Origin of the sequence: Lyngbya sp. CCAP 1446/10, from assembly GCF_026130175.1 — a bacterium.
Taxonomy (GTDB): Bacteria; Cyanobacteriota; Cyanobacteriia; order Cyanobacteriales; family Microcoleaceae; genus Microcoleus.
Genome location: NZ_JAIGNI010000003.1, coordinates 1 through 115,343 on the forward strand (window position 1 = coordinate 1; position 115,343 = coordinate 115,343).

Here is a 115,343-nt window from a genome sequence, read left to right on the forward strand (position 1 = left end):
GGTCGAAAAGTAGCTAATGGATTTAAAGAAACAATGAAAATTATTTTTGATGAATATCTACCAAAATGGAATTATCGTGCAGTGCCGACTATTTAACCAACGCTAAAGTTATTAAATTTTCATTCCTAATCTGGCGATTCTCGAAATCCCACAGTATGGTCTTCCAAATTCTGCCATCGCACCAGCAGAATATAGCGATTCGTGCTTTCTATACAGCGTTGCAGCTCGTGCGTGATATACCCCGGCATAGAAGAAATAATAGCTGAAGCTGTTTTGAAAGCAGTTTCAAATTCAGCAGCCATATTAGGTTTAACATCAAGAATTGCAACTTCTAATATCATAAATTTAAGGTGAATTGCGCCTGAAACTTTGTTGAATAGCAGCATTTTCTATCTGGTTCCGAAATAGATCGAGCATTCCGATAACTTCTCGGTGTAACTCTAGATATTCATCCCTATCGAATACCAAATAATTACCGTGGGCAATTCCGTTTCTTGTCTTTAAAAGCTTGGTGTCAATCAAAACCGATTTAGTAGAGTATATCGAAAAATCTATTCCCAGAATATAAGTTATTTCTTTTAAAATTTCGGAAGATAGATTCGATGCCGTAGATATTGGATTTTCAGGTAGGATACATCTCTGATTTAATTCGGAAATAAAGAACTTACAAACAGGTATATACAATGAGGGCTTATTTGTCTCTTTTGCATCCTTAAGTTTTTCTTTCATTGCCAAAGCCAAAAAATTACTAGAAAGCTGCTGATAGGTAAGCTTTTTTGAAATTACATATTCTAGATAAGAGTTGGCTGCTAACTTGACAAAACCTTCCCAATGGGAATAGAGAATACATACTCCACTCCGAACTAATGCTTTATGTCTTTGCTCAGAAACATTTTTCGCTTCTATCAAAGATTTCATTTCTGAAAGTTCCTTTTTTCGCCAAGCAAGATCGGTTGCCAATTTATCACTTAATTGTTCCGCTGTTCGGATACTCATAAACGTGAAAATACCTTTCTACCAAGCGGAATTAGATAGGGTAAGCGTCTTGCTGCATTCATTCCAGCTCCCGACCATTGTTTATAAATTTTATTTGACCAAATAGTTTTTATACGATTAGATATTTGGTCTATTTCAATTGGATTTTGATAGTTGTATCCAATTCCTAGTGCTACCACCTCATATAAAGATAATAGAAAGCCTCCCAGGAATTTATCCTGATCCGATTTATATCGCTTGAAGCTATCATCTCCCATAGCTCGATCGAGAATATTGAATGTTACATCGAACGCTCTCTCTATATGGCTGAAATCCAAATCTTTTTTAACAGCCATTTCACGCATTCTAGCAGTTAGGAACTCGCTCACATCACCACCCAACTTTTTAAGACTTGCATTATCTTGGTCGAAGAGAAGAATAAAACGCAATACTAATTCCATATCATACTGTTCTTCATAGAGTCGATCGCTCAAAGCAATGCAGCTTTTAAATGACTCGCGATCTGCCAGTGAACGCATCAAATCATACAAATTTTTATTCAACATTAAAAGAATACAATTTCTTACTTCTTGTGGTGTAGCAATTGAACCTCCTGTATTTAGTCGCTGAAATAGTTCATATTTAATCATTTCATCGCTTTCTTTTTCAACAATATTGACCGATATTTTGGCTCGCTTGATCAATAAACGCTGTACCTGACTAAAAGAGTTATCTTTGTCGTCTGGATCGTCCCACTTTTTACCTTTCAAGGAAGGTAAATATGTAGTTTCTTGTAAGGCGAAAAAAGATGTGTCTTGCTCTTGATTGTCGGGCTTCAAAAGCCCTACAAATTCATAGATGGTTGAGAGTCTCTGTAAACCATCTATCACATCCCAAATTCCATCATCTCTTTGACTAACAAAAATTGGGGGAATCGGTATGCCTAAAAGAATTGATTCTATGAAAGTTGATTTTTGATAATCCGACCACCGAAAAAACCTTTGAAAATCTGGGTGAATATCGATTTCATTCTTCTCATAAAGACTGATCCACTCGCCAATAGACATTGAGTAGCTATCTGTCCGAATTTCTTGCCTTGTTTTGTCAATCTCTTCTTGTAGAGGCATGGCTGAAGCAGTCCTAAGTATATGTATAGCTCTTCTTGCAGAATGGCAATATTTAAAGATTATATCACGCTTACGAACATCTGAAAAAGCGATCGCCCAGAAATAGTCAACTTTGCTCTCAAGACAATGGGGAACCTGATCCGATCGATCTAATCGAATACAGAAATTCATTGAACCGATCGGCTAAACAAATCGCTCTCTTAGTTTGTCACATCCGTGAAAGCGGCAATGCAGCGATCGCCCGTTAACGAAGCCCTCGAAGAGGAGCCTCCGCCCCCAGTTTTAAGCCAACACCCAAATATCGAACCCTCCCCCTTCTTGCAACTTTGTGGCACGCTATGATTGACAGTTGCGAGCTTTTCAGAATCTAAATGCCAAACACAACTACAATAATTTCCAGCCTGCTGTTATTTATCCCAGTTTCCATCGCCGGACACTTTCTCGGCTGGGAACCCTCCACAATCTTCATCACCTCAGCCCTAGCCATTATCCCCCTAGCGGCCTGGATGGGCACAGCTACCGAAGAAATCGCCGTCGTACTCGGCTCAAACTTGGGGGGTTTGCTCAACGCTACCTTCGGAAATGCCACAGAATTAATTATCGGCATCGTCGCCCTCAACGCCGGACTAATAGATGTTGTCAAGGCCAGCATCACCGGTTCAATTATCAGCAACTTACTGCTGGTGATGGGATTTGCGATGCTGCTAGGCGGCTTGCGCTACAAAGAACAAGAATTTCAGCCGACAGTCGCGCGGTTGAACGCTTCGGCGATGAACTTAGCCGTAATTGCCATTTTGGTGCCGACTGCTGTTGATGTCACCTCTATGGGCATCGCCCCGGAAACTATGCAGCAACTCTCCAGCGCTGTTTCTGTAGTCCTGATTCTCGTCTACGTGCTGACGCTGCTGTTTTCGATGAAAACCCACAGTTATCTGTACGATGCTGGAGTGGCAGAAGTTGAAATGCTCGAAGAATTAGCCGAAAGTAACTTAGCACCAGACAGTCCCGATCACAAAGTGAATCTGCCATTGTGGATTGGGGTGCTGTTGAGCTGTACGCTGATGGTGGCGATCGAGTCAGAATTGCTCGTGAGTACCCTAGAAGAAGCTACCGCCACTTTGGGGCTGACATCACTGTTTACCGGGGTGATTTTAGTGCCGATTATTGGCAATGCGGCCGAACACACGACGGCGGTGACGGTGGCGATGAAAAATAAAATGGATTTGTCGGTTTCTGTGGCCGTGGGTTCAAGTTTGCAAATTGCTTTGTTTGTTGCCCCAGTGTTGGTTTTGGTGGGTTTTATCCTGGGCAAACCGATGGACTTGGACTTCAACCCGTTTGAACTCGTAGCGGTAGCGGTGGCGGTGCTGATCGCGAATTCTATCAGTTCTGATGGCAAGTCTAACTGGCTCGAAGGTACTTTGCTGTTGGCGGCCTATGCTGTTTTGGCGCTGGCATTCTACTTCCATCCGGTAATCGAGGGACTCGCTTAAAAGGCTAGAGAGGGAAGTTCGGCAGCGGATTTAACGGATTTAACGGATTTAACGGATAGAATTCCCGATTACCCATCATTGATTACCGATTACCATCAGTTCTGCCGTCATCGGGCAGAGGGAAGAAACAAGGAAGTTCGGCAACGGATTGTGTAGCGGATTTAACGGATTTAACGGATAGAATTCCCGATTACCGATCATTGATTACCGATTACCATCAGTTCTGCCGTCATCGGGCAGAGGGAAGTTCGGCAACGGATTGTGTAGCGGATTTAACGGATGTAACGGATAGAATTCCCGATTACCCATCATTGATTACCGATTACCATCAGTTCTGCTGTCATCGGGCAGAGGGAAGAAACAAGGAAGTTCGGCAACGGATTGTGTAGCGGATTTAACGGATGTAACGGATAGAATTCCCGATTACCCATCATTGATTACCGATTACCATCAGTTCTGCCGCCATCGGGCAGAGGGAAGAAACAAGGAAGGAAGAGGCAAAAGGCATTAGGCAGATTTTTGTCCCTTACTCTCCCCCTCTCCCACTCTCCCGCTCTCCCCCTCTCCCACTCTCCCTATCTCCCCCTCTTCCCATCTCCCTATCTCCCCCTCTCTCCCTCTCTTTTCTTTCTTCCTTTGAGAGTGGTCGTGGCGATCGTATAATGGAAAGGGGAAAACGAGCTAGAGTTCACTCCGCTTGACTTGTGCGACGCGAAGGATTTAAATCAAGAGTGCTCATCAGTCTTGTACTAGGTGTGATACGATCGTCATAAGTTGAAAATTGAGTATCACTAGACAACGTAAAAACTTAACTGGATTGTTGAGTACGTAGTCACACCGATAGGTGTTGCCGTCTAGGAGAACTCGCATTTGAACGAAAACCTCAATAGATCAAGAGGACTAATTAAGTACGGTAGGGCATACCGGAATTAACGCTTGAGGAGAAGACACTTTTACTTGATCTGGAGTAATCCAGTCCCAAGCAAGTGACTTCGCTGAACCAAGAATCTCAGTCACCAAGAGTGCTGAGAGTGCCAAAGTAAAACTTGATAGAGCAACCTCAATCAGGGTTATGTGGCTTCGTGAGTTATTGCCTCAATCCCAAATGCCCGAATCCCTCCGATCCAGCCAACTCTGGTAGATCCGCGTGTATCCACTGCGGGTCTGAACTTTTGTTGCAAGGTAGATATCGGCTAGTCGCGCCTCTCGGAGGTGGTGGCTTTGGCAGAACATTTGAAGTGGACGACAACGGCGCTCGAAGAGTGCTCAAAGTCCTACTCAAAGAACATCCCAAAGCTGTAGAACTTTTTAAGCAAGAAGCCGACGTATTGGTCAGGCTGAGACATCCAGGTATTCCAAAAGTCGATCGCGACGGTTATTTTATATTTACGCCAGCTCACGGCACAGAGTTTTTTCACTGTCTGGTGATGGAGAAAATTGCTGGGGCAAATTTGCAAGACTGGCTGAAACATCGGGGCCGCCCGATCAGTCAAGAACAAGCTCTGAACTGGCTCAAACAACTGTCGGAAATTTTAGATCAAGTTCACCGACTCAACTATTTTCATCGGGATATCAAGCCGCACAATATTATGTGCAAGCCGAACGGGCAGTTAGTGCTGATTGACTTCGGGACTGCTCGGGAAGTGTCAGGGACTTATTTCGCTAAGGTGGGTCAGGGAGGAAATGTGACTGGTATTGTTTCCCCTGGCTATACGCCGCCGGAACAAACTAATGGCAAGGCGGTTCCGCAGTCAGATTTTTTTGCTCTGGGGCGCACTTTTGTTTATTTGCTGACTGGAAAGCCGCCGACTGCGTTTCCAGAGAACCCGCGCACGGGCAAATTAATGTGGCGCAAAGGAGCTCCTCAGGTTTCCGACCCCTTGGCTAATGTCATCGATTATTTGATGGCGCCTTTTCCCGGAAATCGACCTCAAAGTCCGCAGATGGTTTTGCAGTGCTTGGAGGAAATTCATCTCGACGGCGCGGAAACTCAGTTGCCGACTCAGTTGCCGACGACGGGGCAAACTAAAATTCGCGGAACTTCCGGGGCGGCTGGGGCGACGAAACACACTTCCATCAACCGCCTCAGGCCTCTAAATTCTGCTGGCTTGAACCAGTCTGAGAAAGAAGTTTTAGGTTGGAAAAAGAAGTTGCTGGCGGGCGCTGCTGTTTTGATGCTGGGTATTGGCGCGTCTCAAATTTATGGTTCGATGCGTTACGGAGTGTTTCCGGCAAACCCGGTGTGGCTGCTTTCTAGTTTGCCTAGCAGTCAGTTTTTGCAAAGAAGTTTGGATAATGTCGGAAGTGTAAATGCGATCGCCCTGTCGCCGGACGGTCAAACTTTGGTCAGCGCCAGCTTTGGGACGATGAGAATTTGGAATGTGAAGACGGGACGCGTGGTGCGGACTCTAAATCCGGTGCATTCTAAGAAATCGGTCAACACGCTGGCGGTGAGCCCGGATGGCTCGATGTTGGCCAGTGGTGGCGACGACAATAATGTGATTTTGTGGGATTTGAAGACGGGGCGGCGGGTGCGGACGATTGCCGCTCACAAAGCCGCCGTCAACGCGATCGCTTTTAGCAGCGACGGTAAAATTCTGGCTAGCGGCAGCGATGACAAAACTGTTCGCTTGTGGAATGTCAAAACCGGCAGCAGGTTGCGGACTTTGAGTGGCCACGCCGGAGGAGTAAACGCGATCGCGTTGAGCCGCGACGGTAAAACTCTGGCTAGCGGCAGCGATGACAAGACTGTGCGTTTGTGGAATCTCGACACCGGAGAAGTCAGAAGAATTATCACGGGTCACGGGGGCGCGGTTAATGCTGTGGCTTTTAGCCCAAACGGGCAAGTTTTGGCTAGTGCTAGCAGTGACAATACGATCCGTTTGTCGAACGTGCAAGACGGGAAGCGCACTCGCACTTTTAAAGGGCATTCGAGCTGGGTGAGGACGATCGCCTTTAGCCCGGACAACCGCACTTTGATCAGCGGGGGCGGAGATATTATAGTTTGGGATTTGAAGACGGGCAAAGAAAGAACCACTCTTTCTGGTCACGGCCAGTTTGTGAATTCTGTGGCTATTACCAAAGATAGCAAGACTTTGGTGAGCGGCAGTCCCGATCACACTATTAAGATTTGGCGAATGCCATAGTCAGTTGACAGTTGACAGTTGACAGTTGATAGTTGTCAGTTGGCAGTTGGCAGTTGATAGTTGTCAGTTGGCAGTTGGCAGTTGGTCGTTGGCAGTTGGCAGTAGTGTAAGGTGTGCAGCATACATTGTACAGAATTACTTTTTTTTACGAACCGCGTCCTTCGCGAAGGAAGAAAAGAGAGACTGTATTACCAATGACCAATGACCAATGACCAATGACTAATTTTAAAATAATCAAGAAGTTGTGCAAAGGGACATGATATTATCCCAAAATTCCTCGCCCGTTTTTGGCAAATTCATCAACTGTTTGCTGGGACAATTCGTGAACTGCCATTGCTTGCAATACGTCCAAAGGCAATGTCAAATGATGGGCGCCGGCTAATAAAGTATTTACTGCTTCTTCTGGTGATTTAATGCTTGCTGCCAAAATCTCTGTATTAGTTCTCTGCAATACGTTAGCCATATCTCGCACTAAGGCAAAACCGTCTCCGAGGAGTCTGGTGGCGCGATTCACGTAGGCGATCGCATATTTCGCCCCTGCTTCTGCGGCAACAACCGCCTGGGCGGCACTGTAAATCGCCGTCACTGCACAAGGAATTTTCGGCGATAATTGGGCTACTGCTTGAAAACCAGCCGCGGTTGCTGGAACTTTCAAAACTGTTTGCTGTCCAATTAATTCAAAAGCGGCTTTTCCTTCTGCTACCATGCCATCCAAATCGGATGCTGTTAACTGATAGTACAGTTCCCCAGGAATCATTTGTGCCAGTTGTTTGAGTGTCTCTTCAGCAGATAGCTCACTTTTTGCCAAAAGTGTCGGATTAGTAGTAATTCCCGCTATCCATCCGAACTTGCTCGCCCGTGCGGCTTCCGCTACAATTGCAGTATCAACATAAATCGCCATCGGCTCTACACCTTCAGTTTCTTAATATTTTTCAGACGCCTGCTTTCTGCTTGAGAGCGATCGGAGCCAAATTAATTGTTAAGCTTTTACTATATCAGAATCTCGGAAATATTACTGTTAAGTAAATATAACAATTCAGTGATGTGCATCACCGACAGTAAGTAGATTAGTAGGAAAATATATAAGTATGTAGTTGCGATGCAAACGCAGTCAAAATAAGCAACTGCAAGGCTTCCGATCGCTTTACATTTCGTGACAGATCCAAGTTTATTTGCACCTATCTACTTAGGGCAATTTTAAAATTAGTGAGTTTTGAATTCAACAGGACTTCCTTCATTCAATTGACAGTTGACCGTTGACAGATGAGTGCGACCTCTACCTGGAAGGAATAGGATTGGAGTAATGAATAGTCTGATTTTAATTTCTCCCTGATCAGGGAGAGGCTTTCAACAAATTCTTTCTGGTAAAGAAGCCGCGTTGATTAGGGAAATTGCGTAAGTGCTCTTGAAGATAGCTTATAACTGAAATCAAAACTTTGAAGTCATTTGGTAACTGTGATTATCGGGTCTAGAAAAAATGACTTCCTAAATCCCGGATACACATAAGTTACATTTGTAGTAATGGTTATGTACGCAATCACTCAAGGAGGTGACTCAGAAAATGACCAAAGAACAAAATCAGCAGCAACAAGTCAGCCTTGAGATATCTTCTGAACAAGTCGAATCGGAAAAAATCGCAGCAACGGCTGAAGAATTATCGGTAAATGTTAAGTCTGAAACTGTATCTGAAGCGGTGGAAAATAGCGCCCAAGATGGTTTAAAGGCTCTAGGCCGTTTGATGATGGTGAGCCTAACTTGGTCGCTGGCTGGGCTTTCTAAACCCAAGTAATACCATTTTGACAAAAGATTGCTACACAATAAATGTTGTGTTTGTTTACAATGATCCTGCTCAGAAGGTGCGTCGCTGTTAAATCGTCGATATTTTTCAGGGATTGTTGATGGCGACACACGCTACGATTACTGTTGCATTAATTTGACTTTCTTGGTATAAGTTATGGATAGCTACCGCAACTGGCGAGTTAGGAGTTGTGAGTTGGGTTGGGAATTTTCTGGAACTCAAAACACACAACTCTTGGACTTAAATAATTTCCGGTTACTTCTCATAAAATCCGTTTGTAGTGAGGACTTCCATCCTCTCTCTTCCGACTATTGAATATTTTCTGAACCAACCGCCTCAGAAATTGAATTAAATCCTTTTTCTTCTAACTTTTGTAGCAAACCTTCCAAAATCCGCCGCACCATCCAAGGCCCTTCGTAAACCCAACCAGTATAAACTTGAATTAAACTTGCACCGGCGGCGATTTTTTCCCAAGCATCTTGGGCGGTGAAAATGCCGCCTACTCCAATTATTGGTAATTCCCCTTTTGTATATTGCCAGATAAATCGGATTACTTCTGTCGATCGCTCTTTGACTGGCATTCCGCTAATTCCGCCCGCTTCTTCGGCGATGGGTTTGCCTGTTTCTCGCAATATTTGGGTTTTCAATCCGTCGCGGCGGATGGTGGTGTTGGTGGCGATAATTCCTGCTAGTTGGTAGGTTTTTGCTAAGTCGAGGATGGATGCGATCGCCTCCGACTCCAAATCCGGCGCAATTTTGACTAAAATTGGCTTGATTCCTTGATTTTCTTGTTGCAAAATTTCCAAAATTGTGCTAAGCCCAGCAGCATCTTGGAGCGATCGCAACCCAGGCGTATTGGGAGAGGAAACGTTGACAACAAAATAGTCGCCCCAATCTTTGAGCAGCTTAAAACTCTCCAAATAATCGGCTGCTGCCAGCTCTAACGGTGTTACCTTAGATTTACCGAGATTGATGCCGATCGGGAATGGCGACTCAGGCATAGGGCGCGAGGCGTCGAATTTTGACTGTTTCTGTGCTGCCTGAAACCGGGCTGCCATTGCCGCGGCTCCTTGATTGTTAAATCCCATGCGGTTGAGGGCTGCACTGTCGTCCGTCAAGCGAAACAAGCGAGGTTGGGGGTTTCCCGGCTGCGCTTGCGACGTGACTGTACCGAGTTCGGCAAAGCCAAAGCCAAAATTTGCCCAAATGTCCGCAGCTACGCCGTTTTTATCAAATCCCGCGGCTAAGCCGACAGGATTTTTAAAGCTCAGTCCCCACTTCGATTGTTCGAGGCGATCGTCTTGTACTCCCAAAGATTTCTGCAATCGGGAGAGCATTTGGCTGGTGGCAGGATTAGACTGGGTTCTGGCTGCTAGTTCGAGAATTTGAAGAGTGCGGTTGTGCAACCACTCGGCATCGGTTTTCAATACGGAAAACAACAGCGGGCGCACGCTTGATTGATAAATATCCAATGACTTGTCCTGGGGCAGTTGACCAATGAGAAATGAGAAGGGAGATAAAAATATTCAGCAGGAGACTGGAAAGGTGAGATTTTTACTTGGACTTCGATCGACTTGATCTAATCTTTTAGATTTAAGCATAAATTAGACGACTATATTATAGGTTGATTCTTTTTAATTTTAATATTTTTAAATTTTAAGTTGGTAATTTGAAATTAAACAAAGGTGTGGGGAATCTGGGAAATGGGGCAGGAGCAAAGATTGAAGGATTTAGACGAACAAATCGCGGGCCTGGATCGCGTTCTCCAGATTCTCCGAGAAGAGGAGAATGTGGAAGTGCTGCTGGAAACCACTCTCGGTTACTTGCAAGCGGAATTTGATTGGCGGTTGATTTGGATTGGGTTGTACGATCGACAGGCGCACCGATTGTTAGGCAAAGGTGGCATGACTCCTAACGGCGATTTGTCTTTTCTCAAACAGCGATTTTCCCTCAGCGCTGGGGATTTGCTGGAACAGGTGGTGATTCAGCTTCAGCCGGTGGGAGTCTCGGATTTGCGATCGGAAAACAAAGCTGGAGAATGGCGCAAAGCAGCTCAAATTTACAATATTCAAGGCACGACTCTGTTTCCGCTGCGCTACCAAGACCGCTGCTACGGCGTGATTTTGCTGGGGACTGATGTGTCGGGATCGTCGCCAAAGTCGGCGGAAAAAACGCAGTTGGCGATCGTATTTGGAGCGCTAGCAACTGCTCTTTACCAAATAGAAAAAGATTGGCAGCGACAACAAGTCAAACGCCCGGATGAGTCTCTGTTAGCGCTGATTTCGCAGTTGCGGGAATTGCGATCGCTCGACCAATATTTGCAAGCGGTAGTCGAACAAGCCCATGAATTTATCGAGCCGACGCGGACTAATGTTTATTGGTTTGAGCGAGAGCGGCGCTATTTTTGGCGTCGAGTCAGCAACCGCCAAGTTGCTCCGGGTTTGGGCTTGATCCGACCGGCTTCGGGCATCACTGTGCAAGACTTGGGAGAATTTTATCAGGCTTTGGCCGCGGAACAAATAGTTTGGATCGGTGAATCTCATAGTTCTCTGAAAACTGAGCTGACGGGGCGGTTGATGCAGCAAATTCGTGCTCGCTCTCTGTTGGCTGCGCCGATTGTTTTGGAAGGGGAATTGTTGGGATTTTTGGCGGTGGAAGCCGGCGAGGCCCGGATTTGGCAAGATAATGAAAAACATTACCTGCGGGGAGCGGCGCATTTAGTGGCTCTGACGGCTCCTCTGTCGGAGATGGAGGAGAGGATTGAGCAAACTGAGCTCGATCGAGATTTAACTGCCGGAATAGCCCGCGCCATCTACAGCGATGCTGACTGGGAGGCGACTTTGAAAAATACGGCTGAGCAGTTGTGCTCTCGGCTCAAGTGCGAATACTTTTTGCTGTTGCTGTACAGGGAAGAACAAAATCGCTTTGAAATTGTCTGCCAAAATCTGCCCCGCAACCGCAGACAAGTACCGTCGCCGCTCAACGCCCTTGATGCCGGTGACGTGGGGCTGGTGCAAGCCAGCGAGGAACCTCTGGCGATCGAAAATTGGGAGGAAGACGGGCGGTTGGGCGCTTGGCGGGAAGTGCTGGGAGAAGCTGGGGTGCGATCGCTTTTGGCATCGAGCACTCGCGGAAAACAGTCCGAGGGAGAAAACCCCAATCGCAAATCGCAAATCGCAAATCGCAAATCGATCGAGGGTTTGCTGGTTGTCGGGCACAGCGCAACTCGCACTTGGAGAGGCTCGGAGCGAGAATTAGTTCGGGTAGTTAGCCAACAGTTAGGATTAATCCTGCACTCCTGGCAGCAGAGTTCGGAAATTGACAAATATCAGCAATTTGAGCGATCGATCAAATCGGGTTTGGCGGTTTTGCAGCATTCTGGCGAGGAGCAATCTGGGCGACAGATATCTGCTGCTTCACCGCAGATGTTGCCCGAGTTGCCGCTGCAAAAGCTCGATCGTCACTTTGCCGAACACGTTTCCCAGACAATTGCCTGTCCTTTAGTCGCCGTAATTACTTGGAATCCCGGCCAGGATGCAGGTTCAATCTCGGCGGCGGTAGCTGCCAACCCCGTATTTGCCTTGAATCCCGATGCGCTGATTCATGTCCAAACAGACGCTTTGATCCAAAAAACCCTAGCGGAAGGAGGCGTGCTGCAACAGAGCATGAGCCAAGTGCCGCTGGCGACGAAGCGGTGGCTACGCAGTCCGGGAATTGGCGAAATTATGACAGTGGCGCTGCGGACAGCCCCAGAACACGCTCCCCTGGGCATTGTGGTGGTTGCGGATGCTACGGGCCGCCAGTGGTCAGAATTGTCCATGAATTTACTGACTTCGATGGCGTCTCAGTTGGCTTGGTGGCGGAGGTATTTGGCGGTGCAATCGGCGCAGGAGTCGCAGCGATTGGATCTGGAGATGCTCAACTGGTACAAGCAGCGCCGTTTCGAGGATTTTTACCGCACTGTGGCAGCGGGCGTTAAGGAGTTGGGAGAGTTGAGCCAGTCGATTTTGCAGTCGGCGAAGGAACAAAAGGATGCTCTGAAAACTTTGCGCTACCAACAGGTTTTGCGACAAATTGGCAATGGTTTGGGGTCAATTCATTTGGTGCTGAAACAGGAGCAGTGGCGGCCGCTATTTGCACAAGATGCGGTGCCTGTGAGCGCTTGGTTGAGGCGATCGCTCGATCGCACGGCCCCCCTGGTCAAACAGTCGGGAATCTTGCTGGAAGTGAACAGAGAGACTGCTGTGTCGCTGCCTGCGGGTCAGACTTTGGGCGTTCGCGCCGACAGCATTAAGCTGGATTTGATCCTGTGCGAATTGCTGGCGATGGCTTGCAGACGCTCTGGAGTTGGCGACAAGGTTGAGATTCGCTCTCAACTTTTGGGGGAAGATTGGCTAGAATTATCTGTGATTGATAGTGGCGCGTGCGATCGACAGTTAATTGCTGTGTTCAACGGCGGTTTCCACGGCGATATATTGGCTGTTACGTCAAATAGGTCGATCGTGCAAAATCTCTTAATTTGTCAGCGGGCGGTACGCTTAATGGGGGGAGACTTTTCCTTAGAAATATTAGAAAATAACTTAATTGTCGCCCGCTTAGTGCTGCCCCTAGCCACCTCTTAAAAATTCTGTTAACTTTGTAGCGCACAGCGCACCGATTGACTAGACTTGAATTGCATAAATTTTGGATCGATCGGGAAACCGCAGATGTAAGGCAGATTAACACAGATTAACGCAGATGCTTGTCAAGAAGTGCGATCGAATGAATGCAATCTTGTCTTTTGTAGGGTGCGCCGTGCACACCCTACAAAATACTATCCATCTCGACAGCAACCTGAAAGTATCGCGCGAGGGCTTCCGGCGAAAAAGCTAAACAGAAGGAGTAACAGTTTCCACCACCTCAGAACTCGGAAAAAACCTTTCAGTAATCCAAGCAGTTACAATATGAGAAAGCAATCCCATCGGCCCAGCAAACAAACACAAAGTCAAAGAATGAACAGTCCAAACACCTGTCCGCTGTCCTTCCAAATAAATCCAGCGTCCCACAAACAAATCCATCACTAAAAAATGAATCCATCCCGTAGCAGCCGCCGTTTCCTGCCCCAGAAACTTAGCAATATCTGCCAACTTGGGATTGGACAAAGCAGCCGCATTTTCTGGAGTCAGACTGCTACCAAACAAATATATGTACAAGATGGCGAGCACTGCAAACGGAATAAAGGAATTCATCACTTTTCTGGTAATTCCCCAGTTGGGCAATAAAATCATAATTGCCCAGAAAGGCAAAACGAACAGATTACCTGCATCGAAAATTAGTTCTGGCGTCATAGTTGGCTGTTGGCTCCTTTGATTCAGTTGAGAGTTGAGAGTTGAGAGTTGAGAGTTGAGAGTTGAGAGTTGACAAAAGAAGGAAGAGGATTGGAGTAATGAATCGTCTTCTTTTAACTTCTGCCTAAAAGGGAGAGGCTTTAAACCAATTTTTTCTGGTAAATGAATGCAATAAACGATGTTAAGATTATTTTACACAATTTTTGCTAATATTTCTCAAAAACCGCAAAAATCCGATTTACAAATTAGACGTAATTGCTAGATTTATCAGAGATTTAAGATTTACACGTGCAGGTATGTTTTTGCGCTTGAGCGCTCTTTGATTATATGAAAGAGCAGCCAAGCGCAACAACGCACCTCAATAACTGAAATCTAAAAGCTAAAACCCATGACAACAACTTATAATAACTTTTCCGATTGGTGCAAGCACAAAAATAATCTCTCTCCCGGCGCGAAACATACCGTAGAAACACTGTTGCAAATATCAGATACTACCGAGTGCGATCGAGCCAACGAACTGCTTTCTAGTATAACAGAACTCAATCTTAAACTTACTCAGCTTACCGATATCAGTCCTCTCTCATCTTTCACTCAACTTACTGCACTCAGCCTCGACAGCAATCAAATATCTGACCTCGCTCCCCTGCAATCTTTAACCAAGCTGAGAACTCTGTATTTAGATGTCAATCAAATATCAGATATCAGCCCGCTTTCATCTCTGACAAATCTGACTAGACTCGTTCTCGATACCAATCAAATATCAGACATCAGTCCCCTAACTGCTCTAACTAATCTTGCCGAACTTGTCTTGTTTGATAACAAAATTTATGACATCAATGCAGTGAAAAGTTTGACTAAGTTAAAGGCGTTAATTATTTATAAAAATCAAATTAATGATCTCGCTCCTCTGGTAAATTTAACTGAACTCCAGACACTCTACCTTTACAAAAACAAAATATCGGATATCAGCCCGCTGGCTTCTTTAAAAAATCTTACTACGCTGTTTCTGTTCGAGAATCAAATATCTGACCTGACTCCGCTGAAAGCCTTGACTAACTTAAAAAAACTGGTTTTATTTGAAAATAAAATATCGGATATTAGTGCTTTGGCCGATCTAACTAATTTAGTTGAACTCAACCTCGGCAACAATCAAATCTCAGACATCAGTCCGCTGAAATCTTTAACTAATTTGACTCAACTTTATTTGTTCAACAATCCGATTGCCGATTGCAGCGCACTGCAAGCTTTGAATAATTTATTTGTGCTCGATTTGTACAACAATCAAGTTTCTGATATCAGTGCACTGCAATCTTTGCAAAAGCTAACGACGCTTGACTTGCGCGGAAATTCGATTATGAATAAAGTTTGCCCGGTCACTCCGGCATCAATCTGTCGGTTTTAATTGTTAAGGCGGTGGCGAAATCTGGGTGTGTATGATAAGCTATCCAACGTCAGTATCAGGAGAAAGTGATGAGTGCACACGATGCTTTGATGTTAGGATTGCTGCTGTTGCCCGGTTTGGCTTTGTCGATCGCAGTTATGGGCGCTTTTGCCGCTGGTGGATAATCGGTTTTTAACATAATACAGTTCAGATAAGACGGTGGTTGAAACCGCCCATTCTTCAACCCACGCACCATCTGGGTTTTGTTTGTATAGACGCGGTTTCAACCGCCCCGTCTTCTTTGGCAAAACCCGCCCCTTTTATCTACCAATTTACAAAAATTGTGCTGTCACATCGGAATTTACCAGGGTATTCGCGCACAAAATACCCGATGCTGCGACGGCGGGAACGCCGATTCCGGGCATGGTGCTGTCTCCCACTCGATATAAGCCTTTGATCGGGGTTTGCGGCCCTGGAAATGTGCCTTTTCCGGCGGCGATTGCTGGCCCGTAGGTTCCTTGATATCGGCGCAAAAATCGGGCGTGGGTTAGCGGTGTGCCGATCGACTCCAGGACGATTCGCGATCGCAAATCCGGTATAATTATTTCTAAAGCTTTAAACAGAGATTGCGATCGCTCTTGCTTTCTTTCTTGATAACTATCGCCATACTCCCAACCTGCGTAGGGTTCCAATGTATAAGCGTGAATCGCGTGATGTCCGGGCGGTGCGAGAGTTTGATCCCACACTGTTGGAATCGAAATCATGCAGGTATTTCCGGGTACTGTAATGTCAACCAAGCTGTCATGAACGACGACGTGGTGGCCGGTCAACCCTTCGAGTCCTTCGGCTTTAATTCCTAAATGCAGGTGCATGAAACTGTCTACTGCTGGCATCGACAAAGCAGTTTTTCGGTAGCTGGGCGGCAAATCTTCAGGGCGCAGTAACTTTGTATAGGTATCCCAAACTGTGGCATTTGAAATCACAATTGGGGCGCGGATAATTTCGCCGTTTTGCAACCTAACTCCCGTAGTTTTGCCGGATTCAACTAATATTTGCTCGACTGGTGTTCCCAATCGCAACTTTCCTCCCCAGCGCTGTAAGCCTCGAACTAAGGCATCGACGATCGCACCGCTGCCTCCTACAGGATACTCGATCGCCACTCGCGATCGTTCGCCAATCATAAAAGCGATTTCTGGCGCGACGGTTTCATGCGCTTTCAAGCCCGACAGTAAGAAGCACTCCAAATCGATTAAACGTCGCACCCAAGGGTCTTGCACGTCGCGATCCATCAAGGAACCTGCTGAACTGGCGATCGCCCCTAATGACGGTAACAGCTTCAGCAAAGCAGGCGAGTACCGAGACAGCAACACAAGTATTAACTGCCAGTCAGATCTCAACGCTAAAGCCGGAATTCCACGCAAAGCTTCATACACAACTAATAAATTTTGTTGAAATTGCTGTAATTCTACAGCACCTTGTGGTGCGAATTTAGCCACAGCATCTAAGTAATTTCTCGCATCAGCATAGATTGGCAAACTTCCCTCTGGAAAATGGTAATGCCCCAGCGGATCGTAGGTAATTACTGCGATCGATTCCTCCAACATATTCAAGACTTGCCGCAAAGGATTCAGCGACTGCGGATCAGTCAAACCGCAATAAAAAGAAGGCCCCGAATCAAAGTGAAATCCCCGGCGCGAAAAGCTGTGAGCCGCCCCGCCCGCTATGGTATGGCTCTCGCAGACGAGTACCCCCTTCCCGTAGCGAGCGAGCATCGAACCCGCCACTAAGCCACCAATACCGCTGCCAATTACGATCGCATCAAAGTCTTGCATTTATCAAATGTGGTATGATTGTATTATTTCTTGCTGACTGTTGACCCGCCCAAAAACGGGTACAAGTCCACGACTTAAATCGTGGAGACACTAAAATTTTAGACTCCTGTTCGGGTTCCTTTGATTCAAAGTGACAGTAAATCTAAAATCTAAAATCTAAAATCGACTGACAGGGTATCTTTTGGGGAGGAAAACTATGCAAGCTTTATCTATTTTAGATGAAGTTCTTCGCGAATTTGAACAAGATCTCAATCTTTCGCGCATTAAAAGAATCATATTTTTTGCTTGTAAAGAGTGTTGGGAAAACGATCCGGCCAAACTCGCCAGCGCAGATCTAAGAAAGTTGATCGAAGAACTCTGTGGTAAATACAGCAGGTTAGAAGATATTGAAACAGTTTTAAACAGTATCGTTGCCAAGGTTAACAAAAAAACCGAGTACGCTTTAGTGGCAGATCAAATCGTCTGCCAACTGAGCAGGCTTTACGAATACCAAGATTTCACAAAATTAGAAACCAACATATCTAATTTTGGCGGTTATGAAGCACCTGCATTTGATGAACACTTTAGTTCGCAACTTCCCGCAGGGGAGTCGCTAGAAAGAGACGCCGGAAATCTATTTGATGTCCGACAAAAAATTTTACAGCAAACCAATCCATTGAGGGCTAAAATCCTCATTTTTTCTACTCTTTATCACGAGTTCACATTTAGCGAGCGCGATTGGCTGCTGCTGAAAACCCAAGAACTTGACAAGCTGCTGCGACAACTGTTTAATGTCTGTGGCAGCCTAGCCGAACTCGAATCTAATTTGTACGGAACTGCGGGCAAACTTGACAACAGCGACGAATACGACCAAGCAGCTAGCGTGATCATCAAAGCGATGAATCCTTGTTACGCAAAATTGCAACAGGAAGAACGCGACATAGCCGAAGATTCGATTAGCGAAAATTCGGCTACCGAAGATTACGATCAGACGCATTTAAATAACACTTTCTATGAAGATATTGTGCCGGTTGACAGGCGCAACGAATATTTTGAACCGGGGGATATTACTCAGATTATTCAAGCTGCTCCGGCTCACTATCATTATGACCCCCAGAAGAGTTACTTAGTGCCGGACACGGCAAAAAATATACAGTTTAAAGACTCAAAAACCAACAGCAATAATTATACTGCTGATTTCAGACAGGAATTGGTAGAAACAGTCCCCATTTCTGAAACGCCGACAATTATCGAAAGTTTAGAACCAGCCGCTCTTGTTACTACAAATATTAGCGATTCCATCAAACGCAAGTTGGGATTGGAAGAGGAAATGAAAGGCTTAGTTAGTCAAGGTGCTAACTCAGCAACGGCGCAAATAGAACAGATATTCAGCGAGTTGGAATCTGCTATGAACGGAAAACTTTCTACAGAAAGTACCGAAGAGCGTTTGTATTGGAAATATAAAAGTCTCAAAAATTATCTAACACAAATTAATGGATTTACCGACAAATTAATGGAAATGCTGAGCGAAGTTGAGTCAAAAGAAAGCGGGATTCCTTCTGCTGACACTCAGGAGAATATCACTAACAAAAATTCAGCAACAGAGCAGCAAAACTCTAGCCAGAAACCAACTCAGTATCAGCTTGTGGAAATGGCAAAACAAGGCAAACCAAAGGCGATCGCCATTTTGATCAATCAATTGCTAAAACCCAAGGGAATTACTGCCACAGCGGGATTTAAAGAAGGTTGGCTCCACGTCATTCTGGAGTCTGCCGAAGTCCCAAACCAACAGGATACAGCTACATACATTTACAAAAAACTGGGTACTTTAAAGTCACAATCTCTGACTCACGTAAAAATTCACGGGCGACAGTTAGGCAACAAAACAGTCACTTGGACTCAAGAATTTGTGAATTAAACTCATTAAATACCCAGACTCAAGGCTGGGGCTACACAAATTTTCGTCCGCCTGCACGGCAGCGAAATCGCATAAATCTCTAAATAGTAAGTAGGTCATTGTCAAAAAACAATAGTATCTTGTAGGGCGGGTTTAGTTGAAAATTTATGATGCAAACCAGTTTATGAAGGCAAAATCCGCCCTCCATCTAATGTTTATTTGTACCACCTACTTAAGTGAATCTTGCCCAATAACTAACAACCAAAAAATATGAATGCCAGCGAAGTTTTAAGGCGATATACATCAGGCGAACTAGATTTTCAAGGTATGAATTTGAGAGGCGTTCACCTGATCGGTGCCGATTTAATTGGCGTCAATTTAAGCAGTGCTGACCTTTGGGGTGCAAACTTAGCGATGTCGTATCTGAGCAGAATCAACCTTCAGCGTGCAAATTTAACTAACGCAAAGTTGTGTGGTGCTAACTTAAATCAGGCCAACTTGAGCGCAGCAAATTTGTCCGATGCCGACTTCCACGGAGCTACTTTGCAAGGTGCAGACTTTCGCAGAGCTAACATTTCTTTGGCAGTTTTTATCGATGCAAATTTGACCGATGCAGATATGCGAGGGGTCAATTTGCAAGGTGCAGATTTGCGCGGTGCCTGCTTGCGCGGCGCAAATCTGCGCAAGGAGCAGCGAATTTTTGAGGGTGCAAATTTGCGCGGTGCGAATTTGCAAGGTGCAGATTTGCGCGGTGTCAATTTGCTGGGTGCAGATTTGACTAAAGCTAATCTCAGTAAAGCGAATTTGACTGAAGCATCTCTGCGGGAAGTAAATCTGACTCAGGCGAATTTGAGCGAAGCTATTTTAGATGGCACGTTTTTAACTGAAGCAACTTTGGTAGAAACAAATCTTTGCTGGGCTGTTATGACTAATGCTAAGTTGGAAAGAGCTATATTAATTGATGCTGAATTGGCTGGTGCTAATTTGCGCGGTGCATTTCTTCCTGATGTTAAGTTGAGTAATGCTAATTTGGTGATGGCTGATTTGAGTCGTGCTAATTTGGTGCGGGCTGATTTGAGTCGTGCTAATTTTAATCAGGCGAATTTGAGTGAAGCCGACTTGACTGATGCTTACCTGGCTAAAACAGATTTGCGGGATGCCATTTTGCACCGCACAAGTTTAATTAGGGCAGATTTGAGCACTGCTAATTTAGCGGGAGCTCAATTGCGCGGTACCATCATGCCAAGTGGAGAAATGCACGGGTAATACCATTTTAGATGTGAGATTTTAGATTTGAGAATTGAAGTTGCGTAGGGTGTATAAGCACCTTACCACTGTTCGTAATTGAATCTCCTGATGTTAGTTTTTAGTGATTAATTATGGCAAGTTACAAAACTGTGTTCTTTTTTAACAGTTTAACTTTAGTGCTGGTTGCGCTAGTGACGGGGTGTCTGAGTTTATTCGGTTCTTCGGTAAAAGGGTTGTTTTTGCCACCTTGCTCTACCACCTATCCGGGTGCAGGTTTCTTTTTCTTGGCGTTCCAAATGTTATTTTATTTATCTGTAATCCTGTGCGCTTTTACTTTTGGATTGCTGAGAATTCTGCAACCAAATCGCCCGGAAAATCGATTTATTTTATATTCGGCACTGTTTACAGGTTGCTTTCTATTCAATGAAGTTTTTCGCACCCACGTTCACCTGGGACGTGCGGGTTTTCCGAAAGCGACAATTGTCATATTTTACGCCGTGCTGGCAGTTGCATACGGATTAGCTTTTAGGAGGCAAATAAAATTCACTCCGTACCCTTTACTGCTGAGCGGCGTTGGTTTGTTATTTGTTGCCTTTTTTGCAGAAGCGCTGCCTTTAAAAAATGAGATAGTTTCGAGCTTGCTGGAGGGAATTCCGAAGTTGTTGAGCGGTGTTAATATTGCACTTTATTTTTGGTTTTTGTGCCTGGGTTTGATAGTGCGAGCGCTCAATTATTCCAAATATAATAAAACCATAAGTTTGTAGTAAGGACTTTAGTCTTACTTGCCTCAAAACCTGCGGGAAAAGGAATGAAGTCCTCACTACGAACTTATATCAAAACAGAAAATATCGCTGCGCCATTGGCAAAACAGTTGCCGGTTCGCAAGTTAACAATTGCCCATCTGCCCTCACTTCATAGGTTTCTGGATCGACTTCCATCTGCGGCAAATAATCGTTCAGTTTCATATCTCTTTTACTAATCTGCCGCGTCCCCGAAACTGCTACAGTTGGCTTTTGTAAACCGAGCTGTGCGGCAATATCTCGATCGCGCGCAGCCTGCGAAACAAACGTCAAACAAGTCGCCCCAATAGCCCCCCCAAAACTGCCAAACATCGGCCGCATATGCACCGGTTGCGGCGTAGGAATACTGGCGTTAGCGTCTCCCATCTGCCCATAGGCGATCGCACCACCCTTAATCACCAACTCCGGTTTCACCCCAAAAAACGCCGGCCGCCACAAACACAAATCCGCCAACTTCCCCTCTTCCACCGAACCCACATACTGACTAATTCCGTGAGTAATCGCCGGATTAATTGTATATTTCGCAATGTACCGCTTCGCCCGAAAATTATCATTTTCCCCACTGGTTGCAGGGGCATCTTGCCCATCCAAATGACCTCTTTGCACCTTCATTTTATGTGCCGTTTGCCAAGTCCGAATAATCACCTCTCCAACCCTACCCATCGCCTGCGAGTCAGAAGAAATCATACTAAACGCACCCAAATCGTGCAAAATATCCTCAGCAGCAATAGTTTCCCTTCTAATTCTTGACTCAGCAAAAGCCACATCTTCAGGAATCCCCCGATCCAAATGGTGGCAAACCATCAACATATCTAAATGTTCTTCCAAAGTATTGACAGTATAAGGGCGAGTCGGGTTAGTAGACGAAGGCAAAACATTAGCCTGGCCGCAGACTTTAATAATATCCGGTGCGTGTCCGCCGCCAGCACCTTCTGTGTGGTAAGTGTGAATAGCGCGATTTTTAAATGCCGCAATTGTAGCTTCCACAAATCCCGCTTCATTGAGAGTATCGGTGTGAATTGCAACTTGCACGTCGTACTCGTCAGCTACACTCAAACAATTGTCGATCGTTGCTGGCGTAGTTCCCCAATCTTCGTGGAGTTTCAAACCCATTGCACCGGCAAATATTTGTTCAATTAATCCTTGGGGTTGACTGCTATTTCCTTTACCTGAAAAACCGATATTTACGGGGAAAGCGTCGGCTGCTTGCAGCATTCTGTACATATGCCAAGGCCCCGGAGTGCAAGTTGTGGCGTTTGTACCGGTTGCTGGGCCAGTACCGCCGCCGATCATGGTAGTGACTCCAGAGGCGATCGCCACTTCGATTTGTTGCGGGCAAATAAAATGAATGTGAGTATCAACTCCCCCCGCCGTGAGAATCATTCCTTCACCAGCAATTACTTCTGTACCCGGCCCGATAATAATATCTACCCTATCTTGAATGTAAGGATTTCCAGCTTTACCAATTTTGTAAATTTTTCCGTTTTTAAGTCCAATATCCGCCTTAACAATTCCCCACCAATCCAATATTAAAGCATTAGTAATTACCGTGTCAACAGCACCATCAGCATTAGAAATAGGCGACTGTCCCATGCCGTCGCGAATGACTTTCCCACCGCCAAATTTCACTTCATCCCCGTAGGTTGTGAAGTCTTTTTCAACTTCTATGAATAACTCAGTATCAGCTAACCGCACGCGATCGCCCGTTGTCGGCCCGAATGTTTCTGCGTAAGCGCGGCGATTCATTCTGTAACTCATGCTTTCTCCTAATATTAATATTTTTTTAGTTGGTAGTTGAGGCTAACTTAAATTATACTATTTAGCAAGATTGTTGATAATAGCTGAAGTTTCATCCATCTAACTCACCATTAATCTTACCATTAAAGCCGTAAACTTCACGGCTACCAACAAACGGCACTAATTGAATTTCCCTTTCATCTCCGGGTTCAAACCTGACTGCTGTACCTGCGGGGATATCCAACCGCATTCCTCTTGATTGTTCTCGATTGAATTCTAAGGCTTCATTCACCTCATAAAAGTGATAGTGGGAACCGACTTGAATGGGCCTGTCGCCCGTATTTCCGACCAGCAAGCGCACTGTTGGGCGATCGCCATTTAATTCAATTTCGCCCTCTACAACAATCATTTCTCCCGGAATCATGTCTGTCTCCTGTGATTTTTTGCGGTTAAATATTTAACGAATCGGATCGTGAACTGTCACCAACTTAGTTCCGTCGGGAAAAGTCGCCTCAACTTGCACTTCATGCACCATTTCCGGTATGCCTTCCATCACATCTTCCCGCGTCAGGAGAGTTGTCCCGTAACTCATTAAATCTGCGACGGTGAGGCCATCTCTTGCCCCTTCTAAAATCGCGGCGGAAATGTAGGCTAGTGCTTCTGGATAGTTTAATTTTAAACCTCTTTGTTTCCGGCGCTCGGCTACCAGGGCGGCCGTGAAAATCAGTAGCTTGTCTTTTTCTTGGGGGGTGAGTTGCATTTTTATTCTGGTAAGGGCGATCGCATTATTGGATCAAGTTTAACTATCAGTCGCGGTAAATCTATTGAAAATAAAATATGATTCTATTTTACCCAAACTCTCGGCAAACAGCAAGGGCGTTCGGAAAAAGATAAACGCAGCAAGTGCCAAATGCTCACAAACCAGTCTCTAGCTGCGGCGGTGGACGAACCGCGATATCGGCACAGCAAACCGTTGGGAATGCGAGTCACGCCGATGGTACAATTACCAGGATAAATTGTTGCTTCAGATGGCAAAGCTCGCACTTGTCCCACGAGTTCTGTGGTGACGGATTCACCAACCCAAGCGAGGGTAGCGACTACGGGTTTTCCTGCTAAACCGTGAGAACTTTCTAGCATTTCTGATCCACCTTGGAGCCATTGTCTGTCAATCCACAGAGGGCTGTTCTGCTGCCAGATTTCGGTGTGCGATCGCCATTCTCCCGACAAGAATTTTTCGCCCCTAGCACTGCGTCCAAATCTGGTAATTTCCCACAGTAAAATACTGGCTTGCGGGGCTAATTCTACCCGCAAATTTTGTCGATAAATTGCGCCATCGAAAACGATGGTTTCCTGCGGTAGCAATTCCAAATTCGCAGCGGAATCTACTTGAATATCAATATTTTGTTGCGCTGACTGTCCGCTGCTGCGATAAATTTTTGCAGCGGCTGCGGTGGTGATTAAGGCTTTGGCGTTTGCTTGGAGGTGAAAATTGCTGGAAAGGCGATCGCCCCCGACAACTCCCCCAGCCGTGTGCAAAACTACGCTGTGACAAACCTCTTTACCTTCAGGATAAAACGGACGCTGCACCTTGAGTGGTGCTTGCATTTGGTTGTGGATGATTTGAGTTGCGCCGTCACGGTTGGCGTAGACTAAATTGAGCTTGCCGTGCCATCCATTTATCTTATTTGCAGCTTGTTTGGTAGAAGGTTCAGTCACAAATTTTTGCTAAAAACAGCCACTATCAAAAATATACCACGATTGCTGCGCCGTCAATGAACTTTTTAAATCATCTAGATATCCCTGGCACACCCCGGATAGTCCTTACTTTATTTCATCGGATTGAAAACTGTTATATACTAATTAATCAGGCCTTTAAAACTATCCTCCCATGCCAGCAACCCCCGAAAGCCTCCACAAATTCGTCGCCTACTGCCAACAAAACATTACAGGCGATGAAAAAGGACAAGCACAGGTATTTTTAGACCGCTTTTTTCAGGCATTCGGTCACGAAGGGACATTGGAAGCTGGCGCAACCTATGAACAACGCATCGAAAAAGCCAGCAAGAAAGGTCACATGGGATTTGCTGATTTGGTGTGGAAAAAGCACGTTTTGATTGAAATGAAAAAGCGGGGAGAAGACTTAACTAAAAGGGAGTATCGCGCCCAAACTGAGCGGTATTATCTGCGCCTAAAAAAAGACGATCGCCCTCGCTACGTGATAATGTGCAATTTTGATGAATTTCACATTTACGATTTTGACCTTCAGCCTGATGAACCTTTAGACATTATAGCATTAAAGCAATTGCCAGCGCGTTCGCCCGCTTTTGCTTTTATGGAATCTGTCGCCCGCCGCCCGATATTTAAAAATAATCAAGTCGAGATTACAGAAAAAGCTGCTAGCAGAATGGGGATGTTGCTGGAAATGCTAATTGAGCGCGAAAAAGAGCGCAAATCTCCTAAATTTAATGAGCTTCAAGCCCAGCGATTTGTGTTGCAGTGCGTGTTAGCAATGTTTGCGGAAGATAGGGGACTTTTGCCGCTAGGACTTTTTACTCGCTGCGTTAAAGATTGCTTAGAAGGGGCAAGTACCTACGATGTTTTAGGCGGCTTATTTCAAGCAATGAACCAGGATGGAGTCACGCCTGGGGGACGTTATGAAGGTGTGGAATATTTTAACGGCGGCTTATTTTCAGAAATTCACCCCATAGAATTGCAACAAGGTGAGTTAAAAATATTAGAAGTTTGTGCCGAGCAAAATTGGAGTAAAGTACGCCCTTCTATTTTTGGTAATATCTTTGAGGGGGCGTTGAAGAATGATAAAAAACAGCGGCACGCACATGGCATTCACTTCACTTCAGAGGGAGACATTCGGCGGATTGTTTTGCCAACGATTACTTATTACTGGGAGGAACGGATTCAAGCTGCAACTACAGTTAAGCAACTGCAAAATCTGCACCAGGAAATAGGTAGCTATCGGGTACTAGATCCTGCCTGCGGTTCGGGAAATTTTCTCTATGTGGCTTATCAGGAACTCAAGCAGATTGAAAAGTTATTGTTAGATAAGTTAAATGACTGTGAAGGTTCAAAAGTTCACCTTTCAGTAGTTACGCCGCAGCAATTTTATGGTATGGATCTTAACTCGTTTGCGGTGGAGTTGGCGCGGGTGACGCTGATGATTGGCCGCAAGGTGGCGATTGATAATTTGGGATTGCAAGAACCTTCTCTGCCTTTGGATACTTTGGATCAAAATATTGTCTGTGCTGATGCTTTGTTTACTGAGTGGGTGAAGGCGGACGCGATTATCGGAAATCCGCCCTTTTTAGGAGGAAAGCATATGAGAATGACACTGAATGATAAATATATTGACCGCGTATTTGAACGGTTTTCAGATGTCAAAGATTCTGTAGATTTTTGCTCTTATTGGTTTCGGATTGCTCATAAGAATTTAGGCACTAATGGTCGGGCTGGTTTGGTGGCTACTAATTCAATTAGTCAAGGGAAAAGCCGCGCTGCTGGTTTAGATTATATTGCTCAAAATGGCGGTTATATTTATGATGCTATTTCTACTCAACCTTGGTCTGGTGAAGCTAAAGTTCATGTGAGTATTGTTAACTGGAGTAAGGAAGAGCCGAAACGTTACAATTTAGATGGTCGCCCAGTTTTAAGTATTAATTCTTCGCTGCAAGCTACGATTGATGTTTCTCACGCGGCGAAATTGTTAGCGAATTCAAACAGATGCTTTCAAGGTGTAATTCCGGTGGGAATGGGATTTATTATTACTGAACAACAGGTTAATGATTGGATTAAAGTAGATGCTAAAAATCAAGAGGTTCTTAAACTTTTTTCTATGGGTGCAAATCTAGCACAGAATCCTAACGGTACGCCGGAACGCTGGATTATTGACTTTAATGATATGAACATTGAAGACGCGAGTGAATACGTGCAGCCTTTTGAATACGTGAAAGCTAATGTTAAGCCAGAACGGGATGGTAATCGAGATGCGCGAGCCCGAACTTACTGGTGGAAATTCCTGCGATCGCGTTCAGAGATGAGACAGGCGATCGCACTATTATCTCACTACTTTACTGTGCCCAGAGTCTCGAAATGGGCTGTATTCATTCCCGCGCCCGTTAGCTGGCTCCCTGGAGACAAATCAGTAGTTGTTGCCTCTGATGATTTTTATGTATTTGGCATCCTGACATCTCAAGTACACCGGACTTGGATGCACGCTCAAAAATCAACTCTCAAAGCAGATATCGCTTACACCCACAATACCTGCTTTGAAACTTTCCCATTTCCCCAGACAGCCAACCGCAAATTAGTAGAGCAAATTCGCGCAACTGCTGTCGAACTGCACCAATATCGCACTCAACAGATGTCAACAAAACAGTGGGGAATTACTCAACTTTACAACAAGTTTTTTGCAGAACCAACCAGCCAACTTTATCAACTCCACGAAGCGCTCGATCGCCAATGTAATGCAGCTTACGGATTTACTGAAAGCGACGATATTTTAGCAAAACTGCTGGAATTGAACCTAGAACTGGCAGAAAAAGAAAAACGGGGAGAACCCGTAGTTGGGCCTTCTGTCCCCAACTGATTGAAAATATTGCTCGCAGTTATCATAAGTTTTGTAAATCAGCGTAAAATCACATAGATTGTTGATACAGATCACAAACATTCTCGCATAATAACAGAGATAATTCAGAAGGGATCGGCTAAATTGCGTCTGCTAGCAGCGAAAACAGCATTTATCTGGTGGACTTAAGACAAAAAATAGTTTCAATATTTTGTACGCAACCGACTGTCCACCCCAAAATAACGCCAAAAGTTAAAAGCCAAAAAAACTGTCGGATCTCCCGATCGCATTTTTTCAGGAGTAAGAGCCGAAATATTATAGGTTTTAACCTAAGTTAAACGATTGACCGATAAATTCAGGTTTTGGCTGTTCCTCAAACTTACAAAAAATTGTGCAGGATGTCAACAACTCCTGATTGTTTTGGGAGGAACTTTAAATGTTATTATTTACTCAAAATCAGCGCCAAGATAGTAAACTAGAGTCAAATTGCTATGTTAAAAAAAACTTGTTCCAGCATTCATCTATTAATCTCAATTGGGTGAGGGAACGATTCAATCATTTGCGGATCGGCCAAAAAATTAGCTACGGCTATGCTTTAGCGATCGGCATAGCGATTTTGGGTACGGGTGCGGGACTGAAAGCCGGAGACTACTTTCGCAAGCAAGCTTTAATTCAGGTAAATGTTGCTGGGCAACAGCAGCAACTGCTGCAAAATTTGCAAAATACCGTATTTGAAGCCCGATCGCACGCGGCGAAATTGCCGGCCGTTTTGGGAGACACGGTGTGGCTGCAATACGAACACGATCGCTTTGTCGGGCAAATCAATCAGGCGAAAATCCTGATTTCAGAAATTGAATCTTTCGCACGAGAAAATCCCGATAAACTAGCAACAGAAGAGGCAGCATTGCACGCTATATTGCAGAGATATGCCATCGTCATTGATTACTACGATCAGCTAATTAAATTGCAGTTAAAAGAAGCGGATGTTTGGAACTTGCCACCCAACAGCATCGAGTCCGCACAGCTACAAATGTTGAGGACGAGCAGCGGTCAAGAGGCGATGGTACTAGATAACCTTGCTCACAGTTTAACCGAGCTAATTTCTACAGTAGAAATTCAAAAACTGCAAGGAGCGGAAGCATTAGAAGAAGCAGAAGGTTTGGGAAACCGAATTATTTGGGGGGGGATGCTAATTTCAGCACTGATCGCCGTGTTACTGGCGGACAAAACCAGCCGTGCGATCGCCCAACCCCTCGAAACCGTCACTAACGTCGCTCAGCAAGTCGCCCGCGAATCTAATTTTAACCTGCAAGTACCAGTCACAACCGAAGACGAAATCGGAGTTTTAGCAGCTTCTTTCAATCAATTAATTCAGCGAGTTAGCGAGTATACAGAAGAACTCAAACAAACTCAATCCCAATTAATTCAGACCGAAAAAATGTCGTCTCTCGGTCACATGGTAGCAGGTATAGCCCACGAAATCAACAATCCCGTCAACTTCATCGGGGGCAACATTGACTATGCCAACCAATACATCGAAGATTTGGCAGGTTTGGTAACTCTCTATCAAGAATACTATCCCAACCCACCAGATGCAATTCAAGAGCGCATCGAAGATATTGAATTGGAATTTCTCAGAGAAGATTTGCCAAAAACACTTTCTTCGATGAAAATGGGAGCTGATCGCATTCATGAAATTGTCGTATCCATGCGTAACTTTTCGCGCTTAGATGACGGCAAAATGAAACCTGCCGACATTCACGAAGGAATAGACAGCACCCTGGTAATTCTCAATCATCGACTCAAACAAGGTATTGAAGTTATTAAAAAATACGGCAATTTGCCTCCGGTTGAGTGCTTTGGATCGCAACTGAATCAAGTATTTATGAATATTATTAGTAATGCAATAGATGCGCTGGAGGAGGTGAAAAAGACAGACAAAGGGTTTTCACCAACGATTTGGATTAGCACGGAAGTTATGGCAGACAACGCTGTCACTGTCAAGATTCGGGATAATGGGCCGGGAATTGCAGCAGCCAGTGCCCAGCAGATATTTGACCCATTTTTTACTACAAAGTCGATCGGCAAAGGCACTGGATTGGGATTAGCTATTTCCTATCAAATCGTTGCCAAGCATCAAGGCAAAATCGAGGTGAATTCTCAAATAGGACAGGGCACGGAATTTGTAATTAATTTGCCAGTTGCTGCGTAGTATAGCAGGCGATTCGGGACGCTGCTCAAAGCCATTGGTGTCAACAATCGCCTAAAACCGTTGATAAATCTCGCTTTTATCCGAGACCAGATCCCCCTAAATCCCCCTTAAGAAGAGGGGGACTTTGAGAAGATTCTTGTCCCTCCCTTGCTTTCGGGGGGCTAGGGGGGATCGAGCCTCAGCGGTAAACAGCAGTCTGTAACTACGTTTGATGTTAAGTTGACACTAATGGCTCCAAGCCCATCCCACAAATCTTGCAAGAATTACTAAAAGCTGGCGCGCATCTAATTTGAAAAATCTTCTTTCTTAAAACTCTTGTGGGGTGGGCGGAAGAGCCCGCCCAGAAAAACAAAGTTAAATGCCGCAACAGCTTGTTAACTCACAAAACATAGAATTGTATGGGGGTGGAGGGACTTGAACCCACACGACCGTTTCGGGTCAACGGATTTTAAGTCCGTAGCGTCTACCATTCCGCCACACCCCCCTTTCGTCAAGCTGCTGCTGTGGGTTTGAGCCAGTGACAACAACAGCCTTTTATTCTACAACCAAACCCCAATTTACGCAACCCCTAATCGAAAAATTCTCAAAAGTCGCGCTGGATCTCCCCAAGCGGTACAATAGTTAACCAGCTAGCGGAGCGTGTCAACGCACTTACCCGTGTGATTTTCCCCCTAAATCAAATCTATGTATATTACTTTACTGCTTTATGCCGTCTTGGCCGGAGCCTACCTCCTGGTAGTACCCGCAGCCACCTACGCCTACCTGAACAGCCGCTGGTACGTGGCCACCTCTTTTGAGCGTGGCTTTATGTACTTCTTGATGTTCTTCTTTTTCCCAGGTATGTTTCTCCTAGCTCCCTTTTTGAATTTTCGCCCCAAACGGCGGCAGATAGAAGCCTAAATGCGACGTATTGATGTAATTGGAATCAGTCTCGGCTTTTTTGTAGCAGGTGGGTTGGCCTACTTGGTACTACAATTCGCCGGACTCGACAGCATGAATGCAGGCATTTGGAGTCAGTTATTTTTAGTCGCCGGCTTGATTGGCTGGCTGGTGACTTATTTATTTCGTGCACTTACTCAAAAGATGACTTATAGCGAGCAACTTAAAGAGTACAAAGATGCTGTCTTGCAGAAGCAGCTAGATGCACTCACTCCTGAAGAGTTAGCCAAACTTCAAGCCGAAATTGAACAGGAAAAAGATAATTAGTCATTAGTCATTAGTCCTCAGTCATTAGTCATTAGTTATTGATGAGTTATTAGCGATTAGTCGTTAGTAACAAACTCTCTCTCAAATGACTGGGGACTGATGATTGATTGCAGATATCACGTCCCAGAAAATAAGCACGATCTTCTTCCTTCTTCCCTCTTCCCTCTTCCTTCTTCCCTCTTCCTTCTTCCTTCTATCATAACTAATGAGTATTTCTAATTGTTTTGAAACGTTGCGTAAAAGCAACCAATGTGCATTAATTCCTTTTATTACTGCTGGCGATCCAGACTTGGAGACAACGGCTAAAGCACTACAAGTTTTGGATGATAACGGTGCAGATGCGATCGAGCTTGGTGTTCCCTATTCTGACCCGCTGGCTGACGGGCCGGTGATTCAAGCCGCCGCTACTAGGGCTTTGCAGCGGGGAACGCGGTTAGATCCGGTGCTGGAAATGGTAGCTAAAGTTAGTCCGAATTTGCGATCGCCCATAATTCTCTTCACCTACTACAACCCGATTTTGTACCGAGGTATAGAAACCTTTTTGCAACAAATCAAAAGTGCTGGAGTTCAGGGATTGGTTGTACCAGATTTACCCTTGGAAGAAGCCGACAGCCTCATCCAACCTGCCAACAAATTAGGGATTGAACTAACATTATTAGTTGCTCCCACAAGTCCCAAAAGTCGCATAGAAGCGATCGCCCGCCAGTCTCAAGGATTTATTTACTTAGTCAGCGTGACGGGGGTTACAGGAGTGCGCGAAGGCTTAGATACGCGAGCAAAAGAGTTGCTGCAAGAAATCCGCAGCATCACCGACAAACCCATCGGCGTTGGCTTTGGTATCTCGACACCGGAACACGCTCGCCAAGTCAAAGAATGGGGTGCAGACGCTGTGATTGTTGGCAGTGCTTTTGTTAAACGCTTGGCCCAAGGCACTCCCGAAGAGGGTTTAGAGGCGATCGGCGAATTCTGCAAGAGTCTCAAAACAGCGATTCAAAATGATTAGTAACTGTGCAGATATTTTCAGCCATTAGACAGATGTGGGCGATCGCCACTTACGGCGAAAATTGGCATTAAAGACCTTGTTGTACTTGAGATCATATACCGCCTTCCTTCTGGTTCCTGACCGGAGGGTTTTTTTTAGCTCCCAAAACGCAAAATATTTTAACGCAGTGCACGCGCCCAGTAGCAAACGCTCAGCCAAGTAGGGAAACGGCATTGCCGTTTCGTTACCGGAAACTGCGACTTTTAATAATTGGTATAAGATTGAGGATTGTCGCATGAGTGAAGTACAGATATCGGGCGCAGGACAGGGCAGTGCCGTGTCCTGCTGTCCTGGGGAGCATCTCAGTTTTGCAAATGCAAAAAGCATTTTTTTTATCATAGTGCTGTCCCCGCTCGCGTATTGTACAACTCGCGAGCGGGGACAGCACTATAAATGCAAAACAGAGATGCTCGCGTGTCCTGCGCTGTATTTCATCCGATTAAACACTGCTATAACTTGAGGAATCTAACTTGAGATAGATAAAAAACTCCTGTTTCTATTCGTATACTAAAAAAAGTGTTTAAACGCCTAATTCTGTAATGCTAGCCATCTACAGAACCAGCAAGCATTTGAGCATCTCACAATAGAAAGGAGCATTTTTATGAACCGACTAACTGCGTTTCTGAAAAAAATTCGAGCTGTACAAATTTTAACAGTGTTTCTCGCCGGGATTTTAGTATTAGTGAGCACTGCCTGTACTCGCGCTGATGTGATAGCAGGAAAAACGCCCGAGCCAACAGCAAAAACGTCCGACCAAATTAGAGAAGAAGTGCCTTCAGAGGCTGTAACTTCCGTATACAAAGGCGGCCAGAATCAATACAGCGATACAGATCCCAGAAACCCAAACGTTACAGCAGCAGAAGCAAAAGCTAAGCTTCTCAAAGAGGAAGCCCAGCGCCGCATCGACACCAAATCTAGCAGCAATGTGCGCGAAAACGTGCGGCGGGTAGCAGATGACGCGCCGAACAAACTTGACCAAATTGGCGACAAGATGAATGACAATGCTCGCACCGCTCAGCGGAAAGCTGATGAGTTTGGTGACAAAACAAAAGAAGGCTTTGCTAATCTCAAGGAAAATACTCGCGAAGGCTTGAAGGGAGCAAAAGAGATTGTTAAAGAAGCCACTGAAGGAGCAAAAGAAAGAGCTAGTGAAGGTACTGAGTCGCTGAGATATAATGTCAACCAAGGCAAAGAAAATGTCAAAGATGCAGCGCGAAATGTAAAATACAACGCTGAAGATGCCTCGGACAAGGTGCGCGCGAAAGTGAATCGAGATATTGACAAAACTCAACGAGCAGCAGAAAGAGCGGCAGATGCGATCGACTAATTTCAAATAACGCTGTTTATCGATCTCACAGCAGCAGTCAGACAGGGGTTTTAGCCCCTGTCTGACTGCATATTATTATGCTAGTCGGTTTTAACCCAATACGGTTCACTTAAGACAGATCCCCCCTAACCCCCCTTAAAAAGGGGGGAACAAGAATTTCTTCAAAGTCCCCCTTCTTAAGGGGGATTTAGGGGGATCTCCGGGCAATAAATAGTGTTAAGTGAACCGTATTGGGTTTTAACCCAATACGCTTGGAAGAAGAGAGTCCAGTCGATCAAACTCTATGAAAAATAGACACGCTCGTTTGCTTCGTGCCTCTCTTCGGACAATCTTAACCGCTAGGAGGACTGGTCTTAGCAGAATGACTAATGACTCATGACTAATGACTCATGACTAATGACTCATGACTAACTACCATTCATCGTTGCGCTTATTACTGTAATTTTCCCAATCGTCGGATTGCCGCTGATACAAGGGTTCTGGTTCCAATTCTGTTGGCATTTCTAATTCTAGTTCCGATGCTTCTTGCTGATAGATGTTCAGAGGTTCGACAACGCGGGCGATCGCATCTTTGACAAAAGCTTTGACAAACTCGTCTTTCCGATTTAACTGAAACTGCCTTTGCACGACTTCGGCAATGCCACCGTCGCCCCAATCTTGGTCATGACGGAAATATTCAATAAAACTTTTCCCGGCAATTCTGGTTAAATAAGCGGCGCTGACTGCTTGAATTGCTTTGCCAAGTACAAATCCGGCTACACTTAATTGCAACGCCCTTGACACTACTTGAATTACGCCTTCTACTATTCCCAAGCTGGCTAGGGTTTTGGCGAGAGATAATGCTAATTCTTTGGCGCGATCGATATTTAATTCGCAGCCGTAAATCTTGGCAATTTCTACTACCATTTGAGCGTTAACTGCTGCTGTCGCCAATAAATCTACAACTGGTAAAGGCGTTACAGCAATTACTCCGGCTCCGATCCACTGAAAGCGCTCTACTACTTTATCAGCGGCGCGCCTCCTTTGAGCGTCAATTAATTTGCGGGCTTGGTCTCCCAAATGCTGAGATTGCAACAAAATATTGTCCGCAATTAAGTCTTCGCCTTCGGCTCGCAAAATTGCTGCGATGCGCCGAATTAATGGCATCATATCCGGGTCTGGTTGAAATATTGTGCCGCTTTCTAGTACAAATTTTTGCGGGTTGGCGCTAATTGCAACTACATCCATTGCTGATACAAAACCTTTGACTCGCTGCCGCAGTCGATCGAGAATTTCGTCTCTGTCACTGTCGGGATAAAGGTCAACTTTATTAAAAACCACGATCGACCTTTTGCCAATTTCCGCCAAAGTCCGCAGCGGTTCATACTCAGATTTGCGCAAATCGCCGTCCAACACAAATAAGATCAAATCAGCCCTGGCCGCCAACTGCCGCGCCAATTCCTCTCTGTAAGTCCCCGCTACTCCCGCTTCCAAGATGCCTGGGGTATCTGTAATTGCTAATTCGCGATCGACTCCTTTCAATTTCAGAGTGTAAGTTTCTCCAACTTCGGTAGTTCCCATCGGCGCGCCCACCTGTCCCGCCATCCGCCCCACGAGGGAATTTACAGCGGAAGTTTTGCCCGCAGAACCGGTGCCGAAAACCACGATCCGAACATTGCCGCGAGCCATGTTAGCTTCAATTTCGCGGGCTCTCAACAGCAAAGCTTGGCGCGCTACTTCATCTTGAATGCGATCGACTTGCTGCCTAATTGCTTTAAGATTTTCCGAAGCAGCTTCACTTTTGACAACAGGAATCTTGGGATTAATCGCCCGTTTTCCCTTAACTTTTCCCGGTCGTTGTAGCAGCCGAAAATAGTAAAATAGCGCAAAAATTAGCGTTGCCAAAAGTACAATAATCAGGAAAATTAGCAAATTAGCCAGCAGCGGAGAAGCAGACCACGCAACTTGACTGTAAAGCCCTGTTAAGGAACTCACCAGCCCAATAATCAGCCCCAGGGTGAGGCAGAAAGCGGCAATTAAGGTTAACAGGCGCGGCAAAGGCATGAGGGCAGCGGCAAATAAAAGGGTTATGCTTTGATTTTTACATTACCGCGATAGTAATTAGTTATTGCAAATCTAAAATATAAAATGGCGAAGTGCCCGATCGCACTGCTTAGTCTGCCAATCCCGATTCTGCTTGTGCTGTCAGCAGAATGCAAGCGGGTTTGAGTGGTAGCGAGTGCAGGCGGACAAGTGCGCGCCCAAAGCTGCAATTGTAGCGGGTGCAGGCTGTTTATTGGTGCGTACACCCGCCCGATCGCCGAAAGCCGATTTCTTGACACCTACGTATTTAATCGGTGATTTATGCGATCGCCCCTCAAGCCACACTTCTTTATAAAAAAAATAAATATCGCATTGAGTTATGTAGAAACACGGTTTCTTAACGCAATACCAGTTTCATTCAAAGAATGCAACTGATCGAGTCCGCGATCCAAACCCTTACCGAATCAGTCAATCGATTTTAAATTGTAGATTTGAGATTTAATCCACAGATGAGTCTGGGAGCTTTAACTTTGGGAACTCCACGATTCATGTCTGGGGCTTGTCTCCGTTTTTAGCGCTGGTCATTCCCAATTATTCTAAAATCTAAAACAGTATAAGTGCGTCCTAGAAGCTCCGACAACGGAAACCCGAAACCAGGTTTATCGGGAGCATCTGGGTTTTGCAAAAAGCATTTTTTTATTATAGTGCGAGCGTCCCCGCTCGCGACAGCTCGCACTATAAATGCAAAACTGAAATTATCCCAGTTTCTCAGGCAGGGTAACAGCGTCATCATTAACAAAAATTATCACATTAATTATCGATGCGGTACTTTCTAATCAGCCGCGAGTTAAGTTAAGCTTAATTTTCAGTGCGTGAATTATTCACAGGTTCGCATCTATGCAGCTCAAACATCATAATAATCAGGCTTCACAAGAACTCCCTACCTCTTTCGAGTATAACATCAAAGAGATCCAGCCCCCAAATCCCAATTATTTTGCTCAAATAGCCCGCTCCTTCGGCAACCTGAGTATTAGCGACAAAATCTGCCGTGGCTACGCACTGGCTCTTTGTGTGGCGATTGGGGGCACGACTGTCGGAATGCTGGCGGGGAATCATTACTATCGCAGAACTAACAATCAAGTAGACATCGATCGAGAAAGTCAGCTTTTAAATAAGTTGCAGGTGGCTTTACTGCGGACGCAAAACAGCCAACAGCGATTGATTTACGGGATAGAACAGCCCGAAATTTTTGACAGCAAATACCAACAGCTACAAAAGAATATCTACAGTTTGAAGTTGTCGCTATCTGAAGTTAAAAATCAGAAAAAGATGGAACAGGCAGCAGGTTTACAGGCTTTCATAAAAAGTTACGATCGGCTTCTGTTAAATTACATTCAGCAGCTAGAAACAGTTAACGCTCAAATCAGTAAACTGCCACATTCGCTAGCTCAAAAAAGTGTTAAAAGCAAGTTGTTGTTGAATTTCGAGCGAGATAAAATTGGATTAAAATTAGAGAAGACGACTAATGATTTAGGAGCAATTATCGATCGCGCCCAAGAGCAAGAGGATGCAGCGCGGGAGGCCCTGCTGCGAGCGCAGACGCTGCGGGTGCAAATCATTTTTGGTAGCATGGCACTGTCGATCGTCGTTGCAGCACTACTGGCGAGCTTCACCAGTCGGGCGATCGCCAAACCCCTCACCGCTGTAACTAAAATCGCTCAGCGAGTGACCCAAGAGTCTAATTTTCAGTTGCAAGCACCAGTGACCAGCACCGATGAAGTGGGAGTATTAGCAACTTCGCTAAATCAACTGATTCTGAAAGTAAATCACTTGCTAAAACAATTAAAATCTGAACAAGAAAGCCAAATATTTCAAAATGAAAAAATGGCAAGTTTGGGGCGGATGTTAGCCGGTGTGGCTCACGAAGTTAACAACCCAATCAATTTTATCTATGCCAACATCGACCCCGCGAAAAATTACGTGGAAGATATTTTAGATTTGCTCAAAACTTACGAAACAGAAATCCCAAATCCGCCTCCCACCGTCAACGAAAAAGCCGAAGAAATAGACATCGATTTTCTCAAAGAAGATTTGATGAAAATATTCGACTCAATGCAAGTTGGCGCTGAAAGAGCCAAAGCTATTATCTTAAGTTTGAAAGATTTTTCTAGACTCGACGACGCAGCGCCTCATCCGGTCGATTTGCACGCCTGCATAGACAGCAGTTTGCTGATTCTCAACAGCCGAATCAAACAGGGCATTGAAGTGGTGCGTAATTACGGGGATATTCCGACTGTTGAAGGCTATATGGGTTTGCTTTACCAGGTATTTGTGAACGTTTTGAACAATGCAATAGATGCTGTGGAAGAACAAGCGAAAATTGAAAAAATCCGCTCTGAGGAGGACAAAAAACAATCCGATTTGGAGTCGAGCAAACAGGAAGTGCCGAGTTTTTCGCGGAAGATTGTGATTACTACAGAATACTTGGACGATGACTCAGTGGTAGTGCGAATTTCCGATAACGGTACGGGAATACCTGTGGCCAGTCAAGAAAAAATGTTTGAAACATTCTTTACGACTAAACCGAGAGGTGTAGGTACTGGTTTGGGATTGGCAATCGGCCGCGAAATTATCGTCAAAAAACACGGCGGGACGATTAACTGTTGGTCAGAGATGGGAATGGGGACGGAATTTGCGATCGCCCTGCCGATCAAACATTAGAATATATTATGGGGATTTGAAATTTGAGCTTGAGAATTGGTAATTGGTAATGGGTAATCGGTTAATCTAGACTGGAGCAATTACAGCAAGGATCGAAAATTATGGGACTATTTGACCAAATCTTAAGCGCGATCGACAATCCGAACCAACAAGCAAGTCCCAATCAGTTGGGCAACATTCTGGGTGCGGTAGAGCAGTTGAGCGGCAACCAGGGCGTCGATGCGGGTACGACTCAGCTAGCGATGTCGGTTTTGGGTGGATACGTGCGATCGGCCTTACAAGACGTGCGATCGCAATCTGGAGAGGCACAAGCCCAAGAAGTTGTCAACCAATTTAGCGGCACAAATCCCAATCCACAAGCGGTACAGAGTTTGTTCGGAGGTGGCCAACTGACGCAAATAGTGGCTGATATCGCCCAAAGAACCGGTTTGAATAACGCTACAGTGCAAGCGATGATACCTGTTTTAGTGCCGATCGTGCTCAATTTGCTGCAAACCGGCGGCAACGCCCAAAATCCAGCCCAGGGCGGAAATCCCGTTTTGAATGCGTTTTTAGATGGAGATGGAGACGGCGACGTAGATATTACTGACGCCATGTCGATGGCGACGCGCTTTTTGAATCAGCGCTAATTGCGTGAAAATTCGGGGAGAGAAATTGACGTTAGTAGTGAGGACTTCAACCCTTATTAAAATCTAATTATGTAGGTGCGCAGTGCGCACCTTACCGCCTTAACGCTCTGATCTGAACTGTATTTCGTTATGAAAATAGTCCGAACCCCCGGCTAATGGTATTTCCCATGCGATCGCACAATGATGCAGTTGGTAAGCTATTTCCTTGCTGTTCCCATTTTTCCACAAGTTGGCGGCCAAGCGGCGTGAGGCGAAAACTGTCGGTAATCCCTTGTCCGTCTACTTCGCGCCGCAAAACGCCGACTTGGATCAGCCACAGCAGGGAGTTTTCGGCTACGAGTTCGGATACGGGCGATCGGGTGTAACCGCTTTCGACACCGCTATTTGAGGCGATAGTTGTCAAGAAAACACTGTTATCGCGGATGGTCTGGAAGAAGTGTAATTGAAATGGGGCACACCGGATCGCGCGATCGGCTCTTTTTACCGTGCGGCTGGGATAACTAATAGATTTAAACGCTTCGGATGGGATAAAAGTCATTGATTTGGCTCTGAATAGGTAGTATATTTTTTATTCTTACAGATTTATAGTCAAATTGAACTGGAAAAAAACCTACCAATATTTTCACAGCAGTTCAACAGATTCGCAACTACGGTCAGATTAATACTCATGCTGCAAGTGCCGATCGCCTGTTTTTACAAATACTCCAAATAATTGTTCATTTCTTCAGCATTCAGTATCTCCCAAATTAATACTAACCCTTGCAAAATTTCCCCAATCGATTTACTGGTTTGCGGACAATAAACAATACCCGCGTGAGACAAACCTGCATGATGCAGTCTTAAAAAATCCGTATCTTGGGTGAAAATTACTCGCTCTTGAGACAGGGAAAATGCTAATTGTTGTTCGTCGGATTGCCCGATCATTCCTTCTTCTGGTGTCGTGGTGATATCAATTCCACGTCTTCGCAATCCATTCGCTATGGCAAGAGTTATATTTTCGTCGAGATGAAATTTTATCTTAGCCATGCTGACGATTTTTTAATTTTTGTTGCAATAGCGATGGGGTTTGAGCTTTTAATTGGCGGGCAAATTCTGCATCTGCTTCGATTGCAGAGCGGATTTCATCTCGACGATCGTGATAATAAGCTAAAGCTGCATAGATATCAGATAAAGTAATGCTGGGATAGTGATACAAAATTTCGTCTGGTGACATTCCCATTTGTTCGTGCCAAACAACAATATCCTGAACTCGGATGCGATGTCCGGCGATACGGGGTTTTCCCCCACAGACTCCAGGGGTGATTTCGATGTGTTCTTGAATTACTGCGATCGACATGGTAGAGAATTAATGTAGGATGTCTATTCTATTTTAGGACAAATGAGACGATTTTGCTTGTAAAAGGCATTTTACGCTAGCCTTTTTCTGCATTGCCAACAAGTATTTATAGTAAGTTGCACAGGAATAATTTTAGGCATAAACTTTTCTTAGTTCATAAGTGTTTGAAGCTTCCGCATCTTCTAAAGTCAGAAATTCGTGCAATTCATTAAGAGCAAGTGGGCTTAGATGAATATCTAATTCAGCTTCATAAACTTCGGAAAATGACTCGATCGCCTGTTTGAGCTTATCGATGGATTGTTCGGGAGTATTTCCTTGTCCCACTAATTCATTCTCCAAACACAGCGTCACCCAATCATCGGCACTTTTGCGGATAACAACAGTGTAAAAAGCTCTCATATTTTACTTTATTTATTAAGTTTTAATTGCGCCAAAAAACTCGGATTACACCCATAATTTAACACACAATCTTCCCGAAATTAAGGCATAGAATCACCAATAAAAACTATTCCCCAAGGCAGATTTTTCATTTTCTGCACTCAATCCCGAATCTCGTATTTAAGAAATTGACAACAACAGCCCAAAATCAACTAAAATATCTTTATCCATCGCAAGAGAAACAAAACTATGACATTACCAGTAGGGTGCGCGGCTCCTCAATTCACCGCCAAAGACACAAACGGCAAAACAGTCTCCCTCTCCGACTTCACCGGTAAAACCGTAATCTTGTATTTCTACCCCAAAGATGATACCCCCGGCTGCACCCGAGAAGCCCAAAGCTTCAAAGCAGCCTATGAAGATTACAAGGGCAAAGATATCGTAGTTCTCGGTGTCAGCCGCGATAATGAAGAATCGCACCAAAAGTTCACGGAGAAGTACGGTTTGCCTTTCCAGCTATTAGCAGATGTTGATGGCGCAATTACCAAAGCTTACGATGTTGAGAAAGGTGATTACTCTAAGCGCGTTACTTTTGCGATCGATGGTACTGGCAAAATTATTCAGGTTTATGAAGGAGATAATCTGAAAGTTGACTCTCACGCTCAAGATATTCTTGTCACCATAGTTTAGCCGAAGTTTAGCCGATCGCACTAACACCCCTAAACGCACCAAACGGCTAAAAACCCGGTTTCTGCCAAGATACCTTGTTGCTACACGCAATATTCTCGTAGAAACCGGGTTTTTTTCCTAAGTCCCAACCTAGTGATGGGTCAAAGGTACAGGGGGTAATACCCTGCTCAAACCAAATTTTTTCCCTCAAGACTTGCGCCACAAATCTGCTCGATCAGCGGTATATTCGGGTAAGATGCGCAATGCGCCCCCTACAATTAGATTTCTGGAATAATCCCGCCAACAATTAAAAATTCATGCTTTAAAAGGCATTAATCGCCCCTAAATTCAGTCTCGGAGCGGTTTTGTCCGGGATCAAGTCATTGTGTTTGATAAAATGAGAAGTTATCCTTGCTGTAGCTGAATAATTAAGTAGGTAGGCGAATAGATAATGACAAGCAGTAAAATTATTTTGAGTTACTTAGGCCCACAAGAAGTTGAGGCCAATCGAGGCGCTGTCTTAGTTGGCAGTTTTGACAAAAATCAAGTGGCGGCGATTTCAGCAGCAGAAGGCTCAAATGCCCTGAAAACAGGGATAAATTTATCGACAGGTATTTGGAACATCAGTTTAGAGAAAGGATTCGATCGCGCCGGAACTCGCACAGTACAGGTAAAAGCAACTGACAAAACAGGCAAAGTTATCGGCGAACAAACAATTAACATCAAAGTTAATCCTGCTTCTAATACACCCGATGAATCTTTTACGTTAATTACTCTCCAATTTACCAGATTTAAAGCCGGAACAGTGCCGACTAGCAATCTTAACGATACGCAAAAAGCGGACATACCAGCCGGAACAACTTATCAAATTACCGACTACGAGTTAGAAGACGGACACCTAGAAGTTCAACTAAATAATCCAATTTCTCCGGTGGGAAAATCTGGTTTTTTCTACGAAAAGCACGTAGTCGTCACGAAAGGTGCAAAAATCCTGATCTTCGATCGCACTCAACTACCGGCCCCAGCACCTGGAATGCAGTTGCTGTGGGTAAACAAAAAAACCTGGTTAAAGCGTAACCCCGCAGATTCTGCTACTTTAGCCCCAACTCAGAAAGTACGGTTTAACCAGGGAGAAACTTTCAATATTCTCGGATACGCTTGCGTAGAAAATCATTTTAGAGTCACATTAGATCGCCCGATTCCCAACTTCGGAAATTCGGGATTTCTGTACTCGCAACACGTCCAAATATTGCAAGACGGCAGGGGAATTTCGTTTGACAAAAATGCAGTTACCATGACTGTTGTCAAAACTACTGTGTTTAAAAAGCGACCTGTGGCTGCGGCAAGTCTGCAACCTCCAGAAAAGGTTACTTTGCCGGCGGGAATGATTTACGGAGTTTCGGGATTCTCTATAGAACAAGGTCACGTTAAAGTCTCACTTACTGAAAATTTACCACCCTTTGGGAATACGGGTTTTGTTTTTCCCGATTTCGTACAATTCAGTCGCGGTGGCAAATCTTTCAATCCAGCGCCCAATTTAACTTATCAAGGCCCGACGGAAGTTTTGGTCAATCAGGCGATCGCACTTTCAGGTACTTTTGACAAACAAGAAGCAGCAAAAATTGAGGTAATAGCTGAGGATAAACTGCCGTTAACCGTAACACTAAACCAAAAAGCAGGCACTTGGCAAGTGAATTTGCCTAAAGGATTTAGCGTACCGGGAGCTCGCTGGCTGAGATTGCGGGCAACTGACAGCAAAGGCAACGTTACCGGCAGCCAAATAATTTATATTACCGTAAGTTCCGATCCGCTGACTGTCGGAAAAGGTTTGAGCTTAAAGATAGTTTCTGACACTTTGTTTAAGGTAGCTCCGGTTGATTCTTCCCGGCTCAACAATCAGCAAAAAGTTCTTGTCAAAGCAGGTAAGACTTTGACGATTAGCAAATACGGATTTATTGACGGGCATCTCAAGGTGGTTCTGGATTCGGAAATTTCTCCAGTGGGCACTTTTGGCTATTTTTACGAACCAGACGTTCAGCTTGCCAAAGGTACAAAAGTCCTGAAATTTGACCTGGCAGACGTACCGAATAGCAACGGGAACGCTCAACTATTGGTAACTCAAACAACTCTGATTAAAGGTAAACCACAAGATTCATCGAAACTCCCTGCGAATCAAGTTGCTGAGCTCATTTTAGGCAGTACCTATGCCATTACTGGTTATGCCTGCATTTTGGGGCATTTCCGAGTAACTCTCGCCGAATCTATTCCCGGTTTTGGCAACATCGGATTTATCTATTGGCAGCACGTTAAAATCAAGAAAAACGGCAAAGAAGTTCCCTTTGACCCCGATGCTTTGACGATGACAATGCTGCAACCAACTGTGTTTAAAAAACGCCCGGTAGATGCTGCTAAGCTGACCGCTACCGAGAGAACTACACTGCCTTTAGGTCGAGTTTACGGCGTGGAAAGCTACGGTTTGGAACAAAATCACCTAAAAATTTCCCTGACTGAAGAACTGCAAAATTTTGGCAATACAGGTTATGTTTTTCCGAGTTTTGTTCAGTTCAAGCGGGGAGATAAAATTTTCGATCCGGTTCCGAATAATGTGGAATTGAACGTGCCGTATTTTTCGCAGCGGGACAATCCGCGTTTTGACTGGTCTACTTGCAACGTAACTGCGATCGCGATGGTGCTGTATTATTATGGCGTTCGTTCTAAGTGGGGCGGACAGTTGGAGGATGAGTTATTGCAGTGGTGTTTCGACTATGCAGGCGTTGGTTCTCAAACCGATCACAACGTGCTGACGGCGCTGATTCAAGCTTACGGGTTTAAGACGAGTTTTAGTACGACTCGCAAATGGGCGGATGTGCGATCGGAATTGTTGAATCGGCGGCCGATAGTTTTAGCGGGAGATTTTACTGCTGCCGGTCACATTATCACTTTAATTGGTTACAATTCTGATGGTTATATAGTGCAAGATCCTTGGGGAGATGCACTCACCGGCTACAGCGATACTGAGGGGAGAAAGTTGATGTATCCCTACAGTTACGTTAATCAAGTTGCTGGGCCGGATGGGAATGTTTGGGCGCATTTTATCTCACGATAAGGTTGTTAGGTGCGCTAAGGGTTTTTAGGAACTGGCAAGATGCCAGTTCCACCAGAACATTTAGAAGATTTAGTTATTGTGTTTAGGAACGGGCAAGATGCCCATTCCACCAGAAGATTTAGTTTTTGTGTTTAGGAACGGGCAAGATGCCCATTCCACCAGAAGATTTAGTTTTTGTGGAACCGGCATCTTGCCGGTTCTTCAGAATGTTGTAATCGCCTCAAGCAATCTTGGGCTTAATTTTACGTTTCGCCGCACCCATACCTAAAAAGCCCAATCCTACTAAAGTACCAAACCAAGTAGAAGGTTCGGGTACAGGCTCAAATTCTCCTTTAATGGCGATCGCATCGTTAGCGCACTCAGCAAAAAAATTAGCAATATAGCTACCAGAAGGCATTGAGGATTTATTAAAACTGAATCCGATTGTTTGAGAACCTACTGCATTGAACTGCCCAAAATTTAGACCCATTGCGCTCAAAGTTGCTGAAGTTAAAGCAGAAATTTCTCCTACTTTTGTTCCAGAACCAATTGAGTTGAGAACTGTCCAATTTCCTGTTTGTTGAAAATAGGGGTCAGTCGCAGCTAAATCACCCATTGATGGGGTTCCGCCGTTAGAGGCAACTACGGTGTTGTATTGATTTAAATTGGTAAAGCCGGAGTTGGTTTGGGTGACGTTTTTAGCGGTAACATTGCTGTAAACACCTGTTGTCGCCACGCCTGAGTCATTTCCGTCGGCAAAGCGCACGGCAAATAAGCTGCCATTGGCATTTGCTGTGTTGAAGTTTTGACCGGAAAAATTGAAGAATAAATCGCCGTAGTTGATGTTGCCTCGGAGAGCGGCGCTGTCTGCATATCCCGCTAAACTTAGATTGGAGTTGATGGCGATGAAAGCTGTATCTGATGTTTCTTTGACGGCGATGCCGTAAAATTCAAACTCGCCGCCTCCGATTTGGGGCCCTGACACGCCGTCGGTGAAGGAGTCGATCGCATAATTCCAGCCGTTAGATAGGGTTGCTGCTGTAGCCTGTTGTGGGTGTAGTGCCATAATTGCACAGAAAACAGCCGCTGAGCAAGTCCAGTGAATGCTCTTTTTAGTAGTGGAATTCATAGAAAGTTCCCTGATGAATGAATGAGTGTTAAAAAATCAAGTCTGTCGATCGACTATTTTTAATTTTTAGTAAATCATAGATTCCGGCAGAATTTGTTAAAGTTTTGGTAAAGATTTTTTCTGGCAATTACGTAATTTCAACTAGCTCTGTAAAAAAAAACTAATCAGTAAACAAATAGTAAATTAAAATTAATTCACGGTAAAAGGAAGTGAAACAATCTCGCAAAATTAAATAATTGGAAAATCACAAAAAGTCCAGACGACGAGGATAGATCAGGTTTTGAAAACAGTCAAGCAAATTTCTGCAATATATCACAGCAGGCATCGCGGGTTAATTCTAACTCAGGCGGTAGTTTTTGCAATTGAAGCGCTGCAAAAATCAATCAAATTTTTCAATGCTCTTAATATATCGCCGACAGTTCGTTGACGATCTTGACTTTTCCCTTGAGCACGGAGCGCAGCAGGCGGTTGAGCGAATGCCTGTCTTGCTCGTCGAGAGAGTCGTCCAAAACAGCGGCCATCAAACCGTAGCGATCGGCTAAAGTCAAACTGCCTGTATCGGTAACAGAGGCAAGTATTTCGGAGATAGCGCCGGGGATAAGTTGAACTAAAAACATGAGACGTTCTCTGAATTCGATACTTATATCATCTCTCGTTCTCCAAAAATCAAGAGTGACGCTGGATATGCAGAAAAGGTGATGTTTTGAGCCAAACTGTGTGACAGCCGCCACTCTAATTGTGTGACGAGTTTCGTTTCAAGTCTGCGATCGTCGTCACAAAAATAATTTTATAGCAGCCAAAGGAAGTTCGGCAACGGATTATGTAACGGATGTAACGGATGGAAGTCAGTTGTCAGTTGTCAGTTGTCAATAGTCAAAAATGCCCCATGCCCCATGCCCCATGCCCGATGCCCTATTCCCCATGCCCCATGCCCCATGACAGATGTATAAAACGCATAGCGTCTATGCAAAAACTTCATAAAATTCAATATTTTGTAAAAATAGCTACGAATATTTACTGTGGTGCGCTTTACATTCGTTCATAACAAAGGTGAATCGAAACGCAGCGATCGAACCATCGGTAGCAACTATAACCATACATAGTTTGGCCGCAATCGAGGCAGCGCCCAGAAAAGCTCAAGTATACAGAAGACCAACCATGCTTAAAAGAAATTCCATCAAGTAACTAAATATACAGTTTTAAATCAATACACTCACTAAGGTTAGCAGGAAACACACTTTATGCTCCAAGTCAATACCTCCCCCGAACAAGCCAGCAGCGAGGGTAAACCAATGACCCAAACAGTAGAACCCAAAACCAGCCAGAACAAATTTGAAAAACTCAAAGCCGAAAAAGATGGCTTAGCAGTCAAAGCCGAACTCGACCACTTCGCCCAAATCGGCTGGGAAGCAATGGACGAGATTGATCGCGAGCACCGCCTCAAATGGCTCGGCATCTTCTTTCGGCCAGTAACTCCGGGCAAATTCATGATGCGGCTGCGCTTGCCCAACGGCGTCATCACCAGCAATCAAACTAGAACCCTAGCAGACATCTTACAACGCTACGGCTCCGACGGCAGCGCCGACATCACCACCAGACAAAACCTGCAACTGCGCGGCATTCGCATCGAAGATGTGCCCGACATCTTTCGCCGCCTCAAAGAAGCTGGCATGACCAGCATTCAGTCTGGCATGGACAATGTACGTAATATTACTGGTTCCCCAGTCGCAGGCTTGGACGCCGACGAACTAATAGATACGTGGGAATTGGCGAACCAAGTCCAAGACATGATTACCAACAGCGGCGAAGGCAACCCAGAGTTTTCTAATTTGCCGAGAAAGTTTAATATTGCGATCGCAGGTTGCCGCGATAACTCAGTGCACGCGGAAATCAACGACATCGCCTTCGTACCCGCTTACCAAGACGGCAACATCGGCTTTAACGTTTTAGTCGGTGGTTTCTTCTCCGCCAAACGCTGCGCAGCAGCAATTCCTCTCAACGTCTGGGCTAGTCCCAGCGATGTTGTGGATTTGTGCAGAGCTATATTAACTGTATTTCGCGATCGAGGCCCAAGAGCAAACCGCCAAAAATCCCGCTTGATGTGGCTGATTGACGAACTCGGTATTGAACAATTCCGCGCCGAAGTCGAAAAAGAAGTAGGCCGCAGTTTGTCCGTCGCCGCCCTCAAAGATGAAATCATCTGGGACAAACGCGATCACATCGGTGTCTACCCCCAAAAACAATCAGGGCTCAACTATGTAGGTTTGCACGTTCCCGTCGGACGCCTGCAAGCAGCGGATTTGTACGATTTGGCCAGAATCGCTGAAGTTTACGGCAGCGGCGAACTCAGGCTCACCGTCGAAGAAAACGTGATTGTTCCCAATGTTCCCGACTCGCGGATTGAGTCGCTACTCAAAGAACCGTTATTACAGCGTTTCTCGATCGACCCCGCACCCCTGACGAGAGCCTTAGTTTCCTGCACCGGATCGAATTTTTGCAACTTCGCCCTCATCGAAACCAAAACCCGCGCCGTGGCAATGATTCGGGAACTGGAAGCCGAGCTCTCCGTTCCCAAACCGGTCAGAATTCACTGGACGGGTTGCCCCAATTCCTGCGCTCAACCCCAGGTAGCTGACATCGGTTTGATGGGTACAAAAGTTCGCAAGAACGGTAAAACCCTCGAAGGTGTGGACATCTACATGGGAGGCACAGTTGGCAAAGACGCTCATTTGGGTACTTGCGTCCAAAAAAGCATTCCTTGCGAAGACCTGAAACCGGTGCTGCATCAACTGTTAATCGATAAGTTTGGGGCTGTTCCCAATCAATCTCCAAGCGATGTCGCTTCCCTGAATCGGCAACTGCAACTGACGGTTGAGAGGGATGAAACGGCTTTCGCGACCAAACCTCAGACATCTACTGTCATTTTCGCTCGATCGGGCAAAACAGTTGCTTGTAGCGAAGATGAGTTTATTCTCGACGTTGCCGAACGGGCCGGAATCGAACTCGACAGCAATTGTCGATCGGGAAGTTGTGGCACTTGCAAGCAGCAACTCCTAGAAGGCAATGTCACCTACGATGGCAAACTGGACGCGCTGAGCGACATAGAACCAGGGTTTATCTTAGCTTGCAGCGGGCGGGCGATCGGCAAAGTGTCGATCGACGCCTAATCTCAGAATTTCATCTCAAAGTACAACAACAATAATTCAAGACAAATGAGCAACCTTTCTAGAAGAAAATTCATCATCACCGCCGGAGCCACAGCCGCCGGCACCCTTCTCGTCCACGGTTGCAGTTCCGGTTCCACCACATCTAACGCAACTCCCAGCGGAACCTCACCCACCGCCGCCCCAGCAGTCAACATCAACCCCGCCGACGCCCCCGAAGTTACCGCAGCCAAACTCGGATTCATCGCCCTCACCGACGCAGCACCCTTAATCATCGCCCTAGAAAAAGGCTACTTTGCCAAATACGGCATGAAAGACGTGCAAATCAGCAAACAAGCATCTTGGCCAGTAACGCGCGACAACTTAGAACTCGGTTCCGACAAAGGCGGCATTGACGGCGCGCACCTTTTATCCCCGATGGCTCACCAGATGACATTAGGCACAATTACCAAAGGCAATCAGCCAGTGCCGATGAACATTCTGGCGCGGTTAAATACTAACGGTCAAGGTATTTCCCTCGGCAAAAAATACCTAGACTTAAAAATAGGTACAGACAGCAAACCTTTTAAAGCAGCCCTCGCCAATCAGAAAGTTCCGATTGCTATGACATTTCCCGGAGGCACCCACGATTTGTGGATACGGTATTGGCTAGCAGCCGGCGGCATCAATCCAGATACAGATGTTTCCGTGATTCCCGTACCGCCGCCCCAAATGGTAGCTAACATGAAATCCGGCAGCATGGAAGCCTTTTGCGTAGGCGAACCTTGGAATGCTCAACTAATTGCTCAAAAAGTAGGATACAGCGCCTTAATCACTGGAGAACTTTGGAAAGATCACCCAGAAAAAGCTTTAACTTTAAGAGCAGATTGGGTAGCCAAAAATCCCAAAGCTGCTAAAGCAATTACAATGGCCGTACTGGAATCCCAGCAGTGGTGCGACAAGCCAGAAAACAAACAAGAAATGTGTGAAATCATCGGTAAAGATAGATGGTTAAAAGTTCCAGTAGCCGATATTGTCGCTCGTTCTAAAGGTGAAATTGACTACGGTACGGGTCGCGTTGAAGCTGCTAGTCCAGTGGCAATGAAATTCTGGGCTGACAATGCTTCCTATCCCTACAAGAGCCACGATGCTTGGTTCATCACTGAAAATATTCGCTGGGGTTATATCCCGGCTAATACCGACATCAAAGCAACCGTCGATAAAGTTAACCGCGAGGATATTTGGAAAGCAGCAGCCACAGCAATTGGTGTTCCCGCAGCCCAAATTCCAGCTACGACTTCTCGCGGTATCGAAACCTTCTTTGATGGCATAAAATTTGACCCAGACAAACCAGAAGAATATCTGAAGAGTCTGGCAATCAAAAAAGCATAAGCAGCAGACTCGGTGCTAATGGTTGATAGCATAAAATCAACCATTAGCTAGTAAATTGATTGAGATTTAAGGTGGAAAATTTCGGATTTATAACTATCCTTGAAACTAGAAAAGTGTTCTAAACTCAGGAGTTACGCACTGGGTCAGAAACTGGGTTTTTTACGAATATTGTTTGTTATAGCCCGGAAAATAGGTAAAAGCCCGGTTGCTTTGATACTAAATGCGTCCAGGAGTGAAGATATCAAATCTTAAATTTCAACTCACTAGGTAAAAGCATCTACAAGCAATTATCAATTCACTGCTAATTCCTCACAGTAAATAGAAAAATGGCAACCAACCTCTCTGTTTCTAAAAGCAAAAATCCGGTAAATTTCGTTCTGGATTTGGTGCAAAAAAATCGCAAAAAAATCATTCCACCTTTAGTCGCGATCGCAATTTTGCTCACAATCTGGCAAATCCTTTGCCACGGTGATGGTTCCTCCTTGCCCGGCCCGATTAAAGTTGTCCAAGAAAGCTGGACTTTAATTACCAATCCATTCTTCGACAATGGTGGGATTGACAAAGGCTTATTTTGGCAACTGGCGGCCAGCTTGCAGCGGGTGGCGATTGGCTTTACTTTATCAGCAATTCTCGGCATAAGTTTAGGGATATTGATCGGCACAAACTCTTTAATGTACAATGCTTTAGACCCGCTGTTTCAAGTATTCAGAACTATCCCGCCCCTGGCTTGGCTGCCGATCGCCCTGGCCGTATTTCAACAGTTCAATCCCTTTGAAAATATGGGGATGAAAGCTAACGAAGTTTCGGCGCTTTTCGTAATCTTGATTACAGCAATTTGGCCGATAATCATCAATACCACAGTAGGCGTTCAACAAATACCTCAAGACTACCGAAACGTCGCCCGCGTCTTGCGCCTCCCCAACCAAAAATATTTCTGGAAAATCCTGCTACCGTCTTCAGTTCCTTACATCTTCACAGGCTTGAGAATTGGTATCGGTTTGTCTTGGCTGGCGATCATAGCTGCGGAAATGTTAGTCGGCGGCGTTGGCATCGGCTTCTTCATCTGGGACGCTTACAACAGTTCTCGACTCAGCCACGTGATTCTGGCAGTGCTTTATGTAGGAATTGTAGGTTTGATTTTAGACAGAATCGTTGGTTTCATCGCTTCCAAAGTTGTTCCTGAAGAACAGAAATAGGATTTGGTTGACAATACAAGGTAAGGTGCGCAGTGCGCACCCTACAGCCTACAGTGACTTAATTTACAAATTACAAACTAACCTAAAATAGCCATGTCAATACTTGTTGAAGTAGATCACGTCGATCGCGTATTTAACTTGCCCAATGGCGAGCAGTACATCGCTCTAAAAAATATCGAACTTAAAATTAAAAAGGGAGAATTCATCACCTTAATCGGACACTCTGGCTGCGGCAAATCCACACTGCTAAATATCATCGCTGGACTCGACACAGCAAGTCAGGGCGGGATTACTTTAGAAGGGCGTGAAGTTCGCGATCCAGGCCCGGACAGAATGGTGGTGTTTCAAAATTACTCGCTGCTACCTTGGCTGACAGTCCGCGAAAATATTGCTCTAGCAGTAGATGAAATTTACAGTGGTAACTCTCAAGAAGATCGCGAGTTGGTAATCGAATACCATATTAAATTGGTCGGACTTGGGGCAGCAGCCAATAAACGTCCGGGCGAAATTTCTGGGGGGATGAAACAACGAGTTGCGATCGCCCGCGCGTTGGCAATTCGCCCAAAATTGCTGCTGCTAGACGAACCCTTCGGTGCTCTTGATGCTTTAACTCGCGGCGGTTTGCAAGACCAGTTGATGAACATTTGCGAGGAAAGCAAAGTCACCAGCGTGATGGTAACTCACGACGTGGATGAAGCTTTGTTGTTGAGCGATCGCATTGTCATGCTCACCAACGGCCCGGAAGCACAAATCGGGCAAATTCTCGAAGTGAATATTCCCCGCCCTCGCAAGCGGATGGAAGTTGTCAACCATCCGAGTTACTACGCGCTGCGTAACGAAATGGTTTACTTCCTCAACCAGCAAAAACGGGTGAAACAGCGCCGGGCCAAACAACAAGCCCCAGCCGTGGTGATCGCCCGCAACGGCCTAGAAAAAGTCAACCTCGACATCGGCTTTATTCCCCTCACCGACTGCGCGCCCTTAGTCGTAGCCAAAGAAAAAGGATTCTTCAAAGCCCACGGTTTAGAAGAAGTCACTCTGAGCCGCGAACCTAGTTGGAAAGAAATTGCCAAAGGCATCGCCCAAGGACGGCTGGACGCCGCGCAAATGGTCGCAGGAATGCCGATCGCCATGCTGTTAGGTATGGACGGAGAGGAACCGGTGCCAGTCAACAGCGCCTTAACCCTGTCCCGCAACGGCAACTCGATTATCTTCGGCAAAAACCTTTACAAACAAGGCATTCGGACATTAGAGGATTTCAAAGCTGCGATCGCCAACACCCCCGACACGGTACATACCTTGGGCATGGTACACTCCGCCTCCATGCACAATCTGCTGTTCCGCTACTGGCTGGCCTCCGGCGGTATTGACCCCGACATAGATGTGGCCTTGACCATGATTCCGCCCCCGCAGATGGTATCGAATTTAAAAGCAGGCAACATTGACGGCTACTGCGCGGGCGACCCCTGGAACTCCAAAGCAGTCAATGACGGTACCGGTTTTGTCATGGCCCGTTCCCTCGATATTCTGCCCGGACACATCGAAAAAGTTCTCGGCGTTAGCGAAGATTGGGCTCAGAAATATCCTCAAACCCACCTCGCCCTCGTCAAAGCGCTTTTGGAAGCCTGCGACTACTGCGACGATCGCCGTAACCGCGAAGAAATTCTACAATTGATTTGCCAAGAACAATACATCGGCGCAGATCCGAAAGACATCCGTCCGGGGTTCCTCGACCCCTACAACTCCGGTACGGAGGCAGAACCTGAAATGCTCTACAATTTCAACCAGTTTTACGTTGACCAAACCAATTGTCCAGACCGCCTAGAAATGGTGTGGGTGATGGCGCAGATGGCCCGCTGGGGACTGATTCCGTTCCCAAAAAACTGGGTGGAAGTGGTCGATCGAGTTTTGCGGCCCGATGTCTTCGGTCAAGCAGTGCGCGAGTTGGGTTTACCGGATATTTCCAGAGTTCGTCGGACGATCGAGCTATTTGACGGCACTGTCTTTAATGCCGATGACCCGATCGACTATCTTCAGAATGTCAAAATCAAGCGTAACGTCCGCATTGAAGAAATTTTAATTGAACAAATAGGCAGTCAGTGTTCCATTAAAACACCTGCATAACCAGAAAATAGGAAGAGGGAATGAGGAGCAATTAATCAGGAAGCACTACTCCACATTTCCTACTTTCTAACACCATAATTCAAAATTCTCAATCCTAATTTCTCATGTCTAATCCCCCAAGCCAAAATCTCACTCCTGAAAATATGCAAACTCTCAAAACGCCCCAAACAACGAAAATTCAAACGGACAAACCAGGCTTTTTGACTATTAAAGATGTATCGAAAGTCTACCCAAACCTTAAAGAACCCGAAAACCCTTTCGTGATTCTCGACGGTGTAAACCTGACGATTAATGAAGGCGAATTTATTTGTTTGATCGGTCACTCCGGCTGCGGCAAATCAACTTTGCTGAACATGATCGCCGGATTCAACGGGCCGACAAGCGGAGAAGTTGCTCTCGCAGGTGCACGGATTACTGAACCAGGCCCCGATCGCATGGTGGTGTTTCAAAACTACTCGCTGCTACCGTGGCTGACTGCTACTGAAAACATCCACCTCGGCGTTGAAACTGTCTACGCAGACAAGTCCGCAGACGAACAGAATAAGATCGTCCAGGATCACTTGGAATTAGTGGGGCTCACCGAAGCTTGCAACAAAAGACCAGGCCAATTGTCCGGGGGGATGAAACAAAGAGTTGCGATCGCCCGCGCCCTAGCAACTCGCCCCAAACTGTTGATTTTGGACGAACCTTTCGGAGCTCTAGACCCGATTACGCGGGAAGAGTTGCAGGAAGAATTGCTGAAAATTTGGCGCGAGTACAAAATTACGATCGTAATGATTACTCACGATATTGATGAAGCTTTGTTTTTAGCCGATCGTATCGTGATGATGACCAACGGCCCGGCTGCTTCGATCGGCGAAGATGTGCACATTCCCTTCAGCCGTCCCCGCAACCGCACGCGGATTATGGAAGACCCGAAATACTACGAACTGCGCAACTTTGCTTTAGAGTTCCTATTCTCTCGCTACGCCCACCACGAAGAGGATACAACGGAGTCAGACACATCAGCAGTCATGCTACCATTACCTGCTAGCAAAAAGCGTGCGGTTGCTGACAGACAGATGCCACCTGTATCCTTTGTGCCTCATGCTGCACAGCCCCTAGAAGCCTCGCCGATCAAAGGCGGTATCCTGGCAGTTTCGTGGTTGGTAGCAATGGCGACTTTAGCTGCCGTCAATGTATCTGCTGTTTCCAGCCAACTCAAGCAAGCGAAACTAGCAGAAACTGCACCACCGGTGGCGGTTGTGAGTTCTCCCCCCAGCCCTGCACCGATTGCAGCAATTCCTGCACCTGTTCCAGTAAGTCCTGCACCTGTTCCAGTAAGTCCTGCACCGATTGCTACTGGAAGCCCTGCACCGATTGCTACTGGAAGCCCTGCACCTGTTGCAGTAAGTCCTGCACCGATTGCTACTGAAAGCCCTGCACCGATTGCAGCAACTGCTGTCGCAGATCCCAAGGCAGCAACCAGTGCCACATCAGGGATTTCTGACCAAGCCGAACTCGATGCGATCGGACAGCAGTTGTATGCACAAATTAACGATAATTGGAAGACAACTCCGACATTTACCGAAAGTTTGACTTATCGGGTCAAAGTGAAACAAAACGGCGATATCCTACAATTCGATCCCACAAATAAAGCAGCTAAAGATTTCGTGAAAGAAACTCCTCTGCCAGTTTTGCAAATTCCTACCGGTGCCACAGCAGACGCTCAAAAAACGGCTGAATTCCAAGTAACTTTTAGCCCCACCAACAATGGCGTACTAGAAGTTAAAGCAGCGAAATAGACAACATCTTCCCGTACTCAATCTCAGATTGGTATCAACAACTAACTCAAAAGTATGACCAGCCCGCTGTCTGAGTCCTGCAAAAAATCCTGCTAGCCCTCCATCCCTTGGGGGAACAACCTTAACAGTTGACAGTTGACAGTTGACAGTTGACAGCGAAGTTTTTAGGCAGGGGATTTAAGCCCCTGCCTAAAAATAATCCACCTAAAGGTGGGGGCTTAAATCCCCTGTGCTTTGGTTAGGTATCAATTGAGCCTGTTTGAGGGGATTCAGGAGCGGGGAAAAGCTAGCGACAATCGAGATCGCTAGCGAGTTTCAGTAAGATAGCGGTTACTTTAAAATCAGGGTATTTTCCGCTTGTGTGAAGCATTTTTGCGGTAACTTCGTAATTATTGATACATTGTTTGCCGGAGCCCTCAGTTCCGACTATAATGACGAGTTACGAATTATGCATTAGCTTTCAAAAATTAGCATCTAAAATCACCAGATGGAAACTATAAAAACTCTTTGCCCTTATTGCGGTGTAGGTTGTGGTCTAGAAGTTGTTCCCGACAAAAAACAAACTTGGAAAGTTCGGGGCGATCGCAATCACCCATCGAGTCAGGGTATGGTTTGTATTAAGGGAGCAACGGTAGCAGAGTCCATTAGGAGCGATCGGCTACTTTATCCAATGATCCGAGATTCTCTCGACCAACCGTTTCGCCGCGCTAGCTGGGACGAAGCTCTCGATGCCATTGTTAACCGCATCCAAACAATTCGCTGCACCACCGGCCCCGATGCTATATGCGTTTACGGTTCGGGTCAATTTGCTACAGAAGATTATTATGTTGCCCAGAAACTGATGAAAGGTTGTCTGGGCACTAATAATTTTGATGCGAATTCTCGCTTGTGTATGTCTTCAGCAGTTTCGGGATACGTTCAAAGTTTTGGTTCAGACGGGCCACCTTGCTGTTACGACGATTTAGAATTAACAGATTGCGCTTTTATTATTGGCAGCAATACAGCGGAATGCCATCCAATTGTATTTAACCGGTTAGCAAAGTACCATAAAAAGCATCCAAATGTCAAGATGGTTGTGGTAGATCCCAGGCGGACTCCGACTGCTGAAGCGGCGGATTTGCACTTAGCAATTAAACCGGGTACGGATATAGATTTACTTAACGGAATTGCATATTTGCTGTTGCGCAGGAAAGCAATAGATCCTGATTTTATTCAAGAATGCACGGCGAATTTTTCAGCTTTTGCTGAAGTTATTAGCAGCTACACGCCGGAGTTTGTAGCCTCGCGCTGCGGCATTACTGTCAGCGAATTAGAAACGGCGGCTAACTACTGGGAACAGTCGCAGCGGGTTTTGTCGCTGTGGTCGATGGGCATCAATCAGTCGTCGGAAGGCACGGCAAAGGTGCGATCGCTAATTAATTTGCACTTGATGACCGGTCAAATTGGCAAACCGGGATGCGGCCCGTTTTCCCTGACCGGCCAGCCAAACGCGATGGGAGGTAGGGAAGCGGGAGGACTCTCTCACTTATTGCCTGGATACCGATTTGTGAAAAATGCCGAACACAGAACCCAAGTCGAGGAGTTTTGGGGAATCGCACCGGGAAGTATTTCCCCAAATCCCGGCCGCACTGCTTGGGATATGATCACCGGTTTGGAAACTGGCGATGTCGAGTTACTGTGGATTGCAGCCACCAATCCGGTAGTAAGTATGCCGGATTTGGAACGGACAAAAGCTGCTTTGTTGCGATCGCCCTTTACCATTTATCAAGAAGCCTACTATCCCACGGAAACCTCAGCCTACGCCCACATCTTACTACCAGCAACGCAGTGGAGCGAAAAAACTGGAGTGATGACGAATTCCGAACGCCGCGTCACGCTTTGTCCCGGTTTCGATTCACCATCCGGGGAAGCGCGCGATGACTGGCGGATTTTCGCAGAAGTCGGCCGCCGCTTGGGTTTTGCCGAACACTTTGCTTTCGACAGCAGCGCTGACGTATACAAAGAGTACGTGCAGTTGACAGGGGGCAGACCTTGCGACATGACAGGCCTCAGCCACGAGTATTTGCGCCTCCAAGGCCCGCAGCAGTGGCCTTGTCCCGAAAATGAGCCTGTGCATCCAGCCAACGAAGCGAAACGCCTGTATACTGACAGGCGTTTTCACACTCCTGACGGGCGGGCGAGATTTTCGGCCTATCACTCGCGGGGACTGGCAGAACCTCCCGATCCAGACTATCCGTTTGTGTTGACGACAGGCAGAGTTTACGGACACTGGCACACGATGACGCGCACGGGGAGAACTGACAAAATTAATCAATTGCACCCCGCTCCATTTTTGGAAATTCACCCCCGCGATGCTGCTAAATTGCAAATTAAGGAGGGTGATTTGCTAGAAGTTCGATCGCGCCGCGGCAAGGGGCAGTTTCCCGCAAAAGTCACAAAGGCGATCGCCCCTGGTACCCTATTTGTACCGATGCACTGGGGTTCTCTGTGGGCAGAAAGTGCTGAAGCCAATGCCATGACTCATGCTGCAAGCTGTCCAGATTCTAAACAGCCCGAGTTAAAAGCTTGTGCGGTGCAGTTAGTGTTGGTTGGGGCAGAAACTGGGGCGGAAGTTGTCGAAGAAGTTGCTACAGAAGTTGGGGAGTTTAATTGGGCAAAATCCACCGTCACCGTCAATTCTTGAGCTACTGTCCAAATTTGGTATCTTAAAACTCACATAGTGGCACCAATCTCATCACCTGGGTTTCTTGCCACAGAATTACGTAAAATCGTAGTTTTTTGTCAAGAAACCCGGTTTCTGGGCCCTAGAGTACGGCACAATCGCGGGGTGCTCTACGGTCATCAAGGAATTGTGAGCCTTTACCAGAAAGAATTGGTTTAAAGCCGGAATCCTTAAAGGCGAGAAATTAAAATCAGACTATTCATTACTCCAATCCTTTTCCTTCTAGGTAGAGGTAGAGGTCGCTGTCAACTGTCAACTGTCAACTGAATGAAGCACCCGACAAGCTGCGTTCTGCGGCAGAGCTCGCGAATCAAGAAAATTAAATTTATTTTTTCTGGTTTTTCCTGCTTTATTCGGGGTTTTTCCTTGTTCCTTGTTCCTTGTTCCTTCTTCCTGGTTCCTTCTTCCTTTTTTTTAGTCGATCGAGCGGATCAAAAAATTGCAGTTTGCACCTATAGGTGCTATGATATTTTTATAAGGCTTTATTTTCGGCAGTACAGTTCGTTCGATCGGCGTTCCTCCGGATTTAAATCTCTACAACCTCGATTCTGGAGAATGTTCAATGTCAATCTATGTCGGCAATTTATCCTACGAAGTAACGCAGGAGCACCTCAGCCAAACTTTTTCAGAGTACGGAACAGTAAAGCGCATTCAATTGCCTGCTGACCGCGAAACAGGTCGGATGCGTGGCTTCGCTTTCGTAGAAATGTCTACTGAAGCAGAAGAAACCGCAGCCATTGAGGCTCTTGACGGTGCTGAGTGGATGGGTCGCGACCTCAAGGTCAATAAGGCAAAACCCCGTGAAGAACGTGGTTCGTCCAACAGCGGTAACTGGGGCAACAACGACCGCTCTTCTCGCCGTTACTAAACCCACCCAAGCTAAAAATTTAGCTTAACCGTGTGTTCGACAGGGCGAAAATGCAGTCAACAATCATTCTTTGTTGAGAATAGATAGTTAGTTCTGCGATCGTACCGCGTCTTAAAGTCCTCAAAATATTGCTAGACAATAGTTTGAGGATTTTTTATGGAAAAAATTTATTAATCAGGAGTTCGACGGTGTGCGATCGATTCCTAGCTGATGCGAAAAACTGTAAAATATAACGCAATACGGTTTAGTTAGCGCTTTTTTACGAACGAATTAAATTTCACGATTGTGTGGGAGATACAAGTCTCTCTTGGCAGCCAAATTGTTCTTAAATGAACTGTATTGAAATATAACGGGTAGAGAGAACCCGCTTCCCCACAGCCCTGGTGGCACAACGAAACAAGCAATCATAGAGTTTCAGGATTGCCAAGTGCACCAAACGATGACAGAATCATCAATGAATGAATGATTACTAAATCACGGGTATGCTGAAAAAACTATTTAGGCAAATTTCTAAGCTAGGTAGCGATGAAGACTTTCTTCATTTTGCGGAAAGTGTAGAAGTCATAATATCGAAAATTTTATCGCTGGCGATGATTTTGGTAATTATGGTCAGCGTTTGCGATTTGCTGCTTTTTTTAGCAAAAGAATTGTTTAATGACCATGAGACTTTTTTGTTAAAAGATACGTTGTTTGTCATATTTGGGTTGTTTTTAAATGTTTTAATTGCTCTGGAAATATTAGAAAATATTACAGCTTATCTCAAAAAGCACGTAATTCAAGTAGAGCTGGTTATTGTAACTTCATTGATAGCAGTATCTCGAAAAATCATCATTCTTGACCTGGAAAAAAAAACCGCAGCCGACTTGATTGGTTTGGCGGCGGCAATTTTCGCCCTTTCCATCAGTTACTTGATAGTGCGATACGCAAATAAATCAAATGATTAATATTGGAAATTGGGCATTGGGCATTGGGGCATTGGGCATTGGGCGAAGCGAAGCGGAGGGATTGGGCATTGGGCATTGTTAATAATTAATACCCAATCCGGCTTAGCCTGAATAATCCTTTCCTTTATTTTGTAGAAGACTGGGCGGTTTCAACCGCCGTCTTGTCTAAATGTCTTCCAACAAACCAGGAGGAGGAACAATTTCAATTCTGCCTTTTTCCAAGTCAACAATTGGCACAATCTCTTCCACAAAAGGAATCAAAATTTTCGTTGATTTAGGTTCTTTAACGCGGATTTTCCTTGGTTTGCGGGTATTTCTGGGGTCAGCGTTTGCTTTGGGAGTTTCAGGGCGTTTTGGCTTTTCTAATCCTGGGGCGACAGGTTCCGGCGCTGTTAAATCTGTTTCTACTTCTAAAAGGTCGTTACCTGCGGGAATAATATCACTTACCTTACCTAAGATTTCCCCGGTTAACTGGTTAAAAACTTCCATACCGATCAAATCTTGCACGTAAAACTCATCAGATTCGAGGTAAGGTCGATCGCCCTTTTCGATGAATAACTTACAGCCCCGCAGCGCTTCAGCACCATCGCGGTCTTCAATACCCTCCACCTCTACAGCATACAACCCTTTGCCCGGAATGTAGCGACCACCCAAAAACTCGATCGGTTCCGGTTCAGTTTTCTTCGGGCGCCAAAGCCACCGCTTTCCCGGTTCAATAAACCTTTCCGGGAAATCCGAATCGGGATAGACTCGCAATTCCCCATTCAAACCTTGAGCTGCTACAATTGTACCGATTTCTATCCACTCAGACATAGATTCTATTACTCAAATTGCTACTAATTGATCGTGAAAATTTGGAATTACGAATTGCGAATTGGGAATTGGGAATTACGAATTGCGAATTGGTAACTGAAAAACGTTGAATTATTTTTCTTCTTTCTTCCCTCTTCCCTCTTCCCTCTTCCTTCTTCCTTCTTCCTTCTTCCTTCTTCCTTCTTCCTTCTTCCTTCTTTTTTACACCAACCCCGTCCTCAGCGCTACAACGGCTGCTTGCACGCGGTCATCCACAGCCAACTTATTCATAATACCGCGAACATGAGTTTTAATAGTATTTGGGCTCAAATAAAGCGCCGCGGCAATTTCTGGATTGCTGTTACCTTCCACCATTAATCTTAACACTTCCAATTCCCGCTGTGACAACTGACCAAAAGTAGTTGTAGAGGCAGGCATCGGCGGTTTGAGGTGTTCGATGACAGTCCGAGCAATTTGAGGATCAAGATATGTAGCCCCCTCTGCTGCCGCTGCAATCGCGGCTAACAGCCTATCTACGGAAGCACCTTTAATACAATAAGCATCAGCCCCGCTAGAAAGGGCAGCAATAATTTCAGTTTCAGCCGTATGAGAAGTTAACATTACCACTCGAACTTCCGGCAGTTGTGCTTTAATTTGCTGCGTCGCTGCTATACCGTCCAGTCGCGGCAAACCGATATCCATCACAATAATATCAGGTTTTAGTTTCAGTGCGGCTGCTACACCTAAATAACCGTCTTCTGCTTGTCCTACTATTTCTATTTCTGGGGAATCGGCTAAAACTTGCTCTAATCCCAGTTGCATCATCGGATCATCTTCAACAATTAAAATTCTCATAATATGAAGGAAGAGGGAAGAAGGAAGAAGGAAGAGGGAAGAAGGAAGAGGGAAGAGGGAAGAAGGAAGAGGGAAGAAGGAAGAGGGAAGAAGGAAGAGGGAGGAAAGAATAAAAAAAGAGTACCGATTATGAAACTAATGACTAATGACTAATGACTACTGACTACTGACTAACTTTTAAAACTTCAACGAATTCGCCGGGCCAAACCCAGGTTTCCGTTGGTGGCAAAACTGCTAAACCAGTTGTATTGGCGAGGTTAATTAAATTGGCTGAATTTTGGCTGCCACTAGCAGGTTCAAATTCCCAGACTCCGGCAACTAAATGTAGTTTACCCCAAATGTAAGTTTCGCGCTTGCCGTGTGATCGCAATTCAACATCACATCGAGCCCGCACAAACTCCGGGCCCCAAGCATCCGCGCCCAGCCCAGACATCTTTCGCAAAGCAGGCACAACAAAGCGCCAACAACAAACTAAAGCTGAAACCGGATTTCCCGGCAAACCAAAATAGAGACAATCCGAACTCGAAATCGGCGAATCGGATTTTTTTTCATCTCGTTTAAACTGAGCAAACGTTAAAGGTTTTCCCGGCTTGATCGCCACAGAGCTTATGTGAATCTGACCTCCCAAATTAGCCAATATTTGATCAATATAATCGTAATCTCCTACCGATACACCGCCAGTCGAAAGTACCACATCTGCGGTAGAAACAGCCTTAGCGATTGCCTTGGTTAGCGCATCTTTACTGTCAGGAACAATCCCCAAGCGAATCGGCTCAAATCCCATTTGCGCCAACAAAACAGTCAAAGCATATTGATTCGAGTCAACCAGTTTTCCCGGTGCTAAAGGTTCGTCTGGCGATACCAATTCATCACCAGTCGAAAAAATTGCTACTCGCAAACGCCGATAAACTGGAACTTGAATGCACTGTGCAGTTGCTAATACCGCTATTTCTGGGGCGTTGATAATTGTACCAGGAGTTAGCAAAGTTGTTCCTGCTTGATAAAAAGCGCCTTTGTGCCTGACAAATGCTTGCGGCTTTTCAGGACAAACTAGGATAAAAATACGATCGCCCTCACGCCTTGTTTCTTCCTGCATTATCACCGTATCAGCACCATCCGGCATCATCGCACCCGTAAAAATCCGTGCTGCTTGGCCCGATTGTACCGTACTTTGAGGCAGATATCCCGCTGGAATATCCTCAACTACTTCAAGTACCGCTGGTTTTTCGGCGCTGCAATTTTCCACATCAGCAAACCGCACCGCGTACCCATCCATTGCCGAATTGTCCCAATAGGGAAAATCGAGGGAACCGGTGACGGATGCAGCCAAAATGCGCCCCGATGCTGCCAACAAGTCTACAATTTCTACATCCCGCTGACTGTCGAGGGGTTGCGCTAAATTTAGAACGATCGATTCTGCTTCTTTTACTGACAGCATCAGTGTCACCCTGTTTGACAAGACTCTTCTTAGTTTAGCAAATCAGCAGCTATAGTGGAAAAGTATTTTTTTATTCGGCTGCGGTAAACTTTCCTTTCGTTGTCCCTCGCTTATGACTATTTTTCGCTCAGCTTTTCGACTCAATTGTTTGTCTCTCTTGCTGGTGGGATTTCTGGTTGTCTTGACTCAGTTGTCAGGCTTGCAAGTCAGCGATTTATTTTTTCACCCTTTTTTCTCCCCCAATCCCAATGTCGCCTTATTAACTCGCACATTTCAAGTATTATGTGCTGTACCAGTCATTGTTTGTAGCTTTAGCTATGGATTGGCTAACACTATGCAGCCGCGCCCTTCAAAACATCGATTTATTCTGTTCTCTGCTTTGTTGACAGGCGCATTTCTGATCAATGAAATTTACAGGATTCATCTATACATTGGCGCTTTGGGAATTCGCAAGTTAGGAGTTAGTTTGCTGTACGCTATTTTTGTCTTCTCCTACGGATGGTTTTTTCGGCGAGAACTAAAGTCTACTCCCTACAAAATCTTGTTAGCTGGATTGGGCTTGTTGTTTTTTGCGATCGGCATGGACGCGCTGCATTTAAAAAGTAAAATATTAGCTAGTATGTTAGAAGGAGTTCCTAAGTTGTTGAGTGAAATCAATATTGCATTTTATTATTGGTATGTCTGCAAATCTTTCCTCGAAAAAGCTTTTTACGACCAGATAAACAGGTTTTAATAACTTTGTGATATAATGCTAGCACAAGGATCTCCCAAAATCTTCCCGCTTCAAAAATAGCATTTCGACTTTACGATTTATACAACCTGCATCGATCGAGGTTTATCTGCGATTAAAATACTCCAAGTGCAGCCTCTAAAATACCATGTTAGCAGTCACCATTAACTTTAATGCGATCGCCCAAATCACCGACGACCAATTTTATCAACTGTGTCGCCAAAACCCCGATGTCAAATTTGAACGCAACGCCAAAGGAGAAATCACCGTCATGTCACCCACAGGAGGAGAAACCGGCAATTACAATTCCGAAATTAATGCAGATTTTGTGATTTGGAACCGACAAGCTAAACTGGGAGTTTGTTTCGATTCTTCAACTTGTTTCAAACTACCCAGCGGTGCAAATCGTTCTCCCGATGTCTCTTGGATTAAACAAGACAGATGGGATGCACTCACCCCCGAACAAAAACAAAAATTTCCTCCCATCGCCCCAGATTTTGTCTTGGAGTTAATGTCGCCGACTGACAGTCTCAAAGATACTCAAAACAAAATGCAAGAATACATGGACAACCAAGTAAAATTAGGCTGGTTAATCAATCGTAAAACGCGCCGAGTTGAAATCTACCGCCAAGGACAAGAAACAGAAATTCTGGAATATCCGACAGAACTTTCAGGAGAAGACATTTTGCCCGGTTTCGTGCTAAACTTGCAAGCAGTCTGGCCTGTAATGCAAAATTAGGTTTTACAAGATTTTTTGGCGAACAGACAACCTGCATCGATCGACGTTCATCTGCACTTAAAATAATCCAAATGCAGCCTCTAAAATACCATGCTAGCAGTCACCATTAACTTTAATGCGATCGCCCAAATCACCGACGACCAATTTTATCAACTGTGTCGCCAAAACCCCGATGTCAAATTTGAACGCAACGCCAAAGGAGAAATCACCGTCATGTCACCCACAGGAGGAGAAACCGGAAACAGCAATTTTGAAATAGCTACTGATTTTGGAATTTGGAACCGACAAGCTAAACTGGGAGTTTGTTTCGATTCTTCAACTTGTTTCAAACTACCCAGCGGTGCAAATCGTTCTCCCGATGTCTCTTGGATTAAACAAGACAGATGGGATGCACTCACCCCCGAACAAAAACAAAAATTCCCTCCCATCGCCCCAGATTTTGTCCTAGAGTTAATGTCACCAACTGACAGTTTAAAAGATACTCAAGACAAAATGCAAGAATACATGGACAACCAAGTAAAATTAGGCTGGTTAATCAATCGTAAAACGCGCCGAGTTGAAATCTACCGCCAAGGACAAGAAACAGAAATTCTGGAATATCCGACAGAACTTTCAGGAGAAGACATTTTGCCCGGTTTCGTGCTAAACTTGCAAACACTCTGGGCTTAACTAGACATCCTAAATATATCAGCGTTTATTTGCGTTGATCTGCGGTTAAAATAAATCTCATGGAAACCAATACAGAAACAACTACGACGACTGGCTTAACTGCCGAACAGCATAAACAAAAAATGCAGCGCCGACAAGAAGTCCAGGCGCAGCGAATTGCTAATGCTGCGGAAGACAAAGGCTTAATTATTGTCAATACGGGTAACGGTAAAGGCAAAACTACGGCTGCTTTGGGTATGGTTTTGCGATCGCTCGGTCACGGCTACCGCGTCGCCATAGTACAATTTATCAAAGGAGCTTGGGAACCGGCAGAGAAAGCCGTTTTTGAACTCTGGGAAAATCAGCTAGAATTCCATGCAATGGGTGAAGGTTTTACCTGGGATACGCAAGACCGCAATCGAGATATCGAAACAGCTCAAAAAGCCTGGGATAAAGCTCTAACTTTTATCTGTAATCCCGAATTTAAATTAGTCTTACTAGATGAAGTCAATATAGCATTAAAGCTTGGTTATTTGCAAGTCGAGCAAGTGCTCGCAGGCTTAGACCAAAAACCAGTAGACTCTCATGTGATTCTAACAGGCCGAGGCGCGCCACCAGAATTGATTGAACGCGCCGACTTGGTGACGGAAATGACTTTGGTTAAGCATCCATTTCGAGAACAAGGCATTAAAGCTCAAGCAGGTATTGAGTATTAATCTTACTTGTTAGATTTTCAACTGTTTTAGGAATTGCAAATCTTGCCACGCTTGGATGAGATTGCCTTGCATCAAGGCTGCTAAACCGTTTAAAACTCTAATTTCTGGCAGGTTGGGGTTGAGGGCTAGGGCTGGTTTTAAGGCAGTTTCAGCGGCTTTGGGATGCCAACCGTAAATCTGGACGAAGGCGAGATAAGCATAAGCATAGGGGTTTTGAGAGTCGAGTTGGGTGACTTTTTCTAAAGCTGCGATCGCACTTTCGACATTCTGCTGCAATACTGTAGAAAATGCCAAAGCATAAGCCCATTCTAGATTATTCGGTTCCTGCTTCAGCCGATATGCTAACGCTTGTTGCGCTTGCACTGTATAATCCTGAGTTGGATCGTACTGATTGATGCGCCCAATTTCCTCAAACACGGGTTCTAAACCGGGCAATCCTTTCGGTAAATTAACTGCCATTTCCCGCAATTGAGTCACCAAATCTAACTCCGGCATATCTTCGTTTGCTGGGACTTGTTTGGTGATTTTCAAGTTTTTCTCATTTTCGCTCCCCCTTCGAGTCTGGGAAGCAATAACCGCAGGCTCAGCGTCAATTTTAAGCGTTACCTGCGGCACTTTCATCGGATAAGTTTCGCCGGTTTTGCGATTCAGATAAGTAGCTTGCAGACTGTAACTTCCCGGTGCAATATTAGCAGGAGTCAGCATCGCGGTGCGATCGACAACTCGGAATCCCACAGCAAATTTATCCGCTTCCAGCATCCCCGGATGCAAAGTCCCCTGGGCGATCGCGCGATCGTGTAAAATCCTGAAAGTCTGTCCCGGTGGAATATCACCAGACTGCTGATTTTGCCACGTTAACAACACTAAACCAGACTGCAACTGCTGCCAAGGCCCTGACCAAATATAAGTAACCGGCAACGCTACACCGGGAACAGGTTTTGCCAGGACAGTCACTTGCTCTAATTGTACTTGCGATCGCGCTTCAGGCAACGGCTGTACTTCCACCGCGTGCGATCGCTTGCGATAAAGATTCAAATTAGTATTGTCAGGCAAAACCCAACTTTTTTGCAACTGAAACTTGCCGCCAGTTTCAATCGTCGCCACTGCTGCATTTTGAGCTTTTTTAATCCGTTCCCGAATCGAACCTTGCGGGCCAGTTTTAGTTACAAACCAAGAAAGCGATCGCACATCCTGCGGCACTTCTTTTAAATTAGTTCCCACCTGCCGCCCGTAAACCTGAAAATTAGCTAAAGCACCATAATAATTCAAATTATGCTGGTTAATTTCCGGCGTCGAAGGCAACACGCCCAAAGTCGATTGCAAATAAGGTTCCGTCTCGATAATTTCCGCAATTACTTCTTGGTGTGACCACTCTTTCCCTAAGTAAGGATAGCTGGAATTGCCGGGACTAAAAACTTGGACTAAGCTATTTCCAAAACCACCTCCCAGCGGCCAGATATGAAACAGCATCGCCAGAATTGCCAAGCCAATTGTTCCCCAACGAATTTGCTTTCCCCAACGTTGAGGCCACAGGGTTAAACAGTAGGCTAAAAAGATTGCGACTATTGGTAAATAAGGTATCACATATCTGTCATCTTTGTTGATATTTAGGGAATTAATTAAATAAGCTCCTACCCAAAATACCGCCAGCCACCGACAGGAGTTAAGGTACAATATTGATTGACTATCGGCTTTGTTTAGCCAATAATACAGTATAAATCCAACTAAGGGAATCAGTAACAGAGGCCAGGAAACCTGTTCGGGTAAGTGCTGAATATAGTAAATCCAAGCACCGATGGTATTCAAGCCCGGATCTCCTTCGGCGATCGCAGAATCCAGCGTTGCCCGTTTTCCCCCGGTCAAAATTAACAGCCAATTGGTTTTCGCCCACGGGCCAAACACCGCCGCCGACAGCAACAAAGCACCAGCTAATTGAGCTAATCTCCCCCAAGCTTTTTGCCGCACTGCACCAACCGCCAACCACAGAATCGGCGTAAACAAAAATAATACTGTAGTGTGTTTAACTAATATTGATAAACCCAGAGAAATCCCAAAGGCGATCGCCCAAAAGAAAGAAGAGGGGGAGAGGGGGAGAGGGGGAGATTGGGAGATTGGGAGATTGGGAGATTGGGAGAGGGGGAGAGGGGGAGAAGAGGGAGAGAATTTATGCTTCTTTTTAGTTCCTTCTTCCAACTTCAGTCTATCCGTTACATCCGCTACAAAATCCGCTGCCGAACCTTCTTCCTTCCACATTGTCAGACAATAAAAACAAAAAGTAATGGCAGCAGTTAGGGGGAAATCAAGTAAAAATTGCAGGCGAAACCGATAAAGCCCCGGTAACAAAACGCAAATTGCAGCAGCCCACAAACCAACTTGCCGATTAAATAATTTGGTGCCCAAATTGTAGACTGAGGCGAGCAGAATAGCACTAAATAATAAATGAACGAGGGTTGCCCGATCGCCCCCAGCGCCAAAAATATGCAAAAACGGCACCGTTAAAATGTACACCAAGGGCGGAATCTTCGTTGACAGCAGCCAGAAATTTGTCCACCACTCCCCAGACAACCACAGAGGATGCTGCAACGCTTGGAAGTAATTCAGGGTGCTAGTGAGGTATTCTGCTTGATCCCAGGCGGGTACCGAGCGATCGAGGGCAAACCAGAGGCGATCGCTAATTGCCCCCAGCAGCCAAATTATGCCTAAGATCAGCATACTCTTGCCCCGGCTGTCTCGATGTTGCACTGCCATTGCGATTGTTGGATTTTAGGTTGCAGCTTTAGCTTACAGGTGGGCGGTTCCCGGCGATCTAAAAAATAGTTTGAAAAAGTGCTTGCTAAATTCCGTATGTGTCTGCTAAGATAGTAAAGCGCGAAAAAACAAGCCGAGATAGCTCAGTTGGTAGAGCAGTGGACTGAAAATCCACGTGTCCGGAGTTCAAATCTCCGTCTTGGCATCGCAAAACCCTCACAATGTTGAGGGTTTTTTTTTAAGTAAAATGCGGGTCAACATGAAGCGATCGCCCCTTATTTTTTTTGAGTTAGAAATTGTGCTAATTCGGGAATTTCACCAGCGCGCTGCCATTCGGCTTCACCCGCGCGTACTTTGGTACGATCGGTAATCTGCTGCACATCTCGCAACTGTCGCTTAGTATAAGGCCCCTCGGCTTTACCGCTGCGGAATACGTACCACTGAGCCTGCTGTGACTTAGGCTTTTTCGTTGCTGAAGGCGGTTTTCTGACAGGCTTCATCCGAACATCGCCTAACTCCGCTGCAAGCTGGTTGAGTTCGACTGCAACTGGATCGGGAGCAGGTAAATTACGATTGGGCGATCGCTTTTTGGCTGAGGGCTCGCCGCTGGCAATTTCTACTTCACGACGCCAACCCCAGAAATGCCACTGCGCCACCCAAACTAGCGCCACGACACATCCTAACATCTCTTTTCCTGTTTCTGACCATTTTGACGGATCTCCAAACAACCTGATGGCGATCGCACCGAGTACGATCGCGCTCAAATTGAAATAAATTAGGTACGTAGTATCATTAGCCGCTAAATGCCAACTGGTTGTATGCCGCACAAAAGATTGGCTGGCTGCTGTTTTGTTGTGTTTCCAAGCTTTTCGAGCTTGAATCCGACTGTTACCAGGAAAGTCAGTTGGCCACCACTTCGCTGCCCAATTAACTAAATGCGCTGACCAATATTGCAAAGCTGCATATCCGACGATGCCGCTTAGAAACACAGAAATAACTAACAGAAAGGTTGTTAGCGGCAGTAGCTTTTGTGGCACGATTTCGGTCGTGGCAACAGTTAGCAGAAAAAACGGAGTACCGGTTAGTGTTGGAACTAACAGGAGTTCAAATATTTTTAGTAGGTTTGCATAGAAAATCCATAGGAATTTGAGAATAATTTTAAGCAGCTTGGCAAAGCGGAAGTGATATAAGTAAGCAGATGCGATCGCAGTTCCTATAATTAAAGCCACAATCCTGCTCGAAGAGTCCCTGAGTGGCAGCATCAAAAAGGCGATCGCTGGAATTCCCATCACGATTGCAGCCGGCAGCATCAGAAATGCGATAATCCCTTCCCTCCAGTGCAGCCAAGCCGATACTGTTACTGTGGGCTGCTGGTTGTGGCGGCGGATTTCCACCCACTCGGCAACTTTAGTTAAGCCCCAATGGTAGAAAGCAAATAACGGTATCTGGCACAACCAAGCAAATGCGATCGCGCCTTTAGAGTCAGAATTTCTGATGATGTACCAGTACGCTGTGCTAAATCTGTAGTAGTAGTAGTAATATCCAGGCAGCAGAAAGGAAACAATCAGCCAAAAACCGCTGCTTAATGCAAAACCTTTTCCCCATGATGCAGGAAAGGGGAGGAACTTTGGCCAGTTATTCATGATTGGGGCAATTGGAGGGATCTCAATTATTGTCCCACTACACTTGAGTTCTGGCAATTGCTTTAGTGTTCAGACAAAGCATTGGCTCATTACGCCACCTCTCTTAGACAGATCCATGTTTTAAGAATAGCGCTACATCCGGGCAGGCTGATCGCCGCAAAACCGTGCCTAAGAAATTCAAAACCGATCGCTTATCGCTGCTTTGCTTAGAGTAATAATTGCTAAATCAACAACTCAACCGCGCTATAACAATCATATTAATATCGGAAAAATTCGGATTTAGAGTAAACATAATTGTGCTGATCTTTCCCTAAAAGCCTCGCAATCTCGATCGAACTCACGAAATACTCAGGCATTTTTTGATTGACAAAAAGCAATATCTATAGTATAAAAGCTCGAAAATGGTTTCAAACTTATCTGGACAGGGCAATCCCCTGCCGGAAACAAAAGGTTACAATCAAAAATAGATTCTATTTCGATAACAATACAGTTTATAGCTTGAAGTCCTCAGTGCCAAATAACAACACCCCAACTCAATCCTTTCAATTTGACTCAATCGACAGCGCCCTCGCAGACATGAAAGCAGGTCGGATGCTGGTAGTAGTAGATGACGAAAACCGCGAAAACGAAGGCGACGTGATTTGTGCCGCCCAATTCGCCACTCCCGACAATATCAATTTTATGGCAGTGAACGCCCGGGGTTTGATTTGTCTGGCCTTGAGCGGCGATCGACTCGATCGGCTCGAACTACCCCTGATGGTTAGCAAAAACACCGACAACAATCAAACAGCCTTCACCGTCAGCATCGATGCAGTCAACGGTGTCAGTACCGGCATCTCCGCCGAAGACCGGGCCCGCACCATCCAAGTATCCATCCACCCGGACACCAAACCTCAAGACTTGCGCCGTCCCGGTCACATTTTCCCGCTGCGGGCGATCGACGGTGGTGTCCTCAAACGCGCCGGCCACACCGAAGCCTCCGTTGACCTGTCCAGACTCGCCGGATTGTATCCCAGTGGCGTGATCTGCGAAATTCAAAACCCTGACGGTTCGATGGCGAGGTTGCCGGAATTAATCGAGTATGCCAAAACGCACAATCTCAAAATCATCAGCATTGCTGATTTAATTAGCTACCGACTCAAGCACGATCGCTTCGTCCGCCGCGAAACCGTCGCCAAATTGCCCACGGAATTCGGCGATTTTATGATTTACGCCTACCGCGACACTCAAGACAATTCAGAACACGTTGCTATTGTCAAGGGCGACCCCGCAGAATTTAAGGACAAACCCGTGATGGTGCGAGTGCATTCGGAATGTCTGACCGGCGATGCTTTGGGTTCGCTGCGCTGCGACTGTCGGATGCAACTGCAAGCGGCACTGAAAATGATCGAAAGTGCCGGTTCTGGCATCATAGTTTACTTGCGCCAAGAAGGTCGGGGCATTGGATTGGTAAATAAGCTAAAAGCTTACTCGCTGCAAGATTTGGGATACGATACCGTGGAAGCTAACGAGCGGTTGGGCTTTCCCGCTGATTTGCGGAACTACGGTGTCGGAGCACAAATGCTCAACGATTTGGGAGTGCAAAAAATTCGGTTGATTACCAACAATCCGCGCAAAATTGCTGGTTTGAAAGGTTACGGCATTGAAGTTGCCGATCGCGTCCCCTTACTGATAGAAGCCACAGATTACAACTCGATCTATCTGGCAACAAAAGCCGAAAAACTCGGTCATCTGCTGCTGCAAACTTATTTAGTCACAGTGGCGATTCAGTGGAACGCAGCGAAGGAAGCAGGAAGAGGGAAGAAGTCAACCCCCCCCTGCCCCCCCCAAGGGGGGAAATTCAGGAAGAGGGAAGAAGGAAAAGAGGAAGATTCTGCCATCCAAAATCGGTACGAACACTTAGAACAACTGCGGCATTTGGCTGCAAGCCACGACTTGTTACTGCAAGAAGAAGCGCGGCCGGTGGGCATAGCTTTGTTTGGAGAAGGCTCGCTCATCGTTCACCTAGGCTTCGATCAAGCCGGACTCGCGGCCCCCGACTGGTACTCGGACACAAATCATCCTTACGTCAAGGCGATCGGGCAAATTTTCGCAGAAATCAGCACAGAATCCGACTTGAAAACACTAGAATTCATTGTTTCCTCCGGTGGCGATCCGCTCAAAACCCTGCAAGTCCAGCTCGATCGCGAAAACCTCCCCCTCGGACAAGTCGCGTCCGCGTGCGCGAGGCTTCAACCTCAAAAAATCTATAGTTTTTCCCCTATTCCCGATTCAGCCCTCGGAATGTCAAGCTAGGGTCAAGAATAGAAAGGGCAAATCGACATGGAAATGAACGTTGGTGACTTTCTGCACCGGCTCGACCTCAGGGGACAAGCACTTAAAGGCACCAACCTCGGCGGTGCAGAACTCCGGGGAGCAAACCTCAGGGGAACAGACCTCCGAGAAACCAACCTCAGCGACGCTAGTCTCAGGTATGCAGACCTGATCGAAGCCGACCTCACCGGCGCCAATCTCAGCGGGGCGGATTTAGCTGAGTCATTGCTCAATTTAGCCAACCTCACCAGAGCCGATTTGACCGGTGCTGTCCTCCGAGAAGCTACTCTCGTAGGAGCCGAACTCAGTCAAGCCAACCTCAAACAAGCAAGTTTGATCAAGGCCAATTTAGTTGGAGCAAATCTCCAGGAAGCCAACTTAACGAGAGCCAACCTCAGCGGAGCAGATTTGCGCGGTTCTCAGATGACTGGCGTCATTTTAGACAAAACAGTCTACAACAACCGGACTATCTTTCCTGACGATATTGACCCACGCGCAATGGGAGCAATTTTGCTAGCTCCCAATGCCTCGCTCCCCGGCTTAAATCTGGCTATGGTAGATTTGACCGAAGCCGACTTAAAAGGAGCCGATTTGCGGCGGACAAACTTATACAAAGCTATTTTATTCGGAGCAAAACTCGATCGGGCAAACTTAGCAGGAGCCAACATCAGCGGAGCGGACTTGAGGGAAGCCAGTTTGAGCGGCACCATTTTAGAAAAAGCTGTTTACAGCAACAAAACATTGTTTTCAGAAGGCATTGACCCCCGTCAAGCCGGAGCTTATTTAATTGCTCCCAATGTATCGCTGCAAGGGGTAAACTTAACCGGAGCCGACTTAAACGGGTCAGATTTAAGCGGAGCTAATTTGAGCGGTTCTAACTTAAGTTCGGTCAATCTCAAAAATGTAGATCTCAGCAGAGCCAGCTTAAAAAAAGCTTACCTCAAAGGTGCAAACTTGGAGGGAACAGACTTAAGAGGAGCCGATTTAAGCGGCGCAATTTTGCACCAAGTAAACTTGTGTTCTTCTGACCTCCGGGGTGTAGACCTAACCAGAGCCGACCTCAGCGGCGCTAATTTAAGCGATGCCGATTTGAGGGAGACAGATTTCACCGGAGCTACTTTGCTGTTCGCTAACTTGAGTGGGGCCGATTTGAGAGGTGTAGACTTGACAAAAGCTGACCTCAGCGGCGCGAAGTTAAACGAAGCTGACCTCAGAAAAGCAGATTTGATGAGAGTAAATTTGGAGGGAGCAGATTTAACTGAGGTAGACTTGAGCGATGCTCATTTATTCCGAGTTAATCTCAGAGGTGCTAACCTTAAAGGTGCAAACCTCAAAGGCGCAAGTTTGAAAGGAGTATCTTTGACCGATGCTTATTTGAGCGAAACGGATTTGACCGATGTAGACCTGCATCCGAGTTTATTTGAATGGCCATTAGCATCGGAATTATAATTGACAGTTGGCAGTTGACAGTTGACAGTTGGCAGTTGACAGTTGACAGTTAACAGTTGGCAGTTGCTAGTTGCTAATAATTGCCGAATAACAAATAAACGAATAACAAATAAACGAATAACAACTGACAACTGACAACTGACAACTAATCAACTGACAAATGACTAATGACAAACCGTTAGGCTCTGTTATTCAAGGTTCCCTCAGCAAGGGATTAGAAGTGCGATTGCACGCCGACGTTTCGGTGGAAGATATGAGGGTGGGGAAATTTCTAGTAGTGCGGGGGGTGCGATCGCACTTTTTCTGTATGCTCACCGACGTGTCTCTCGGAACATCCAGCGGACGCATTTTATCCAACCCTCCCAACCCCAACGACGATTTTCTGATCGCAGTCCTCGCCGGTAGCAGCACCTACGGTACGATCGAGCTTGCGCCCATGTTGATGCTGACTGCGGAAAAAGAAAAATCTCAAGCAATCTTCAATCCAACAGGTAACGGAGTCCCCGATAAAAAGTTGGCATTAGGCAATTTGGGTTCTTTTGAGGCACAAAGTGGTGCGGATATGGAACTGCTGCCGGTCAAAACTATTCCCAGCCACTTTTCCCAGGTGTTTGATGCCAAAGAAACCGACTTTCGAGCGGTTTTTGGCTGGGAAGATGACCCCTATCGCCGCAATTTTGCGATCGGCAAACCGATTGACATGGACGTGGCTGTATGCTTGGATTTAGACCGATTTGTGGAACGCAGCAACGGAGTTTTTGGTAAGTCGGGAACAGGAAAATCTTTTCTGACGCGCTTGCTGCTGTCGGGAATTATTCGCAAACAAGCTGCTGTTAATCTAATTTTTGATATGCACTCGGAGTACGGCTGGGAAGCAGTTTCGGAAGGAAAACAGTTCAGCACTGTTAAAGGTTTGCGGCAGTTATTTCCCGATAAAATTCAGATTTATACCCTCGATCCAGAATCGACAAAACGCCGGGGTGTCCGTGACGCTCAAGAGTTATTTTTGAGTTTCGAGGAAATTGAAGTGGAAGATATCTCGCTAGTGCAGCGGGAGTTGAATTTGTCGGAAGCTAGTATCGAGAATGCGATTATTTTGCGCAATGAGTTGGGCAAGGGTTGGATTAACAAGTTGTTGGAAATGACCAACGAAGATATCCAAATGTTTTGCGAAGAAAAGCGGGGAAATAAATCTTCGATTATGGCTTTGCAGCGCAAATTAGAGCGTTTAAATGATTTGAAATATATTCGCAAACGCTGTCCAAAAAATTATGTAACTGAAGTTTTGCAGTGTTTGGATAGCGGTAAAAATGTAGTAATTGAGTTTGGTTCGCACTCGGATTTGCTGTCGTATATGTTAGCAGCCAATGTGATTACTCGCCGCATTCACGCATCTTATGTGCGGAAAGCTGAGAAGTTTTTGCAGAGTAAAAATCCGTGCGATCGCCCGCAACCATTGGTGATTACCATTGAGGAAGCCCACCGCTTTCTCGATCCAGCGATCGTGCGATCGACTATTTTTGGTACAATTGCCCGCGAAATGCGAAAATACTTCGTAACTCTGCTAATTGTAGACCAGCGTCCCTCCGGTATCGACGGCGAGGTGATGTCGCAAGTCGGCACGCGGATTACAGCTTTGCTAAACGACGATAAAGACATCGATGCTATCTTTACGGGCGTTTCAGGAGGCCAGAGTTTGCGATCGGTTTTGGCCAAACTAGACTCGAAACAGCAAGCATTAGTTTTGGGGCACGCTGTACCGATGCCGGTAGTTGTACAGACTCGTCCCTATGATGAGCAATTCTACAGGGAAATCGGGGATATCGACTGGCAAGAAATGCCCGATGAACAAGTATTTGCCGAGGCAGAATCTGCTAAAATGGATCTGGGATTTTAGATTGACAACGGCTAGATTCATTACAGAACTTAGGCAAATGTTACTGTAAATTAATCGTTGCGAACAATTGGCGATCGCTGGCAATGACGGAAATACCTGGTTTTTGCCTGAGTTATAAATTAGAAAGTGCGAGGCTCGACAGTAAAATAAAATTAGCCCTCATCTAGGAGCCCAGGAGTTTTCCCCCTCATACCCTCAGCCCTCATTTCACAAAATTTAAGATAAATAAAACTTAGGCATTTAAACACAATTTTTAAGGGTTTGAGGATTTTTTAGCAGCTAGCTAGGAGTCGGAAAGCCCGATCGTCTCTAACTTTATGGAAACCCAAAATTTGAGTTTAAGTTATATTAATCGCTGGCGGCACTCTCGACTGTCATAATCGGTTTTAAAGGAATTTTACCAATTTACTATGTATTTTTTGAGACAAAGAACGGTTGCTTCGTGGCGATCGCAAGTTGGAAATTCCCGTTCAAATTCGCAGTTTGAAAATTCTCAGTGAGGCAGGCGGTCTACAATATAATTCAAGCCCGATGAAGTGCAAGTATCAAAAAAACACTCGCCTCGATAAGCAGGAGTAATCTATGTACGGTTTAGTTAACAAAGCGATCGAAGAAATGGTCTGTTCTCGCTTCGGGGAAGAGACTTGGGAAACCATCAAAGAGAAAGCAGATGTAGACATTGACGTTTTCATGACAATGGATGCTTATCCAGACGATCTCACTCACCGCCTGGTACATTCGGCAAGCGAAGTGCTAGGAATGAGCGCCGATGATATTTTACAGGCTTTCGGCGAATACTGGGTAATCTATACCGCCTCTGAAGGCTACGCCCAAATCCTCGATCTGGCGGGAGATAACCTGCGGGAGTTTCTGGCAAACCTCGACAACCTCCACGCCCGCGTAGGGTTGAATTTTCCCCAGCTTCAACCGCCTTCGTTTCAGTGTACTGAAAACTCAGAAAATAGCATGGAACTGCACTATTACTCTCACAGGCAAGGGTTTGCCCCAATGGTGAAGGGGCTGTTGAAAGGTTTGGCGTGCCGATTCCAAACAGAGGTAGAGATCGAGCAAACAAGCGATCGCACTCAGGGAGCAGATCGCGACGTGTTCTCCATCCACTGCAAATCTAGCTAAAACTATTATGGTTTCCCCTGCATTCAGTTCTTCTCCTCTGATATTTGCAAAAGCTTTTCCATTTCATTTAGCATTCCGGAGATGGGAGACTGAAATTGTGCATTTGGGAGATGTTTTAGCTCGGATCTGCCCCGAATTATCTTTAGGAAGTTCGCTCAAGGAACACTTTCGGATCGAACGGCCGAACGTTCCTCTAGAATTTGACGCCATTCGAGAGCAGTCTCGCTCGATCTTCCTTCTCGAATCCCTCCACAACAAAATGCTGCTCAAAGGGCAGATGGTTGCGGCGGAAAATCAAGAAGTAATCTTTTTCCTCGGTTCCCCTTGGATCGCAGACTTAGCGGATCTCGCCCCGCTGGGGCTGACGATTAACGATTTCGCCCTTCACGATCGGGTAGTTGACTTGCTTTTCTTGTTGCAAGCACAGAAAACTGCCTTAGCGGATGCTAAAAAATTGAATGAGAAATTAACCACACAGCGAGCTCAATTGCGATCGGCACTACAGGAAGCAGAACAGGCGGCGAATGCTGTGGCCCAAAACCAACAACTCAAGAAAACTCTGCAAGAATTGCAGCAAACCCAAGCGCAACTGATCCAAAGCGCCAAAATGTCGAGCCTCGGTGAACTTGTCGCGGGTGTAGCTCATGAAATCAACAATCCTGTCAATTTTATTCTAGGCAATCTCGACTGCGCCCGCGACAACATTCAACAGTTGCTGAAACTGATAGAACTCTATCAAAAATACAATCCCGCTCCGGCACCGGAAATTCTAGCTTATAGAGATGAAATTGAATTTGAATTTTTAAATGAAGACTTGCCTAAACTTTGCTCTTCCATGCGGGTGGGCGCTGACCGGATTGGCAAGATCGTGCTGTCGCTGCGTAATTTTTCTCGCCTAGACGAAGCGGAAATGAAGTTTGTTAATATCCACGAAGGGCTAGATAATACGCTGCTAATACTGCAACACCTGCTCAAAGAAAATAATGGCAGGCCGGAAATTGAAGTGATTAAAGAATATGGCGATTTGCCACTTATAGAATGTTATCCAGGACAGCTCAATCAGGTGTTTGTCAATCTGCTCGGCAATGCCATAGATGCTATAGAAATGGGTGCCAGTGAGGGCGGTAGGATTCGGATTCGCACGGAACTTTTGCAGGCGGGCGATCGCGCCCAAGTGCTAATTGCCGATAACGGACCGGGATTTGACACTCTTGTGAGCGATCGAATGTTTGACCCGTTTTTTACCACAAAACCTGTAGGTCAGGGTACGGGGTTGGGGCTCTCAATCAGTTACCAGATTGTTGTTTTGAAACATCAGGGGTTGATTCGTGGCATTTGTGCACCGGGTTCGGGAGCGGAGTTTTGCGTTGAAATTCCATTGAGGCAAAAAAATTAGGCTGGCGCGTTCACAGCCAGCTTTTATAGACTTTTACTTACTCCTCGCAGAATTTCCTTATCACATTTTAAGAAAAATGTCAATAAATATTTTAAACCGTAAGTTGCAGCGAATAGGGCGATCGAGTTCGGTTATCTCGCATCTTAGCATCTAGGCAGGGAGAAAAATTCAAGCGATGATAGAACAGAGAGCAAAAAAAGCCCTCGAATTGCATGAGTTTGTTTGCATGAGTCTGTTTGCATGAGTATTGTAAAGTTGAGTTGCAGTTAAAACTAGCAGGGAATTTAAAACCTTAAGGAAAAATGTAGAATCTTGACCTTAAGACAGAGGCTTTTACCCTTTACGATCCTGAAAATTTGGAATAGTATTGAGAAAAGTAAACTCTTGCTTCACTTCGCCGGGAACTAGCCGTTAAAGCTAGTGAGCTACGGAAAATCAACGGGGATTACTAGAAAATTCAGCACAAAAGTAATCCAAAACCACAAGCTTCTACCGATCGTCACCGAGAAACAGGATGGGTAACATCCCCCTGTCGCAGTCTTTATCCCACTTGTAAAAGTGGGACAGGGTATCACCAACTTTTTATCTGTTGTTACAAGGAGTGCAAAACTCACCCATGTCCACTACAACCCCTAAAACCAAAACAGTGAAAGCCGATCGCACGAGCAGTCGGCCATACTCCTCAACGGATACGGTTCGTACCTATCTGCACGAAATCGGTCGCGTACCCCTGCTAACCCGAGAAGAAGAGATTGTTTTCGGGAAGCAGGTACAGCAAATGATGAAATTAATCGAAGCAAAACAAGCATTTGCTAAAGAATGGCAGCGGGATCTTACGAACGAAGAGTGGGCTGCCGAAATGGAGTTGGCGGAAGCCGAACTGAACCGGATATTGCAAATAGGGCGGCGCGCCAAGCAAAAGATGATTGAAGCGAATTTGCGCTTAGTAGTGGCGATCGCCAAAAAATACCAAAAACGCAATATGGAATTCTTGGATTTAATTCAAGAAGGAACTCTCGGTTTAGAACGAGGAGTAGAAAAATTTGACCCGATGCGGGGATACAAATTTTCTACCTATGCGTACTGGTGGATTCGCCAAGCAATCACTCGCGCGATCGCCCAACACGCCCGCACCATTCGATTACCAATTCACATCACCGAAAAACTCAACAAAATCAAAAAAGTGCAGCGGGAACTCACCCAGCAGTTTGGCCGTTCTCCCTCGCCTGCGGAAATTGCCACCGCCCTGGAACTGCAACCTTCGCAAATTCGAGAATACCTACTGATGGCAAGACATCCCGTTTCTTTGGACTTGCGGGTAGGAGACAACCAAGATACCGAACTGCAAGAACTCTTAGAGGACGAAACTGCATCTCCAGATAACTATATTACCTCAGAATTGCTGCGACAAGACCTGAATACTTTGATCTCAGAACTTACCCCGCAGCAGCGAGATGTGATTATTCTGCGCTTTGGTTTAGAAGACGGCACCGAAATGTCGCTGGCGAAAGTCGGAGAAAGGCTGAATCTCAGCCGCGAACGAGTGCGACAGCTAGAACATCAAGCTCTCGCCCACCTGCGGCGGCGCCAATCTCAAGTACGAGAATACTTGGCTAGTTAGTCACTAAAGGAGTTGAGATTTCCCCCAAATCTCAACTCCTTTTTTGGTGTTTGTGCTGCTGGCAAGGATATTTTTATTTGAAAGTCGATCGCGTGATCGCAAAATTTATCAAAACTAATCTGAGATTTGAATTCAGGAACCGGGCGGGCGATCGAGAATTCAAATTAATAACCTGCGTTCAGCCAAATACCCGGTTTCTTGACGAGCTTTTTGAAACCGGTATAAAAGGCGCTGCGAGGCAGTTATTATGAATTTTGGGGCAAGCGAGTGGTTTTGACTTATTTGATATTGACAAGCAGTTTAGAGGCGATCGCCCTTGGTCTCTCGCCCGGTAACTTTAGCATCGCATGGACGGCACGCCCGCTTGGACACTCGGAGATCAAATCCGGCGTTTTTAGTTCGCAATCTCCCCCAAATGCTGTGCCAGATACCGCTAGTACAGGTTTATCAGAGGGTATTTACCTCTACGGCCAGTCGAGCCAGCCCGATGAAATTAAACAAGAATATTTTGTATTTGAAATGCGTCAGAGCAAGGTAGTCGGGGCTTTTTACCTGCCTCGGTCTGCTTTTTACTGTTTTTACGGCACTGGCGATCGAAATCAGTTAAATTTAACAGTAGTAGACACTTACGACGGCACTCGCTCTCCCTACTCCGTAAACCTGCAACAGTATTACCCTCTTTCCGTCGTCAGCGACAACGATCGACGAATTTTGAGTATTTGCAAGGAAGCTCACAAACAGCAGGTGTGGGGAAACTAATATCATTTTCGATTGGGGATTGGGGATTAAAGAATTGGAAATTACTCACTGCATAAGAGTTTGCAGTCTGCCTACAGTTGCATCCATAAAAATAATACGGGAAGCGGGAAACGAGCGCGACTTTAGTCCTGAGAGGAAAGCGACGCGGGGACTTCAGTCCCCGTGTCTTTCTTGGTTAGCAGAATGGTGTGGATCTTCTTTATAGTTCTTAACGACTTCATAAGAAGAAATACGGTAAGTGGGAAACGAGCGCGACTTTAGTCCTGAGAGGGAAACGACTCGGCGATTTCAATCGCCTTGAATCTTCTGTTATAATTGAGCAGTGAGTAAGAATAATCAACTACGTGTTGAACCATTCCTAGTACGGCGAAATTCCGGCTACTTAGTACGGGGCTAGATACCCAACACAAAAAGAGCAAGTAATAGTAGGATGGGGAGCGTACCGAATTTTGGCTTTGCGTTGAACTCCGAAAACAACCAAAAGTAGAAAAGTAAGCGCAATAGCAGCGTCGCAAGACAGTTGTTCTGAGCGAAAGCGAGGCACTTTGACAATGCCTTTGAAGATTGCTTCGGCGGTCTATTCAAGAATCTCAGTCTATGAAAGAGCTGAGAGTGTCAATGCTAAATAAAATTGTGTTGTCGTAACTTGACTTGTCTACTATATTCCTTTAAACTAAATAAATCAATTAATTTTTTAGGAAAAAGGGGTGGCTAAAATCAAAAAAGCAATGGGAGTACAACAAATATTTCTAGCTCCTAACAAAGAAGTTGAAGCAGTGTTGCAGTATCTCTGCCGGCAATCGGGAAAGCTGTACAATAGCGCTGTTTATTTCGCTCGTCAGACATTTTTTAAAACGGGAAAACTGCTGACAGGAAAATTCGACTTATCTTTTGAACCGTCAATTTCTAAATCGATGGTTGCTAAGTCACTGCCTTCAACACCCATGCAGCAAACTCTGATGTCGGTGACTGAGGCATTTAAAAGCTTCAAGGAATTGAAAAAATTATATCTTCAAGGTAATTTACACTTTAAACCTAAACCGCCCAACTATCTAACGAGGCCTAAACTATTTAAAGTAGCTTACCCCAATTCGGGAGGACTAAAGCCAGCCCTTGTCGGTAATCAATTGCGATTTTCCCTGGGTTTAACAGTGCGACGCTGGTTTGGGATTTCTGAATTCTTTCTGCCGATGCCATCAAATATTGACTGTGCAAAGGTTAAAGAGTTCACGATTCTCCCGAAAAACGGTGCTTTCTATTTGGAAGTGTCTTACGAGGTAGAATGCCAGCAGCATAATTTAGATCGCAGTCAAGCATTATCAATTGATCTGGGAACTGCCGACAATTTAGCTGCTTGTGTTGACACGTTGGGAAATTCTTTCTTGCTCGACGCTCGCGTTATGAAGGCGATGAATCAGCTTTGGAACAAAAAAATAGCGACCAGGAAAGAAGGGAAGCCCACAGGTTACTGGGATAGTTGGCTAGACCGCGTAACCCGCAAGCGCAATCACCAGATGCGCGATGGCATCAATAAAGCTGCGAAGCTAATTGTTGACCATTGTTTGAAACACGGTATCGGCAATCTGGTAATTGGATGGAACCAAGGGTTTAAATCCAATGTTGATATGGGCAGTCTGAACAATCAAAAATTTGTTCAGATGCCTTTGGGTAAGTTGAAAGAGCGCTTAAATCAACTTTGTGATTTACACGGAATTCAATTCACTGAAACAGAAGAAGCATACAGCTCCAAAGCTAGCTTTCTTGATGGAGACTCCCTACCCAGATACGGTGAAAAACCGCTGGGGTGGAAAGCATCTGGACGGCGAATTAAACGCGGATTGTATCGCTCTGCGAACGGAAGTTTAGTTAATGCGGATCTTCACGGTGCCGCTAATATTCTCAGAAAAGTAGCTAGTAAGTTAGGTGTAAAACTTGACCGACTGGGTAGACGGTGTTTGGCTACCGTAGCGAGAATCAGGCTTTAGTAATAACTAAAGTTATTCTGTCAGCAGAATCGAGCGTGGCTTCAGCCCGCTTGAGTGTCAATTCTGAAACTGGTATAACGGTTCTCAAGCGTGGTGAGGAGAGCCTCATGCCCTATGCCCTATGCCCTATGCCCTCATCTTTCTAAGAAAGGCTATATAACGAATACTTGCACAATTTTATTGGTTTGTTGGATATAGCAAAGCGAAACCAAAACCTATTTGTTCGGTACGAGTACCTCAACCCAACCTAATTTATGAGGCGATTTTCCCGTTTGGCGAAGATCTTGTTTAACAAAAAACCAGCTCTCATCCCCATGCCTGAAGTCACTGGATGTTACCTGTATACTTTTTAACTAGGCAGCGATACGGTGCGTCAGACCAAAAACTCGAATTACCCGACTCCCTGCCTGCAGACTGGCGCTGCGCCAGCAGCCAGGATTCAGGAAACAGCAGTAAAATTGCTCCTGAGTTGATAATTTCGGACGGACAACACACACTCGGCAAGATGAAACTGCGTCGGAAAACACTATCAATAGTTGGCATTACCATCGCTGGACTGACTGGCATTCTCTATGCAGCCTCCTCCAGTATCCTTTTGGGCAGCCTTGTCAAAGCAGAGGAACAAGAAGCCACACAGGTTGTTAAGGGAGTGCTCAGCGTGTTCGGGCAAACCGCAGACGACTTCAACTCGCGCTTTGCCGACTGGTCAGCCTGGGACGACACCTACGCTTTCATCCAAAATGGTAACAAAGAATTCATCGCCTCAAATTTGATTCCCGAAGGACTGGCTAATGTGAGAGTTAACATAGCCCTATTTGTCAATACTTCGGGCAAAATAGTTTACGGTACGGGTTTCGACAGCCAAAAGGTGAAACTAACGCCTGTTCCAGAAGCCTTAAAACAGCACATTTCTCTGGGCGACCCGTTGTTGCAGCACCCCAACGTCAACAGCAGCCTCGCCGGTATTCTGCTGCTACCGTCAGGGCCGATACTGATTACTTCCCGGCCAATTGTCACTACAAAAAGCACTGGCCCGATTCGAGGCACGCTGGTATTCGGGCGCAATTTGGATGCTGCGGGCATTGCCAAGCTTTCTAAAATTACTCGCTTGCCGCTGATTGTACACAGCGTTAATGAGGCTGAGTTGCCGGCTGACTTTCGGAATGTGCGCGATAAACTGTCGGCAAAAAAATCGATTTTGGTGCGTCCTGTCACCGAAGATTTGATGGCGGGTTATGCTTTGATCCGGGATATTTACGATCGACCAGCGTTACTTCTACGGGTGGATATGCCCAGAGAAATCTACCGCCAAGGTCAAACCAGTTTGCTGTACCTGCTGGTGTCTGTAGGCTTAGCGGGAATCGGATTTATCGGCTGCACTCTGCTGCTGATAGAGCGTCTGGTGCTTTCTCGGTTGAGCAGTTTGGCTTCATCAGTGAACCGCGTCAGTAGTAGCCAAGACCTCTCGGTGCGACTGCCGGTCACGGGCGAAGACGAGTTGTCCGACCTTGCCCATACTATCAATGGAATGCTCGGGGCGATCGCCAGCGCCGAAAACGAACAACTAGAAGAAAAAGCCCGCTACCGAGCCGTAGTCGAGCAAGCTACAGACTGCATTTTCCTGTGGGACGCTCAAACCAAACACCTTTTAGAAGCCAATACAGCCTTTAGAAACTTGCTCGATTACAGTCTTGATACGATTTCGCAACTGACTATTTACGATATCGTCGCTTACTCCAAAGACCTAATTGACAGCAATATCGAGTCCCTGCTGGCGGACAAACAATTCAGAATTGGCGAAGTTCTCTACCTGCGCCGAGACGGTTCCTGCGTAGACGTGGAAGTAAGTGCCAGCGTGATTTCCTACGGCGGCCGCGAGATTATTTGCACTGTTGTCCGCGACATTACCGAGCGCAAGCAAGCCGAAGTCGAACTCCGAGCCTCGGAAGAACGCTACAGACTTTTGTTTAAAAATAATCCCCATCCGATGTGGGTTTACGATTTAGAAACTCTGGAATTTATAGCCGTCAATCAGGCTGCTATCCACCACTACGGCTACACTCGCGACGAATTTCTCAACATGACCGTTGCAGATATTCGTCCGAGCCCAGAACTACCGACATTGCTAGAAAATATATCCCAAGTAGATACCAGTATTGATTTTGCCGGTGTGTGTCAGCACCAGACCAAAAACGGCACAATTATTGATGTAGAAATTACTTCTTATACCCTGATATTTGATAGCAGAAATGCTGAATTAGTGCTGGCTCACGACGTGACTGACCGCTTGCAAGGCGAGGCAGAACTGTACAAAGCAAAGGAAGCCGCAGAAGCAGCTAATTTGGCTAAAAGTCAGTTTTTGGCTAACATGAGCCACGAACTGCGAACTCCTCTGAATGCGATTATCGGTTACAGCGAGATTCTGCAAGAAGATGCTTTAGATTTTGGCGAAGACAATTTTGTGGAGGATTTGGCAAGAATTCACAATGCAGGCAATCATTTACTGGGATTGATTAATGATATTCTGGACTTGTCGAAGATTGAAGCAGGTCACGCGGAATTTGAATTAGAAAATTTTGACTTGTTCGAGGCAGTTCAAGATGTAGCGAGAACTGTTGAACCGCTATTTTTCCGAAATGCCAATCGGCTGAATGTTGAGTGTCCTCAGAATATTGGCGAATTGCATTCGGATAAAATTAAGCTTACTCAAATTTTGTTTAATTTGCTCAGCAATGCAGCTAAGTTTACTCGGCAAGGGAAAATTACACTCAGCGTTGAAAGAATTAAAAATGACGAAAATAGTTGGGATGGTGAACAGTTAATTTTTCAATGTACTGATACGGGAATTGGGATGACTCCGGAACAGCTACAAAAGTTATTTCAACCTTTTACGCAAGCTGATGCTTCGACTACTCGCAAGTACGGAGGTACGGGTTTGGGTTTGGCAATAGCGCAGAAATACTCTCAGATGCTGGGGGGAGAAATTACGGTGAATAGCGAGTTGGGCAAGGGGTCAACTTTTACTCTCATGTTGCCGGCAAAATTGTCATCTAGCCCAATACGCTTAGATTAGCGCTCTCAAACGAATTTGATCTCACGATTTGATCGGAAATACAGGCATCTAATTGCCAGTAGGGAACGGCACTGCCTTCGGAAAGTCTCCACAACCCTGGAACGCTTTGTAATCTCTCGTTTACCGCCGAGGGCAGATCCCCCTAAATCCCCCTTAGGAAGGGGGACTTTGATCCACTTCTGGTTCCACCCTTTTTTAAGGGGGGCTAGGGGGATATGGTCTTAATTATCAGACAGAAGACAGGTGATACATTTGACCTGGTTGTTGACACTCCGAAAGGCGCGGCGCCGTGTCCTGGCTTTTGCCGTTTCCTTACTTTGCGTTCATTTAACCAAATCTGACATCATTTGAGACCAAAAATGCTAGTCTTACTTCGCATCAGCAGGGATCAAAACCTTGTCAATTACGTGAATAACGCCGTTGCTAGCTTTGATATCAGCTTTCACAACATTAGCACCGCTAACAGTAACTTTGCCTGCGGCAACTGCCACTTTCAGCGAGGTACCTTCAACACTTTTAACATCGCCCGATTTGAGGCTGGTAGAGTAAACAGCACCCGGAACAACGTGGTAAGTCAAAATCTTAACAAGTTTGGCTTTGTTAGCTGGTTTCATCAAATTTTCCAAAGTTCCTTTTGGCAAAGCAGCAAAAGCCGCGTCTGTCGGTGCAAAAACAGTGAAAGGGCCTTTTCCTTTGAGAGTTGTCACCAAACCTGCTTCTCCCAAAGCCTTTGTCAATGTCTTGAATTGAGGGTCGCCAGATGCAATAGCGACAATATCCTTAGTGGCGGCCATTGGTGCCGGTGAAGCCATTGGTTTCATATTTTCTGCAACTTGTTGAGTTGGAGTTGCATTATTCACATTGGTGTTGGAGTTGATGTGAGCCCAAGCCGGGAAAGCAATCAACGCGCTAGCGCCGATTACTCCTGCCAAACCTGTGATTTTTTTGCTCCAGCTAGGTACATTTTGATTTTTCATTACGCTTGTATTTCCTTATGACAATAAAACAGTGAACGTGAATTCTTATGTTAGCCAAATTTCCTCAAAAGATCAGGTTGGGAAAGGCTAAGGTAGAGATAAAATGAGCTGGAATTGTCGATCGACCAAAACTCCCTAACTATAACGCAAGCTTAGGGAAAAAGAGTCTCAACTCCCAAATCTATAACTCAAAACCTCAATCACCGAACCTGTTTGGGGTAAATCAGCAGATTTGATCGAAATCGTGTCACTATTCAATCGGCGCACTGGCGTACCATCCATCAGCGCCAAGAAGTCATCTAGCGGCACTAAATCGCACGCTGCTGCATCGGCGGCTTGGGTTTTGTAATGCGTGGGAATCACCATTTTCGGTTTGAGAAGTTGCACAGTTTGCTTGGCTTCCGCCGGAGTGTAAGCTTTCGGCCCTCCACCCACGGGAATTAGCAAAATATCCGGCCGCCCAATCAGGATTTGTTCTTCAATGCCGATCGGCCCAGCAAGTCCACCCAAGTGTAAAATCTTAACACCAGCTTGCTGCCAAAGCCAAGCCACATTCACCCCAAATCGCTTTCCTCCCTCACGGTCTTTCTGCGTCCGAATGCCTTGAATCCTGAGCCCGTTCGATCGATAAGCGCCCGGTTCGTACAAAAGGCCGGGATTGCCAGAAAATCCGTCTACCGCCCCTTCATCGAGCAATCTGCTGCTAATCAGAATCAAATCTGTAGGTACTTTGGGAGAACGATAGCCTGCCGTACAGCCTAGGGGGCGAAAAGGATTCACCAGCACCCTCGCACCGCCACCTGTAAACAAAAAGCAAGTGTGGCCCAACCACTGAACCGACAAAGAATCAGCAGTTTGAGCTTGATAGCTTTCCCATCCAGAGGGCAAACCAGTTGCTAAAGCTGCTAGCAAACCCGTCTGTGCGTAACGTATTAATTGTCGCCGTTTCATCTTGTGGTTGGGTTATCGGGTGTTGGTCGTTTGTTGTTATACCACAAAACACAGTCCGGTGCGAAATGTGTACTCTAGTCTTACCGTAAGGTGCGCACCGCGTACTCTACAAATCGAGAGAAATTCAACTAAGCAAATCCACTTGATTAAACGTAAAATACGGCTCGCGCTCAAGCTGGGTGTATATGTTTTTTCTTTCTTCCTTCTTCCTTCCTTCCTTCTTCCTTCTTCCTTCTTCCTTCTTCCTTCTTCCTTCTACTTAAAGCCGTTCTAAGAAATTCCGCAATAATTGCTTTCCCGAAGTCGTCAAAATACTTTCCGGGTGAAACTGCACACCTTCAATGTGCGGATATTCTCGATGCCGCACGCCCATAATCGTGCCATCTTCAACCCAAGCCGTAACTTCCAAAACTTCAGGACAACTCTGCTTTTCTATTACCAAACTGTGATAGCGAGTTGCAACCATCGGTGATTCTACTCCTACAAAAACTCCGACTCCTGCGTGTTCTACCTGAGAAGTTTTGCCGTGCATTAATACGGGTGCAGAAACAATTTTGCCGCCGAATACTTGACCGATACTTTGATGTCCAAGACACACGCCTAAAATTGGTAAAGTCGGCCCCAATTCTTTGATTAATTCCAGAGAAATTCCCGCATCTTCCGGTCGCCCTGGGCCTGGAGAAATAACCACTGCTGCGGGCTGCAATCGGCGAATTTCTGCTAAGGAGATTTGGTCGTTGCGGTAGACTTGGACTTCTTTTGCTACGGGCAATTCAGCGCCGAGTTCTCCTAGATACTGTACCAAATTGTATGTAAAACTGTCGTAGTTATCGATGACTATAATCACGGGTTAAGTTAGATTTTAGGTTTGAGATTTTAGATCTTAGATTGAGTCGCTGCCTGAATGCAATAGTTTGAAGATTTTAGATAGATGCCCAAGATTAAAATAGCTGCAATATGTACAAATAAAACTAAAAGCCTCAAATTGGTCATCTAAAATGTAAAATTTGCCTGGCCTATAAGTTACTAACGGACGATCGCAATTTGAACAACTACCCACAAGGGAGGAAGCAGCAGTGCAGCAGCGACAATCGCCGCGGCCATTGCGGATACCAGAACGGCTCCGGCAGCGCAGTCTTTGGCAATTTTGGCGAGTTCGTGGTAAGATTGCCCAACGGTTAAGTCTACCACCGATTCGATCGCCGTATTCAACAATTCCATTGCTAAAACTATACCAATTGTGACACCGATTACTGATATTTCTACAGGTTTCAGGTGCAAAAATAGTCCTAGTCCGATCGCCAAAGTGCCAATAATAGTGTGAATCCGAAAATTGCGCTGAGTTTCAAAGGCATAAGTCAGCCCACCCCAAGCGTATCTAAAACTCGTAGCTAAACTAGAGGCGATTTTCCAGGACAGTTCTCGTCTGTATTTCAAGGGCTTTTTTGACTCGTGGACTGTCGGGCTCGAAGAGTCTTGAGGCATGATCGCAAACGGTGGGATGTTTGATGAAATTGACGGTCTATCTATTGTCATAACAACCAACTTTAAGTTACAAAAATGAATGCAAGCTAGACTTGTAAAATTCACTTCATCAAGTCTAGGTAACTTTCCTCAGCTTTTGGTAAAGTTTTGATGTAATTTTAGAGAGTTATGTTGAGCTTGGCATGATTGGTTAAATCAGTATCAATGTCAGTTATGGTGTTTGGATCTCAAGACCGATCGCGCGCAACAATGTTTCTTGTCGATCGAGCATTTGAGTCAGACTTGCTTCATCCGGGTGATCCCAGCCCAAAAGATGTAGAAAACCGTGGGATGCCAGCCAAGCTAGTTCGGTCTTCAGGGGATGTCCTTGCTGCTGGGCTTGTCGCTGCGCTGTGTCGATCGAGATAATGATATCACCCAAGTATAGAGGTTCCGATGACTGCATTTCCTCTAACTGAGGACAGTCTACCTCTAAAGATGCGAAAGCTAGGACATCGGTCGATCGATCTTGTTGACGATATTGGGCGTTGAGGGCTTGGATCTCGGCATCGGCGGTGAGACGCAGACTGACTTCGTAGCCCGGGGCGACTGGCACATCCGCCTCCTGGTTTTCCAGCCAAACGCTAAACCAATTTTCCCAGGTTTCGGCTGCAATCTCCCCGCTGGGTTGATTCTCCGGGTGGTTGTAAGTGTCGGCGGATTGTTGGGCGAGTCCATAACAGTCTTCGACGTTCACCTCAATTAGCATTTTTCGCATCTGTTGTCAAGCAATATATTCAATTTTTTTACAATTTCAAATTGGGCGATCGGGCGGCGGGGACTTTTTGCTTTAAGCAGGCAGATTACAGGAATCTGTTGAAGATTGCAATGGGTCGATCGCGCGATCACATCAAACGGCGCGGTATTTAACCCGCGGAGGCGCGTGAGTGTCTGTATCGAAGCGGTTTCAACCGTCCGGTATTCAACCGCCGCGGTTTCAAGCGCCGGGTATTCTAAGAGTTGAAATATCGATCAAGAAAAGCCAAACCGACGAGTACGCCCAAAAGTCCGGCCGCCGTCAAAGCAAAATGAAACAAAGAAGTCGCGCGCTTGCGAACCATATTCCGCATCGCCAGCTTGACATAACTCGGTGGAGGTGCATTGTTTGTCGGCGCGATCGGAGTTTCGGCGGCGAGCTCTTCGGAGGCGGGAGTTGTGGAGGGAGATTGATCCATAACGGTTAGTTTTGAAGGTTAAAAGGGCGAATGCTGAGGACAGACTCGCCACGATGGTAACAAAAATGTAACGTTTTGTGTAGCTGTTTTGAGTTTTTCGATCGCCCCGGACCCATTAAAGGGGGATTATACCAACAGATTAATGTGCGGGCTGATTATCAATTCGATATTTTCTTTTCATCTTCAGATACACAAGGATAAATTAAATTCCCGATCCGTGTTTCTCAGGGGTTAAACAAAAATTTTTAAATTGTCAAGTCCCACAATCTAGTGACACTCACTTGAGTTAACTCAAGTGAGTGTCACTAGAAAAAGGGACTGTTAACCAATGGCGACGGGCAGTTATTCATAGAGATAGCCACGGAAAAACATAAACAAATTTTTCCGGGTAAAGACTAGCCCAAAAAGTTAAATTACTCTGAAAACAAGATGGAAATTTCCACATTTGAACTCCTCGCAAAGCCGATCGCACCTCTGAACCTTCCTGCAAACGTCCTCCCAGTGGCTCGCCGAGTCGTTCAGGGATACTTTCTCACCATCTCCAATCTCGAACCGTTCAACGTGCAATATCGGATTCAGTTTACCATCAGCAAACCCGTGCAAAATGATCCTAATAGAATAATCACCTTGGGCCCCAACAAGAACGTTGGCTTAGTGGTTGATGTTGCAGGCAATAACATTGACATACCTCTGACTCAGAACGGGGAGGTATATCGCGGAACTTTCATAATACCCGCTCGCCAAACAGCATCTGTTGAATTGTTGCCTCAAGTGCTAAACGTTCTGACTACAGGTATGTTGTTGGAAGTGCGCGGATTTGTCTCACTATTTCGGCGCAAAATACTTCCTGGATCCCTCCGACCAGTCAAGGTATTATTGAATCCCGAAATTCGCGGTACTTTCTTGCCGAATGGTTTCCCATTAGTACCTAATCCTTCACCAGACTTCGATCAAATCAATTACAGTTTAGCGATCGCCAGTGGAAAAGCCTTCAACGAAATTCCTCCTGAACCAACCCAACCACCAATTATCATCACGCCAATCCTTCAGCCGCTTTTGGAAGAGTTAAGCAACGGTATTTTGGACTTGGCTAGTTTGGAAGCAGACAATCCAGGAAAAGCTAGAATGCTAGTGCAACTGCTAGCCGAACTCGATGCCAGTGATGTCAATTTGAAAGACTTAAATACAGTGATGGAAAAATTAGAGATTCCTGTCAGAATGTCTAGCATCTAGAACTGTTAAAGGGTAATTAACTGTAGGGTGGGCAATGCCCACCTTACGTTTAATTACGTTTAATTACGCCCACTTACTCACTGAGCTTTATTCAAATGTCGAACTCATTTAAATTTCAGCCTGTTTCTTTTAGTTGGGTAGCTGTTCATCCGCAGCCCAAAGGTGTTATTCAATTTATTGGTGGAACTCTTTTTGGTAGTTTGCCAACTTTGTTTTATCGATATTTTTTACAGCAGTTGTTTGAAGAAGGTTATACCGTAGTTGCTTTGCCATTTAGATTTACTTTTCGTCACTGGCCGATCGCTATTGGGTTATTAAAAGAACAGGAGATCCTGAGAACAGAACTGACCAAAATTTCTCAAAAATTAGGCTATGAAAGCGAAATTTATCAAGAACTATCGAGTTATTTTTGGGTAGGTCACAGTCTGGGATGCAAGTACATTGCTCTTTTAGAATTTTTAAGCGACGATCGGTATCCAAATATTGTGAATAAATTCTGCGATCGCCCTGACTACGAACAGATTCACAGCTTAATCGAAAATCTGGGCATCGACAGACCTTCAATTAAAGACCAGCCCTCGTTATTAATTGCTCCTGATATCAGCAATACCGAGAGCGCTATTCCAGTGCGATCGCTAGCAAAACTGTTAGACAAATTCCGTTTAGGAGTGCTACCAACCAGAGAACAAACTCAATGCTTGATCGCTAATAGTTCTCTGTTTAATTTAACAGCAATAATTTCTTTCGATCGAGATAAAATTGCTGGTTCTATCAAGGATATCAACAAAAGTCCCGAAGAACAAAAAAACAGCGATGTACTTTGGCTCATACAACAGCTAAGTAATAGAAAATTGCCTTTATTGAGCCAGGAAATAGAAGGCAAACATTTAGAGCCGATTGGCATCAAAATCGGTAATTATATTGTTGACCTCAATCCTTGGGATAAATTCATTAAACCCCTGAAAAGCCGATTCCTTGAATATTGGTCTGTTCATTTTTTGGATGCTTTGAAAAAGCGGTTAGGCGCTTAACTATCCGTTGTTATTTGCGATCGCCCTCTTAACCCCGTCTCCCGCAACCAAGCATCAGCCCAAACAGCATCCGGTTCCGACAGCCCAGGAACGGGTTCTGTCGTATAATCGATTCTAAAATCATAGGCGGAGCGATCGTAAACCCCATTTAATAACGCTTGTAAATCGACAATTGGTTCCGCATCGCCGCTACGCAAAGGCAAAGGAAATTGAGGAATCATATTGGGCAAATTGAAAAGGTACAAATCTGCCAAAGGCTTTTGATTTGTCCGAGTTACCAAAATTCTATAACTTCCCTCAATTTCATTACCAAAAACTGGCAGAGGTTGGTAACTTCGCAGCAAGTCAATTTCCACCATCTGAGTCCGACTAGCAAACACCTTTTCTCGCTTTTCTTCATACATTTCTCGCCCTTTCCCAGGACGCTTGTTGGCTGGTGACAGCACTTCAATCACTGTCACAACTTCCCTAGTTTCTGTATCTCGCACCTCTAGATAGGCTTCCCTAAATTCGACAGGTACTGGCAGTCTTACTTTCAAAGCTGTCACAGGTGGTACAGCAACTGCGATATTAGAAGAAGTAGGCTTTGTTTGAATTGGAGAGCGCTGCACGGTGACATCAGGAATCCCCACTAATAGGGAATTTTCCCCGCTAATCTCATAAACTCTTTTTTCAATATCAACGATATATCTTGGCAGCAACTGCGGCACTAATGATTCAAAAATGCTACTAATAAGCAAGTGATGTACTTGGGGCCAAAAGTCAGGACTTTCTAAATAGGGATTCATCCCCGGAAATGGATTAGGCATAGTAATATATTGTTGAAAATTTCCACAGCATCAACCTCTCAATCCCATCTCCCGCAACCAAGCATCAGCCCAAACAGCATCCGGTTCCGACAGCGCAGGCACCGGTTCGGCGGTGTAATCTATTCTAAAGTCATAGGCGGCGCGATCGTAAACCCCATTTAATAACGCTTGTAAATCGACAATTGGTTCCGCATCGCCTGGGCGCAAAGGCAAAGGAAAAGCCGGAATTGCATCTGGTAGATTAAACAAATACAAATCAGCCGCGGGGCGACAATCTCCCCGACTCACCAAAATCCGATAACTTCCCTCAATATCATTCCCAAAAACAGGCAAAGGTTGGTAACTTCGCAGCAAGTCAATTTCCACTAAGTGCGATCGCCCTGCGAACACTTTATAGCGTTTTTCCTCATACATCTCCCGCCCTTTGCCGCGCTTGTTCGTCGGCGAAAGCACTTCTATTACTGTAACTACTTTCTTAGTTTCCTGTTCTATTACCTGCAAATAACTTTCTCTAACTTCCACCGTTGTAGGCACTCTCACTCTCAAAGCTGTCACAGACGGCGACATGACAGCAACATTTCCAGTGCTAGAAGTTGCTGGAATTGGCGATCGCTGTACGGCCACATCGGGAATACCGACCAATAAAGCATCTTCCCCGCTGATTTGATAAATTCTTTGTTCAATGTCCACTAAATACTTAGGCAGCAGTTGCGGAGTCAAAAAATCTGCGATCGCCACTATCAACCGATTGTGAACCGCCCGCCAAAAATCAGGACTTTCTAAATAGGGATTCATCCCCGGAAATGGATTAGGCATAGTAATATATTGTTGAAATTTTCCACTACATTAACCCCTTAACCCTGTCTCCCGCAACAAACCATCAGCCCAAGCAGCATCGGCTTCCGACAGCGCAGGAACGGGTTCGGCGGTATAATCGATTTCAAAATCATATCCCGCGCGATCGTATACTTGATTAATCAGCGCCTGTAAATCCAAAACAGGCTCTACATCTTCTGGACGCAAAGGCAAGGGAAATGCAGGAATTGGATCGGGAATGTTAAATAAGTACAAATCTGCGATCGGACGTTGATTGCTGCGACTGACTAAAATGCGGCAGTCACTTTCATTATAATCTCCAAAAACTGGCAAAGGTTCCCCATCCCGCAACAAGTCTATTTCTACTAAATGCGTACTCGTATCAAATATTTTCTTTCGCTTATTATTATATTTTTTCCGACCTTCCCCCCGACGTTTATTTGGAGGTGAAAGCACTTCAATAACTGTAACAACTTCCTTTGTCGCCATGTCGATTACCTCTAAATATCCTTCCCTAAATTCTTCCGACACTGGGATTCTCACTTTTACAGGTTCCACAGTGCGGGCAGCGACAGCAACATTAGATGATACTGGATTGGTTGGATAGCGTTTCTGTTGGATAGATACATCAGGAATCCCTACTAATAGAGAAGTTTCACCTGGAATTTCATAAATTCGCTTTTCAATAGCGACGCGGTATTTTGGGTGTAATTGCGGAGTTAGCGACTCTTTAATCGCACTAATCAGTAAATGATGAACTTCTGGCCAAAAGTCAGGATGTTCTAAATAGGGATTCATCCCCGGAAATGGATTAGGCATCATCGTACCTCCCGTTGATTACTATCATTTTAGCAAACAGATTAGAAAAACGCAGACAATATCAAACTATCATCTGCGTTAATCCCCGTGTATCTGCGGTTAAAAAACTCCCCTAAAAATCGCCATAACTACTAATAGCAGCCTGCAACCTCCCAAGAACTTCATCAACCGAAATCGCCCCCAACTCCCCAGAAGCACGAGTCCGAACATTCAAACTATTCGCCTCAACCTCCTTCGCACCCACAACACACATCACCGGAATTTTATCCTTCTCAGCATTGCGAATCAACTTACCCAAACGCTCACTACTCTCAACTTCCGCGCGAATATTCAGCGCCTTCATCCTCGCCTCGACTTCCTTAGCAAACGGCAAAAACTCCTCGCTAACAGGCAACAACCGCACCTGAATCGGCGCTAACCATATTGGGAAATCCCCCGCGTACTGTTCGATCAAAATTCCTATCAAACGCTCCAAAGAACCGAAAGGAGCGCGGTGAATCATTACCGGACGCTTGCGAGTGCCATCTTCAGCAACGTATTCCAAATCAAAACGTTCTGGCAAATTGTAATCTACCTGAACAGTCCCTAATTGCCATTCTCTATCCAACACATCTTGGAAAATGAAATCGAGTTTCGGCCCGTAAAAAGCCGCTTCCCCAATTCCTTCAAAATAATTCATTCCCAAAGTTTCCACCGCGCGGCGGATTGCACCTTGCGCCTTTTCCCAAGCTTCATCGGAACCGATGTATTTCTCTAAATTATTCGGATCGCGGAAACTCAAACGCGCCTTAAAATTCTTCAGTTGCAAACTCTTGAACACTGACAGAATCAAATCCACCACACTCAAAAATTCAGCATCCAATTGTTCCGGCGTGACAAACAAGTGGGAATCATCCACCGTAAAGCCGCGCACCCTGGTTAAACCACCCAATTCTCCCGATTGTTCGTAGCGGTAAACTGTGCCGAATTCGGCTAAGCGCATCGGCAATTCGCGATAGGATCGCAACTCGCTTTTGTAAATTTGAATGTGAAAAGGGCAGTTCATCGGTTTCATCACAAAACCCTGTTCATTTGCTGCCGCTTCTGCGTCTTCAGCCATCAGCGGAAACATATCTTCTTTGTATTTCTGCCAGTGTCCCGAAATTTTGAACAAATCAACTCTGGCAATGTGCGGTGTCACAACTTGCAAGTAGCCGCGCTTGATTTGTTCTTGTTTCAAGTAATCTTCTAGAATACTTCTCAGAATCGTGCCTTTCGGTGTCCACAAAGGCAAACCGGGGCCAACCGCATCGGCAAAAATAAATAAGCCTAATTCTTTGCCTAATTTGCGGTGATCTCGTCTTAGGGCTTCTTCTTTGCGGTGTTTGTAGGCTTCTAGCTGTTCGGGTGTTTCCCAAGCTGTGCCGTAAATGCGCTGTAGCTGGGCTTTGGTTTCGTCGCCGCGCCAGTATGCTCCTGCTAGACTTTCTAGCTCGATCGCCCTGCCGTTGATTTCATTGGTATTATCCAAATGGGGCCCGGCGCACAAATCCCACCATTCGTCACCCAAATGGTAAAGAGTAATCGGTTCAATCAAACCTGCCAAAATTTCTAATTTGTAAGGTTCATTAATCTCCTTAATTCTGCGTTCCGCTTCCTCGCGGCTGACTTCTTCCCGAATTACAGGCAATTTGCGGTTAATGATTTTGATCATTTCTTTTTTAATTGCCTTGAGATCCTTTTCAGTAAAAGGTTCGGGGCAATCAAAATCGTAATAGAAACCGTTTTCAATCCAAGGGCCAATTGTCACTTGAGCCTTGGGAAATAACTTCTGTACCGCCATCGCCATAACGTGAGATGTGGTGTGGCGAATTTTTTTTAGTGGCTCCGACTCGCTGGTGCGGGGCAACTGAATTTTAACGGACTCTTCTGGAGCGTTCATTGATTCTGAGCTAGACATCGGCTGAATTTAGCAATTAATGAGAGTTGCAGTTGCTTCTATCTTACTCAGATTGGGACAGGAACCGCCGACTTCCGGCTGAGGCTATTGGTGTCAACTTCAGGCTAGAACACTTCAAAAATCTCGCTTTTAGCTGAGTCTAGATCCCCCTAAATCCCCCTTAAGAAGGGGGACTTTGATCGTCGTTTCCGGTTCCCGCCTTAAGAAGGGGGGCTAGGGGGGGATCTGCGGCCTAATCGTCAGACAGCATACCTGTACTACGTTTGACGTAAGTTGATACCTGTGGACTTTCTTAATTTTGAAACTGTTGCTTTTGTTGTTTTCTGTATAACAGAGCCTTCAGCTATATACACGCTGTCTGAGCCAATATTTCCCATAATTTTGGGATTTTGACTCAAAAATTGCTCCTGGCACGGTTAAGTTTATTCACCCCCACCTGCTAGTTTTTTTAAATCCTTGAATTATTGTTAATAATATGTTACAGATTGTAAAGCACGTTTAAGGTTAGAATAAGTAGATAACCCAATTTTTATTCATGCTTAATTCCAATTTGCCGGAATCAGAGTTGCTCAAATCCCTACTGGAACCGCTGTTAGAGGATTTTAGATACTGGTTCGAGCGATCGACCACTCTCTTAGAAACTGAGGAAATTCCCTTTCTGAGCGGCGAGGATCAATCCGACTTGCTGGCGCGAGTCAAACAGGCTCAGCAAGAAGTAGGCGCTGCTAAAGCTCTATTTCAAGCAACCGGAGGTCAAGTTGCAATTGAAACCGCAGCACTGATGCCGTGGCACAGATTGCTCGCCGAATGCTGGCAAGTATCGGCTCGCTTTCGCTCATGGCAGTCAGCTCCCCGTGAAAAATAAGGAAGCGAGTTCAAGTTAAACTTGTTGTTAAATCCCAAACAAGAGGAAATGTCGCAGCCGACTTGACAAGTTCAAACAAATTTCCAGTTAATAAGTTATTACTTGCTGAAACACATTTGTAAACTGCTGTGCGGCTGTTTAGCCGGGAGGAAAATATCATGTTACACCTGCTTTATATTTTAGCTTTCACTGTTCTGGCTTTTCTGGCTGTCGGTAACTTAATCCGCAGTCTCGTCACGGTAGGTATGGAGTCCCAGCGCCCCCAACAATTCAGGGCAAATCATGGCTCCGCATCCTATCCTCGCTCTCAAGCTGTACCCCATCCAGAACTGTTAGACGAATACGGCAATATTGTCAACGAGCCGCTGCTAGTGATGCGTTCGCTGACTGTCCAAGACGCGCGCGAACAATTAGATGCTCTATACAAATCATCTCCCGGCGGCAGCGACGAAGGGGGCGAACGACGCTAATTTAATCGCAGTCGCAGCATTTATACTCAGAGTCACTGGTACTGAAATAAATAATAGGCCGTTAGTTTCTGGCTAACGGCCTATTTGTAGCGACTTTTGAGAGATACTGGAAAGGGATCGATCTAAACTTACGGTCGATCGCTCCAGTTTTGTCATCGGCAAAAATGCACGCTTAAGGGTAGATGATCGTCCCAATTCCGCTACTGGCAGAACTTCTGCAAGCATTGCCCCCACTGCGGGCACAAATTTATTTCAAATCTTCCATGACAGCGCTGTCTCACGCGATGGAAGACTTGGTTTTGGCTGGCTCCGACGACGAACCGCTAGTCATTGCTAGCTTTCAGCGAGAGCGCTTCTACCTACAGGAAGCTCACCGCTATCGGCGAATTGCTGCTCTATCTTCTCAGGTATACGTGCTAGCAGTACCGGAAACTGAGTTTAAAAATTCCTCCGAACATCACGAAACTGTGGCGTTTGCACCGGAGGACGCATTAAGTAAAGAGTGGCACTTAGTGGTGCTGGGGCAACACTACTCAACTTGTCTGATTTGTCAAGAAAAAATTGTGCCGATCGAGAATCAGGACGATCGCGGCCCGCTGTTGATTGATCAAGCTCGCAGATTTGAGGGAGTTTGGACGTTTGATCGCGAGGTAAGCTGCAAAGCTGCCGAATTGTTGCTCGATCGAATTGTCAAATATCGCCCCGAATTGACCGAAAAGATCGATCGAGCGCGCACAACTTACAAGCTGGGAAACAAAACCAAAAAAATCAGGAAATCCGCGACTTCCCCAGCCGCCAAACCAGAAAAAAGCGCGCCCAAAAACTCAAGAGTTCCCAATCCCAAATTGAGCGACGCTTTTACCAAACGCTTAGTAACCTACTTGCAATCAGGCCAGCACAAACTGCTGAAAGCATACAGCGCGATCGCCGCCCAAGAACGCAAAGAACGCCTCATAAACTTAATTACAACGGCAATGCGGCAGTCTCTCAACCCGCAAGAAATCGTCGAAGTCGCAGTGCAAGAACTGGGAACAGCCCTGTCAGCCAGCCGTTGTTTGATTTATCGCTGCAAAGCCGCAGATGTGTCGGTCAAAATCGATCGCGAGTTTTTGCGCCCTGGTGCTAGTTCTCTCTTAAATCAGACTTGGCCGTTGCAGGAAAATCCCATATTCCGCGACGCGGTAGCGCGGCAAGAGCGAGTTTACATCCAAGACACAGCACAAGACCCGCTGATTGTCGATACAAAATCTTTGGGCAAAATTGTCAAAAATTGGCAGATCGTCTCTTGGTTAATGGTGCCGGTGCTTTATCATGGGCGGGTTTTGGGCATGGTGGAAATGCACCAGTGCCGATCGACTTCGCCTTGGGAAGAAGACGAAATTGCTTTAGTAGAGGCGATCGCCACCCAACTCGGAGCAGCCTTAATTCAAGCCGAAACCTACGCTAATTTAGAAGAACTCAACCAACAATTAGAAGCATTAGACCGCACTCGCAGCAATCTCATAGCCATCACCGGACACGAACTCCGCACTCCGCTATCGACGATTCAAGTATGTCTGGAAAGTTTGAACTCCGAGCCAGATATGCCCCAAGAATTGCGAACAATCATGTTAGAAACAGCCCTCGGAGATGCCGATCGAATGCGTAAACTTGTCCAAGATTTCTTAACTCTTTCTAACCTAGAAAGCGGACAAGTTAAATGGAATGTAGAATCGCTGACGCTGCAAGAATGCGTGGATTTGGCCCTCAGCAGCGTGCGATCGCGCGGCGGACTCGATCGCAAGTTGCCGCAAATTATCGCCGAAGTGTCCGCAGAATTGCCATTAGTGCTAGCAGACGGCGAATGGTTAGTGGAGGTGCTGTCCAAACTCCTAGACAACGCTTGCAAATTCACCACACCGCAGGGAAGCGTCACCATCAGAGCCAAATGCAACGGTTCTGCGATGGTGGAAGTGCTCGTATCCGATACGGGGCGGGGAATCGAGGCGAATAGTTTAAAAGTAGTGTTCGATCGATTTTATCAAGAAGAAGGAGCATTGCGGCGCAGCGCCGGCGGTACCGGTTTGGGATTGGCAATTTGCAAGCAGATTGTCGCAGGCTGGGGCGGTAAAATTTGGGCAGATTCCCCAGGAAAAGACCGAGGAAGCGAATTTCACTTTACCATTCCAATTGTTTAGAATCTAGGGAAATGGCATTGCCGTGTCCATAATCCCCGCAAGGAAACGGCATTATTTATTAGTGTCAACAATCGCCTAAAAACCTTTGTATCTCTGGTGTGTATCCAAGCGTCGATCCCCCCTAACCCCCCTTAATAAGCGGGGGATAAGAGTCTACTCAAAGTTCCCATTCTTAAGGGGGATTTAGGGGGATCTTGCCTTTGCTATGAACGAGAAATAGAAAGGTTTTCAGGCAATTTTTGACACCAATGACCAATGACCCATGACCAATGACTCCCCGATGTCAACTGCTCTTTTGTGCAGAGTGTCGGTGCGGGAATAGTTGCGTAGAGATTGCATAATGTCGCGGATGCGATCGATTCCCATCTTCATTGACCCCGCAGTTTTGGGCAAATCAGCTAATAGATACTCTAAAAGTCGATCGAATCTGTTGAAATACTGCCATCGCCAGTGTTGATTCGCCAAAACTTGAGGATGCAAATGTTTCGACAGGAAAAACTTTTTTACACAAAAAACACTCAAAGCTAGATGTTACAAAATCGATTATGTCACTGAAAACTCAGATGAATTCTACCTAAGAAGGTATCGCCAACAAGCCGCAACTGCAATTAGGTTCTCAATGTCAAGTCGTGTTGGAACTAGAACAACTGCTAACCGAGCTGCGCGTTTACCGGCCGCCTGCAAAAGGAATTTTTGATAAAGCAGTTGAATTTGCTTTGAAACTATTTCAGTTTCGGGTTTTCTTGCCGCCGGACGGTATTGTCGGGCCGCTTACTTGGCAGGCGCTTGATACTCAATCTCCGGTTAATATGCCGGTACTTAAATTCGGCAGTTCTGGGGAAGCAGTCACTACTGTTCAGGAAGTTCTTAGGCTTTCCCAGCACTATCGTGGCGAAATTGACGGCGAGTTTTCTACTCAGACGGAGGAGGCTGTTCGCGCATTTCAAAAAAGCTTTGGCATTGAAGTTGATGGGATTGTCGATCGAGAAACTTGGACTGCTTTGAGTCAAATTCCGCGCGGCTATGACCCTAATTGGTTCTTGACTTAGGCTGGGTGCGGTAAATGGTGCGATCGCCCGTAGAGAGGAAATTGGGGGAATGTGCGATGCTTCTGGTTCGCTACAAACACCCGAAGCATTGCGTTTTTATTGAGCTATCTTTTGCGGAATTTGTATTTGATAATTATGTTTTCTAACTTTGGTAGAAATTACAAAATATCAATTATTAAATACTAATTAGCAATTATCAGAAAAGATCGATCGCCCACAAACTGTTAACTTTCCTTACAATTTTGAGAACAGCGCGCAGTCTGAATGATAGGATGCCGTAAAATCCTTTGGATATATCTATGGCAGAAGAACTGACTGGACAACCCCCAATCTTCGGCGGCAGCACCGGCGGCTTGCTGACCAAGGCGCTAGTTGAAGAGAAGTATGCTATCACTTGGACTAGCCCCAAGGAGCAGGTGTTTGAAATGCCTACAGGTGGCGCTGCGATTATGCGTCAAGGCGACAACTTGCTGTATTTGCCCCGGAAGGAGCAGTGCATCGCTTTGGGCGGCCAGCAACTGCGGGCGAAATTCAAAATCACGAACTACAAAGTTTACCGCGTATTTCCCGACGGTTCTAATGAGTACCTGCATCCCAAGGATGGCGTGTTCCCTGAGAAGGTGAACGAAGGTCGTCCCTACGTCGGTAAGATTGACCGCAATATTGGCAGCAATCCCGATCCGATTAAGGTGAAGTTCACCGGTAAGAAAACCTACGAAGTTTAGGTTTTGAGCTAATCGCTGAGCTTGAAAAGGTAATAAGGCCTCAAAAGCTCAGTTAAGACCGATCGCCCGCAGGCCCCCCAAACAAAAGGGGAAGAGTATTCTCTTTCCTACCCATTTTTTTTGGTATTGAGGGCGATCGAGACGGGATAGTCTCAGTTTTGCTTTGTAGTGCTGTCCTCGCTCGCTTGGTTTTACAAGCAAGCGGGGATCCTCGCGTATCTACATTTCGCGATCGGGGACGCTCCGACTATAATAAATAAAAAAATGCTTTTCCCAATGCAGGAGATGCTCCCATCGAGACTCGGATAAAAGCGAGATTTATCAATAATTTTAGGGTTGAGCTGACAGCAACGGGCCGCGCCCCACTGCTGCAAATTTTAAATACAATTAAAACTTAATCATTAATTATAAAATGAATGTCGCAATCAGGCGAGCAACACCAAATGATATCGATGTTTGCGCTCGCATTAATTATGAAGCTTTTAAAGATATTTCCGATCGCCATTGCTTCCCTAACACAGATTTTCCGACGCAGGAATTGTCAACTGAGATTATTAGCCTTTTTATCGAAAGTCCGGTTTTTTTTGGCATCGTAGCCGAAAGTGATGGTGCGGTTGTCGGCTGCGGTTTTATGGACGAACGCAACCCAATTCGCGGTATCGGGCCCGTCAGTGTCGATCGCACTTTTCAAGGACGCGGGACGGGACGGGAAATCATGAAAGCCTTGCTAGAAAGGGGAAAAGACGCTCTGGGCATCCGTTTGGTGCAAGAATCTTTCAACATGGCTGCGCTGTCGCTGTACGCTTCTCTGGGTTTTGAGGTGAAAGAACCTTTCGTGCTAATGGAGGGGGAGTTTCGCAGCCAGCCGCAATATGGGTTTGAGGTGCGCCCACTGACTGGTGAGGATGTGGGCGAATGTCAGGCTTTGTGCGAAAAAGTATGCGGGTGCGATCGAACTTCTGAGATAGAATACGCCATAAATAACTATTCTCCCTTCGTTGCTTGCCAGCAAGGTCGGATTGTGGCTTATACTTGTGCGGTGTCTGCTTTGGGTCACAGCGTCGCCGAAACAGAGGCAGATATGCAGGTTTTGCTCTTGGGGGCTGCTGCGTATAGTTCCGAAGATGTGCTAGCTTTCCACTTGCCGCTGAGATATGCAAGTTTGTTTCGCTGGTGCTTGAAAGAAGGGCTGCGCGCCGTCAAACCGATGGCGGTGATGGCAGTTGGCGAGTACCAATCGCCGGAGGGATGTTGGTTTCCGTCTTTTGTTTATTGATTGTATAGCGAAGTTAGTATATGATATTTCCCGATTTCTCACAATTTTCGGAACTGGCGAAACAAGGCAATTTTGTGCCCCTGTATCAAGAATGGGTTGCTGATTTAGATACGCCTGTTTCTGCGTGGTATCGGGTTTGCGCCGGTCAACCTTACAGTTTTCTGCTGGAGTCGGTGGAAGGTGGGGAAAAACTTGGGCGTTATAGTTTCTTAGGGTGCGATCCTTTGTGGATTTTGGAGGCTAGGGGCGATCGCACAACTCAAGTTTACCGCGACGGTTCCCAAAAAGTATTTGCCGGCGATCCGTTTGCAGCATTAAACGAGTGTTTGCAGCCTTACAAACCAGTAAAATTGCCACAATTACCGCCGGGAATTGGCGGGTTATTCGGTTTTTGGGGTTACGAGTTAATTAAGTGGATAGAACCGCGAGTTCCCGTGCATCCAGCCAGCGAGAATGATTTGCCGGATGGGTTGTGGATGCAGGTGGATAATTTGCTGATTTTTGACCAGGTGAAACGGAAGATTTGGGCGGTTGCTTATGCGGATTTGCGGGAGACTGGCGTTGATTTGGCAGAGGCTTATGCGGCGGCGTGCGATCGCGTTTCTCAGCTAGTAAATAAGCTCAAATCGCCGCTTTCCCAGCAATCTACTCTCATAGAATGGACTCCGCCGAGGGACGAACAAGAAGTCGGTTCCACAAAGGAAAATACAGAATTAGCTTACACCAGCAACATCACCCGCGACAAGTATTGTGAAAATGTCTTAAAAGCCAAGGATTATATCACAGCCGGAGATATTTTTCAGGTAGTAATTTCGCAGCGGCTGGAAGCTGAATATAGCGGCGATCCTTTTGCACTTTACCGCTCTTTGCGATTGATTAATCCTTCTCCGTACATGGCTTATTTTAATTTCGGAGATTGGCAGATTATCGGTTCGAGTCCCGAAATTATGGTGAAGGCAGAAAATACTGCCGACGGCAAAAAGATTGCAACTTTGCGGCCGATTGCCGGCACGCGCCGCCGGGGAAAAACTCCTGAACTAGATGATGCTTTGGCTGCGGAATTGCTGCAAGATCCGAAGGAAATTGCGGAACACGTCATGTTAGTTGATTTGGGCAGGAATGATTTAGGCAGAGTTTGCCGCAGCGGTACTGTAAAAGTTGATGAATTAATGGGAATTGAGCGTTATTCTCATGTGATGCACATTGTGAGCAATGTGATAGGAGAATTGGCCGAGGATAAGACAGCTTGGGATTTGTTGAAAGCTGGTTTTCCTGCTGGTACGGTTAGCGGTGCTCCGAAGATTCGGGCGATGGAAATTGTGCACGAGTTGGAAGGTTGCCGCCGTGGCCCCTATTCTGGGGTTTACGGGTATTATGATTTTGAGGGACAGTTGAATAGTGCGATCGCAATTCGGACTATGGTTGTTCGCTCTTTAGATGGAAATAAACATTCAGTTTCTGTGCAAGCCGGTGCTGGTTTGGTGGCAGATTCTAACCCGGATATGGAGTATGAAGAAACTCTCAATAAAGCCAGGGGAATGTTGCAGGCGATTCGCTGTTTGAAGATAAGACTCGGCGATTGAAATCGCGTCTACACAAACAATGTCCGGATGGTGCGCGGACTAAGAGAAGATAACGTAATTTTAACCGCCTGGTATTCAACCCGCGGAGGCGGGTTTTGTTTTTATAGACGCGATTTCAATCGCCCGGTATTCTAATCTTAAAAGAGGTAAATATGAATTTTTATATAGTTGATGTATTTGCCGAGTCAAAATATGCTGGCAATCAGCTAGCTGTATTTTGTGGCGCTGGAGTTGCCGAGCTCTCAGAGGCCGAAATGCTGCTGATCGCGAGGGAAATCAATTATTCGGAAACTACATTTGTGCGATCGCCCGATCGGCAAAATAACGGCTACGACGTGCGGATATTCACGCCCAAGAAGGAATTGCCCTTTGCCGGTCATCCGACGTTGGGCACTGCGTTTGTGTTGCAGCAAGAGATAATTGGCCAAAAGGTCGATCGGGTAATTCTAAATCTAGCCGTCGGTCAAATTCCTGTCACCTTTAATTATCATAATCAATCCGCAGATATTTTATGGATGCGACAAAACCCGCCAACATTCGGTAAAGTTTTATCAGCCGAAACTATCGCCAGCGTTCTGAATTTAGAAGTCGATGAAATTGATTTAAAATTCCCGATTCAAGAAGTTTCCACCGGAGTTCCGTTTATCATTGTACCGTTAAAAAACCTCGCAGCGCTCAAAAAAGCTCAAGTCAACTTAGACAAATATTTTGAACTGATCGATACCACAGAAGCCAAAGAAATTTTAATTTTCTGCCCGGAAACCTACAGCGACATTAATGATTTAAGCGTCCGAGTTTTCGCCCCTTCATTAGGAATTCCCGAAGATCCAGCGACGGGCAGTGCCAATGGCTGTTTGGCTGGATATTTGGTAGAATATGGTTATTGCGGGGAAGCCAAGATTGATGTGAGAGTCGAACAAGGTTATGAGATTGGCAGACCTTCTTTGTTGTTGCTGAAAGCTCAAAAAAATCAGGAAGAAATAGAAGTTTTGGTCGGAGGTAAGGTGGTGATGGTGGCTAAAGGAGCATTTGTTTAGAATATTCAAATATAGGTTCGTAGTGAGGACTTTAATCCTCAGTTTGGATGCGGACTAAAGTCCTCACTACGAACCTATTCAGCTAACATGAGGTAGCTCATATTCATGGAGGCGTGTTATTGTTATAGTGAAAAAGTCATCCATACCAAATACTTTCCCATGCTGCAAACCTTTTCTCGGACTTTGAATTTATCCCCTGAAGCTTCTGAAGCCATGCTTTCACTCCCATTAAACAGCTTGCTGGAATCACCGGAAATAGATCAACTATTGGGGAGTCTCGATACTGCTTTGCTCAAAGAAACTTTGCCCACTGCTGGAGCTGTTTTAGCCAAAAAGCTCCCGCCTTTTTACGACTGGTTGCAAACAGAACTAGGAATTCAAAATGTCCCGGACAGTCCCGATCATACTACTAAATGGGTAGTGGGTTTTCTGAAAAATCAAGAAAGTTTAACTCGTTTAGTTGAATTGCACAAATCGATTCCCAGCAAAGCATTAGAAAGATCGATCCCTCGCTTAGTTAGCGCTTTTGATGAGGTTGAACCCGCCGCTGTTAAGGAAGAGTGGGAAAAAGCGATCGCAGCCCTTTGTCTGGTACTCGCCGTCGCAGCGCGGGAAAATCAGCCCTCTGCTACCTGAAGCAATTTGGTCTGAATTTAAACAAAGCGACTTTTTCGGAAAATTTGCAATTGAGCGCGATCGATCTGAACGACTACTGGCTTTTTCTTGTTGAGGACGATCGCATTATGCCGATTTAACAACAGCCACTGAGCCAATATTACGATCAGGACTCGTTTTTTGCGAAACTTGCGTTCAAAATGAGCCCTTCGGACGATCGCCTCTTCTAGCTTATAACAACAGTTTTCCCCTTTCTGGGAAATCACAAAAATTGTTCCCGGTATGTAATCGCCTTCATTTGCCCAAAAAGCATACCTTTCGCCTAAACTAAAGTAGTGAAAAACATTGTTAGCGGTGGAAGTTTGAGCTAACTTTTCCGAAACACCCACAGAATTAAAACTTACAGTAGAACGCAGATAATTAGGGTATTTTGCTGCAATTTGCTGAGCAACTTTGCCGCCCAAACTTTCTCCGATGACATCCGGCGGCTTTCCGTTGTGAAATTGCTGCTTTATCCAATCAACAGCGCCCTCCGTTTCCGCCGCTTTTAACTGGCGTTCTACTTTAGCCATAAATACATCGGGCGTATCTTCCAAAACGCGCTCAAAAGGATACCAAGAACCGTAGCCGCGAATCACGAGCACGGGCGGATTGTTCCCAGAAACGGGAAAACGACTTTCAGCATAAAAACCAGTACCAGAGTCTTCAAAGACTTTTTCTATGGTATAATTTCCATCAACAACTTGCCCAGATTCGTGCCGAATGTAAATTGACGGATTGCTGGGCTTGAAAGTATCCTGTAGTTGGGGTTTGGCAAACTTTTCGTAGATAGAATCTAGCAAGTGCCTTCCTGTAGGGCGATCGACAAAATCCAATTGTATTGATCCATACTAAATTAAAAACAATCTAAAAACGGTTCGTAGTCAGGACTTTAGTCCTTTCTTGGATGCGGACTGTATACCATTTTTATAAAGATGTGCTGATGAAGTCTTAGCCCCCCCTTAGTAAGGGGGGGTTGGGGGGGTCATATCTAGCGCTACTTTATGAAATTGGTATTAGTCCTTTCTTTGGTGCGGACTAAAGTCCTCACTACCAACCTTGTGGAATGCTTACAAAACTCGCAAAGTGCTCGCAATACTATCGACAGCTTCCATCGCCCGAATTTCAGCCAGCGCTTGCTGAAAATTACCTTCGTTCACATCGTGAGTCACCACCACAATTTCTGCTAAATTGCCGTGAATTCCCGTTTGCACAATAGACTCCAAACTAACTTGATGGTGGCCAAAACAAGTCCCTAGTTTACCAATTACCCCCGGATTGTCGCGCGTCAGAAAACGGGCGTAATACCGAGTCACAAGTTCCTGCATTTCTGCAATTTTGCAGTAGTGTTGGTGAGTGCAACTCAGCAAAGGATGGGGAATCGGAACAGTTTCGGTTTTCAGGATTGCCGCCACATTCAAAATATCGGATACCACCGCGCTAGCTGTGGGCCCCGCCCCCGCACCGCGCCCGTACAGCATCAATTGCCCGATCGCATCTCCCTCGATTAAAATTGCATTGTAAACACCGTTGACACTCGCCAGCGGATGAGTCTTCGCCACCAAAGTAGGATGCACTCGAATCGAGAGGAGTTCCGCTTCTTCATCCCCATTTTGCTTGGAACTTTGGGATTTTTCCTCAGCAATAGCCAACAACTTAATCACAAATCCTAGCTTATCGGCATAGTCAATATCCGCCGCACTAACTTGTCTGATACCTTCGCAGTGAACATCGGCTAATTTGATGCGTCCGCCAAAAGCTAGCGAGGCTAAAATAGCAATTTTATCAGCCGCATCTAATCCATCCACATCCGCTGTCGGGTCAGCTTCAGCATAACCTAATTGCTGAGCGTCCGCGAGCACTTCAGCAAAGTCTGCACCTTCACTCTGCATCCGCGTCAGGATGTAGTTAGTTGTCCCGTTAACGATGCCGGTCACACTTTTGATGCGGTTTGCACCTAAAGATTGTTTGAGGGTTTGAATGACTGGAATGCCGCCGCCGACAGCAGCTTCTAACATCACATAAACGCCTTTTTCGTTAGCTGCGTCGAAGATTTCACTACCGTAGCGGGCGATAACTGCTTTGTTGGCGGTGACTACGTGCTTCCCGTTGGCGATCGCTTGCAGAATGAGCGATCGCGCCGGTTCCAATCCGCCAATCAGTTCTACTACAATATCAATTTCTGGGTCAGTGGCGATCGCCTCTAGGTCAGTTGTCAGCACATTTTCTGGCAATTGTAAAGACCGAGTTCGAGAAATATCGCGCACTCCCACCCGATAGATTTCCAATTCCTGCAACAGCGAATGGCGGCCTTCAGGAGAGAGCAAAATCTCTGCCGTTCCCGCGCCAACTGTACCCAAACCTAGCAAACCAATTTTGAAAGCCACGACTTTGACCCGTTAAAACTCTAATCTACAATCATTGTATGCTAATCAAGCAATTTGTCATTAAGTAACTCAAATACCAGAGCCCCGACCTCTTAAAGAAGTTAGAGCTCTACTTGACTAATTAACCGAACTTAATATTACAAATCACAGTTCTGTCTCCACATCTCCCCCCATTTCTCGAAGCCGCTGCGCCAATATTTCGGCCCGCTGCCTTTCTGAATTAACTTGCTGTTCTAGTTGCTGATTTTGCTGTTCTAGTTGCTGATTTTGCTGTCCTAGTTGCTGATTTTGCTGTCCTAGTTGCTGATTTTGCTGTCCTAGTTGCTGATTTTGCTGTCCTAGTTGCTGATTTTGCTGTCCTAGTTGCTGTAGCTGTGCTTCTTCTTCTCGAATTAAATCTTCTACTAGGGGCGGATATAGCACTTCATTCACCGACAAAATAAATTCAGCGAACTGCACAGACTGAACTTGATCTCCAGGCAAAAATTCCTGATGAGAATAACTGCCTTCATTTTCGGGACGACTGCATACTCGTATTTTTGGTTGATTTGGGTCTACAATCCAATATTCAGGGATATCAATCAAATCATATTCTGCCCGCTTGCGGATGTAGTCATCCCGCCAATTTTGACTGGTAACTTCGATAACTAACAGCGGTTTTTCTTCAAAGTCCAGCACTGCGGAACCGGGTTGCGCGCAGACTTGTTCCCACAGACTCCGAGTGCAAATCACAACATCAGGAACGCGGGAAGATTTTTCCTCGGTTCGGACTGCGGTAGTGACAACTGCAACTAGCGGTAGATTGTGTGTTGCAAAGAAGCGCCGGAACTGGTAAACCAAAAATTCACAAATTTTGATATGTATTGCTGTAGGTGTTGGCATTTCAATCAAATTACCCCGATATAATTCATAACAAACACCTGATTCTCCCTGATAGTTCAGATATTCTTCAAAGGTGAGTTTTTGGGTAGAAATTAGTACCATGTCAGTCATCTCCCTTTTTCGGTGAGCTTACTGTATATTTTAACACTTGTCTTTGGTGAATAAGTTATACCATGCGTGAAAAATTGCTGCTACGGTTATTAACCGTATATAAATTATCTGTCCTCGCGTCATAACTCTCGACCGGACACGGCAGTGCCGTTTCCCTACAGGTGAAAATCTCTAATTTCTGATTCTGCAATATTTCTTCAAATTGGTATTACTCAAAGCTTAAAACTGTTTCAAATAAAAATATAGGGCAAGCCGAAGCCCGCCCTACAAATCAACCAATTAAATCAGGTCACACATTAATATGTTTCAACGTGCCAGCGATGCTGTTTTTTCAACTGTTTTTGATAGCTTGTCCAGTCAACGTCATGCTTGCTAGATGCAGCAGACATTCCCTCGTCAATTCCGCCTTCCATTCCCTTCAAACCACAGATGTAAGTGTGAGTTTTCGGCTTTTGAACCAATTCCCACAATTCGTCTGCGTTCTCCTTAATCCGGCTTTGAATGTACATCTTGCCGCCGTCAGCAGTTTTTTGCTCGCGGCTGATGGCATAAGTCAAGCGGAAATTATCGGGGAACTCGCGCTGCAATTCTTCCAACTCTTCCTTATAAAGAATGTTGGGAGTGTAAGCAACTCCAAAGAACAGCCAAGCTAAACCTTTGAATTTGTACTCTGGATTGTTTTCTTTAAACATCCGCCACAAATAAGCGCGGAAAGGAGCAATACCCGTACCGGTAGCCATCATAATTACGGTGGCATCTTCGTCTTCGGGCAAGAGCATTTCCTTGCCTACTGGGCCGGTGATTTTGACATCATCCCCTGCTTCCAAACCGGTCAGAAAAGTCGAACAAACGCCCAACACTTGTTCGCCTGTTTCTGGGTGTTTGTACTCTAGCCGACGGACGCACAGGGAGACTGTTTTGTCGTCGAGGTTGTCGCCGTGACGGGTGGAGGCGATCGAGTAAAGCCGAATTTTGTGAGGTTTGCCGTTTTTATCCGTCCCATCGGGAATAATCCCGATACTTTGACCTTCGAGATAGTGCAACTTGCCACCAGAAATGTCGAAGGTGACGTGGCGGACTGTGCCTTCGCCGCCTTCTCTGACCATTTCTTCTGTAGAAATGCACTTACCAATATAGGGATTGGCTGGCTTGTAGAGGTTAACAGGAACCTGAACTTTTTCCTTGGCTTGAGTCATGGGCTTAGCTTTTTCTCCAGATTTCTGACTCTGTAGCCCTGCTTCTGGTGCAACTTTGCTATGAGTTTCGGGAGCGCCGTTTGATGGGCGGATGCTGACGATTTTGCCACCCATGCGAGCAATTCTCCGCATTTCCTGATTCATGCGATCGTAGGGCACGGAGATAAACACGCTACCGCTACGGCGAATTGGGTGATTTGTTTCGTCAGTTGCTTTGCTCTGACGCATACCCTCGACTTCGTAAACAAAGATGCGGCTGCCTGATTCTGAGTTGGCAGCTACACCAGAGATGCTTGGGCTGTACATTTGTTGCTTGTCCTTCACGATACAGAGTTATAAAGATAGAGAATGTGACGTTAGACTCAATTTACTTTTTTCTTAAGGCCATCTGGACTAATTGGCCGCGCCAATCTTTGGGCTTCGCCGTTGCGGGCGGGCGTGTCAATTTTTGGTCGATCGCGCCTCCAGTTCCCAATCAGCCGAACATCACGCCGGCTATCGAGTCCGGCTGCGTTCAGGTGTTGACCTATAGCTATTGTTGTCTGCGTACTGCCAATATTTTACCCGATCGCGGGATCGGCCCCGATCGCTCCTTCTGATTTAGGGATTCGGCAGAGGCCCAGGCCGATATCGGGAGAGGATTTAACTTATCAAAGGGAATACGGCATTGAAATATACAATTTATAATGAAGTAAAACTTAAAGCACGATTTGATTAAATGACGTTGAGCTTGTAGTGGGCGGACGCATTCTGGTAAGATTAATCACTAAAGTTAGCATTAATAGCCAAAAAATTGGGGTACGATCCCATCCTATAAGGCAGGCGAGCGGGCAAGCCCGATCGGACGGGAATCGTGATGGAACTATATATTGTTGATTCGCCAGATGTAAAAATCCCGTCTCAACTCCATAGTCCAAAAAATCTCAAATAGGTTGGGGCATCAACCTAGAGGCCAGGCAAGATCGGACAAGCTGTGCTTGCCAGAAGCTGTTTGAATCCACAATCCCCATGCCTTGAGGGTTGGGGAGTATGTCAATTGCCTTGAAGATTGCTTGGGTCTTCCCTCGCAGGCAGTCAACTGACTCCTGTATGCTGGTGAGTGCTCGATCCGATCGGGGTAGCAACAAAATCGCACAAAGCTGGCACGCTACCTGCGGCCTTAAATTTTGTGGAATCTAGACTTGAGTTAGTAAACAGTGATTTTTTTAGAGGGAAAGTATGACAAGTAAGCCGGATCGCGTGGTTTTAATTGGCGTAGCCGGAGACTCCGGGTGCGGAAAATCTACTTTTTTGCGCCGATTGACAGATTTGTTCGGGGAAGATTTCGTGACTGTAATCTGCCTCGATGACTATCATTGTCTCGATCGCAAGCAGCGCAAGGAAACAGGGATTACCGCCCTAGACCCCAGAGCTAACAATTTTGACCTGATGGCCGAGCAAATGAAAGCGCTCAAAGAAGGCAAGGCGATCGACAAACCGATTTACAACCACGAAACCGGTCTGCTCGATCCTCCTGAGCGGGTAGAGCCGAATCACATCATCGTGATTGAGGGGCTGCACCCCCTTTACGACGAGCGAGTGAGAAATCTCATCGACTTCAGCGTCTACCTCGACATCAGCGACGAAGTTAAAATTGCTTGGAAAATCCAGCGCGACATGGCGGAACGGGGCCACCGTTACGAAGACGTGCTGTTTGCGATCAACGCTCGCAAACCAGATTTCACCGCTTACATCGACCCCCAAAAGCAATATGCTGATGTGGTAATTCAAGTATTGCCGACCAACTTGATTAAAGATGACAAAGAACGGAAAGTTCTGCGCGTCCAAATGATCCAACGCGAAGGAGTCGCCAATTTTGAACCTGCGTATTTGTTTGACGAAGGTTCAACAATTAACTGGGTTCCTTGCGGTCGCAAACTGACTTGTTCCTATCCCGGAATTAAGATGTACTACGGCCCAGATGCTTTCTACGGCCACGAAGTCTCGATTTTGGAAGTAGACGGTCAGTTCGAGAATCTCGAAGAAGTTATTTACATCGAAAGCCATTTGAGCAAGACTTCTGCGAAGTACGAAGGCGAGTTAACTCACCTGTTGCTCCAGCACCGCGAATATCCCGGTTCCAACAATGGAACAGGTTTATTCCAAGTGTTAGTGGGATTGAAGATGCGGGCGACTTACGAGAAGTTGACTGCGAAAGAATCGAAAGTGGCTGTTAGTGTTTAGAACGCGGACATGAAAGATTTGGGAGGCGCAATTGCGCCTCTTTTTTTGTGGAGAAATGAACCGCAGAGGGCGCAGAGGGCGCAGAGAAGAGTTAGGGGAGGGTGTTTGGAAGTAGAGAGGTTAAGAAGGTTTTTCCGGCTTCATGGAGGTCGCTATCTAGGGAAAATTTTAGACTGCGAACTTGAATATCGTCATTTTTTATATCTAGTGGCTGTTTGAGGTCTTGCGGGTAGATGAGAATTGCATTTTTACAGTTTACTGCTGTTGCGTAGGCAACTATTTGATGACGGTCACGACTGTCTACCCGATCAGGAGCTTTGTATTTGGTATCGAGGACGTACAGGATTTCATTTGTTTCAATATCGCGTATAATTAAGTCAATCTCATCGGAATAATCTTTGTCATGTTTAACTGGGTATTTTGGTTCGACATTAAAGCCTTTTGGTGTATTTGCTTTGAGCCATTCAGCGACAAATTGTTCATATAAACTAGCCATATTTATCAAAAAAGGGAGCATTTCGCGATCGCCCTTTTCGTGACTTGGCCCAGTATTTTCGAGAAAAAAGCGACAGAGAGCGTGTAATATTTGATAATCTTGATTCAAACGGTGATAAGTGCGATCGATACAAGCTTCTGGTTTAAAAGATGTTAGAGTAACAAATCCTTGGAGTGCGTGAAAAGCTTTTCGCACCGTCGATGAGACAGATTCGCCGCACAAACCGCTGCGGCCAATTATAAAGAGTGTCCAAGCCAGAATTTGATTATCTTCAATATCGCCTGTTTGTTCGTTATAGTGACATTTTAGTTTGACATCCCAAGGTTTTTGCACAGCTTGTCGGATATCAATGCGGCCGCGAATATAGGCAAGTTTTTCTATTTTGGGTAAGTAATCGCGATATAATCCCTTGCGACAGCGTTCGAGAATTTTATGAGCAAGGATGTTAGCTAATCGTTCATATACTTGTTCCAAAGATTCGCACTCAATCTGTCCTTGAGGAAAATTTATCTTAATTTTGTAGGCATACTCAAGCATTCCGAATAAATTTGCGATCGGAACTTTTGGGCGAATAACAATGTGAAATTGTGGAGTGATTGGAATATTGCCAACAATGCCTTGAGATTTTAATTGCCATTTATATTGAGTTTTACGGGTGGGAAAATCTATCTCTATTTCCTTGGCATAATTATCGCATATTTTATCCCCAACTGATTCGGGGATTGTATCTCGGTCAAATAATTTTGATTGATATTCTGTGAGTTCGATAATTTGGGGTGATTGTCGTTTCATAAATACCATAATACTAAATTTACGAATTTTTACAACATTATTTGTAGGGTGTGTCGCCCTGGAAAATATCTCAATAAAAACCGACAATCTCACAGCGACGCACCTTACACCTAAATTTACTAACTTTTACAATATTATTAGTAGGGTGTGTCGCCCTGGAAAATATCTCAATAAAAACCGACCATCTCACAGCGACGCACCTTACATCATTTATAAAAAAAGCTTGCTTAAAACAAAAATGTTGGGCGATGTGAAACGGAGGGTTGATTTCTCAGAGCGCGATGGAGCAGGTGCGTCGCTATTAGATTGTCGCTCTTGATTGAGGATTGTCTATAGCGACACACCCTACGGCTACTGCTGTAACGCCGTATTTTTGATAATGGTAGCGTTAGATTGTCAATCGCTCAATTTGTCTTTGATTTTATCCCAGAGAAACTCATCCATTTTTGCCTGGTCATCAAAGAAGTATTCTTCGAGATATGGCTCAATTTCCATTTGCCAAATATCTTGGATATCTTCAGCTAAGGTTTTTGTCAAAAAGAATGAGATGCCGAGTTCATAATGTTTGTTGTTAATTGTCCGATTGATATTTTCGAGAATACCAATTAATTTATCAACTGGGAAACCTTTTTTCTCTCTGTGGTGATACTGTCGCAGGACTTCATAATTAGGAGAAAGAGAGATGAATGCGAAGCGGCGGCGGAGTGCGTTATCGACTAGGGCAATAGAACGGTCTGCGGTGTTCATTGTGCCGATAATGCGGACATTTATAGGGATTCTAAACTGTTTACCGCTGGCTAATGTAATAAAGCGCTCTGTGTCGGGTCGGTCATCTAGGAGGTACATTAACTCGCCAAAGACTTGAGATAAATTTGCACGGTTAATTTCATCAATAATCAGAACACAAATGTCTTCACAGGCTTCGGCTTTTTCGCAAAATTCTAGGAATCTACCGGGAACTA

Annotated in this window: 95 protein-coding genes, 2 tRNA genes and 1 pseudogene (1 of these 98 running past the window's edge); 55 read left to right on the plus strand and 43 right to left on the minus strand. The window is 45.5% G+C overall.

The features are described from left to right. Positions 1–125: 125 nt before the first annotated feature. The 3 genes from K4039_RS01910 to K4039_RS01920 are packed head-to-tail and all read right to left on the minus strand — an operon-like array spanning position 126 to position 2,273. Positions 126–341: an antibiotic biosynthesis monooxygenase gene (locus K4039_RS01910; RefSeq protein ID WP_265233429.1), complete on the minus strand. Its 216-nt coding sequence runs from the start codon at positions 339–341 to the stop codon at positions 126–128. A gap of 4 nt (positions 342–345) precedes the next feature. After that, a complete protein-coding gene (locus K4039_RS01915; RefSeq protein ID WP_265233430.1) occupies positions 346–996 on the minus strand; it encodes an MAE_28990/MAE_18760 family HEPN-like nuclease in 651 nt (216 codons plus the stop codon). Next, a complete protein-coding gene (locus K4039_RS01920; protein WP_265233431.1) occupies positions 993–2,273 on the minus strand; it encodes a DUF262 domain-containing protein in 1,281 nt (426 codons plus the stop codon). Before K4039_RS01920 ends, K4039_RS01915 begins: the two co-directional genes overlap by 4 nt. Positions 2,274–2,473: 200 nt before the next feature. Here K4039_RS01920 and cax point away from each other — a divergent pair, with 200 nt between their 5' ends. Next, positions 2,474–3,595 (plus strand): calcium/proton exchanger, encoded by a 1,122-nt coding sequence (gene cax / locus K4039_RS01925; RefSeq protein ID WP_265233432.1) that lies wholly within the window; start codon positions 2,474–2,476, stop codon positions 3,593–3,595. Between the two features lie 1,082 nt (positions 3,596–4,677). Then, on the plus strand, positions 4,678–6,741 hold the full coding sequence (locus tag K4039_RS01930; RefSeq protein WP_265233579.1) for a serine/threonine-protein kinase: 2,064 nt from the start codon (positions 4,678–4,680) through the stop codon (positions 6,739–6,741). A 262-nt stretch (positions 6,742–7,003) separates the two neighbouring features. On the opposite strand, the gene K4039_RS01935 is transcribed toward K4039_RS01930, so the two are convergent. Then, positions 7,004–7,642, minus strand: coding sequence for a transaldolase family protein (locus K4039_RS01935; protein WP_265233433.1), 639 nt, complete (start codon positions 7,640–7,642; stop codon positions 7,004–7,006). 660 nt (positions 7,643–8,302) lie between these two features. Between K4039_RS01935 and K4039_RS01940 the strand changes: the two genes are divergently transcribed. Then, complete coding sequence (locus K4039_RS01940; protein ID WP_265233434.1) at positions 8,303–8,530, plus strand: hypothetical protein; 228 nt, start codon at positions 8,303–8,305, stop codon at positions 8,528–8,530. A 317-nt stretch (positions 8,531–8,847) separates the two neighbouring features. Here the strand turns inward: K4039_RS01940 and K4039_RS01945 are convergent, their stop codons facing one another. Next, the gene (locus K4039_RS01945) at positions 8,848–10,011 is read right to left on the minus strand and encodes a quinone-dependent dihydroorotate dehydrogenase (protein ID WP_265233435.1); all 1,164 of its coding nucleotides are present in this window, start codon (positions 10,009–10,011) and stop codon (positions 8,848–8,850) included. A gap of 231 nt (positions 10,012–10,242) precedes the next feature. On the opposite strand from K4039_RS01945, the gene K4039_RS01950 reads away from it, so the two are divergent. Next, positions 10,243–13,161, plus strand: a complete 2,919-nt coding sequence (locus tag K4039_RS01950) for a GAF domain-containing protein (protein WP_265233436.1) — start codon at positions 10,243–10,245, stop codon at positions 13,159–13,161. Positions 13,162–13,407: 246 nt separating this feature from the next. Here the strand turns inward: K4039_RS01950 and K4039_RS01955 are convergent, their stop codons facing one another. Then, a complete protein-coding gene (locus K4039_RS01955; RefSeq protein ID WP_265233437.1) occupies positions 13,408–13,866 on the minus strand; it encodes an ABA4-like family protein in 459 nt (152 codons plus the stop codon). Positions 13,867–14,254: 388 nt separating this feature from the next. On the opposite strand from K4039_RS01955, the gene K4039_RS01960 reads away from it, so the two are divergent. Continuing rightward, on the plus strand, positions 14,255–15,268 hold the full coding sequence (locus K4039_RS01960) for a leucine-rich repeat domain-containing protein (RefSeq protein WP_265233438.1): 1,014 nt from the start codon (positions 14,255–14,257) through the stop codon (positions 15,266–15,268). Positions 15,269–15,579: 311 nt separating this feature from the next. Here the strand turns inward: K4039_RS01960 and K4039_RS01965 are convergent, their stop codons facing one another. Then, entirely contained in the window at positions 15,580–17,079 is a 1,500-nt protein-coding gene (locus tag K4039_RS01965; protein ID WP_265233439.1) for an NAD(P)/FAD-dependent oxidoreductase, read from the minus strand. A 196-nt stretch (positions 17,080–17,275) separates the two neighbouring features. On the opposite strand from K4039_RS01965, the gene K4039_RS01970 reads away from it, so the two are divergent. The 3 genes from K4039_RS01970 (at position 17,276) to K4039_RS01980 (ending at position 20,967) form a co-directional block, all read left to right on the plus strand. Continuing rightward, entirely contained in the window at positions 17,276–18,976 is a 1,701-nt protein-coding gene (locus K4039_RS01970; protein WP_265233440.1) for a hypothetical protein, read from the plus strand. 249 nt (positions 18,977–19,225) lie between these two features. Further along, entirely contained in the window at positions 19,226–20,221 is a 996-nt protein-coding gene (locus K4039_RS01975; RefSeq protein ID WP_265233441.1) for a pentapeptide repeat-containing protein, read from the plus strand. 113 nt (positions 20,222–20,334) lie between these two features. Further along, complete coding sequence (locus K4039_RS01980) at positions 20,335–20,967, plus strand: hypothetical protein (RefSeq protein ID WP_265233442.1); 633 nt, start codon at positions 20,335–20,337, stop codon at positions 20,965–20,967. A 69-nt stretch (positions 20,968–21,036) separates the two neighbouring features. Here the strand turns inward: K4039_RS01980 and ureC are convergent, their stop codons facing one another. The 4 genes from ureC to K4039_RS02000 form a co-directional block, all read right to left on the minus strand. Then, the gene (gene ureC, locus K4039_RS01985) at positions 21,037–22,761 is read right to left on the minus strand and encodes an urease subunit alpha (protein ID WP_265233443.1); all 1,725 of its coding nucleotides are present in this window, start codon (positions 22,759–22,761) and stop codon (positions 21,037–21,039) included. Positions 22,762–22,852: 91 nt separating this feature from the next. Next, positions 22,853–23,164 (minus strand): urease subunit beta, encoded by a 312-nt coding sequence (locus tag K4039_RS01990; RefSeq protein ID WP_265233444.1) that lies wholly within the window; start codon positions 23,162–23,164, stop codon positions 22,853–22,855. 33 nt (positions 23,165–23,197) lie between these two features. Continuing rightward, entirely contained in the window at positions 23,198–23,500 is a 303-nt protein-coding gene (gene ureA, locus K4039_RS01995) for an urease subunit gamma (RefSeq protein ID WP_015179363.1), read from the minus strand. Positions 23,501–23,583: 83 nt separating this feature from the next. Next, a complete protein-coding gene (locus K4039_RS02000; protein WP_265233445.1) occupies positions 23,584–24,456 on the minus strand; it encodes an urease accessory protein UreD in 873 nt (290 codons plus the stop codon). 172 nt (positions 24,457–24,628) lie between these two features. Between K4039_RS02000 and K4039_RS02005 the strand changes: the two genes are divergently transcribed. Together K4039_RS02005 and K4039_RS02010 are read left to right on the plus strand one after the other, a co-directional pair. Beyond that, positions 24,629–27,340 (plus strand): DNA methyltransferase, encoded by a 2,712-nt coding sequence (locus K4039_RS02005; RefSeq protein ID WP_265233446.1) that lies wholly within the window; start codon positions 24,629–24,631, stop codon positions 27,338–27,340. A 415-nt stretch (positions 27,341–27,755) separates the two neighbouring features. Then, positions 27,756–29,531 (plus strand): sensor histidine kinase, encoded by a 1,776-nt coding sequence (locus K4039_RS02010; protein WP_265233447.1) that lies wholly within the window; start codon positions 27,756–27,758, stop codon positions 29,529–29,531. A 399-nt stretch (positions 29,532–29,930) separates the two neighbouring features. Here K4039_RS02010 and K4039_RS02015 read toward each other — a convergent pair. Beyond that, a tRNA-Leu gene (locus K4039_RS02015) sits at positions 29,931–30,015 on the minus strand. 200 nt (positions 30,016–30,215) lie between these two features. Between K4039_RS02015 and ndhL the strand changes: the two genes are divergently transcribed. Together ndhL and K4039_RS02025 are read left to right on the plus strand one after the other, a co-directional pair. Then, complete coding sequence (gene ndhL, locus K4039_RS02020; protein WP_193972727.1) at positions 30,216–30,431, plus strand: NAD(P)H-quinone oxidoreductase subunit L; 216 nt, start codon at positions 30,216–30,218, stop codon at positions 30,429–30,431. Next, positions 30,432–30,737, plus strand: a complete 306-nt coding sequence (locus K4039_RS02025) for a DUF3007 family protein (protein ID WP_265233448.1) — start codon at positions 30,432–30,434, stop codon at positions 30,735–30,737. Between the two features lie 81 nt (positions 30,738–30,818). Here the strand turns inward: K4039_RS02025 and K4039_RS02030 are convergent, their stop codons facing one another. Further along, complete coding sequence (locus K4039_RS02030; protein WP_265233587.1) at positions 30,819–30,983, minus strand: hypothetical protein; 165 nt, start codon at positions 30,981–30,983, stop codon at positions 30,819–30,821. Between K4039_RS02030 and trpA the strand changes: the two genes are divergently transcribed. Both trpA and K4039_RS02040 read left to right on the plus strand, forming a co-directional pair. Continuing rightward, positions 30,943–31,740, plus strand: a complete 798-nt coding sequence (trpA, locus tag K4039_RS02035; RefSeq protein ID WP_265233449.1) for a tryptophan synthase subunit alpha — start codon at positions 30,943–30,945, stop codon at positions 31,738–31,740. The two genes, K4039_RS02030 and trpA, sit on opposite strands and share 41 nt — an antisense overlap. A 640-nt stretch (positions 31,741–32,380) precedes the next feature. Then, positions 32,381–33,106: a DUF6658 family protein gene (locus K4039_RS02040; protein WP_265233450.1), complete on the plus strand. Its 726-nt coding sequence runs from the start codon at positions 32,381–32,383 to the stop codon at positions 33,104–33,106. Between the two features lie 411 nt (positions 33,107–33,517). Here K4039_RS02040 and K4039_RS02045 read toward each other — a convergent pair whose 3' ends face one another. Then, positions 33,518–35,149 (minus strand): YcjF family protein, encoded by a 1,632-nt coding sequence (locus K4039_RS02045; RefSeq protein WP_265233451.1) that lies wholly within the window; start codon positions 35,147–35,149, stop codon positions 33,518–33,520. Positions 35,150–35,172: 23 nt separating this feature from the next. Further along, a complete protein-coding gene (locus K4039_RS02050; protein ID WP_265233452.1) occupies positions 35,173–35,427 on the minus strand; it encodes a hypothetical protein in 255 nt (84 codons plus the stop codon). 598 nt (positions 35,428–36,025) lie between these two features. Here K4039_RS02050 and K4039_RS02055 point away from each other — a divergent pair. Further along, on the plus strand, positions 36,026–37,849 hold the full coding sequence (locus tag K4039_RS02055) for an ATP-binding protein (protein ID WP_265233453.1): 1,824 nt from the start codon (positions 36,026–36,028) through the stop codon (positions 37,847–37,849). 101 nt (positions 37,850–37,950) lie between these two features. Further along, the gene (locus K4039_RS02060; RefSeq protein WP_265233454.1) at positions 37,951–38,478 is read left to right on the plus strand and encodes a hypothetical protein; all 528 of its coding nucleotides are present in this window, start codon (positions 37,951–37,953) and stop codon (positions 38,476–38,478) included. Positions 38,479–38,605: 127 nt separating this feature from the next. Here the strand turns inward: K4039_RS02060 and K4039_RS02065 are convergent, their stop codons facing one another. The 4 genes from K4039_RS02065 to K4039_RS02080 all read right to left on the minus strand — a co-directional run bounded on the left by K4039_RS02065 (position 38,606) and on the right by K4039_RS02080 (position 40,213). After that, a complete protein-coding gene (locus K4039_RS02065) occupies positions 38,606–39,016 on the minus strand; it encodes an Npun_F0494 family protein (protein ID WP_265233455.1) in 411 nt (136 codons plus the stop codon). Between the two features lie 155 nt (positions 39,017–39,171). After that, a complete protein-coding gene (locus K4039_RS02070; protein WP_265233457.1) occupies positions 39,172–39,504 on the minus strand; it encodes a DUF5615 family PIN-like protein in 333 nt (110 codons plus the stop codon). Next, on the minus strand, positions 39,497–39,814 hold the full coding sequence (locus tag K4039_RS02075; protein ID WP_265233458.1) for a DUF433 domain-containing protein: 318 nt from the start codon (positions 39,812–39,814) through the stop codon (positions 39,497–39,499). Before K4039_RS02075 ends, K4039_RS02070 begins: the two co-directional genes overlap by 8 nt. Before the next feature lie 132 nt (positions 39,815–39,946). After that, positions 39,947–40,213, minus strand: coding sequence for a hypothetical protein (locus K4039_RS02080; RefSeq protein ID WP_265233459.1), 267 nt, complete (start codon positions 40,211–40,213; stop codon positions 39,947–39,949). Between the two features lie 228 nt (positions 40,214–40,441). Between K4039_RS02080 and K4039_RS02085 the strand changes: the two genes are divergently transcribed. Continuing rightward, a complete protein-coding gene (locus tag K4039_RS02085) occupies positions 40,442–40,882 on the plus strand; it encodes a peroxiredoxin (RefSeq protein WP_265233460.1) in 441 nt (146 codons plus the stop codon). 430 nt (positions 40,883–41,312) lie between these two features. Next, entirely contained in the window at positions 41,313–43,967 is a 2,655-nt protein-coding gene (locus K4039_RS02090; RefSeq protein WP_265233461.1) for a C39 family peptidase, read from the plus strand. 220 nt (positions 43,968–44,187) lie between these two features. Here the strand turns inward: K4039_RS02090 and K4039_RS02095 are convergent, their stop codons facing one another. Together K4039_RS02095 and K4039_RS02100 are read right to left on the minus strand one after the other, a co-directional pair. Further along, positions 44,188–45,075, minus strand: coding sequence for a PEP-CTERM sorting domain-containing protein (locus K4039_RS02095; RefSeq protein WP_265233462.1), 888 nt, complete (start codon positions 45,073–45,075; stop codon positions 44,188–44,190). A gap of 401 nt (positions 45,076–45,476) precedes the next feature. Then, positions 45,477–45,692, minus strand: a complete 216-nt coding sequence (locus K4039_RS02100) for a hypothetical protein (protein ID WP_265233463.1) — start codon at positions 45,690–45,692, stop codon at positions 45,477–45,479. A gap of 675 nt (positions 45,693–46,367) precedes the next feature. On the opposite strand from K4039_RS02100, the pseudogene K4039_RS02105 reads away from it, so the two are divergent. From K4039_RS02105 to K4039_RS02140, 9 genes and pseudogenes are all read left to right on the plus strand, one after another. After that, a pseudogene (locus K4039_RS02105) lies at positions 46,368–47,894 on the plus strand (ferredoxin--nitrite reductase); the annotation flags it as partial. Positions 47,895–47,996: 102 nt separating this feature from the next. After that, complete coding sequence (locus K4039_RS29735; protein WP_321161502.1) at positions 47,997–48,242, plus strand: 2Fe-2S iron-sulfur cluster binding domain-containing protein; 246 nt, start codon at positions 47,997–47,999, stop codon at positions 48,240–48,242. A 45-nt stretch (positions 48,243–48,287) separates the two neighbouring features. Further along, a complete protein-coding gene (locus tag K4039_RS02110; RefSeq protein WP_265233464.1) occupies positions 48,288–49,610 on the plus strand; it encodes a CmpA/NrtA family ABC transporter substrate-binding protein in 1,323 nt (440 codons plus the stop codon). Between the two features lie 326 nt (positions 49,611–49,936). Continuing rightward, positions 49,937–50,806, plus strand: coding sequence for a nitrate ABC transporter permease (gene ntrB / locus K4039_RS02115; protein WP_265233465.1), 870 nt, complete (start codon positions 49,937–49,939; stop codon positions 50,804–50,806). Between the two features lie 93 nt (positions 50,807–50,899). Continuing rightward, positions 50,900–52,930, plus strand: a complete 2,031-nt coding sequence (locus K4039_RS02120) for a nitrate ABC transporter ATP-binding protein (RefSeq protein WP_265233466.1) — start codon at positions 50,900–50,902, stop codon at positions 52,928–52,930. 104 nt (positions 52,931–53,034) lie between these two features. Next, complete coding sequence (locus K4039_RS02125; RefSeq protein ID WP_265233467.1) at positions 53,035–54,714, plus strand: ABC transporter ATP-binding protein; 1,680 nt, start codon at positions 53,035–53,037, stop codon at positions 54,712–54,714. A 487-nt stretch (positions 54,715–55,201) separates the two neighbouring features. Further along, entirely contained in the window at positions 55,202–57,397 is a 2,196-nt protein-coding gene (locus tag K4039_RS02130; RefSeq protein WP_265233468.1) for a molybdopterin oxidoreductase family protein, read from the plus strand. A 601-nt stretch (positions 57,398–57,998) separates the two neighbouring features. Further along, positions 57,999–58,304: an RNA-binding protein gene (locus K4039_RS02135; RefSeq protein ID WP_265233469.1), complete on the plus strand. Its 306-nt coding sequence runs from the start codon at positions 57,999–58,001 to the stop codon at positions 58,302–58,304. A 482-nt stretch (positions 58,305–58,786) separates the two neighbouring features. Next, complete coding sequence (locus K4039_RS02140; protein ID WP_265233470.1) at positions 58,787–59,248, plus strand: phosphate-starvation-inducible PsiE family protein; 462 nt, start codon at positions 58,787–58,789, stop codon at positions 59,246–59,248. Positions 59,249–59,413: 165 nt separating this feature from the next. Here K4039_RS02140 and rimM read toward each other — a convergent pair whose 3' ends face one another. Further along, a complete protein-coding gene (gene rimM / locus K4039_RS02145) occupies positions 59,414–60,061 on the minus strand; it encodes a ribosome maturation factor RimM (RefSeq protein WP_265233471.1) in 648 nt (215 codons plus the stop codon). Between the two features lie 201 nt (positions 60,062–60,262). Further along, positions 60,263–60,895, minus strand: coding sequence for a response regulator transcription factor (locus tag K4039_RS02150; RefSeq protein ID WP_265233472.1), 633 nt, complete (start codon positions 60,893–60,895; stop codon positions 60,263–60,265). Between the two features lie 3 nt (positions 60,896–60,898). Here K4039_RS02150 and K4039_RS02155 point away from each other — a divergent pair, with 3 nt between their 5' ends. Beyond that, positions 60,899–61,048, plus strand: coding sequence for a hypothetical protein (locus tag K4039_RS02155; protein WP_265233473.1), 150 nt, complete (start codon positions 60,899–60,901; stop codon positions 61,046–61,048). 10 nt (positions 61,049–61,058) lie between these two features. Here K4039_RS02155 and glp read toward each other — a convergent pair whose 3' ends face one another. Next, positions 61,059–62,333 carry a gephyrin-like molybdotransferase Glp gene (glp, locus tag K4039_RS02160; protein ID WP_265233474.1) on the minus strand — a complete coding sequence of 425 codons (1,275 nt, stop codon included), beginning with the start codon at positions 62,331–62,333 and terminating at the stop codon, positions 61,059–61,061. A 112-nt stretch (positions 62,334–62,445) separates the two neighbouring features. Here glp and K4039_RS02165 point away from each other — a divergent pair, with 112 nt between their 5' ends. The 4 genes from K4039_RS02165 to cobO all read left to right on the plus strand — a co-directional run bounded on the left by K4039_RS02165 (position 62,446) and on the right by cobO (position 65,166). Next, on the plus strand, positions 62,446–63,066 hold the full coding sequence (locus tag K4039_RS02165) for a hypothetical protein (RefSeq protein WP_265233475.1): 621 nt from the start codon (positions 62,446–62,448) through the stop codon (positions 63,064–63,066). A gap of 145 nt (positions 63,067–63,211) precedes the next feature. Beyond that, the gene (locus tag K4039_RS02170) at positions 63,212–63,802 is read left to right on the plus strand and encodes a Uma2 family endonuclease (RefSeq protein ID WP_265233476.1); all 591 of its coding nucleotides are present in this window, start codon (positions 63,212–63,214) and stop codon (positions 63,800–63,802) included. 90 nt (positions 63,803–63,892) lie between these two features. Beyond that, positions 63,893–64,471: a Uma2 family endonuclease gene (locus K4039_RS02175; protein ID WP_265233477.1), complete on the plus strand. Its 579-nt coding sequence runs from the start codon at positions 63,893–63,895 to the stop codon at positions 64,469–64,471. A 59-nt stretch (positions 64,472–64,530) separates the two neighbouring features. Next, positions 64,531–65,166, plus strand: a complete 636-nt coding sequence (cobO, locus tag K4039_RS02180; protein ID WP_265233478.1) for a cob(I)yrinic acid a,c-diamide adenosyltransferase — start codon at positions 64,531–64,533, stop codon at positions 65,164–65,166. A 9-nt stretch (positions 65,167–65,175) separates the two neighbouring features. Here the strand turns inward: cobO and K4039_RS02185 are convergent, their stop codons facing one another. Further along, positions 65,176–67,914 (minus strand): glycosyltransferase family 39 protein, encoded by a 2,739-nt coding sequence (locus K4039_RS02185; protein ID WP_265233479.1) that lies wholly within the window; start codon positions 67,912–67,914, stop codon positions 65,176–65,178. 132 nt (positions 67,915–68,046) lie between these two features. On the opposite strand from K4039_RS02185, the gene K4039_RS02190 reads away from it, so the two are divergent. Continuing rightward, positions 68,047–68,119, plus strand: a tRNA-Phe gene (locus K4039_RS02190). Positions 68,120–68,189: 70 nt separating this feature from the next. Here K4039_RS02190 and K4039_RS02195 read toward each other — a convergent pair. Continuing rightward, positions 68,190–69,557, minus strand: coding sequence for a DUF4339 domain-containing protein (locus K4039_RS02195; RefSeq protein WP_265233480.1), 1,368 nt, complete (start codon positions 69,555–69,557; stop codon positions 68,190–68,192). Positions 69,558–70,133: 576 nt separating this feature from the next. Here K4039_RS02195 and ribBA point away from each other — a divergent pair. The 9 genes from ribBA (at position 70,134) to K4039_RS02240 (ending at position 85,184) form a co-directional block, all read left to right on the plus strand. After that, positions 70,134–71,852, plus strand: coding sequence for a bifunctional 3,4-dihydroxy-2-butanone-4-phosphate synthase/GTP cyclohydrolase II (ribBA, locus tag K4039_RS02200; RefSeq protein ID WP_375339776.1), 1,719 nt, complete (start codon positions 70,134–70,136; stop codon positions 71,850–71,852). Between the two features lie 27 nt (positions 71,853–71,879). Beyond that, a complete protein-coding gene (locus K4039_RS02205) occupies positions 71,880–73,319 on the plus strand; it encodes a pentapeptide repeat-containing protein (RefSeq protein WP_265233482.1) in 1,440 nt (479 codons plus the stop codon). Between the two features lie 160 nt (positions 73,320–73,479). Continuing rightward, positions 73,480–75,216, plus strand: a complete 1,737-nt coding sequence (locus K4039_RS02210; protein WP_265233483.1) for an ATP-binding protein — start codon at positions 73,480–73,482, stop codon at positions 75,214–75,216. A gap of 582 nt (positions 75,217–75,798) precedes the next feature. After that, a complete protein-coding gene (locus K4039_RS02215; protein WP_265233484.1) occupies positions 75,799–76,350 on the plus strand; it encodes a heme NO-binding domain-containing protein in 552 nt (183 codons plus the stop codon). Between the two features lie 7 nt (positions 76,351–76,357). Next, positions 76,358–77,746 (plus strand): sensor histidine kinase, encoded by a 1,389-nt coding sequence (locus K4039_RS02220; protein ID WP_265233485.1) that lies wholly within the window; start codon positions 76,358–76,360, stop codon positions 77,744–77,746. A 616-nt stretch (positions 77,747–78,362) separates the two neighbouring features. After that, the gene (locus K4039_RS02225; protein ID WP_265233486.1) at positions 78,363–79,367 is read left to right on the plus strand and encodes an RNA polymerase sigma factor, RpoD/SigA family; all 1,005 of its coding nucleotides are present in this window, start codon (positions 78,363–78,365) and stop codon (positions 79,365–79,367) included. Positions 79,368–79,634: 267 nt separating this feature from the next. Beyond that, the gene (locus K4039_RS02230; RefSeq protein WP_265233487.1) at positions 79,635–80,126 is read left to right on the plus strand and encodes a hypothetical protein; all 492 of its coding nucleotides are present in this window, start codon (positions 79,635–79,637) and stop codon (positions 80,124–80,126) included. 707 nt (positions 80,127–80,833) lie between these two features. Then, positions 80,834–82,111, plus strand: coding sequence for a transposase (locus tag K4039_RS02235; RefSeq protein WP_265233488.1), 1,278 nt, complete (start codon positions 80,834–80,836; stop codon positions 82,109–82,111). A 331-nt stretch (positions 82,112–82,442) separates the two neighbouring features. Continuing rightward, on the plus strand, positions 82,443–85,184 hold the full coding sequence (locus K4039_RS02240) for a CHASE4 domain-containing protein (protein ID WP_265233489.1): 2,742 nt from the start codon (positions 82,443–82,445) through the stop codon (positions 85,182–85,184). A gap of 368 nt (positions 85,185–85,552) precedes the next feature. Here the strand turns inward: K4039_RS02240 and K4039_RS02245 are convergent, their stop codons facing one another. The 6 genes from K4039_RS02245 to K4039_RS02270 form a co-directional block, all read right to left on the minus strand. Further along, positions 85,553–86,161: a fasciclin domain-containing protein gene (locus K4039_RS02245; protein WP_265233490.1), complete on the minus strand. Its 609-nt coding sequence runs from the start codon at positions 86,159–86,161 to the stop codon at positions 85,553–85,555. 168 nt (positions 86,162–86,329) lie between these two features. Beyond that, positions 86,330–87,112 (minus strand): MBL fold metallo-hydrolase, encoded by a 783-nt coding sequence (locus K4039_RS02250; RefSeq protein WP_265233492.1) that lies wholly within the window; start codon positions 87,110–87,112, stop codon positions 86,330–86,332. A 259-nt stretch (positions 87,113–87,371) separates the two neighbouring features. Next, positions 87,372–87,959: an aminodeoxychorismate/anthranilate synthase component II gene (locus tag K4039_RS02255; protein ID WP_265233493.1), complete on the minus strand. Its 588-nt coding sequence runs from the start codon at positions 87,957–87,959 to the stop codon at positions 87,372–87,374. A 179-nt stretch (positions 87,960–88,138) separates the two neighbouring features. Beyond that, positions 88,139–88,648, minus strand: a complete 510-nt coding sequence (locus K4039_RS02260; RefSeq protein WP_265233494.1) for a diacylglycerol kinase family protein — start codon at positions 88,646–88,648, stop codon at positions 88,139–88,141. A gap of 160 nt (positions 88,649–88,808) precedes the next feature. After that, positions 88,809–89,345: an rRNA maturation RNase YbeY gene (ybeY, locus tag K4039_RS02265; protein ID WP_265233581.1), complete on the minus strand. Its 537-nt coding sequence runs from the start codon at positions 89,343–89,345 to the stop codon at positions 88,809–88,811. A 244-nt stretch (positions 89,346–89,589) separates the two neighbouring features. Beyond that, a complete protein-coding gene (locus K4039_RS02270) occupies positions 89,590–89,811 on the minus strand; it encodes a DUF3285 domain-containing protein (RefSeq protein WP_265233495.1) in 222 nt (73 codons plus the stop codon). A gap of 429 nt (positions 89,812–90,240) precedes the next feature. On the opposite strand from K4039_RS02270, the gene K4039_RS02275 reads away from it, so the two are divergent. After that, positions 90,241–91,044, plus strand: a complete 804-nt coding sequence (locus K4039_RS02275; protein WP_265233496.1) for a hypothetical protein — start codon at positions 90,241–90,243, stop codon at positions 91,042–91,044. Positions 91,045–91,139: 95 nt separating this feature from the next. Then, positions 91,140–92,075 (plus strand): DUF1350 family protein, encoded by a 936-nt coding sequence (locus K4039_RS02280; protein ID WP_265233497.1) that lies wholly within the window; start codon positions 91,140–91,142, stop codon positions 92,073–92,075. Here the strand turns inward: K4039_RS02280 and K4039_RS02285 are convergent. From K4039_RS02285 to thrS, 4 genes are all read right to left on the minus strand, one after another. Next, complete coding sequence (locus K4039_RS02285) at positions 92,072–92,884, minus strand: DUF4058 family protein (protein ID WP_265233498.1); 813 nt, start codon at positions 92,882–92,884, stop codon at positions 92,072–92,074. The two genes, K4039_RS02280 and K4039_RS02285, sit on opposite strands and share 4 nt — an antisense overlap. 30 nt (positions 92,885–92,914) lie before the next feature. Continuing rightward, a complete protein-coding gene (locus K4039_RS02290) occupies positions 92,915–93,700 on the minus strand; it encodes a DUF4058 family protein (RefSeq protein WP_265233499.1) in 786 nt (261 codons plus the stop codon). A 30-nt stretch (positions 93,701–93,730) separates the two neighbouring features. Continuing rightward, positions 93,731–94,519 (minus strand): DUF4058 family protein, encoded by a 789-nt coding sequence (locus K4039_RS02295; RefSeq protein ID WP_265233582.1) that lies wholly within the window; start codon positions 94,517–94,519, stop codon positions 93,731–93,733. A 112-nt stretch (positions 94,520–94,631) separates the two neighbouring features. Further along, the gene (gene thrS, locus K4039_RS02300) at positions 94,632–96,458 is read right to left on the minus strand and encodes a threonine--tRNA ligase (RefSeq protein WP_265233500.1); all 1,827 of its coding nucleotides are present in this window, start codon (positions 96,456–96,458) and stop codon (positions 94,632–94,634) included. Positions 96,459–96,993: 535 nt separating this feature from the next. Here thrS and K4039_RS02305 point away from each other — a divergent pair. The 3 genes from K4039_RS02305 to K4039_RS02315 all read left to right on the plus strand — a co-directional run bounded on the left by K4039_RS02305 (position 96,994) and on the right by K4039_RS02315 (position 99,970). Continuing rightward, entirely contained in the window at positions 96,994–97,323 is a 330-nt protein-coding gene (locus K4039_RS02305; protein WP_265233501.1) for a DUF2605 domain-containing protein, read from the plus strand. A 158-nt stretch (positions 97,324–97,481) separates the two neighbouring features. Beyond that, the gene (locus K4039_RS02310; protein ID WP_265233502.1) at positions 97,482–97,793 is read left to right on the plus strand and encodes a DUF2973 domain-containing protein; all 312 of its coding nucleotides are present in this window, start codon (positions 97,482–97,484) and stop codon (positions 97,791–97,793) included. Positions 97,794–97,975: 182 nt separating this feature from the next. Then, the gene (locus K4039_RS02315; RefSeq protein WP_265233503.1) at positions 97,976–99,970 is read left to right on the plus strand and encodes a DICT sensory domain-containing protein; all 1,995 of its coding nucleotides are present in this window, start codon (positions 97,976–97,978) and stop codon (positions 99,968–99,970) included. Positions 99,971–100,198: 228 nt separating this feature from the next. On the opposite strand, the gene K4039_RS02320 is transcribed toward K4039_RS02315, so the two are convergent. After that, positions 100,199–100,492 (minus strand): hypothetical protein, encoded by a 294-nt coding sequence (locus K4039_RS02320; RefSeq protein ID WP_265233504.1) that lies wholly within the window; start codon positions 100,490–100,492, stop codon positions 100,199–100,201. Positions 100,493–100,599: 107 nt separating this feature from the next. Here K4039_RS02320 and K4039_RS02325 point away from each other — a divergent pair, with 107 nt between their 5' ends. From K4039_RS02325 to K4039_RS02350, 6 genes are all read left to right on the plus strand, one after another. Further along, positions 100,600–101,019 carry a peptidoglycan-binding protein gene (locus tag K4039_RS02325; RefSeq protein WP_265233505.1) on the plus strand — a complete coding sequence of 140 codons (420 nt, stop codon included), beginning with the start codon at positions 100,600–100,602 and terminating at the stop codon, positions 101,017–101,019. 299 nt (positions 101,020–101,318) lie between these two features. Continuing rightward, entirely contained in the window at positions 101,319–101,744 is a 426-nt protein-coding gene (locus tag K4039_RS02330) for a photosystem I reaction center subunit II PsaD (protein ID WP_265233506.1), read from the plus strand. Between the two features lie 412 nt (positions 101,745–102,156). Continuing rightward, positions 102,157–103,020, plus strand: a complete 864-nt coding sequence (locus K4039_RS02335) for a GNAT family N-acetyltransferase (protein WP_265233507.1) — start codon at positions 102,157–102,159, stop codon at positions 103,018–103,020. A gap of 20 nt (positions 103,021–103,040) precedes the next feature. Continuing rightward, complete coding sequence (trpE, locus tag K4039_RS02340) at positions 103,041–104,603, plus strand: anthranilate synthase component I (protein ID WP_265233508.1); 1,563 nt, start codon at positions 103,041–103,043, stop codon at positions 104,601–104,603. 152 nt (positions 104,604–104,755) lie between these two features. Continuing rightward, a complete protein-coding gene (locus K4039_RS02345) occupies positions 104,756–105,640 on the plus strand; it encodes a PhzF family phenazine biosynthesis protein (protein ID WP_265233509.1) in 885 nt (294 codons plus the stop codon). A 159-nt stretch (positions 105,641–105,799) separates the two neighbouring features. Next, on the plus strand, positions 105,800–106,276 hold the full coding sequence (locus K4039_RS02350) for a hypothetical protein (RefSeq protein WP_265233510.1): 477 nt from the start codon (positions 105,800–105,802) through the stop codon (positions 106,274–106,276). 17 nt (positions 106,277–106,293) lie between these two features. On the opposite strand, the gene K4039_RS02355 is transcribed toward K4039_RS02350, so the two are convergent. The 4 genes from K4039_RS02355 to petH all read right to left on the minus strand — a co-directional run bounded on the left by K4039_RS02355 (position 106,294) and on the right by petH (position 111,176). After that, positions 106,294–107,097, minus strand: coding sequence for an alpha/beta hydrolase (locus K4039_RS02355; RefSeq protein ID WP_265233511.1), 804 nt, complete (start codon positions 107,095–107,097; stop codon positions 106,294–106,296). A gap of 267 nt (positions 107,098–107,364) precedes the next feature. Then, entirely contained in the window at positions 107,365–108,681 is a 1,317-nt protein-coding gene (locus tag K4039_RS02360) for a homoserine dehydrogenase (protein ID WP_265233512.1), read from the minus strand. 144 nt (positions 108,682–108,825) lie between these two features. After that, complete coding sequence (locus K4039_RS02365) at positions 108,826–109,665, minus strand: Uma2 family endonuclease (protein WP_265233513.1); 840 nt, start codon at positions 109,663–109,665, stop codon at positions 108,826–108,828. Positions 109,666–109,970: 305 nt separating this feature from the next. Beyond that, a complete protein-coding gene (petH, locus tag K4039_RS02370) occupies positions 109,971–111,176 on the minus strand; it encodes a ferredoxin--NADP reductase (protein ID WP_265233514.1) in 1,206 nt (401 codons plus the stop codon). A 44-nt stretch (positions 111,177–111,220) separates the two neighbouring features. Here petH and K4039_RS02375 point away from each other — a divergent pair, with 44 nt between their 5' ends. Both K4039_RS02375 and K4039_RS02380 read left to right on the plus strand, forming a co-directional pair. Next, complete coding sequence (locus K4039_RS02375) at positions 111,221–111,469, plus strand: hypothetical protein (RefSeq protein WP_265233515.1); 249 nt, start codon at positions 111,221–111,223, stop codon at positions 111,467–111,469. A gap of 619 nt (positions 111,470–112,088) precedes the next feature. Then, complete coding sequence (locus tag K4039_RS02380; protein ID WP_265233516.1) at positions 112,089–113,093, plus strand: phosphoribulokinase; 1,005 nt, start codon at positions 112,089–112,091, stop codon at positions 113,091–113,093. Positions 113,094–113,184: 91 nt separating this feature from the next. Here the strand turns inward: K4039_RS02380 and K4039_RS02385 are convergent, their stop codons facing one another. Both K4039_RS02385 and K4039_RS02390 read right to left on the minus strand, forming a co-directional pair. Then, entirely contained in the window at positions 113,185–114,381 is a 1,197-nt protein-coding gene (locus tag K4039_RS02385) for an McrC family protein (protein ID WP_265233517.1), read from the minus strand. 396 nt (positions 114,382–114,777) lie between these two features. After that, positions 114,778–115,343: the 3' end of an McrB family protein gene (locus K4039_RS02390; RefSeq protein WP_265233518.1), read on the minus strand. 1,096 nt of this gene lie beyond the right edge of the window; the window shows 566 of its 1,662 coding nt (coding positions 1,097–1,662); its start codon lies off the right edge, out of view; it ends in the stop codon at positions 114,778–114,780.

What these genes read in the sequence shown, in the direction of transcription:
- K4039_RS01910 (WP_265233429.1), bottom strand. Translation starts at nt 341, where the DNA reads ATGATATTAGAAGTTGCAATTCTTGATGTTAAACCTAATATGGCTGCT.
- K4039_RS01915 (WP_265233430.1), bottom strand. Translation starts at nt 996, where the DNA reads ATGAGTATCCGAACAGCGGAACAATTAAGTGATAAATTGGCAACCGAT.
- K4039_RS01920 (WP_265233431.1), bottom strand. Translation starts at nt 2,273, where the DNA reads ATGAATTTCTGTATTCGATTAGATCGATCGGATCAGGTTCCCCATTGT.
- cax (WP_265233432.1), top strand. Translation starts at nt 2,474, where the DNA reads ATGCCAAACACAACTACAATAATTTCCAGCCTGCTGTTATTTATCCCA.
- K4039_RS01935 (WP_265233433.1), bottom strand. Translation starts at nt 7,642, where the DNA reads ATGGCGATTTATGTTGATACTGCAATTGTAGCGGAAGCCGCACGGGCG.
- K4039_RS01940 (WP_265233434.1), top strand. Translation starts at nt 8,303, where the DNA reads ATGACCAAAGAACAAAATCAGCAGCAACAAGTCAGCCTTGAGATATCT.
- K4039_RS01950 (WP_265233436.1), top strand. Translation starts at nt 10,243, where the DNA reads ATGGGGCAGGAGCAAAGATTGAAGGATTTAGACGAACAAATCGCGGGC.
- K4039_RS01955 (WP_265233437.1), bottom strand. Translation starts at nt 13,866, where the DNA reads ATGACGCCAGAACTAATTTTCGATGCAGGTAATCTGTTCGTTTTGCCT.
- K4039_RS01960 (WP_265233438.1), top strand. Translation starts at nt 14,255, where the DNA reads ATGACAACAACTTATAATAACTTTTCCGATTGGTGCAAGCACAAAAAT.
- K4039_RS01965 (WP_265233439.1), bottom strand. Translation starts at nt 17,079, where the DNA reads ATGCAAGACTTTGATGCGATCGTAATTGGCAGCGGTATTGGTGGCTTA.
- K4039_RS01970 (WP_265233440.1), top strand. Translation starts at nt 17,276, where the DNA reads ATGCAAGCTTTATCTATTTTAGATGAAGTTCTTCGCGAATTTGAACAA.
- K4039_RS01975 (WP_265233441.1), top strand. Translation starts at nt 19,226, where the DNA reads ATGAATGCCAGCGAAGTTTTAAGGCGATATACATCAGGCGAACTAGAT.
- K4039_RS01980 (WP_265233442.1), top strand. Translation starts at nt 20,335, where the DNA reads ATGGCAAGTTACAAAACTGTGTTCTTTTTTAACAGTTTAACTTTAGTG.
- ureC (WP_265233443.1), bottom strand. Translation starts at nt 22,761, where the DNA reads ATGAGTTACAGAATGAATCGCCGCGCTTACGCAGAAACATTCGGGCCG.
- K4039_RS01990 (WP_265233444.1), bottom strand. Translation starts at nt 23,164, where the DNA reads ATGATTCCGGGAGAAATGATTGTTGTAGAGGGCGAAATTGAATTAAAT.
- ureA (WP_015179363.1), bottom strand. Translation starts at nt 23,500, where the DNA reads ATGCAACTCACCCCCCAAGAAAAAGACAAGCTACTGATTTTCACGGCC.
- K4039_RS02005 (WP_265233446.1), top strand. Translation starts at nt 24,629, where the DNA reads ATGCCAGCAACCCCCGAAAGCCTCCACAAATTCGTCGCCTACTGCCAA.
- K4039_RS02010 (WP_265233447.1), top strand. Translation starts at nt 27,756, where the DNA reads ATGTTATTATTTACTCAAAATCAGCGCCAAGATAGTAAACTAGAGTCA.
- ndhL (WP_193972727.1), top strand. Translation starts at nt 30,216, where the DNA reads ATGTATATTACTTTACTGCTTTATGCCGTCTTGGCCGGAGCCTACCTC.
- K4039_RS02025 (WP_265233448.1), top strand. Translation starts at nt 30,432, where the DNA reads ATGCGACGTATTGATGTAATTGGAATCAGTCTCGGCTTTTTTGTAGCA.
- trpA (WP_265233449.1), top strand. Translation starts at nt 30,943, where the DNA reads ATGAGTATTTCTAATTGTTTTGAAACGTTGCGTAAAAGCAACCAATGT.
- K4039_RS02040 (WP_265233450.1), top strand. Translation starts at nt 32,381, where the DNA reads ATGAACCGACTAACTGCGTTTCTGAAAAAAATTCGAGCTGTACAAATT.
- K4039_RS02045 (WP_265233451.1), bottom strand. Translation starts at nt 35,149, where the DNA reads ATGCCTTTGCCGCGCCTGTTAACCTTAATTGCCGCTTTCTGCCTCACC.
- K4039_RS02055 (WP_265233453.1), top strand. Translation starts at nt 36,026, where the DNA reads ATGCAGCTCAAACATCATAATAATCAGGCTTCACAAGAACTCCCTACC.
- K4039_RS02060 (WP_265233454.1), top strand. Translation starts at nt 37,951, where the DNA reads ATGGGACTATTTGACCAAATCTTAAGCGCGATCGACAATCCGAACCAA.
- K4039_RS02065 (WP_265233455.1), bottom strand. Translation starts at nt 39,016, where the DNA reads ATGACTTTTATCCCATCCGAAGCGTTTAAATCTATTAGTTATCCCAGC.
- K4039_RS02070 (WP_265233457.1), bottom strand. Translation starts at nt 39,504, where the DNA reads ATGGCTAAGATAAAATTTCATCTCGACGAAAATATAACTCTTGCCATA.
- K4039_RS02075 (WP_265233458.1), bottom strand. Translation starts at nt 39,814, where the DNA reads ATGTCGATCGCAGTAATTCAAGAACACATCGAAATCACCCCTGGAGTC.
- K4039_RS02080 (WP_265233459.1), bottom strand. Translation starts at nt 40,213, where the DNA reads ATGAGAGCTTTTTACACTGTTGTTATCCGCAAAAGTGCCGATGATTGG.
- K4039_RS02085 (WP_265233460.1), top strand. Translation starts at nt 40,442, where the DNA reads ATGACATTACCAGTAGGGTGCGCGGCTCCTCAATTCACCGCCAAAGAC.
- K4039_RS02090 (WP_265233461.1), top strand. Translation starts at nt 41,313, where the DNA reads ATGACAAGCAGTAAAATTATTTTGAGTTACTTAGGCCCACAAGAAGTT.
- K4039_RS02095 (WP_265233462.1), bottom strand. Translation starts at nt 45,075, where the DNA reads ATGAATTCCACTACTAAAAAGAGCATTCACTGGACTTGCTCAGCGGCT.
- K4039_RS02100 (WP_265233463.1), bottom strand. Translation starts at nt 45,692, where the DNA reads ATGTTTTTAGTTCAACTTATCCCCGGCGCTATCTCCGAAATACTTGCC.
- K4039_RS02110 (WP_265233464.1), top strand. Translation starts at nt 48,288, where the DNA reads ATGAGCAACCTTTCTAGAAGAAAATTCATCATCACCGCCGGAGCCACA.
- ntrB (WP_265233465.1), top strand. Translation starts at nt 49,937, where the DNA reads ATGGCAACCAACCTCTCTGTTTCTAAAAGCAAAAATCCGGTAAATTTC.
- K4039_RS02120 (WP_265233466.1), top strand. Translation starts at nt 50,900, where the DNA reads ATGTCAATACTTGTTGAAGTAGATCACGTCGATCGCGTATTTAACTTG.
- K4039_RS02125 (WP_265233467.1), top strand. Translation starts at nt 53,035, where the DNA reads ATGTCTAATCCCCCAAGCCAAAATCTCACTCCTGAAAATATGCAAACT.
- K4039_RS02130 (WP_265233468.1), top strand. Translation starts at nt 55,202, where the DNA reads ATGGAAACTATAAAAACTCTTTGCCCTTATTGCGGTGTAGGTTGTGGT.
- K4039_RS02135 (WP_265233469.1), top strand. Translation starts at nt 57,999, where the DNA reads ATGTCAATCTATGTCGGCAATTTATCCTACGAAGTAACGCAGGAGCAC.
- K4039_RS02140 (WP_265233470.1), top strand. Translation starts at nt 58,787, where the DNA reads ATGCTGAAAAAACTATTTAGGCAAATTTCTAAGCTAGGTAGCGATGAA.
- rimM (WP_265233471.1), bottom strand. Translation starts at nt 60,061, where the DNA reads ATGTCTGAGTGGATAGAAATCGGTACAATTGTAGCAGCTCAAGGTTTG.
- K4039_RS02150 (WP_265233472.1), bottom strand. Translation starts at nt 60,895, where the DNA reads ATGAGAATTTTAATTGTTGAAGATGATCCGATGATGCAACTGGGATTA.
- K4039_RS02155 (WP_265233473.1), top strand. Translation starts at nt 60,899, where the DNA reads ATGAAGGAAGAGGGAAGAAGGAAGAAGGAAGAGGGAAGAAGGAAGAGG.
- glp (WP_265233474.1), bottom strand. Translation starts at nt 62,333, where the DNA reads ATGCTGTCAGTAAAAGAAGCAGAATCGATCGTTCTAAATTTAGCGCAA.
- K4039_RS02165 (WP_265233475.1), top strand. Translation starts at nt 62,446, where the DNA reads ATGACTATTTTTCGCTCAGCTTTTCGACTCAATTGTTTGTCTCTCTTG.
- K4039_RS02170 (WP_265233476.1), top strand. Translation starts at nt 63,212, where the DNA reads ATGTTAGCAGTCACCATTAACTTTAATGCGATCGCCCAAATCACCGAC.
- K4039_RS02175 (WP_265233477.1), top strand. Translation starts at nt 63,893, where the DNA reads ATGCTAGCAGTCACCATTAACTTTAATGCGATCGCCCAAATCACCGAC.
- cobO (WP_265233478.1), top strand. Translation starts at nt 64,531, where the DNA reads ATGGAAACCAATACAGAAACAACTACGACGACTGGCTTAACTGCCGAA.
- K4039_RS02185 (WP_265233479.1), bottom strand. Translation starts at nt 67,914, where the DNA reads ATGGCAGTGCAACATCGAGACAGCCGGGGCAAGAGTATGCTGATCTTA.
- K4039_RS02195 (WP_265233480.1), bottom strand. Translation starts at nt 69,557, where the DNA reads ATGAATAACTGGCCAAAGTTCCTCCCCTTTCCTGCATCATGGGGAAAA.
- ribBA (WP_375339776.1), top strand. Translation starts at nt 70,134, where the DNA reads ATGAAAGCAGGTCGGATGCTGGTAGTAGTAGATGACGAAAACCGCGAA.
- K4039_RS02205 (WP_265233482.1), top strand. Translation starts at nt 71,880, where the DNA reads ATGGAAATGAACGTTGGTGACTTTCTGCACCGGCTCGACCTCAGGGGA.
- K4039_RS02210 (WP_265233483.1), top strand. Translation starts at nt 73,480, where the DNA reads ATGACTAATGACAAACCGTTAGGCTCTGTTATTCAAGGTTCCCTCAGC.
- K4039_RS02215 (WP_265233484.1), top strand. Translation starts at nt 75,799, where the DNA reads ATGTACGGTTTAGTTAACAAAGCGATCGAAGAAATGGTCTGTTCTCGC.
- K4039_RS02220 (WP_265233485.1), top strand. Translation starts at nt 76,358, where the DNA reads ATGGTTTCCCCTGCATTCAGTTCTTCTCCTCTGATATTTGCAAAAGCT.
- K4039_RS02225 (WP_265233486.1), top strand. Translation starts at nt 78,363, where the DNA reads ATGTCCACTACAACCCCTAAAACCAAAACAGTGAAAGCCGATCGCACG.
- K4039_RS02240 (WP_265233489.1), top strand. Translation starts at nt 82,443, where the DNA reads ATGTTACCTGTATACTTTTTAACTAGGCAGCGATACGGTGCGTCAGAC.
- K4039_RS02245 (WP_265233490.1), bottom strand. Translation starts at nt 86,161, where the DNA reads ATGAAAAATCAAAATGTACCTAGCTGGAGCAAAAAAATCACAGGTTTG.
- K4039_RS02250 (WP_265233492.1), bottom strand. Translation starts at nt 87,112, where the DNA reads ATGAAACGGCGACAATTAATACGTTACGCACAGACGGGTTTGCTAGCA.
- K4039_RS02260 (WP_265233494.1), bottom strand. Translation starts at nt 88,648, where the DNA reads ATGACAATAGATAGACCGTCAATTTCATCAAACATCCCACCGTTTGCG.
- ybeY (WP_265233581.1), bottom strand. Translation starts at nt 89,345, where the DNA reads ATGCTAATTGAGGTGAACGTCGAAGACTGTTATGGACTCGCCCAACAA.
- K4039_RS02270 (WP_265233495.1), bottom strand. Translation starts at nt 89,811, where the DNA reads ATGGATCAATCTCCCTCCACAACTCCCGCCTCCGAAGAGCTCGCCGCC.
- K4039_RS02275 (WP_265233496.1), top strand. Translation starts at nt 90,241, where the DNA reads ATGGAAATTTCCACATTTGAACTCCTCGCAAAGCCGATCGCACCTCTG.
- K4039_RS02280 (WP_265233497.1), top strand. Translation starts at nt 91,140, where the DNA reads ATGTCGAACTCATTTAAATTTCAGCCTGTTTCTTTTAGTTGGGTAGCT.
- K4039_RS02285 (WP_265233498.1), bottom strand. Translation starts at nt 92,884, where the DNA reads ATGCCTAATCCATTTCCGGGGATGAATCCCTATTTAGAAAGTCCTGAC.
- K4039_RS02290 (WP_265233499.1), bottom strand. Translation starts at nt 93,700, where the DNA reads ATGCCTAATCCATTTCCGGGGATGAATCCCTATTTAGAAAGTCCTGAT.
- K4039_RS02295 (WP_265233582.1), bottom strand. Translation starts at nt 94,519, where the DNA reads ATGCCTAATCCATTTCCGGGGATGAATCCCTATTTAGAACATCCTGAC.
- thrS (WP_265233500.1), bottom strand. Translation starts at nt 96,458, where the DNA reads ATGTCTAGCTCAGAATCAATGAACGCTCCAGAAGAGTCCGTTAAAATT.
- K4039_RS02305 (WP_265233501.1), top strand. Translation starts at nt 96,994, where the DNA reads ATGCTTAATTCCAATTTGCCGGAATCAGAGTTGCTCAAATCCCTACTG.
- K4039_RS02310 (WP_265233502.1), top strand. Translation starts at nt 97,482, where the DNA reads ATGTTACACCTGCTTTATATTTTAGCTTTCACTGTTCTGGCTTTTCTG.
- K4039_RS02315 (WP_265233503.1), top strand. Translation starts at nt 97,976, where the DNA reads ATGATCGTCCCAATTCCGCTACTGGCAGAACTTCTGCAAGCATTGCCC.
- K4039_RS02330 (WP_265233506.1), top strand. Translation starts at nt 101,319, where the DNA reads ATGGCAGAAGAACTGACTGGACAACCCCCAATCTTCGGCGGCAGCACC.
- K4039_RS02335 (WP_265233507.1), top strand. Translation starts at nt 102,157, where the DNA reads ATGAATGTCGCAATCAGGCGAGCAACACCAAATGATATCGATGTTTGC.
- trpE (WP_265233508.1), top strand. Translation starts at nt 103,041, where the DNA reads ATGATATTTCCCGATTTCTCACAATTTTCGGAACTGGCGAAACAAGGC.
- K4039_RS02345 (WP_265233509.1), top strand. Translation starts at nt 104,756, where the DNA reads ATGAATTTTTATATAGTTGATGTATTTGCCGAGTCAAAATATGCTGGC.
- K4039_RS02350 (WP_265233510.1), top strand. Translation starts at nt 105,800, where the DNA reads ATGCTGCAAACCTTTTCTCGGACTTTGAATTTATCCCCTGAAGCTTCT.
- K4039_RS02365 (WP_265233513.1), bottom strand. Translation starts at nt 109,665, where the DNA reads ATGGTACTAATTTCTACCCAAAAACTCACCTTTGAAGAATATCTGAAC.
- petH (WP_265233514.1), bottom strand. Translation starts at nt 111,176, where the DNA reads ATGTACAGCCCAAGCATCTCTGGTGTAGCTGCCAACTCAGAATCAGGC.
- K4039_RS02380 (WP_265233516.1), top strand. Translation starts at nt 112,089, where the DNA reads ATGACAAGTAAGCCGGATCGCGTGGTTTTAATTGGCGTAGCCGGAGAC.
- K4039_RS02385 (WP_265233517.1), bottom strand. Translation starts at nt 114,381, where the DNA reads ATGAAACGACAATCACCCCAAATTATCGAACTCACAGAATATCAATCA.